105 protein-coding genes and 1 tRNA gene (1 of these 106 only partly in view) are annotated in these 112536 nt (G+C 73.2%); 51 read left to right on the top strand and 55 right to left on the bottom strand.

Annotation, left to right across the window (positions count from 1 at the left end):
* Positions 1 to 194 precede the first annotated feature (194 nt).
* Positions 195 to 839: a superoxide dismutase gene (locus ABZ693_RS10370; protein ID WP_359875381.1), complete on the top strand. Its 645-nt coding sequence runs from the start codon at positions 195 to 197 to the stop codon at positions 837 to 839.
* A gap of 167 nt (positions 840 to 1006) precedes the next feature.
* On the opposite strand, the gene ABZ693_RS10375 is transcribed toward ABZ693_RS10370, so the two are convergent.
* The gene (locus ABZ693_RS10375) at positions 1007 to 1642 is read right to left on the bottom strand and encodes a mycothiol-dependent nitroreductase Rv2466c family protein (RefSeq protein WP_359875382.1); all 636 of its coding nucleotides are present in this window, start codon (positions 1640 to 1642) and stop codon (positions 1007 to 1009) included.
* A gap of 157 nt (positions 1643 to 1799) precedes the next feature.
* Here ABZ693_RS10375 and pepN (ABZ693_RS10380) point away from each other — a divergent pair, with 157 nt between their 5' ends.
* Complete coding sequence (pepN, locus tag ABZ693_RS10380) at positions 1800 to 4361, top strand: aminopeptidase N (RefSeq protein ID WP_359875383.1); 2562 nt, start codon at positions 1800 to 1802, stop codon at positions 4359 to 4361.
* A gap of 202 nt (positions 4362 to 4563) precedes the next feature.
* On the top strand, positions 4564 to 5379 hold the full coding sequence (locus ABZ693_RS10385; protein ID WP_435842388.1) for a hypothetical protein: 816 nt from the start codon (positions 4564 to 4566) through the stop codon (positions 5377 to 5379).
* 12 nt (positions 5380 to 5391) lie between these two features.
* On the opposite strand, the gene ABZ693_RS10390 is transcribed toward ABZ693_RS10385, so the two are convergent.
* Both ABZ693_RS10390 and ABZ693_RS10395 read right to left on the bottom strand, forming a co-directional pair.
* Positions 5392 to 6612, bottom strand: coding sequence for a serine hydrolase domain-containing protein (locus tag ABZ693_RS10390; protein WP_359875384.1), 1221 nt, complete (start codon positions 6610 to 6612; stop codon positions 5392 to 5394).
* A gap of 106 nt (positions 6613 to 6718) precedes the next feature.
* Positions 6719 to 7186, bottom strand: coding sequence for an NUDIX hydrolase (locus ABZ693_RS10395; RefSeq protein WP_359875385.1), 468 nt, complete (start codon positions 7184 to 7186; stop codon positions 6719 to 6721).
* A gap of 396 nt (positions 7187 to 7582) precedes the next feature.
* Here ABZ693_RS10395 and ABZ693_RS10400 point away from each other — a divergent pair, with 396 nt between their 5' ends.
* Together ABZ693_RS10400 and pepN (ABZ693_RS10405) are read left to right on the top strand one after the other, a co-directional pair.
* Positions 7583 to 8599, top strand: coding sequence for an aspartate-semialdehyde dehydrogenase (locus ABZ693_RS10400; protein WP_359875386.1), 1017 nt, complete (start codon positions 7583 to 7585; stop codon positions 8597 to 8599).
* Between the two features lie 191 nt (positions 8600 to 8790).
* Positions 8791 to 11367, top strand: coding sequence for an aminopeptidase N (gene pepN / locus ABZ693_RS10405; protein WP_359875387.1), 2577 nt, complete (start codon positions 8791 to 8793; stop codon positions 11365 to 11367).
* Between the two features lie 168 nt (positions 11368 to 11535).
* Here pepN (ABZ693_RS10405) and alc read toward each other — a convergent pair whose 3' ends face one another.
* From alc to ABZ693_RS10425, 4 genes are all read right to left on the bottom strand, one after another.
* Positions 11536 to 12678, bottom strand: coding sequence for an allantoicase (gene alc / locus ABZ693_RS10410; RefSeq protein WP_359875388.1), 1143 nt, complete (start codon positions 12676 to 12678; stop codon positions 11536 to 11538).
* 59 nt (positions 12679 to 12737) lie between these two features.
* On the bottom strand, positions 12738 to 13745 hold the full coding sequence (locus ABZ693_RS10415; protein ID WP_359875389.1) for a LysR family transcriptional regulator: 1008 nt from the start codon (positions 13743 to 13745) through the stop codon (positions 12738 to 12740).
* A 10-nt stretch (positions 13746 to 13755) separates the two neighbouring features.
* Entirely contained in the window at positions 13756 to 14685 is a 930-nt protein-coding gene (locus ABZ693_RS10420) for a DMT family transporter (RefSeq protein WP_359875390.1), read from the bottom strand.
* A gap of 91 nt (positions 14686 to 14776) precedes the next feature.
* Complete coding sequence (locus ABZ693_RS10425) at positions 14777 to 15805, bottom strand: EamA family transporter (protein WP_359875391.1); 1029 nt, start codon at positions 15803 to 15805, stop codon at positions 14777 to 14779.
* 191 nt (positions 15806 to 15996) lie between these two features.
* Here ABZ693_RS10425 and ABZ693_RS10430 point away from each other — a divergent pair, with 191 nt between their 5' ends.
* A complete protein-coding gene (locus tag ABZ693_RS10430) occupies positions 15997 to 16524 on the top strand; it encodes a MarR family winged helix-turn-helix transcriptional regulator (RefSeq protein WP_359875392.1) in 528 nt (175 codons plus the stop codon).
* Between the two features lie 91 nt (positions 16525 to 16615).
* On the opposite strand, the gene ABZ693_RS10435 is transcribed toward ABZ693_RS10430, so the two are convergent.
* Genes ABZ693_RS10435 through ABZ693_RS10445 form a run of 3 tightly spaced genes read right to left on the bottom strand, consistent with a single transcriptional unit; the run spans position 16616 to position 19357 of the window.
* Entirely contained in the window at positions 16616 to 16846 is a 231-nt protein-coding gene (locus tag ABZ693_RS10435; protein ID WP_359875393.1) for a hypothetical protein, read from the bottom strand.
* A gap of 20 nt (positions 16847 to 16866) precedes the next feature.
* Positions 16867 to 19149 carry a 4-alpha-glucanotransferase gene (gene malQ / locus ABZ693_RS10440; protein ID WP_359875394.1) on the bottom strand — a complete coding sequence of 761 codons (2283 nt, stop codon included), beginning with the start codon at positions 19147 to 19149 and terminating at the stop codon, positions 16867 to 16869.
* A 1-nt stretch (position 19150) separates the two neighbouring features.
* A complete protein-coding gene (locus tag ABZ693_RS10445; RefSeq protein WP_435842389.1) occupies positions 19151 to 19357 on the bottom strand; it encodes a hypothetical protein in 207 nt (68 codons plus the stop codon).
* Between the two features lie 266 nt (positions 19358 to 19623).
* On the opposite strand from ABZ693_RS10445, the gene ABZ693_RS10450 reads away from it, so the two are divergent.
* Positions 19624 to 22851: a glycoside hydrolase family 84 protein gene (locus ABZ693_RS10450; protein ID WP_359875395.1), complete on the top strand. Its 3228-nt coding sequence runs from the start codon at positions 19624 to 19626 to the stop codon at positions 22849 to 22851.
* Positions 22852 to 22960: 109 nt separating this feature from the next.
* Here ABZ693_RS10450 and ABZ693_RS10455 read toward each other — a convergent pair whose 3' ends face one another.
* Positions 22961 to 23530, bottom strand: a complete 570-nt coding sequence (locus ABZ693_RS10455) for an HNH endonuclease (RefSeq protein WP_359875396.1) — start codon at positions 23528 to 23530, stop codon at positions 22961 to 22963.
* A gap of 299 nt (positions 23531 to 23829) precedes the next feature.
* On the opposite strand from ABZ693_RS10455, the gene ABZ693_RS10460 reads away from it, so the two are divergent.
* A complete protein-coding gene (locus ABZ693_RS10460; protein WP_359875521.1) occupies positions 23830 to 24894 on the top strand; it encodes a mechanosensitive ion channel family protein in 1065 nt (354 codons plus the stop codon).
* Between the two features lie 105 nt (positions 24895 to 24999).
* Here ABZ693_RS10460 and ABZ693_RS10465 read toward each other — a convergent pair whose 3' ends face one another.
* The 5 genes from ABZ693_RS10465 to ABZ693_RS10485 are packed head-to-tail and all read right to left on the bottom strand — an operon-like array spanning position 25000 to position 26694.
* Entirely contained in the window at positions 25000 to 25206 is a 207-nt protein-coding gene (locus ABZ693_RS10465; protein WP_359875522.1) for a DUF397 domain-containing protein, read from the bottom strand.
* On the bottom strand, positions 25203 to 25397 hold the full coding sequence (locus tag ABZ693_RS10470; protein ID WP_359875397.1) for a DUF397 domain-containing protein: 195 nt from the start codon (positions 25395 to 25397) through the stop codon (positions 25203 to 25205). Before ABZ693_RS10470 ends, ABZ693_RS10465 begins: the two co-directional genes overlap by 4 nt.
* Positions 25397 to 25594, bottom strand: a complete 198-nt coding sequence (locus ABZ693_RS10475; protein ID WP_359875398.1) for a DUF397 domain-containing protein — start codon at positions 25592 to 25594, stop codon at positions 25397 to 25399. The genes ABZ693_RS10470 and ABZ693_RS10475 overlap by 1 nt, the downstream gene beginning before the upstream one ends.
* 60 nt (positions 25595 to 25654) lie before the next feature.
* Positions 25655 to 25861 carry a DUF397 domain-containing protein gene (locus ABZ693_RS10480; protein ID WP_359875399.1) on the bottom strand — a complete coding sequence of 69 codons (207 nt, stop codon included), beginning with the start codon at positions 25859 to 25861 and terminating at the stop codon, positions 25655 to 25657.
* On the bottom strand, positions 25858 to 26694 hold the full coding sequence (locus ABZ693_RS10485; RefSeq protein ID WP_359875400.1) for a helix-turn-helix domain-containing protein: 837 nt from the start codon (positions 26692 to 26694) through the stop codon (positions 25858 to 25860). Before ABZ693_RS10485 ends, ABZ693_RS10480 begins: the two co-directional genes overlap by 4 nt.
* A gap of 96 nt (positions 26695 to 26790) precedes the next feature.
* Here ABZ693_RS10485 and ABZ693_RS10490 point away from each other — a divergent pair, with 96 nt between their 5' ends.
* The 5 genes from ABZ693_RS10490 (at position 26791) to ABZ693_RS10510 (ending at position 28990) form a co-directional block, all read left to right on the top strand.
* A complete protein-coding gene (locus tag ABZ693_RS10490) occupies positions 26791 to 27063 on the top strand; it encodes a hypothetical protein (RefSeq protein ID WP_359875401.1) in 273 nt (90 codons plus the stop codon).
* Complete coding sequence (locus ABZ693_RS10495) at positions 27060 to 27296, top strand: hypothetical protein (RefSeq protein WP_359875402.1); 237 nt, start codon at positions 27060 to 27062, stop codon at positions 27294 to 27296. Before ABZ693_RS10490 ends, ABZ693_RS10495 begins: the two co-directional genes overlap by 4 nt.
* Before the next feature lie 68 nt (positions 27297 to 27364).
* Positions 27365 to 27598 (top strand): DUF397 domain-containing protein, encoded by a 234-nt coding sequence (locus ABZ693_RS10500; protein ID WP_359875403.1) that lies wholly within the window; start codon positions 27365 to 27367, stop codon positions 27596 to 27598.
* A gap of 77 nt (positions 27599 to 27675) precedes the next feature.
* Positions 27676 to 28575: a JmjC domain-containing protein gene (locus ABZ693_RS10505; RefSeq protein ID WP_359875404.1), complete on the top strand. Its 900-nt coding sequence runs from the start codon at positions 27676 to 27678 to the stop codon at positions 28573 to 28575.
* 28 nt (positions 28576 to 28603) lie between these two features.
* Positions 28604 to 28990, top strand: coding sequence for a hypothetical protein (locus tag ABZ693_RS10510; RefSeq protein ID WP_359875405.1), 387 nt, complete (start codon positions 28604 to 28606; stop codon positions 28988 to 28990).
* 65 nt (positions 28991 to 29055) lie between these two features.
* On the opposite strand, the gene ABZ693_RS10515 is transcribed toward ABZ693_RS10510, so the two are convergent.
* The gene (locus ABZ693_RS10515; protein WP_359875523.1) at positions 29056 to 30012 is read right to left on the bottom strand and encodes a MerR family transcriptional regulator; all 957 of its coding nucleotides are present in this window, start codon (positions 30010 to 30012) and stop codon (positions 29056 to 29058) included.
* Positions 30013 to 30131: 119 nt separating this feature from the next.
* On the opposite strand from ABZ693_RS10515, the gene ABZ693_RS10520 reads away from it, so the two are divergent.
* On the top strand, positions 30132 to 31652 hold the full coding sequence (locus ABZ693_RS10520) for an alpha/beta fold hydrolase (RefSeq protein WP_359875406.1): 1521 nt from the start codon (positions 30132 to 30134) through the stop codon (positions 31650 to 31652).
* A 22-nt stretch (positions 31653 to 31674) separates the two neighbouring features.
* Here the strand turns inward: ABZ693_RS10520 and ABZ693_RS10525 are convergent, their stop codons facing one another.
* The gene (locus ABZ693_RS10525; RefSeq protein ID WP_359875407.1) at positions 31675 to 32739 is read right to left on the bottom strand and encodes a DUF2804 domain-containing protein; all 1065 of its coding nucleotides are present in this window, start codon (positions 32737 to 32739) and stop codon (positions 31675 to 31677) included.
* Positions 32740 to 33059: 320 nt separating this feature from the next.
* On the opposite strand from ABZ693_RS10525, the gene ABZ693_RS10530 reads away from it, so the two are divergent.
* The 16 genes from ABZ693_RS10530 (at position 33060) to ABZ693_RS10605 (ending at position 54219) form a co-directional block, all read left to right on the top strand.
* The gene (locus tag ABZ693_RS10530; RefSeq protein WP_359875408.1) at positions 33060 to 33515 is read left to right on the top strand and encodes a hypothetical protein; all 456 of its coding nucleotides are present in this window, start codon (positions 33060 to 33062) and stop codon (positions 33513 to 33515) included.
* 115 nt (positions 33516 to 33630) lie between these two features.
* Positions 33631 to 35112: an MFS transporter gene (locus ABZ693_RS10535; RefSeq protein WP_359875409.1), complete on the top strand. Its 1482-nt coding sequence runs from the start codon at positions 33631 to 33633 to the stop codon at positions 35110 to 35112.
* 79 nt (positions 35113 to 35191) lie between these two features.
* Entirely contained in the window at positions 35192 to 35869 is a 678-nt protein-coding gene (locus tag ABZ693_RS10540; protein WP_359875410.1) for a class I SAM-dependent methyltransferase, read from the top strand.
* A gap of 184 nt (positions 35870 to 36053) precedes the next feature.
* Positions 36054 to 37226 carry an ROK family transcriptional regulator gene (locus ABZ693_RS10545; RefSeq protein WP_359875524.1) on the top strand — a complete coding sequence of 391 codons (1173 nt, stop codon included), beginning with the start codon at positions 36054 to 36056 and terminating at the stop codon, positions 37224 to 37226.
* A 65-nt stretch (positions 37227 to 37291) separates the two neighbouring features.
* Positions 37292 to 38653 (top strand): ABC transporter substrate-binding protein, encoded by a 1362-nt coding sequence (locus ABZ693_RS10550; RefSeq protein WP_359875411.1) that lies wholly within the window; start codon positions 37292 to 37294, stop codon positions 38651 to 38653.
* Positions 38650 to 39594, top strand: coding sequence for a carbohydrate ABC transporter permease (locus tag ABZ693_RS10555; protein ID WP_359875412.1), 945 nt, complete (start codon positions 38650 to 38652; stop codon positions 39592 to 39594). The genes ABZ693_RS10550 and ABZ693_RS10555 overlap by 4 nt, the downstream gene beginning before the upstream one ends.
* 3 nt (positions 39595 to 39597) lie before the next feature.
* Positions 39598 to 40560 carry a carbohydrate ABC transporter permease gene (locus ABZ693_RS10560; protein WP_359875413.1) on the top strand — a complete coding sequence of 321 codons (963 nt, stop codon included), beginning with the start codon at positions 39598 to 39600 and terminating at the stop codon, positions 40558 to 40560.
* A 9-nt stretch (positions 40561 to 40569) separates the two neighbouring features.
* Complete coding sequence (locus ABZ693_RS10565) at positions 40570 to 41889, top strand: 6-phospho-beta-glucosidase (RefSeq protein WP_359875414.1); 1320 nt, start codon at positions 40570 to 40572, stop codon at positions 41887 to 41889.
* Positions 41886 to 42869: an N-acetylglucosamine kinase gene (locus ABZ693_RS10570; protein ID WP_359875525.1), complete on the top strand. Its 984-nt coding sequence runs from the start codon at positions 41886 to 41888 to the stop codon at positions 42867 to 42869. Before ABZ693_RS10565 ends, ABZ693_RS10570 begins: the two co-directional genes overlap by 4 nt.
* Positions 42870 to 43231: 362 nt before the next feature.
* Complete coding sequence (locus ABZ693_RS10575) at positions 43232 to 44692, top strand: GlnX family signal transduction membrane protein (RefSeq protein ID WP_435842390.1); 1461 nt, start codon at positions 43232 to 43234, stop codon at positions 44690 to 44692.
* Positions 44693 to 44910: 218 nt separating this feature from the next.
* A complete protein-coding gene (locus ABZ693_RS10580) occupies positions 44911 to 45999 on the top strand; it encodes a glutamate ABC transporter substrate-binding protein (protein ID WP_359875527.1) in 1089 nt (362 codons plus the stop codon).
* Positions 46000 to 46015: 16 nt separating this feature from the next.
* Positions 46016 to 47329 (top strand): coiled-coil domain-containing protein, encoded by a 1314-nt coding sequence (locus ABZ693_RS10585; RefSeq protein ID WP_359875415.1) that lies wholly within the window; start codon positions 46016 to 46018, stop codon positions 47327 to 47329.
* Between the two features lie 59 nt (positions 47330 to 47388).
* On the top strand, positions 47389 to 49815 hold the full coding sequence (locus ABZ693_RS10590) for a serine/threonine-protein kinase (RefSeq protein ID WP_359875416.1): 2427 nt from the start codon (positions 47389 to 47391) through the stop codon (positions 49813 to 49815).
* Between the two features lie 2 nt (positions 49816 to 49817).
* Entirely contained in the window at positions 49818 to 51203 is a 1386-nt protein-coding gene (locus ABZ693_RS10595) for a PP2C family protein-serine/threonine phosphatase (protein WP_359875417.1), read from the top strand.
* A 72-nt stretch (positions 51204 to 51275) separates the two neighbouring features.
* The gene (locus tag ABZ693_RS10600; RefSeq protein ID WP_359875419.1) at positions 51276 to 52601 is read left to right on the top strand and encodes a vWA domain-containing protein; all 1326 of its coding nucleotides are present in this window, start codon (positions 51276 to 51278) and stop codon (positions 52599 to 52601) included.
* A gap of 46 nt (positions 52602 to 52647) precedes the next feature.
* Positions 52648 to 54219 (top strand): FHA domain-containing protein, encoded by a 1572-nt coding sequence (locus tag ABZ693_RS10605; RefSeq protein ID WP_359875420.1) that lies wholly within the window; start codon positions 52648 to 52650, stop codon positions 54217 to 54219.
* An 18-nt stretch (positions 54220 to 54237) separates the two neighbouring features.
* Here ABZ693_RS10605 and ABZ693_RS10610 read toward each other — a convergent pair whose 3' ends face one another.
* Positions 54238 to 55158 (bottom strand): methyltransferase domain-containing protein, encoded by a 921-nt coding sequence (locus tag ABZ693_RS10610; RefSeq protein ID WP_359875421.1) that lies wholly within the window; start codon positions 55156 to 55158, stop codon positions 54238 to 54240.
* Between the two features lie 283 nt (positions 55159 to 55441).
* Here ABZ693_RS10610 and ABZ693_RS10615 point away from each other — a divergent pair, with 283 nt between their 5' ends.
* From ABZ693_RS10615 to ABZ693_RS10630, 4 genes are all read left to right on the top strand, one after another.
* On the top strand, positions 55442 to 55846 hold the full coding sequence (locus tag ABZ693_RS10615; RefSeq protein ID WP_359875422.1) for a globin: 405 nt from the start codon (positions 55442 to 55444) through the stop codon (positions 55844 to 55846).
* 234 nt (positions 55847 to 56080) lie between these two features.
* Positions 56081 to 59401: an FtsX-like permease family protein gene (locus ABZ693_RS10620; RefSeq protein WP_359875423.1), complete on the top strand. Its 3321-nt coding sequence runs from the start codon at positions 56081 to 56083 to the stop codon at positions 59399 to 59401.
* A gap of 77 nt (positions 59402 to 59478) precedes the next feature.
* Positions 59479 to 62313 (top strand): FtsX-like permease family protein, encoded by a 2835-nt coding sequence (locus tag ABZ693_RS10625; RefSeq protein WP_359875424.1) that lies wholly within the window; start codon positions 59479 to 59481, stop codon positions 62311 to 62313.
* Complete coding sequence (locus tag ABZ693_RS10630) at positions 62310 to 63317, top strand: ABC transporter ATP-binding protein (RefSeq protein ID WP_359875425.1); 1008 nt, start codon at positions 62310 to 62312, stop codon at positions 63315 to 63317. The genes ABZ693_RS10625 and ABZ693_RS10630 overlap by 4 nt, the downstream gene beginning before the upstream one ends.
* Before the next feature lie 45 nt (positions 63318 to 63362).
* Here the strand turns inward: ABZ693_RS10630 and ABZ693_RS10635 are convergent, their stop codons facing one another.
* The 9 genes from ABZ693_RS10635 to ABZ693_RS10675 all read right to left on the bottom strand — a co-directional run bounded on the left by ABZ693_RS10635 (position 63363) and on the right by ABZ693_RS10675 (position 73726).
* Positions 63363 to 63794: a GNAT family N-acetyltransferase gene (locus tag ABZ693_RS10635; RefSeq protein WP_359875426.1), complete on the bottom strand. Its 432-nt coding sequence runs from the start codon at positions 63792 to 63794 to the stop codon at positions 63363 to 63365.
* On the bottom strand, positions 63791 to 64468 hold the full coding sequence (locus ABZ693_RS10640) for a DUF8010 domain-containing protein (protein WP_359875427.1): 678 nt from the start codon (positions 64466 to 64468) through the stop codon (positions 63791 to 63793). The genes ABZ693_RS10635 and ABZ693_RS10640 overlap by 4 nt, the downstream gene beginning before the upstream one ends.
* Entirely contained in the window at positions 64465 to 64899 is a 435-nt protein-coding gene (locus ABZ693_RS10645) for an acyl-CoA thioesterase (protein ID WP_359875428.1), read from the bottom strand. Before ABZ693_RS10645 ends, ABZ693_RS10640 begins: the two co-directional genes overlap by 4 nt.
* Positions 64900 to 64913: 14 nt before the next feature.
* A complete protein-coding gene (ettA, locus tag ABZ693_RS10650) occupies positions 64914 to 66578 on the bottom strand; it encodes an energy-dependent translational throttle protein EttA (protein WP_359875429.1) in 1665 nt (554 codons plus the stop codon).
* Between the two features lie 220 nt (positions 66579 to 66798).
* A complete protein-coding gene (locus tag ABZ693_RS10655) occupies positions 66799 to 67464 on the bottom strand; it encodes a hypothetical protein (protein WP_359875431.1) in 666 nt (221 codons plus the stop codon).
* 150 nt (positions 67465 to 67614) lie between these two features.
* On the bottom strand, positions 67615 to 69036 hold the full coding sequence (locus tag ABZ693_RS10660) for a Cys-Gln thioester bond-forming surface protein (protein ID WP_359875432.1): 1422 nt from the start codon (positions 69034 to 69036) through the stop codon (positions 67615 to 67617).
* A gap of 246 nt (positions 69037 to 69282) precedes the next feature.
* On the bottom strand, positions 69283 to 69789 hold the full coding sequence (locus ABZ693_RS10665; protein ID WP_359875433.1) for a single-stranded DNA-binding protein: 507 nt from the start codon (positions 69787 to 69789) through the stop codon (positions 69283 to 69285).
* Positions 69790 to 69984: 195 nt separating this feature from the next.
* Positions 69985 to 72057, bottom strand: a complete 2073-nt coding sequence (locus ABZ693_RS10670) for a GTPase (RefSeq protein ID WP_435842391.1) — start codon at positions 72055 to 72057, stop codon at positions 69985 to 69987.
* Positions 72058 to 72061: 4 nt separating this feature from the next.
* The gene (locus ABZ693_RS10675; RefSeq protein ID WP_359875530.1) at positions 72062 to 73726 is read right to left on the bottom strand and encodes a dynamin family protein; all 1665 of its coding nucleotides are present in this window, start codon (positions 73724 to 73726) and stop codon (positions 72062 to 72064) included.
* Between the two features lie 262 nt (positions 73727 to 73988).
* Here ABZ693_RS10675 and ABZ693_RS10680 point away from each other — a divergent pair.
* A tRNA-Arg gene (locus ABZ693_RS10680) sits at positions 73989 to 74061 on the top strand.
* A 207-nt stretch (positions 74062 to 74268) separates the two neighbouring features.
* On the opposite strand, the gene ABZ693_RS10685 is transcribed toward ABZ693_RS10680, so the two are convergent.
* The 17 genes from ABZ693_RS10685 to ABZ693_RS10765 form a co-directional block, all read right to left on the bottom strand.
* Positions 74269 to 75630, bottom strand: coding sequence for a tyrosine-type recombinase/integrase (locus ABZ693_RS10685; RefSeq protein ID WP_359875434.1), 1362 nt, complete (start codon positions 75628 to 75630; stop codon positions 74269 to 74271).
* A complete protein-coding gene (locus tag ABZ693_RS10690) occupies positions 75630 to 75827 on the bottom strand; it encodes a helix-turn-helix transcriptional regulator (protein ID WP_359875435.1) in 198 nt (65 codons plus the stop codon). The genes ABZ693_RS10685 and ABZ693_RS10690 overlap by 1 nt, the downstream gene beginning before the upstream one ends.
* 103 nt (positions 75828 to 75930) lie before the next feature.
* Positions 75931 to 77442 (bottom strand): DNA primase family protein, encoded by a 1512-nt coding sequence (locus ABZ693_RS10695; RefSeq protein ID WP_359875436.1) that lies wholly within the window; start codon positions 77440 to 77442, stop codon positions 75931 to 75933.
* Positions 77439 to 78338 carry a DNA primase gene (locus ABZ693_RS10700; protein ID WP_359875437.1) on the bottom strand — a complete coding sequence of 300 codons (900 nt, stop codon included), beginning with the start codon at positions 78336 to 78338 and terminating at the stop codon, positions 77439 to 77441. The genes ABZ693_RS10695 and ABZ693_RS10700 overlap by 4 nt, the downstream gene beginning before the upstream one ends.
* A gap of 83 nt (positions 78339 to 78421) precedes the next feature.
* On the bottom strand, positions 78422 to 78778 hold the full coding sequence (locus ABZ693_RS10705; RefSeq protein ID WP_359875438.1) for a hypothetical protein: 357 nt from the start codon (positions 78776 to 78778) through the stop codon (positions 78422 to 78424).
* Between the two features lie 9 nt (positions 78779 to 78787).
* Positions 78788 to 78976: a hypothetical protein gene (locus tag ABZ693_RS10710; protein WP_359875439.1), complete on the bottom strand. Its 189-nt coding sequence runs from the start codon at positions 78974 to 78976 to the stop codon at positions 78788 to 78790.
* A gap of 24 nt (positions 78977 to 79000) precedes the next feature.
* On the bottom strand, positions 79001 to 79264 hold the full coding sequence (locus ABZ693_RS10715) for a hypothetical protein (protein ID WP_359875440.1): 264 nt from the start codon (positions 79262 to 79264) through the stop codon (positions 79001 to 79003).
* Between the two features lie 151 nt (positions 79265 to 79415).
* Complete coding sequence (locus ABZ693_RS10720) at positions 79416 to 81494, bottom strand: cell division protein FtsK (protein WP_359875441.1); 2079 nt, start codon at positions 81492 to 81494, stop codon at positions 79416 to 79418.
* An 88-nt stretch (positions 81495 to 81582) separates the two neighbouring features.
* Positions 81583 to 81795 (bottom strand): DUF6257 family protein, encoded by a 213-nt coding sequence (locus ABZ693_RS10725; protein WP_359875442.1) that lies wholly within the window; start codon positions 81793 to 81795, stop codon positions 81583 to 81585.
* Between the two features lie 80 nt (positions 81796 to 81875).
* Entirely contained in the window at positions 81876 to 82070 is a 195-nt protein-coding gene (locus ABZ693_RS10730; RefSeq protein ID WP_359875443.1) for a hypothetical protein, read from the bottom strand.
* On the bottom strand, positions 82070 to 82462 hold the full coding sequence (locus ABZ693_RS10735; protein WP_359875445.1) for a DUF6251 family protein: 393 nt from the start codon (positions 82460 to 82462) through the stop codon (positions 82070 to 82072). The genes ABZ693_RS10730 and ABZ693_RS10735 overlap by 1 nt, the downstream gene beginning before the upstream one ends.
* Positions 82463 to 82600: 138 nt before the next feature.
* Positions 82601 to 82843: a hypothetical protein gene (locus tag ABZ693_RS10740; protein WP_359875446.1), complete on the bottom strand. Its 243-nt coding sequence runs from the start codon at positions 82841 to 82843 to the stop codon at positions 82601 to 82603.
* Positions 82840 to 83208, bottom strand: coding sequence for an RRQRL motif-containing zinc-binding protein (locus ABZ693_RS10745; protein ID WP_359875447.1), 369 nt, complete (start codon positions 83206 to 83208; stop codon positions 82840 to 82842). Before ABZ693_RS10745 ends, ABZ693_RS10740 begins: the two co-directional genes overlap by 4 nt.
* Complete coding sequence (locus ABZ693_RS10750; protein WP_359875449.1) at positions 83205 to 84071, bottom strand: protein spdB; 867 nt, start codon at positions 84069 to 84071, stop codon at positions 83205 to 83207. Before ABZ693_RS10750 ends, ABZ693_RS10745 begins: the two co-directional genes overlap by 4 nt.
* Entirely contained in the window at positions 84068 to 84355 is a 288-nt protein-coding gene (locus ABZ693_RS10755; protein WP_359875451.1) for a hypothetical protein, read from the bottom strand. The genes ABZ693_RS10750 and ABZ693_RS10755 overlap by 4 nt, the downstream gene beginning before the upstream one ends.
* Positions 84352 to 84801 carry a Pycsar system effector family protein gene (locus tag ABZ693_RS10760; RefSeq protein ID WP_359875453.1) on the bottom strand — a complete coding sequence of 150 codons (450 nt, stop codon included), beginning with the start codon at positions 84799 to 84801 and terminating at the stop codon, positions 84352 to 84354. Before ABZ693_RS10760 ends, ABZ693_RS10755 begins: the two co-directional genes overlap by 4 nt.
* A complete protein-coding gene (locus ABZ693_RS10765) occupies positions 84798 to 85067 on the bottom strand; it encodes a DUF6284 family protein (protein ID WP_359875455.1) in 270 nt (89 codons plus the stop codon). The genes ABZ693_RS10760 and ABZ693_RS10765 overlap by 4 nt, the downstream gene beginning before the upstream one ends.
* 650 nt (positions 85068 to 85717) lie before the next feature.
* On the opposite strand from ABZ693_RS10765, the gene ABZ693_RS10770 reads away from it, so the two are divergent.
* Together ABZ693_RS10770 and ABZ693_RS10775 are read left to right on the top strand one after the other, a co-directional pair.
* A complete protein-coding gene (locus tag ABZ693_RS10770; protein ID WP_359875457.1) occupies positions 85718 to 86476 on the top strand; it encodes a helix-turn-helix transcriptional regulator in 759 nt (252 codons plus the stop codon).
* 2 nt (positions 86477 to 86478) lie between these two features.
* The gene (locus ABZ693_RS10775) at positions 86479 to 86952 is read left to right on the top strand and encodes an NUDIX domain-containing protein (RefSeq protein WP_359875458.1); all 474 of its coding nucleotides are present in this window, start codon (positions 86479 to 86481) and stop codon (positions 86950 to 86952) included.
* On the opposite strand, the gene ABZ693_RS10780 is transcribed toward ABZ693_RS10775, so the two are convergent.
* The 5 genes from ABZ693_RS10780 to ABZ693_RS10800 all read right to left on the bottom strand — a co-directional run bounded on the left by ABZ693_RS10780 (position 86940) and on the right by ABZ693_RS10800 (position 91264).
* Positions 86940 to 87512, bottom strand: coding sequence for an HD domain-containing protein (locus ABZ693_RS10780; RefSeq protein WP_359875459.1), 573 nt, complete (start codon positions 87510 to 87512; stop codon positions 86940 to 86942). The two genes, ABZ693_RS10775 and ABZ693_RS10780, sit on opposite strands and share 13 nt — an antisense overlap.
* A complete protein-coding gene (locus ABZ693_RS10785; protein WP_359875460.1) occupies positions 87512 to 87973 on the bottom strand; it encodes a GntR family transcriptional regulator in 462 nt (153 codons plus the stop codon). The genes ABZ693_RS10780 and ABZ693_RS10785 overlap by 1 nt, the downstream gene beginning before the upstream one ends.
* A gap of 562 nt (positions 87974 to 88535) precedes the next feature.
* Positions 88536 to 89252, bottom strand: a complete 717-nt coding sequence (locus ABZ693_RS10790; RefSeq protein ID WP_494485944.1) for a bestrophin-like domain — start codon at positions 89250 to 89252, stop codon at positions 88536 to 88538.
* Between the two features lie 141 nt (positions 89253 to 89393).
* The gene (locus ABZ693_RS10795) at positions 89394 to 90530 is read right to left on the bottom strand and encodes a sensor histidine kinase (RefSeq protein WP_359875463.1); all 1137 of its coding nucleotides are present in this window, start codon (positions 90528 to 90530) and stop codon (positions 89394 to 89396) included.
* A 35-nt stretch (positions 90531 to 90565) separates the two neighbouring features.
* Positions 90566 to 91264, bottom strand: coding sequence for a response regulator transcription factor (locus ABZ693_RS10800; protein ID WP_359875464.1), 699 nt, complete (start codon positions 91262 to 91264; stop codon positions 90566 to 90568).
* Between the two features lie 210 nt (positions 91265 to 91474).
* Between ABZ693_RS10800 and ABZ693_RS10805 the strand changes: the two genes are divergently transcribed.
* The 10 genes from ABZ693_RS10805 to ABZ693_RS10850 all read left to right on the top strand — a co-directional run bounded on the left by ABZ693_RS10805 (position 91475) and on the right by ABZ693_RS10850 (position 102192).
* Positions 91475 to 92113: a M15 family metallopeptidase gene (locus tag ABZ693_RS10805; protein WP_359875465.1), complete on the top strand. Its 639-nt coding sequence runs from the start codon at positions 91475 to 91477 to the stop codon at positions 92111 to 92113.
* Between the two features lie 71 nt (positions 92114 to 92184).
* On the top strand, positions 92185 to 93273 hold the full coding sequence (locus ABZ693_RS10810; RefSeq protein ID WP_359875466.1) for an endonuclease/exonuclease/phosphatase family protein: 1089 nt from the start codon (positions 92185 to 92187) through the stop codon (positions 93271 to 93273).
* A 142-nt stretch (positions 93274 to 93415) separates the two neighbouring features.
* Entirely contained in the window at positions 93416 to 93916 is a 501-nt protein-coding gene (locus tag ABZ693_RS10815) for a TerB family tellurite resistance protein (protein ID WP_359875467.1), read from the top strand.
* Between the two features lie 357 nt (positions 93917 to 94273).
* Positions 94274 to 95692: an SUMF1/EgtB/PvdO family nonheme iron enzyme gene (locus ABZ693_RS10820; protein WP_359875468.1), complete on the top strand. Its 1419-nt coding sequence runs from the start codon at positions 94274 to 94276 to the stop codon at positions 95690 to 95692.
* Between the two features lie 45 nt (positions 95693 to 95737).
* Complete coding sequence (locus ABZ693_RS10825) at positions 95738 to 96541, top strand: class II aldolase/adducin family protein (RefSeq protein ID WP_359875469.1); 804 nt, start codon at positions 95738 to 95740, stop codon at positions 96539 to 96541.
* A complete protein-coding gene (locus ABZ693_RS10830) occupies positions 96538 to 97599 on the top strand; it encodes an LLM class flavin-dependent oxidoreductase (protein ID WP_359875470.1) in 1062 nt (353 codons plus the stop codon). Before ABZ693_RS10825 ends, ABZ693_RS10830 begins: the two co-directional genes overlap by 4 nt.
* 3 nt (positions 97600 to 97602) lie before the next feature.
* Positions 97603 to 98904 (top strand): aminotransferase-like domain-containing protein, encoded by a 1302-nt coding sequence (locus tag ABZ693_RS10835; protein ID WP_359875471.1) that lies wholly within the window; start codon positions 97603 to 97605, stop codon positions 98902 to 98904.
* A gap of 3 nt (positions 98905 to 98907) precedes the next feature.
* A complete protein-coding gene (locus ABZ693_RS10840; RefSeq protein WP_359875472.1) occupies positions 98908 to 99429 on the top strand; it encodes a pyridoxamine 5-phosphate oxidase in 522 nt (173 codons plus the stop codon).
* Between the two features lie 10 nt (positions 99430 to 99439).
* Entirely contained in the window at positions 99440 to 100876 is a 1437-nt protein-coding gene (locus ABZ693_RS10845; RefSeq protein ID WP_359875473.1) for an aminotransferase family protein, read from the top strand.
* Between the two features lie 107 nt (positions 100877 to 100983).
* On the top strand, positions 100984 to 102192 hold the full coding sequence (locus ABZ693_RS10850) for a cytochrome P450 (protein ID WP_359875474.1): 1209 nt from the start codon (positions 100984 to 100986) through the stop codon (positions 102190 to 102192).
* Between the two features lie 19 nt (positions 102193 to 102211).
* On the opposite strand, the gene ABZ693_RS10855 is transcribed toward ABZ693_RS10850, so the two are convergent.
* Positions 102212 to 102631, bottom strand: coding sequence for a (2Fe-2S) ferredoxin domain-containing protein (locus ABZ693_RS10855; protein WP_359875476.1), 420 nt, complete (start codon positions 102629 to 102631; stop codon positions 102212 to 102214).
* Positions 102628 to 104625 (bottom strand): heavy metal translocating P-type ATPase, encoded by a 1998-nt coding sequence (locus ABZ693_RS10860; RefSeq protein WP_359875477.1) that lies wholly within the window; start codon positions 104623 to 104625, stop codon positions 102628 to 102630. The genes ABZ693_RS10855 and ABZ693_RS10860 overlap by 4 nt, the downstream gene beginning before the upstream one ends.
* A 93-nt stretch (positions 104626 to 104718) precedes the next feature.
* Between ABZ693_RS10860 and ABZ693_RS10865 the strand changes: the two genes are divergently transcribed.
* Positions 104719 to 105105: an ArsR/SmtB family transcription factor gene (locus tag ABZ693_RS10865; protein ID WP_359875478.1), complete on the top strand. Its 387-nt coding sequence runs from the start codon at positions 104719 to 104721 to the stop codon at positions 105103 to 105105.
* A gap of 9 nt (positions 105106 to 105114) precedes the next feature.
* Here ABZ693_RS10865 and ABZ693_RS10870 read toward each other — a convergent pair whose 3' ends face one another.
* Entirely contained in the window at positions 105115 to 105309 is a 195-nt protein-coding gene (locus ABZ693_RS10870; protein WP_359875480.1) for a hypothetical protein, read from the bottom strand.
* A 245-nt stretch (positions 105310 to 105554) separates the two neighbouring features.
* Between ABZ693_RS10870 and ABZ693_RS10875 the strand changes: the two genes are divergently transcribed.
* Positions 105555 to 107387, top strand: coding sequence for a hypothetical protein (locus tag ABZ693_RS10875; protein ID WP_435842392.1), 1833 nt, complete (start codon positions 105555 to 105557; stop codon positions 107385 to 107387).
* Here ABZ693_RS10875 and ABZ693_RS10880 read toward each other — a convergent pair.
* Together ABZ693_RS10880 and ABZ693_RS10885 are read right to left on the bottom strand one after the other, a co-directional pair.
* Positions 107327 to 109645 (bottom strand): NB-ARC domain-containing protein, encoded by a 2319-nt coding sequence (locus ABZ693_RS10880; RefSeq protein ID WP_359875482.1) that lies wholly within the window; start codon positions 109643 to 109645, stop codon positions 107327 to 107329. The two genes, ABZ693_RS10875 and ABZ693_RS10880, sit on opposite strands and share 61 nt — an antisense overlap.
* 78 nt (positions 109646 to 109723) lie before the next feature.
* Entirely contained in the window at positions 109724 to 110494 is a 771-nt protein-coding gene (locus tag ABZ693_RS10885) for a TetR/AcrR family transcriptional regulator (protein WP_359875483.1), read from the bottom strand.
* Positions 110495 to 110620: 126 nt separating this feature from the next.
* On the opposite strand from ABZ693_RS10885, the gene ABZ693_RS10890 reads away from it, so the two are divergent.
* Both ABZ693_RS10890 and ABZ693_RS10895 read left to right on the top strand, forming a co-directional pair.
* Positions 110621 to 111832, top strand: coding sequence for a saccharopine dehydrogenase family protein (locus tag ABZ693_RS10890; RefSeq protein WP_359875484.1), 1212 nt, complete (start codon positions 110621 to 110623; stop codon positions 111830 to 111832).
* Between the two features lie 350 nt (positions 111833 to 112182).
* Positions 112183 to 112536, top strand: partial view of a hypothetical protein gene (locus ABZ693_RS10895; protein WP_359875485.1) — the 5' end (the start) only. Its footprint extends 447 nt past the window's final position; the window shows 354 of its 801 coding nt (coding positions 1–354); it begins with the start codon at positions 112183 to 112185; its stop codon lies beyond the right edge, outside the window.

Consider the following 112536-nt stretch of genomic DNA (forward strand, 5'->3'; position numbering starts at 1 on the left):
CTGCACTGGTCACGCTTCCGCAGACGCAGCCAGGCCCGAGCCCGACGCTCCCACTACAAACGCCGAGGCCACACACCCCAGATGCGGTTGCAGTACTAGGACCAAGGACTGATCCACACCTGTCGCACCTACCCTTAAGCTGCACTTGCATATAGGTTGCAATAAGCATTCAGTCAGTCGAAGGGCTGGGCACCATGGCCGTCTACACGCTCCCGGAACTGCCGTACGACTACGCGGCACTGGAACCGGTGATCAACCCGCAGATCATCGAGTTGCACCACGACAAGCACCACGCCGCCTACGTCAAGGGCGCGAACGACACCCTGGAGCAGCTGGCGGAAGCCCGCGACAAGGAGCAGTGGGCGTCCCTCAACGGGCTGGAGAAGAACCTGGCGTTCCACCTCTCCGGCCACATCCTCCACTCCATCTACTGGAACAACATGAACAGCCCGAAGGACGGGGGCGGCGGCGAGCCGCTGGCAGCCGACGGCGTCGGTGAGCTCGCGGACGCGATCACCGAGTCCTTCGGCTCCTTCGCCGGGTTCAAGAACCAGCTGACCAAGGCCGCCGCGACCACCCAGGGTTCCGGCTGGGGCGTCCTCGCCTACGAGCCGGTCAGCGGCCGTCTGATCGTCGAGCAGGTCTACGACCACCAGGGCAACGTGGGCCAGGGCTCGGTACCGGTCCTGGTCTTCGACGCCTGGGAGCACGCCTTCTACCTCCAGTACAAGAACCAGAAGGTCGACTTCATCGAGGCCATGTGGCAGGTCGTGAACTGGCAGGACGTCAGCCGGCGTTACCAGGCGGCCAAGGCCTCGGTGCCGCTGATCTCCTTCTGAACCGCCTCCCGGCAGGGGCCCGGCGCCGGGCCCCTGCCGGGGACACGACGTCCTGCTCGTGATCGTCTTTTCACCCTTCACCGGGCAGGCGGTGAAAGGAGGAAACCCCCGTGATGACGTGAATCACGGGGGTTCCTCTGTGGCCGGCCGGCCGCCGGCCGCCGGGGCTACTCGAAGCTCGGCGCAGCCGTGCGGGTGCGCTTGATCTCGTAGAAGCCGGGGGTCGACGCCACCAGCAGGGTGCCGTCCCACAGCCGGGCCGCCGCGTCGCCGCGCGGGGTCGGGGTGACGACCGGGCCGAAGAAGGCGACCTCCTCGCCGTCGGCGCCGGGCACCGAGATGACCGGGGTGCCGACCTCCTGGCCCACCTTGTCGATGCCCTCCTTGTGGGAGGCGCGCAGCTCCTTGTCGTACGTGTCCTTGTCGGCGTACTCGATGAGCTCGGCCGGCAGGCCGACGTCCGCCAGCGCGCCCTCGATGGCCTCGCGGGTCGGGCCCTCGCCGTTGACGTGGAAGCGGGTGCCGAGCGCGGTGTAGAGCGGGCCGACGACCTCGTCGCCGTGCAGCTCCCGGGCGGCGATGACGACCCGCACCGGGCCCCACGCCTGGGTCTCCATCATCTCGCGGTACTGCGGGGGCATGTCGTCGAGCTTGTCCTCGTTGAGGACGGCGAGGCTCATGACCTTCCAGCGCACGTGGACGGGGCGGACCTTCTCCACCTCCAGCATCCAGCGGGAGGTCAGCCAGGCCCACGGGCACAGCGGGTCGAAGAAGAATTCGGCGGTGGTCGCGTTCTCGGACATGCGTCTCCTCAAAGGCGGTCGGCGGCGGCGGTGCGGCGGTGTGCCCGACCTGACGGAACGCCGCCGCGCCCGGCCGCATTCCCGGTGCCCGCCTTCTGGCCACGCGGGACGCATGGCAGGATCGGTCCTGTTTCGAACGCACGACGAAGGAGTGCCGGTGCCCGGTGAGAATCTGACCCGCGACGAGGCCCAGGCGCGCGCCGGGCTGCTGTCCGTCGACGGATACGAGGTCGCCCTCGACCTGCGTTCGGCGGTCGGCGAGTCCGCGCGGGACGTCCGTACCTTCCGTTCGGTGACGACGCTGCGGTTCCGTCGTACGGGTGAAGGCGACTCCACCTTCGTCGACCTGATCGCGCCCTCCGTGGACGCGGTCACCCTCAACGGCCGCGCCCTCGACCCGGCGGTCGTCTTCGACGGCACCCGGATCGCGCTCGACGGCCTCGCCGACGAGAACGTGCTGGTCGTCGATGCCCAGTGCGCCTACAGCCGCACCGGCGAGGGCATGCACCGCTTCGTCGACCCGGAGGACGGCGAGGTCTACCTCTACACGCAGTACGAGCCGGCCGACGCCCGCCGGGTGTTCGCCAACTTCGAGCAGCCCGACCTCAAGGCCCCGTACCGCTTCGAGGTGACCGCGCCCGAGGGCTGGACGGTCTGGTCGAACGGCGCGGGCGAGCAGGGCGCCGACGGCGTGTGGCGGTTCGCCGAGACGGCGCCGATCTCCACGTACATCACCTGTGTGGTGGCCGGTCCGTACCACTACGTCACGGACTCCTACACGCGCGTGCTCGGCGACGGCACCGAGCTGGAGATCCCGCTCGGCGCGATGTGCCGCAAGGGTCTCGCGAAGCACTTCGACGCGGACGACGTCTTCCTGGTCACCAAGCAGGGTCTCGACTTCTTCCACGAGAACTTCGACTACCCGTACCCCTTCGGCAAGTACGACCAGGCCTTCGTCCCCGAGTACAACCTCGGCGCGATGGAGAACCCGGGCATCGTCACCTTCCGCGAGGAGTACATCTACCGCGGCAAGGTCACGCAGGCGGCGTACGAGCGCCGGGCCAACGTGATCCTGCACGAGATGGCCCACATGTGGTTCGGCGACCTGGTCACCATGGTGTGGTGGGACGACCTGTGGCTGAAGGAGTCGTTCGCCGACTTCATGGGCTCCTTCTCGCTGGCCGAGGCCACCCGCTTCACCAACAGCTGGGTGACCTTCGCCAACAACCGCAAGGCGTGGGCGTACCGGGCCGACCAGCTGCCGTCCACCCACCCGATCACGGCCGACATCCGTGACCTGGAGGACGCCAAGCTCAACTTCGACGGCATCACGTACGCCAAGGGCGCCTCGGTGCTCAAGCAGCTCGTGGCCTATGCCGGACGGGACGCGTTCCTGGAGGGCGCGCGCCGCTACTTCAAGCGCCACGCGTACGGCAACACCCGCCTCGCCGACCTGCTGACCGTCCTGGAGGAGACCTCCGGCCGGGACATGAAGGCCTGGTCGAAGTCCTGGCTGCAGACCTCGGGCGTCAACTCCCTCACCCCCGCCGTCACCTATGACGCCGAGGGCCGGATCACCGAGCTCGCCGTCCTCCAGGAGGGCGACGAGCTGCGCCCGCACCGCGCCGCCGTGGGCCTGTACCGGCTGACCGACGGCGCTCTCGTGCGTTACGCGCGCGCGGAGGCCGACGTCACCGGCGCCCGTACGGTGGTGGCCGAGCTGGCCGGTGCCGAGCGGCCCGACCTGGTCCTGGTCAACGACGACGACCTCACCTACTGCAAGGTCCGCTTCGACGAGGAGTCGCTGGCCACCCTGCGCGGCCACCTCGGCGACATCACCGACCCGCTGGCCCGCGCGCTGTGCTGGTCGGCGCTGTGGAACCTGACCCGCGACGGCCTGATGCCGGCCCGCGACTTCGTGCGCGTGGTGCTGGAGTTCGCGGGCCGCGAGACCGACATCGGCGTCCTGCAGATGGTGCACGCCTGGGCGCAGAGCGCCGTCACCCACTACGCCGCGCCGGAGTGGCGCGCCGAGGGCGGGCGGCTGCTCGCCGAGGGCGGGCTGCGCGAGCTGCGGACCGCCGCGCCGGGCAGCGAGCACCAGCTGACCTGGGCGCGCTTCCTGGCCGCCGTGGCCGGGTCGGACGCCGACTTCCAGCTCCTGGAGGGGCTGCTCGACGGCTCGGCCGCGATCGACGGCCTGGAGGTGGACCAGGAGCTGCGCTGGGCGTTCCTGGAACCGCTGGCCACGCACGGGCGGGCCGACGAGGACCGGATCGGCGCGGAGCTGGCCCTGGACGACACGGCGACCGGCAAGCGGCACCAGGTGCGCTGCCTGGCCGCCCGCCCGTCGAAGGCCGTCAAGGCGCAGGCGTGGGCGCAGGTCGTGGAGTCGGACCAGCTCTCCAACGCGCTGGTGGAGGCGACGATCGCCGGCTTCACGCGGCCCTCGCAGCGCGAGCTGATCGCGCCGTACGCGGAGAAGTACTTCGCGGTCATCGAGCGCATCTGGGCGGAGCGGTCCATCCAGATCGGCATGGACGTGGTGCGCGGCCTGTTCCCGGGGCTCCAGGACCGGCCCGAGACCATGGCGGCGACGGACGCGTGGCTCGCGGAGCACGCGGACGCGGCGCCCGCGCTGCGCCGGCTCGTCCTGGAGGCGCGCGACGACCTGGCGCGCGCCCTGCGGGCGCAGGAGTGCGACGCGCGCGCGGTGTGAGGACGCGCGGTGTCCCTACGCGCGCGTGGTCGCGCCGTAGTGGCATATGACGTGTGAGAGCGGCCCCTGGCGAAGGTTTGTCCGTCAGGGGCCGTTCTATGTCGGCACTCGAACGCCTTTTCTTTAGGGCGGAGTTGTCCGGATTGGGCAACGAATAGGAAACGACGGTTACCCCTCCGGCCTATGACGGAAGACCGTCGTCATGAACTACGACATCCCCACCGGCACGGAGACCGGCATGGACCGGTTCCGGGCGGCCGTCCGTCACGTCCGCGGCGAGGCGATGCTCACCGGGCTCGCCGCCCTGTCCCTGCACCGACTCGCCACCGCTCCCCCGCCTGACCTGGTCGAACGGGTCGACGTGCTCGTCCCGCGCACCCGGCGGCCGCGCTCCACCGACCGGATCCGGGTGGTGCGCACGGCCCGGCCGCCGCTGCCGGTCGAGATCGACGGGCTGCCGGTGGCGCCGGTGGAACGGGCGCTCGCCGACGCGGTGGCCGAACCGGCCGACGCGGCCACGGCGCGTCGGCTGCTCACCGAGGCGGTCGGCGGCGGCTACTGCGAACCGGGGGTGGTGGTACGGGAGCTGAGCCGGGCCCGGCTGCTCGGCCGGCCGCACGTGGCGGACGCCGTGGACGCGCTGCTCACCGAGGGCCGGGCCGTCGCCGAGCGGCGGCTGTACGCGATGGTGCGCGGCTGCGGGCTGCCGGAGCCGCTGTGGAACGTGGACCTGCGGCTGCCGGGCGGCCCGCACCTGGGTGCCCTGGACGCCTACTGGCCGGTGCAGGCCGTGGCGGTCGAGCTGGACACCCGGGCGGCCCGGCGGGACGAGGACGCCCTGGACACCGCGTACACCCGCAAGCGCGAGCATCTGGAGCGGCTGGGCATCACGGTCGTCCGGCTCGGACCGCGGGGGCTGCGCGAGGCGAGGGACCAGCAGGCGACCGTGGTCCGTACGGCCCTGATGGCCGCGGCGGACCGGCCGCCGGCCGCCCACGTGGTCGTCCTGCCCCGCTGACCGGCCGACGTGTCAGTTCTTCACGCCGAAGGCGGCGAGCGAGTCGGCCATGGTGGCCTTGGCGGTCTTCGCGGCCTTGTCGGGCTTGGCGTTCGTACCGCAGAACTCGGCCTCGACCGGGGCGCCGATGTCGCCCGTCCAGTCGGCGTTGAAGTTGGCCGCGAGCGAGTGCCGGCCGTCCTCGGTGACCCGGGCCTCGGTGTGGGAGCCGTGGATGCCGCCGCTGTGGCCCCAGACGACGGTGCCGCAGCTCAGTTCCGTGCGCATGAGCCCGAGGCCGTAGCGGTCCTTCGGGCTCAGTTCGGTGGCGACCGTGTCCTTCATCTCCTTCAGCGCGGCGGGCGGCAGCAGCCGGCCGGTGAGCAGGGCGCGGTAGAACGTCTGGAGGTCGCCGGCGCTGGAGATCACCTCGCCCGCCGCCCCGGCGATGCTCGGGTTCAGCTCGCTCACCTCGTAGGTCGGGCCGTCGGTCTTCTCGCTGAGCTTGGAGTACGCCCCGGAGTGCGGCCCCGGCATCCGGGGATCGGTGCCGGGAACACGGGTGGCACGCAGCCCGAGCGGCTTGATGATCCGCTGTTCGACCTCGTTCTCGTACGTGTGGCCGGTCACCTTCTCGATGATCATGCCGGCCAGCACGAAGTTGGTGTTCGAGTAGTTCCAGTCCGTCCCGGGGGCGAAGTCGGGCTTGTGGCGCATCGCGACGGCGACGAGCTGCTCGTCGGTCCAGGTGTCGTAGCGGCTCTCGAGGAATCCCGGGCCGAAGACCTGCTTCTGGAAGCCCTTGTCGGCGGTGTAGCTGTAGACGCCGCTGGTGTGGTCGAGCAGCTGGCGCACCGTCACCTTGCGCCCGTCGTTGCCCTGCCCGCGGACGACCCCGGGCAGCCACTTCTCCACCGTGTCGTCGAGGTCGATCCGGCCCTCGGCCTGGAGCTGGAGCAGCACGGTGGCGGTGAAGGTCTTGGTGAGGGAGCCGACCCGGAAGCGGTCGTCGGCCCCGCGCTCGCCCGCGGTGCCGGCCCAGCGGCCCTTGCCGTCGCGGGCCGCCGCGAGCGCTCCGGGCACGCCCTCGGCGACGGCCGTGTCCAGGGACTGCTGGGTGGCCGCGTGCGCCGCCGGGGCGGGCCGGGCGGGCGTCGGCGCCGCGGCCATGGCCGGGACGGCGAGCGCGGTGGTGGCGAGGCCGGCCGCGAGGGCGGCGGCGACGGCGGTACGGAGGACGCGGACGGCGTGCATACGGGCTCCCGTGATCGTGGGTGATCGGGCGATCAGTGGTGCTCGCTGGGACAGGACCACGGGAAGGCGTACGGGGTTGAGGACGTTCGCGACGGTTGAGCCGTTTTCAGCCGTTCGCCGGATCGGAGAGCGGGGAATGGCCCAGCGGCGGCCGGTCGCGCCAGAGCTGGAGGCCGACGTCGACGAGCGCGACCCGGTCGAGGGCGGGCACCGCGTCGAGCGGGTGCCAGGCGGCGAGGTCGGTGGAACCGTTCGTCTCGGGCCGCAGCTCGCCGCCGGTGATCCGCGCCTCGTACACGATGCGCAGCCCCTGCCAGTCCCCGGCGGCGCCGAGCCGGCGCGGCCACGAGCGGCGGATGGAGTCGATGCCGAGCAGCGTGGTGGGCTCGGCCGCGTACCCGGTCTCCTCCTCGACCTCGCGCACGACGGTCTCGACCGGATCCTCGCCATGGTCCATGCCGCCGCCAGGCAGCGTCCACCGCTTGACCCCGTGGGGTGCCACCCAGCGGGCCAGGAGTATCGCCCCGTCACGTACGCACACGGCGTAGGCCGCCACCCGCAACTCGGTTCTCATCCACCGAGGTTAGGGCCCTGTCGCCCCTGGCGTGAGGTGATCGCCGACCCTCACGGACCCGGCCGGCACCACCCGCGGGGCACCTTCGGAACCCCGCACTCCGGACCTACGTCAGGCCGGCCCGACGCCGCCGTCGCGGACACGGCCCTTCGCTGGGCGCTGACGGTGGCGTGTCGACCGTTTCCCGCCTCCCAGCCGGGAAAGAGCGGACCCCGTCCTCCGAGCACCCAGGCGGCCGGACCGGGCCGCCGGCTCCGCGCACGGCTGCGGCGGCTGCCCCGCCGTGCCGGGGACGTCCGCTCCTTGGACAATGGATTGGACAAGCGATACGGGGACATACGCATCATGGAAGCGGCATCACCCGCATCACCTGCACATCCCTACGGAGGAGTCCCCGTGAAGGTCGGAATCGTCGGAGCCACCGGTCAGGTCGGCACAGTCATGCGCAGGATCCTGGCCGAGCGCGATTTCCCGGTCACGGAGCTGCGGCTCTTCGCGTCCGCCCGCTCCGCCGGCACGGTCCTGGACGGCGTCACCGTCGAGGACGCCGGCACCGCCGACTACACGGGTCTGGACATCGTGCTGTTCTCGGCCGGCGGCGCCACCTCCAAGGCGCTGGCCGAGAAGGTCGCCGCGCAGGGCGCGGTCGTGATCGACAACTCCTCCGCCTGGCGCCGCGACCCCGAGGTCCCGCTGGTGGTGTCCGAGGTGAACCCGCACGCGATCAAGGACCGCCCCAAGGGCATCATCGCCAACCCGAACTGCACCACCATGGCCGCCATGCCGGTGCTCAAGCCGCTGCACCAGGAGGCGGAGCTCACCGCCCTGGTCGCCACCACCTACCAGGCCGTCTCCGGCTCCGGCCTGGCCGGTGTCGCCGAGCTGGACGGCCAGGTCAAGGCCGTCGCCGAGCGGGCGGCCGAGCTGACCCACGACGGCGAGGCCGTGGCCTTCCCGGAGCCCGGCGTCTACCGCCGCCCGATCGCCTTCAACGTGCTCCCGCTCGCCGGCAGCCTGGTCGACGACGGCTCGCACGAGACCGACGAGGAGCAGAAGCTCCGCAACGAGTCCCGCAAGATCCTGGAGATCCCGGAGCTCAAGGTCTCCGGCACCTGCGTGCGCGTCCCGGTCTTCTCCGGCCACTCGCTCCAGGTCAACGCCCGCTTCGCGCGTCCGATCAGCGTCGAGCGCGCCTACGAGCTGCTGCGGGACGCCGAGGGCGTCGAGCTGTCCGAGATCCCGACCCCGCTGCAGGCGGCCGGCAAGGACTCCTCGTACGTGGGCCGCATCCGGGTCGACGAGACCGTGGAGAACGGCCTGGCGCTGTTCGTCTCCAACGACAACCTGCGCAAGGGCGCGGCGCTCAACGCCGTGCAGATCGCGGAGCTGGTCGCGGCCGAGCTGAAGGGCTGACGCCGGCCGGAGGCACGAAGGGCGGCCACCCCCGTCGGGGTGGCCGCCCTTTCGCGTTCCCGCGTTCCCGCGTACGCGCGCGTCCGCTCCCCCGCACACCCTGCGTGTTCGCCCTGGGAAATGTTCCGTGCGCCCCCGGTCGGCCCCGTGGAAGGATGGGCCAAACATCACGAAACCGAGGAGTTGACCGGGTGCCTGGCACAAACCTGACCCGTGAAGAGGCGCAGCAGCGGGCGAAGCTGCTGACCGTGGACGCGTACGAGGTCGACCTCGACCTCACCGGTGCGCGGGAGGGCGGCACCTACCGGTCCGTCACCACCGTCCGTTTCGATTCCGCCGAGGCCGGCGCCGAGACGTTCATCGATCTCGTCGCCCCCGCCGTTCACGAGGTGGTGCTCAATGGGCACTCCCTCGACGTGGCCGCCGTCTTCCGGGACTCCCGGATCGCGCTCGCGCACCTCAAGCAGGGCGCCAACGAGCTGACGGTCGTCGCCGACTGCGCGTACACCAACACCGGTGAGGGCCTGCACCGTTTCGTCGACCCGGTCGACGGCGAGGTGTACCTGTACACGCAGTTCGAGGTGCCGGACGCCCGCCGCGTCTTCGCCTCCTTCGAGCAGCCCGACCTGAAGGCGACCTTCCGGTTCACCGTGAAGGCGCCCGAGGGCTGGACCGTGAACTCCAACAGCCCGACGCCGGAGCCGAAGGACGGCGTGTGGGAGTTCGCGCCGACGCCGCGCATCTCCACGTACATCACGGCCCTGATCGCCGGCCCGTACCACTCGGTGCACTCCACCTACGAGGGCAAGAACGGCCAGGTCGTGCCGCTGGGCATCTACTGCCGCCCGTCGCTGGCCGAGTACCTCGACGCCGACCACATCTTCGACGTCACCCGGCAGGGCTTCGACTGGTTCCAGGAGAAGTTCGACTACGACTACCCGTTCGCCAAGTACGACCAGCTCTTCGTGCCGGAGTTCAACGCGGGCGCGATGGAGAACGCGGGCGCGGTGACCATCCGCGACCAGTACGTGTTCCGCTCGAAGGTGACGGACGCGGCGTACGAGCGCCGTGCCGAGACGATCCTGCACGAGCTGGCGCACATGTGGTTCGGCGACCTGGTCACCATGGAGTGGTGGAACGACCTGTGGCTGAACGAGTCGTTCGCCACCTTCACCTCGGTCGCCTGCCAGGCCTCCGTCGAGGGCACCCGCTGGCCCAACGCCTGGACCACCTTCGCCAACGCGGAGAAGACCTGGGCCTACCGCCAGGACCAGCTGCCCTCCACGCACCCGATCATGGCGGACATCAACGACCTGGAGGACGTGCTCGTCAACTTCGACGGCATCACCTACGCGAAGGGCGCCTCGGTGCTCAAGCAGCTGGTGGCGTACGTCGGGCAGGACGAGTTCTTCCAGGGCGTGCAGGCGTACTTCAAGCGCCACGCGTACGGCAACACCCGCCTCGCCGACCTGCTGGGCGCGCTGGAGGAGACCTCCGGCCGTGACCTCAAGGCCTGGTCGAAGGCGTGGCTGGAGACCGCGGGCATCAACATCCTGCGGCCCGAGCTGGAGACCGACGAGAACGGCGCGCTGACCGCCTTCGCCGTCCGCCAGGAGGCCCCGGCGCTCCCGGCCGGCGCGAAGGGCGAGGCCGTGCTGCGCCCGCACCGGATCGCCATCGGCTTCTACGACCTCGACGAGGCCGGCAAGCTGGTCCGCACCGAGCGCCTGGAGCTGGACATCGAGGCGGCCGAGCTGACGGCCGTCCCGCAGCTGATCGGCCGCCAGCGGCCGGCGGTCGTGCTCCTCAACGACGACGACCTGTCCTATGCCAAGGTCCGCCTCGACGAGGTGTCGCTGCAGAACGTCACCGAGCACCTCGGCGACTTCACCGAGTCGCTGCCGCGCGCGCTGTGCTGGGCCTCGGCCTGGGACATGACCCGCGACGGCGAGCTGGCCACCCGCGACTACCTGGCCCTGGTCCTCTCCGGCATCGCCAAGGAGACCGACATCGGCGTGGTCCAGTCGCTCCACTCGCAGACCAAGCTGGCGATCGAGCTGTACGCGGCGCCGGAGTGGCGGGCCGAGGGCCTGGCCCGCTGGGGCGCCTTCGCGCTCGAGCAGCTGCGCGCCGCCAAGGCGGGCAGCGACCACCAGCTGGCGTGGGCGCGGGCCTTCGCGGCGACCGCCCGCGAGGACGCCGACCTCGACCTGCTCACGGCGCTGCTCGACGGCTCCGCGAGCGTCGAGGGCCTGGCCGTGGACGCCGAGCTGCGCTGGTCCCTCGTCCAGCGGCTCGCGGCGACCGGCCGGTTCGACGAGCCGGAGATCGCGGCCGAGCTGGAGCGCGACCGTACGGCGGCGGGCGAGCGGCACGCCGCGACGGCCCGCGCGGCCCGCCCCACCGAGGCCGCCAAGGCCGAGGCGTGGGCGTCGGTCGTGGAGAGCGACGCGCTGGCGAACGCCGTGCAGGAGGCCGTCATCGGCGGCTTCGTGCAGACCGACCAGCGCGAGCTGCTCGCCCCGTACACGGCGAAGTACTTCGCCTCCATCAAGCAGGTCTCCGAGACCCGCAGCCACGAGATGGTGCAGCAGATCGTGGTCGGCCTCTACCCGACGCTCCAGGTCTCCCAGGAGACGCTGGACGCGACGGACGCCTGGATCGCCGAGCACCAGCCGGTTCCGGCGCTGCGCCGCATGGTGACGGAGTGCCGCGCGGGCATCGAGCGCGCGCTGAAGGCGCAGGCGGCGGACGCGGCCGCGGCCTGATCCGTCACGCGGCATAGGACGCGCGAGACGCGCGAGACGCGTTAAAAGGACAGGGGTCCAGGCATATGCCTGGACCCCTGTCCCGCGTTCGGGACTATGCCCGGATCACTGCCTCGCGTTCGGGACTATGCCCGCATCGCTGTCCCGCGTCCGGGCCTATGCCGGCCGTCAGTCGGTCAGGCGCGCGTACGTCTCGCGCAGCTCCGCCGCGCCCGCCTCCGTCAGGCTGCCGTGCAGCCGCATCCGGGCGACGCCGCCGTCCGGGAACGCGTCGAGGCGCACGTGCGTGACGACGGCCGCCGCATCGAGCCGGAAGCGGTGCGGGGTGTCGGGCTGGAGGCGGGTGCGCGGCAGGATCTCGAACCACTCCCCCGTCTCGCCGTCGCGCCCCTGGAGCCCGATCCAGCCGGCGCTGTTGCCCTTGAGGTACGCGGTGTCGATCTCGACCGCGCGGACGGCGCCCTGCGCGGCGAGCCGGAAGCGCACCCAGTCGTTCGTGCCGCGCACCCGGCGGCGGCGGTTCTCCCAGCCGTCGTCCATCTTGCGGGAGGTGCCGGGCAGGATGATCTGGGTGGGCGAGGAGTAGAAGCGGTCCGAGGCGTCCTCGTACACGCCGCCGTTGAGTACGGAGACCAGGTCGAGGGTGCCGAGGACGTCCAGCCACGCGGGGTCGGGCACGACCTCGCCGTGCACGCGCAGACGGGCGATGCCGCCGTCGGGGTGCTGGCAGACCCGGAGGTGGGTGTAGCGGCGTTCGGCGGTGATCGCGAAGCCGTTGGCGGCGTGGCCGCGCACCGGCGTCGGCGGCAGCAGCTCCTCCCACTTGGCCTCAAGGAGTTCGGCGGGGCTCGGGCTGCCCTCGACGGCGGTGGCCTGGATGCTGACGCGCTGCGGGTAGTTGCCGCGGAAGTGGGCGGTGTCGACGATGATCCCGCGGACGACACCGGGCGCGCCGAGGCGGACGATCGCCCAGTCGTGTTCCTCGGGCGCGGGGAACGGGTGCTCGGCGTCGGCGCCCCGGCGGCGGCGGGTCTCCCAGCCGTCCATGATCTTGCCCTTGTGGCCGAAGCGCTCCGGGTCGAAGACGGCGCGCTCGCGCACCAGCAGGTTCTCGCGCTCGGCGAAGAACTCGTCGTTGGCGGCGACGACGCCGGCGCCGAGGCGGCGGTCGGCGAGGTCCACGAGCTCGGTGAACGGGAAGTCGCCGGCGCGGTAGTCGGCGTACGGGTCGCCACCGCCGTAGGGCGCGGCGTCGTTGGCGTGCGGGTCCTGGTCGTACTCCTGGGCGGCTGCGCTGTCGTCGAGGCTCATGTGTTCGACTGTGCCGTCCGCCCTCCCGCAGGTCCATCGAATGTTTTCGACAGGTCTTTTCAGTCCCGCTGAACGGTCGCGCCCGGACGGTCGTCCCCCCGCCCGGTCTCCACCGGCCGCACCTCCCCCGTCCCGGCGGCTCGCTGTAGCGTCTCGCGCCGTACGGCCGCCTGCCGCAGCGCCGCGAGGACCCGCGCCACCCCCGGCCCGTCCTCGGCCCCGCGCCGTACCGCCGCGACGACATGCCGGCGCGGCTGGTCGGCGGAGAGCACCCGCATGACGACGCCCGAGCCCACCCCCGTACGCCGTTCCGCGGCGGCCATCCGGGGCACCAGGGCGACGCCCATCCCGGCCTCGACCAGGGCGAGGATCGCGGTCCAGTCGGCGGCGCTGTGCGCCCGTTCCGGCACGAACCCGGCGGCCTCGCAGGCGGCGGTGGTGATCTCCGACCAGGGCCCGGAACTTCCGAAGATCCACGGCTCGGCGGACAGGTCGGCCAGCCGCAGCCCGGGTTCCTCGGCCAGCGCGTGCCGGACGGGCAGGGCGACGTCGAGCGGGTCGGCGAGCAGCGGAACGCGGCTGAACTGCGGGTCCCGGGCGGTCGGCGCGTGGGCCGCGAGCGAGAGCGCCAGGTCGGCCTCGCCGGCGGCGAGCAGGTCGTACGACTCAGCCGCCTCGGCCTCGCGGACCTGGACGTCGAGCCCGGGGTGGGCGGTGCGCAGGGTCTGCACGGCGGGGACGACGAGCGCGGGCACGGCGGTCGAGAACGCGGCGACCCGGACCCGCCCCGCCTCGCCCCGCACCAGCCCGTCGAGTTCGGCCTCGGCACGCTCCAGCTGGGCGAAGACGGCCTCGGCGTGCCGCAGGACCAGGTGCGCGGCCTCGGTCAGCCGGACCCGGCGGCCGTGTGCCTCCAGGAGCTGCACGCCGAGTTGCCGGGAGAGGTTGGCGAGTTGCTGGGAGACGGCCGAGGGGGTCATGCGCAGCGCCTCGGCGGTGGCGGTGACGGTGCCGCGATCACGCAGAGTGCGTAGGATCCGGAGCTTTTTTATGTCCCACTCGGTCATGAACGGCAACCTATCGGGCGGAACTGAGCGCCACTCCACCGATGATGAGCGCCATGCAGGCCACTCCGAGCAGTCCGAGCGTCTCGCCGAGCAGGGCGAAGGAGAGCAGGGCGACGCAGACGGGCTGGAGGTAGTAGACGACCCCGGCCCGGGCGGCGCCGATGAGGGAGATGGAGTGGTTCCAGGCGAAGAAGGCGACGGCGGAGGAGAAGACGCCGACGTAGACGAGCGGGCCGACGGTCTCGGGGACGAAGGCGAAGCCGCCCTGGACGACGAGGCTGGCCACGTACTCCGGCAGCAGCATCAGCGCGCCGAGCAGGAAGGTGACGAGGAGGAAGACCGCGCCGCCCACCTCGGCCGGGCAGTGCTTGAGCAGGACGCTGTACGCGGCGAAGGCGACGGCGGCCCCGAACATCCACAGGTCGCCCGCGCCGAAGTTGGTGGGGAAGCCGCCCCGGCCGACGAGGAGCAGGACGCCGGCGCAGGCGATGAGCATGCCGGTGATCCGGCGGACGCCGAGCGGGGTGCCGGTGATCCGCTCGTACACCGCCATGAGGACCGGCGAGGCCGCCATGATCATGCCCATGTTGGTGGCGGGGGTGGTGAGTCCGGCCTGGTTGACCAGGGTGTTGTAGAGCGAGATGCCGAGCAGCGAGGCGAGGACGAGATAGCCGAGGTGCCGCCGGATGAGCCGGCGCTTGCGCCAGGCGGCCCGGGCGGCGAAGGGCGCGACGACGACGATCGCGATGATCCAGCGCCAGAAGGCGTTCTGGATGGGCGGGACGGTCTCGTGCAGGGCCCGGGCGACGACGAAGCTGCCGGACCAGACGACCGTCGCGAGCAGGGCGAGCAGCACACCGAGGCCGGCGCCCTTCGGGATGATCCCCGCGGACGCCGGCCTCTCGGTGGTGGTCGTGCTCTCGGCTGCGGTCGGGCTCATACACCTACCGTCGCACCGCCGAAACCACCAGGTCCATCGATACTTCGTGAGCGTTTTCTTCAGCTGGACTGAACGTTTCCCCACCGGCTCGCTACCGCGCGCCCTCCGCGGCCCGTACGGCCCGCGCACGCTGCTCCGTGCCCTTTGAGCCGTTCGGGCGCTCGCCGCCCGTCACGCTCTTCGCGCCCCGCGGGTCCCGCGTGCCCTTCGCGTCCGTCGCGTCCGTCGCGCCCTTCGTTCCCCGCGGGCCCTTTGGAGCGGCGGGGGTACGGGGCGACAGCTGGCCGGCCAGGGTGGCGCCGAAGGCGATCAGCATGCCGGCGATCTGGACCGGGCCGAGGGCCTGACCGAGCGCGGCCCAGCCGATGACGGCGGCGGTGATCGGGGAGAGCGGGCCGAGCAGGGTGACCGAGGAGGCGCTCAGCCGCTCGATGCCGCGGAACCAGAGGAAGTAGGAGATCGCGGTGTTGCCGAAGGCGAGGTAGGCGTAGCCGGCCAGGTTGGTGCCGGTGAGGGCCGGCGGGGCGCCCTCGATCACGAAGGCGATGGGCAGGATGACCAGGCCGCCCGCGGTGAGCTGCCAGCCGGTGAGGGCGAGCGCGCCGACCCCCTCGGGACGGCCCCAGCGCTTGGTGAAGACGGTGCCGGCGGACATCGACAGCGCGGAGAGCAGACCGGCGATCACGCCGACCGTGTCGAACGCGGCTCCCGCCTTGAGGACGACGAGACTGACGCCGAACGCCGCTCCGATGGCGGTGAGCAGGGACTTCAGGGTGGGCTTGTCGCCCAGGAAGAGGGCCGCGAGGCCGACGACCAGGAGCGGGCCGACCGAGCCGACGACGGCGGCGATGCCGCCGGGCAGCCGGTAGGCGGCGAGGAAGAGGAGCGGGAAGAAGGCGCCGATGTTCAGTGCGCCGAGGACCAGCGATTTCCACCACCAGGCCCCGCTGGGGAGTTTTCGGGTGAGGGCGAGGAGCAGGAGTCCGGCGGGCAGGGCCCGCATCAGGCCCGTGAACAGCGGCCGGTCGGCCGGCAGGAACTCCGTGGTGACGAAGTAGGTGGAGCCCCAGGAGATCGGGGCCAGGGCGGTCAGGGCGACGGTGGCGACCTTGCTGGACATGACAGGTTTCCCCCCTGGGATACGGCTGCGGTGCGGCGGCGTGCGGTGCACGGCTCGTGCGGTGCGGTACGCGGCGGTCGGGCCGCCCCGCCGCCTCACCGTTCGGCTTGGCAGTAATTAACTTAGCACTAAGCTACTCACTTGCAAGTGGCTTTCTTGTCATCGACTCATCGAGAGGGGAGACTGAGGTCATGGAGAACACCACGCCCGCCCGCGGTCCCGGCCCGGAGCACGACGCCGTCGACGCCATCACCGACCAGTGGGCCGCCGTCCGCCCGGATCTCGAGACGCTGCCGATGGCCGTCTACGGCCGGATCCACCGGCTCTCGGCCGCCATCCGCGAGGAGGTCGGCAAGGCGTACAAGCAGTACGGCGGCATGTCGCTCGGCGAGTTCGACGTCCTCGCCACTCTGCGCCGCTCGGGCGCGCCGTACACGCTCTCCCCGCGCGAACTGACGTCGACGCTGATGATCACGACGGGCGGGATGACGGGCCGGCTCGACAAGCTGGAGCGGGCCGGGCTGATCACGCGCAGCCCCGACCCGAACGACCGGCGCGGGCTGCGGGTCACCCTCACCGAGGAGGCCCGGAACCTGGTCGACCAGGCCGTCGCCGCCGGTCTCGTCCGGCAGCGCGAGGCGGTGGACTCGGCGCTCACGCCGGAGGAGGCTCAGCAGCTGGCCGGGCTGTTGCGCAAGCTGCTCGCCACCACGGGCTGACACCGCTCGGAGAGCGGCTGAAGACACACGAGGGCGCCGCGCGGTACGGATGTACCTCGCGGCGCCCTGGCGCTACGGAATCGAGTGGGGCTTACGCCTGCTTCCTGGACTTGTCGAGCACCATCACCAGGCCGGCGATGACCAGGAACAGCACGATCGGCGCGGCCACGTACAGGCCGAGCGTCTCGATGACCGACAGCTTCGGGGCCGGGTCGTCGCCGTCGTCGCGGGTGTTCGCGAGCGCGGGAGACGACATGAGCAGCATCATCAGCGTCGTACCGGCCGCGACGGCACCGGCGCGCAGGGCGTTCTTCTTGTCCACGGTGCAAAAGTAGCGAACACCTAAACGGGTCGCGCGCCCGGGGGTGCCGTATGAGCCCCGAAGCGCTCCGCGAGCCCCCTCAGCAGGTCGTGCGCCCGGAGCGAGGAGGCCAGTTCCTCCAGGGTCAGCGGCTGTCCTTCGGGGTCCGCGAGGGGCAGGCGCCAGTTCGGGTACGCGTCCCAGGTCCCCGGCAGATTCTGCGGCCGGCGGTCGCCCACCGCGTCCGGCAGCCACACCCCGACCAGCCGGGCCGGGGTCGCCGCGAGGAAGCGGTGGAACGCGCGGATCTCGGCCGCCTCGTCGCCCGGCCCCTCCGGCAGGTACCCGAGCCGGGTCAGCAGCCCCAGCCACTCGGCGGTCTCGGCCGCGTCCCGGACCCGTTCGCGGGCCACGTCGCCGCCGGCCAGGCCCAGCCGGTGGCGCAGCGCCACATGGCTGCCGGTCAGCCGGGCGGCGGTGGGCGGCAGGTCGTGGGTGGTGACGGTGGCCACGCAGTCCGCCCGCCACTCCTCCGGCCGCAGCGGCCGCCCCGCGATGCCACCGGCACCGGCCCCGGCCCAGTCCCGTTCGAACCAGAGCACGGACGTCCCGAGCACCCCGCGCCGGGCCAGCTCCTCCCGTACCCCCGGCTCGACCGTCCCCAGGTCCTCGCCGACGACCGCCGCCCCGGCCCGGTGGGCCTCCAGGGCGAGGACGGCGAGCATCGCCTCGGCGTCGTAGCGCACGTACGTCCCCTGGTCCGGCGTGCCGCCCTCGGGCACCCACCAGAGCCGGAACAGGCCCATGACATGGTCGATCCGCAGCGCACCCGCGTGCCGCAGCAGGGCGCGCAGCAGTCCGCGGTACGGGGCGTAGCCCTCGGCGGCGAGCGCGTCGGGGCGCCAGGGCGGCAGGCCCCAGTCCTGTCCGCGCGCGTTGAAGGCGTCCGGCGGGGCGCCCACGGACATGCCGGCGGCGAAGACGTGCTGCTGCGCCCAGGCGTCGGAGCCGTCGGGGTGCACGCCCACGGCCAGGTCGTGCACGATCCCGACCGGCATTCCGGCGTCCCGGGCGGTCGCCGCGGCGGCGGCGAGCTGCTGGTCCGTCAGCCAGGCCAGCCGGCAGTGGAAGTCGGCCCGCTCGGCGAGCGCGGCGTCGGCGCGGACGGCCGCCTCGGCCCGGCGCGGGTCGCGGAGCCCGTCCGGCCAGCGGCGCCAGTGCGGGCCGTGCCGCTCGGCGAGCGCCTGGTAGGTGGCGTGGTCCTCCAGGGCACGGCCGTGTTCGGCGAGGAAGTCGTGGTACGCGGCCCGCCGGCCGGGCCCGAGCTCCACGGTGTGGATCAGCTCCAAGGCGCGCCGCTTGACGTCCCACACGGCGTCCCGGTCGATCAGGGCGCCCTTGCCGAGGACCCGTTCGCGCAGCTCGGCGGCGTCGGCGAGGATCCGCTCCAGCTCGCCCTGACGGGCCGGGGCGACGTACCCGAACTCGGGCACGTCCTCGATCCGCAGATGGACGGGGTCGGGGAAGCGGCGCGAGGAGGGGCGGTACGGGGAGGGGTCGGCGGGCGCCCCGGGCACAGCCGCGTGCAACGGGTTGACCTGCACGAATCCGGCGCCGTGGGTGCGGGCTGCCCAGTCGGCCAGCTCGCTCAGGTCACCGAGGTCGCCCATGCCCCAGGAACGGGCGGACAGCAGCGAGTAGAGCTGGACGAGCAGGCCGTACGAGCGGCCCGGCGGGGCGGGTACGCGCGCGGGGGCGACGATCAGGGCGGCGGTGGCGGTGCGGCCGTCGGGGGCCTGGGCGGTGAGCCGGTGCACGCCGAGCGGGAGGCCGCGCCAGTTCCGGCCGGTGACGGTGCGGCCGTCCTCGGTGGTGACGGTGATCCGGGTGCCGGACGGCAGGCGGAGGGCGTACGGGCCGCTCGGGCCAGGCGTGATACGAGCGTCTCCGGCGTCACCCCCGTGGCCGCCCCCGCCCCCGCCTCCGTCGCCCCCGTCACTCTCGTCGTCCCCGTGACCTCCGTCGCCCGGCTCTCCCGGCCACGGTGGCTTCTTCGGGTCCCTCGGGTCCCTCGGATCCGTGGGCTCCCTCCGCTCCTTCGGTTCGGCGCGCCAGCGCACGACGGCGGGCGGCAGCAGCCGGTCCCGCGCGGCCCGTTCCGCCGCGCCGAGGGCCGCGGCGAGCGCCCGCGGGGTGCTCGCGTCGACGTCCAGGGCGCGCAGGACGGCCACCACGGTGGCCTCGGGCACGGTGACCGTGACGCCCTCCGAGGGGGCGTACTCGGTGGCGACGCCGTGCAGGGCGGCGAGACGGGCCAGGGTCACGTCACACTCCGGGGGACTCCGAACCGCCCGCCGCGGCACGGACGGTGGGTTCGCTGGTGAGGGGGGTCGCCTCGACGAGAGGCGGTTCGCTGGTGAGCGGGGCGGCGTCGGCGAGGGGCGGCTCGCTGGTCAGCGGGCGGCCCTGGGCGGGGATGTGTATGCGGGCGGCGGTCGGGGCGGAGGTGCCGGCGGGGTCGGTGGCGGTCACGGGGTCTCCCGGTTCGTTCGTCAGCGCGGGCGGGGTGACGCGCGGCACTGCCCGGCGCCACCGGAGCGGCGCCGGGCAGGACAGCACAGGAAGCCCTACCCGCCGCTGCCCGTTTTACCGGCGGGATCCGGCGAAAGGGTGCCACCCCGCCGAAAGCACACCAGGCAAACCAGACAGTTCGACCAGCCGCATTGACACTCCGTCGGCCCAGGTGGTGGGCTCGTGACCGACTTGTGATCCAGGGGGGAGAGCGAGAGGAGACCGGCGTGCACCTCGGGCGCAGCAAGCGGACCGCGACAGCCGTCGCCGCGGCGATCATCGGCGGGCTGCTCGGAAGTGCCGTTCCCGGCACCGCTCAGGCCGCCCCGGCGGCCCCTTTCGCCCCCGCGCCCCCGGCCTCTCCCACCACGCCGCTCGCACCGGTCGCCGCCCCCGACCGGGCGGCCGAGGGCACCGTCCCGCCCGTCTGGCCACGCCCGCAGTCGCTCACCGCCTCTCGCGCCCCGGCGGTCCGGCTCGGCTCCGAGGTCACTCTGCTGGCCCCGCCCGGCGCCGACCCGTACGCCGTCTCCGCGCTGCGCGCGCTCCTGCGCGCCTCCGGCGTGCGCACGGTGCACGAAACGCTGCCCGGGCGCGGTCCGGTCCTCCGACTGGGTGACGACACCCGTCCGGACGCCGACGCGGCCCTGCGCGCGCTCGGCGCGTCCGAGCGGGGCGAGCTGCCCGCCGGCGGCTACCGGCTGGCCGTCGGCCGCTTCGAGGGCCGGGACACGGTGGCGCTGGCCGGCGCGGGCGCGGACGGCCTCTTCCACGCCGTGCAGACGCTGCGTCAGCTCGTCACGCGCACCGGCTCCGGTCCCCGGAGTTCCGTGCCCGCCGTCACCGTCCGCGACTGGCCCTCCTCCGCCGTCCGCGGCCTGACGGAGGGCTTCTACGGGCGTCCCTGGTCGCCCGCCGAGCGGCTCGGCCAGATCGACTTCCTGGGCCGCACCAAGCAGAACCGGTACCTCTACGCGCCCGGCGACGACCCGTACCGCGGCGCGCTGTGGCGCGAGCCCTACCCGGCGGCCGAGCGGACCGCCTTCCGCGAGCTGGCCGCGCGCGCCACCGCCAACCACGTCACGCTCGCCTGGGCCGTCTCCCCCGGCCAGGCCATGTGCCTGTCCTCGGACGACGACCTGACGGCCCTGAAGAAGAAGATCGACGACATGTGGGCGCTCGGGGCGCGCGCCTTCCAGGTCCAGTTCCAGGACGTCAGCTACAGCGAGTGGCACTGCTCCGCCGACGCCGACACCTTCGGGCGCGGCCCGGAGGCCGCCGCCCGCGCCCACGCGCGCGTGGCGAACGCCGTCTCCCGCCATCTGGCGTCCCGCCACCCGGGCGCGGCACCGGTGTCACTGATGCCGACCGAGTACTACCAGGACGGGTCCACCGACTACCGCGACGCGCTCGCCGACGCCCTGGACGCGCGCGTGGAGGTCGCGTGGACGGGTGTCGGGGTGGTGCCGCGCACCATCACCGGCGGCGAACTGGCCGGGGCGCGCGACGCCTTGCGCCACCCGCTGCTCACCATGGACAACTACCCGGTCAACGACTACGCCCAGGACCGGCTGTTCCTCGGCCCGGCGACCGGCCGCCAGCCGGCCGTGGCCGCCGGTTCCGCCGGGTATCTCGCGAACGCCATGGAGCAGGCCGCCGCCTCAAGGGTGCCGCTGTTCACCACCGCCGACTTCGCCTGGAACGCCAAGGGCTACCGCCCCGAGGAGTCCTGGCGGGCCGCCGTCGACGACCTCGCCGGCCCCGACCCGGCCGCCCGCGAGGCGCTGCGCGCCCTCGCCGGCAACGGCGCCTCCTCGCTCCTCGACCCGAACACCGAATCCGCCTACCTCCGGCCGCTCCTGGACGCCTTCTGGGCGGGCCGCGCCCGCACCGGCGAGGACGCCGGGGCCGTACGGGAGAAGGCCGGGCGCGAGCTGCGGGCCGCGTTCTCCGTGATGCGACAGGCGCCCGTACGCCTGAAGGACACGGCGGGCGGCGCGCTCGGCACCGAGGCCGCGCCGTGGCTGGACCGGCTGGCCCGGTACGGCGCGGCGGGCGAGGCGGCCGTCGACATGCTGCTGGCCCAGGCGCGCGGCGACGGCACGGGGGCGTGGCGGGCCCAGTTGGAGCTGGAGCGGCAGCGCGCCGGGCTGCGGACGGGCGGGGTGACGGTCGGCAAGGGCGTCCTGGACGCGTTCCTCGCGCGCGCGGCGAAGGAATCGGCGGCCTGGACGGGCGCCGACCGCAAGCCCGCCGGGCGCCGGGGCGACGACCACGCGACCGGAGGCCGCGACGAGGCCGCGAGCGCCGGTACGGGCCGGGACGGCGGCACGCACGAGGACGCCGTACCGGGCACGACCGTACGGACGACGGACGAGGCGTACACCCTGCGCCTCGACCGCCCCCGGCCGGTGGACACCCTGACGGTGATGACGGAGCCCGCCGAGCCCGCTGCGGACAGCGCGAAGGACACGAAGAACGACGGCAAGGGCACGGACGACGGCAAGGGCCGGAAGAGCGACGAGCCCGCCGGCTACCTGGAGGCGGAGGTACCCGGCGAGGGCTGGCGCCGGATCGCCCCGCTCGCCGCGTCCGGCTGGACCCAGGCGGACCTGAAGGGGCTGCGCGTGACGGCCCTGCGCATCGTGTGGACCGGCACGCCGGGGCGGGTGCGCTCGCTGGTGCCGTGGTTCGCCGACGAGCCGCGCGCCGGGCTCGCCCTGGGCAGCACCGGGACGGACGCCGAGTCCGGCGGCCCGGTCCAGCGGGTGGACGTCACCCTGACGGGGCGGCGCGCGGCCGAGGTGCGCGGGCCGCTCGCCGTCCGCGCGCCGAAGGGCATCACGGTGCGGCTGCCGAAGGAGCTCGCCAAGGAGGCCGTCGTGCCGCGCGGCGCGCGCACCACGGTGCCGCTGGAGGTGTCGGCGGGCGCGGACACGCCGACGGGCTCGTACGCCGTCCCCGTGTCGTTCGCGGGCCAGGAGCAGATCCTGACGGTCCGGGTCTTCCCGCGCACCGGCGGCCCGGATCTGGCCCGTACGGCCACGATCTCGGCCTCCGGCGACGAGACGCCCGACTTCCCCGCCGCGTACGCCGCGGACGGCGACCCCGCCACCCGCTGGTCCTCCCCGCTGGAGGACGACGCGTGGTGGCAGATGGAGCTGGCCGCGCCCGCCCGAGTCGGCCGGGTCGTCCTGCGCTGGCAGGACGCGTACGCCGCCCGCTACCGCGTCCAGGTCTCCGCCGACGGCCTCTCCTGGCACACGGCGGCCACGGTCGAGGGCGGCCGGGGCGGGGTGGAGACGGTCCGTCTCGACGCGGACGCGCCGGAGGCCCGTTTCGTACGGATCCAGGGCGACGCGCGCGCCACCGCGTACAGCTACTCGCTGTGGTCGGTGGAGGCATATGTCGTGACCGCGCCGGACGCCGCCGCCCCGGAGCCGGACGCGCGCTGACTGCGTGCGTACGAGGGCGGGAGGCGCACGGAAGCGCCCCGGGGCGCGCGGCCACACCCGTGCGCCCCACTTACTTCCGTACGTTCCCCCCCGACGCGAAAGGCCCGGCTCAACTCGCCGCCACGACCCCCTGTTGCTGGGGGGCGGTGACGACCGAGTCGATCCGGGCCATGGCGTCGTCCGCGCCGTAGGGCTGGAGATACGGCAGCCAGCGTGGGTCGCGATGGCCGGTGCCGATGATCCGCCAGGCCAGTCCGGCCGGCGGGGTGGGTTGGTGCCGCAGCCGCCAGCCCAGTTCGCGCAGGTGCCGGTCGGCCTTGAGGTGGTTGCAGCGGCGGCAGGCCGCCACCACGTTCTCCCAGACGTGTGTCCCCCCGCGGCTGCGCGGAATGACGTGGTCGACGCTGGTTGCGACGCCACCGCAGTACGCGCATCGCCCGCCGTCGCGGGCGAACAGAGCTCTGCGGGTCAACGGGACGGGCCCCCGGTAGGGCACCCGCACGAAACGCTTGAGCCGCACCACACTGGGCGCGGCGATCACACGGGTCTCGCTGTGCAGGAAGGCGCCGGACTCCTCCAGGCAGAGTGCCTTGTTCTCCAGGACGAGGACGAGCGCGCGGCGGAGCGGTACGACGCCGAGCGGCTCGTACGACGCGTTGAGGACCAGGACATGCGGCACGGGTGCCTCCTATGACGCCGGCGGCGCGTGGCTCGCGCCGGGACGAAACTGATCCCAGTCTCCCCTCATGCCCGCCTCGTACGCCACCACGTTGCGGGAAAGCCCCCGAGGTGTTCTCGGCCACATCCACGGGCATCAGGGAGTCGTCCCCGGCCCGCACCCGTCTCCGCTTGTACACCCCGTGTACGCCCCGTGCACGCCCCCACGCTCCCCGCACACACGGCCCCCGGCTCCCCCCATGGCCCCCGTTAGTGTGGAGGGATTGCGTACGCCTGTTTGGAGGTCCCCCCTTGTCTCCCCTGTCCTGGCTCGCCGCCCCGCCGCCACCGACCGCCGACGACCAGCAGTCCGTTCCGGTGACCCTGGACGAGGCGGCCGAACGCGCCACGGACGCCGCCGGCTGGGTGGAGCAGAACTGGGCCACCTGGCTGAACACTGGCCTCAAGATCGTCCTGATCCTGATCGTCGCCCTGACCCTGCGGATGCTCGTCCGCAAGGCCCTGACCAAGCTGATAGACCGCATGAACCGGTCCGCGCAGGCCGTCGAGGGCACGGCCCTGGGCGGTCTGCTCGTCAATGTCGAACGGCGCCGCCAGCGCTCGGAGGCCATCGGCTCCGTCCTGCGCTCGGTCGCCTCGTTCCTGATCCTCGGCACCGCCGCGCTGATGATCCTCGGCGCCTTCAAGATCGACTTGGCGCCGCTGCTCGCCTCCGCCGGTGTCGCCGGTGTCGCCATCGGTTTCGGCGCGCGCAACCTGGTCACCGACTTCCTGTCCGGCGTCTTCATGATCCTGGAGGACCAGTACGGCGTCGGCGACTCCATCGACGCGGGCGTGGCGTCCGGCGAGGTCGTCGAGGTCGGCCTGCGCGTGACGAAGCTGCGCGGCGTGGACGGCGAGATCTGGTACGTCCGCAACGGCGAGATCAAGCGCATCGGCAACCTCAGCCAGGGCTGGGCCACGGCCGGCGTCGACGTGACCGTCCGCCCGACCGAGGACCTGGACCGCGTCCGCGAGCTGATCATCGAGTCGACCGAGGCGATGTCCAAGGACGAGCCGTGGAACGAGCGCCTGTGGGGCCCGGTCGAGGTGCTGGGCCTGACCGAGGTGCTGCTCGACTCGATGACCGTCCGGGTCTCCGCGAAGACCATGCCGGGCAAGAAGCTGGGCGTCGAGCGCGAGCTGCGCTGGCGCATCAAGCGCGCCCTCGACGCGGAGGGCATCCGCATCGTCGGCGGCCTCCCGCTGGAGGAGACCCCCGCCAAGGCCGACCCCACGGCCGGCATGAACGCCCCGTCGGTCTTCTCCTCCCCGTCCTCCCCGCAGTCCGCCGCCGCGACCCCGCTGCCGAAGCCGGTCAAGTAGCGGTCCCCAACCCGACCGTCGTACGCAGGAAGGGCGGCCCGCACCGATTCGGTGGGGGCCGCCCTTTCGCGTACCGGGGACGGGGCGCGCCGGGTGGTGCGGACGTCAGCCGTCGAGTCGGACGGCCTTCACACCGGCCACGAACGACGAGAACGCGGCGGCGGAAACCTCCAGCACCGGCCCGTCGACAACCTTCGAGTCACGGACGGGGACGACGCCGCGCGAGGCAACGAGGTTGGCGGCCACCTCGACGCACTGACCACCGTTGCTGCTGTGGGAGGACGTGAACCAGCGAGGGGACTCCGTCATCAGGACACTCCCTTCACACCGGCTACGAACGACGTGAAAGCAGCGGCGGAGACGTCGAGCACCGGCCCGTCGGTCATCTTCGAGTCGCGGACCGGGACGACACCACGCGAGGCGGCGAGGTTGGTCGCGACCTCGACGCAGGCGCCGCCGTTGTTGCTATACGAGGATGTGACCCAGCGGGGGGACTCCATCATCAGGACACTCCCTTCACACCGGCCACGAATGATGAGAAAGCGGCAGCGGACAACTCCAGCACCGGCCCGTCCGCGACCTTCGAATCACGGACCGGAACCACGCCACGCGAGGCGACAAGGTTGGTGGCCACCTCGACACACTGACCACCGTTGTCGCTGTAGGAGGACGTGAACCAGCGGGGGGAATCGGTCATCAAGACACTCCCTTTCGCAACCGGCCCGTCAGGGCCACGGGTTCGGCCCTCCTACGGTGACAGTCAGCCGTCGAGCCGCCCAGCCTTCATACCGGCCACGAACGAAGAGAACGCGCCGACGGAGAAGTCCAGAACAGGCCCGTCGAGGACCTTCGAGTCACGGACGGGAACGACACCGCGCGAGGCGGCGAGGTTGGCGGCGATCTCGACGCAGGCGCCACCATTTTCACTGTAGGAGGACTTGTACCAGCAGAGGGGTTCGGTCGTCACGACATGCCCTTTCGTACCTCGTCGATCATGGCCAGGGACGCCGCCTGCGAGGGGGCTTCGGCCTGAAGCTGATGGTAGCCCGTCAGTATGGGGACGACCGAGGTCGTTTCCCTTTCCAAATGGCCCTGTTGAGCGGATTCTGCATACGAGACGAGCGAGCGGTCGAGCATCGTCAGGATGTACAACGGCAGGCTGAACGGCCGCCGGTCACCCAAGGTGAACGGCGCCACCTGGAGATGAGTGTTCGGCTGCTCGGCGAACTCCATCAGGCGGTCGAACTGGCCGTCCATCACGCCGGGCCGACCAACGGGCCGCCGGATACAACTCTCGTCCAGTACCACGAAGATCAGCGGCATCGGCGTCCGAACGAGGGCTACTTGCCGGTCCGCGTTGAGGGACAGCCGCTCCTCTGCCTGCTCGGGCGTGATCGCGCCACGCCTGACGGCACCTTCAACAATCGCTTTCGTGTACTCCGCCGTCTGGAGCAGGCCGGGGATGACACCGGACTCGTAGAGCCGGATCTCCGCCGCCCGCCCCTCGTAGCGGACGTACTCGGGGAAGCCCGCGAGAAGCGATCCGTGCCGGATCGCGCGCCATTCCTGCTCGAACGAGTCGTCGGTCCCCTCCGTTCCGAAAATGCGATCCAGACTCCTCACGAAGGGAAGAGTTGGGGGCTTCCGCAGAGTTTCCACGGCCGAGACATGGGTGCCGGAGTACCCGATCCGCACCCCCAGCTCGTCCTGTGTCCACCCCCTGGCCTCGCGCACCGCGCGCAGTCGCGCGCCAAAGGCCGCCAGCGGCCCGCTTTCCGGGTTCAGCTCCTTGCGATTCACACAAGTCCCCCTTCGGACCTGACCAGTTGAAGACATCCTGACTTTACGCCAGTCTGACCACACCCGGTAGCAGATCGGCTACTCAGAGGAGTTGTGTTGTCAGATAAGAAGGCGCACCTCGACCCCCACGCGCCCCCATCACGCCCCCGCCCGCTGCCCGCCACGGGTTCGTTCGTCGTCGACACCGGCCAACGTCCGTCCCGCATCGGCATGGTGACGGCCCTCGACGACCACGGGGTCCTGTATCTGCGGCCTCCCGGCGGCGGCACCGAGTGGAACCCCGAACCCGAGGATCTGCGGCAACCCACGGAGGCCGAGTGGGACCTCATCCGGACACTCACCAGCCCCGTACGACCGAGCGGCCCGTGAAGCCCATGCCGCCCGAGACGTACGTCCTCTCGGCGGATCACGGACTCCGCGCCCGCCCCGTACCGGCCCCCGGCTGCACACTCTGCGGGCACCTCGCCCGGTGGTTCGACACCTACTCGGCCGCCGGCCCCCGGCACGACGAATCGGCCGCCGTCGACTGCGTGGTGGAGATCCGCAACCACCCGCACGACCCGCCGAAGATGACCGTCAAGGAGTTCCCCCGCCCCCGGTGATGTCCGGCAAGACCGCCCGGAGGCAGGGGACCAGTCCCCATCCGAGAACAGAGACAGGAGACAACACTATGACCGACTTGTACGAGCGGGAAATCAGCGGCCCGTTCGCCGCCCTGTGCGGCGGCGGCACGGATAACGACGGCAATATGGAGAGCTGCATCACCCTGGCCGAACTGCGCGGTGGTGGATACGCGCTGGGGGACAGCAAGCCCGAGGGGTCGGACAGGAAACTGCGGATGAGCGCGGCGGAAATCACGGCGTTCGCGCGCGCATGGCTGACCAGGGCCGAGCCGACGGCCTGACCCCGCCCGGGGCTCGTCACCTCGCGCGGTGACGAGCCCCGCTCCGCTCCCTCTCCCCGCTCCCTCAAGGACCCGCCATGCCCCTGGCCGATCTCGTGGACGACGTCCCGAGGATCCTCGAACACTGGCCGACCCGGCCCACGCTCCACCACCGTTCCCCGCGCGCGCTCGCCGCGCTGTGGTCGCTCGCCGAAGTGAACGCCCTGGTGGACAGCGAGTGTCTGCCCGCGCGCAATGTCGTCCTCCTCAAGGACGGCAAGGTGCTGGAACGGCACACCTACACCGAGGCGTCCGGCGACATGCCCCGCCCCGGAGCCGTGCGGTCACATCTCGACGGCGGCGGCACCCTCTCCGTCCGTCAGCTCCAGACGGTCAAGCCGTCCCTGAGTCTCCTGCGCCGGGAGATCCAGGAGGAGACGGGCTGCCTGGTGCACGTGAACGCGTACATGACCCCGCCCGGCGCCCAGGGCCTGAAGTACCACTACGACCCGTACGTGACCCTGATCGTCCAGCTCGCCGGCCGCAAGACCTGGCCGCTCCATCCGCCGTTCGTCGAGAACCCGATGACGGAGCACGGAAACTTCCTGGAACGGGGGTTCACTCCCGCCGAACGTCACTATCTCGCCAACACTCCACCCGAACAGGCATTCACTCTGGAGCCAGGCGACGTCTTCTGGCTGCCCCGGGGATTCGTCCACTCCCCGTACACCGAAGGCGACGAGACGTCCCTGCACCTGACCTTCGCCCTGAAGGAACGGACGTTCTACTGGCTGGCGGCGGAGATGACGCGCGACATCCTTGCCCAAGCCCTGGCGGACCCCGCGCTGCGCGCCGAAATCGCGCCCACGCGGCTGTTGTCCTGCCCCGAGGAAGCCGTCCGGTGGACCCGTGAATACCTGGTGGGAGCACTCCTTCTGACAGAACCCGCGAGGATGGCCGAACTCGCGCGAAGGGCCGCATCCCGTGTCGCCGGGTGAGGGGCGCCCCCGTGGATACGCTGCGCCGGTGACGCAGCAGCACTGGCACGCGTACGCGTACACCGGCCGTTCCTACCCGGAATCGGCGATCCGGCGGGGCGAGGCGCCCGCCGACTTTCCGCCCATCGAGATCAAGGACTGGCTCACGCGCCCGCGCGCCCAGGTACTCGGCACGTACACCGCCGTGGACGACGCGGTGTCGTGGCTGGAAGGCGAACTCACCCAGAACCCGCCGGTCGACCAGGAACACTTCCCGCTCTGGGACCGCCTCCAGCGCTCCCGCGAGACCCTGTGTCTGACCTCGGGCAACGACGTGGTCCACGGCTACTACTCGAAGGCGGGGCAGTACGTCTCACGGGCACTCATCGCCTGCCCTCGTCCGGGCATTCGACTTTGTCCGTACGGAGAGAGCTGACGCGGAGCCGTTCGCCTGGACGGCGGGCGTCGCGGCTGCGTTCGGCGCACGCACAAGCCGCACGCTCACGCCGCCGTCGCGTTGTCCCGGTCCAAGGCCGCGCGCAGCCAGGCGTCCGCCGCGCCCGGGGTCGGGTCGGGCGGGCCGGTGGCCGGGGTGCGGATCAGGGCGGCCAGTTCCCAGTAGAGGTCGAGGCGCGGTTCGGCCGCGAGCCGTACGGCCAGCAGGCGGCGGAAGTCCCGGGTGTCCCGGCGGCCGTACGCGCCGGCGTACGCCGCGACGTAGGCGTCCAGCGCCTCCCCGGGGCGCGGCTCGCGGGACCGGCGCAGGGGCGGGGCGGCCAGCTCGAACGCCTCGATGAGGCCCGGGTACAGCAGGGCCGTCCCACGGGCCCCGGCCACGCGGTGCACCTCCGGCTGGGGCTGCCGGCGGCCCGGGCAGGGGGCCGTCGTCATCGCGTACAGCCGGGCGAAGGCCAGGACTTGGGCCGGGGTCGGCTCGTCGGGCGGCTGCGGCACCGCCGCCTCCAGGAACTCCGTCGCGACCCGGGCGGGCGTCCGCGCCGGCAGCCAGGCGCGCCAGAAGCGGGCCAGCGGGGCCGTGTTCGGCGGGATGCCCGCCGCGCCCACCGCGCCCAGCAGCCGCAGCCGGTCGGCCCGCTGCTCGGGCGGGCACTCCCCCACCAGCCGCAGCGCCGCCTCCCGCCAGCGCATCGCCTTCAACTCACCGCCCAGCACCCGTAGTCGGCTCGCGACGGCGTCCTCCAGTACGCGGCCCGCCGCGTCGTCCGCGTCCTCGACGACCCGCCGTATCTCGTGCAGCGGCAGGTCGAGGGCGCGCAGGGAGCGGATCAGGCTCAGCCGGTCCAGCGCCCGGGGGCCGTAGCGGCGGTGCCCGCCGCCGCTGCGCGCCGACTCGGGCAGCAGACCCCGGTCGGAGTAGAAGCGGACGGTCTTCACGGTGACGCCCGCGCGTTCCGCGAGTTCGCCGATGCTCCAGAACCGCTCATCGGACGTGGACAGTTGAATCTCCCTCCGGGGGAGTTCCTACGGTACCGGCGCGGCGGAGCGGGCCCACGTGCCGGAGCCGCGGCCCGGGTGTGCGCGAGCGGCGCGGCACCCGGCGGACCGGAGGAGGATCCATGACGGTGTTCATCTTGGTGGCGGGGGCGTTCACCGGCGCCCAGGTGTGGCGGGAGACGGCCGCGCGGCTGGCCGCGGCGGGCCGCGAGGCACACGCGGTGGCCCTGACGGGACTTGACGCGGACAGGCCCGCCGCGCCGTCGGCCCGGGTCGGCCTTGAGACGCACATCGAGGATGTGCTGGCGTCGATCGACGCGGTGGAACCCGGCCGGGAGATCGTCCTCGTCGGTCACGACTACGGCATCCACCCGGCGCTCGGAGCCGCCGACCGGCGGGCCCGGCGCGTCGCCCGCCTCGTGTACCTGGACTGCGCGATGCCCCGGGACGGGGTACCGGCGCTGGCGGCCGTACCCGACCAGGCCCTGCGCGGGGAGCTGGCCGAACGGTACCGGCGGGAGGGTGGGGACGGCGAGCTGGCTCCGCCCGCGCGGGACGCGTGGGCGCGCTGGGGCAGTACCGCCGGGGTCTCCGACGCGGCCCTGGACCGGTTGACCGCCCTCGCCGCCCCGCAGCCGCTGGGCACCCTGTACGAACCGCTGCGACTGAGCGGGAAGGTGGCCGCCGTACCCGTCACGGGGGTGCTGTGCACCGGCAACGGCGCGAGCGTCGAACTGGTGCAGAGACTCGTCGACTTCGGCGACCCGGCGCTCGCCGTACTGGCCGATCCTGCCACCGGGTTCTTCGAACTGCCCACCGGGCACTGGCCGATGCTGTCCTGCCCGGCCGAACTCGCCACCGTCCTGCTGAGCGCGGCGGCGGGCGAAGGGCACCGGCTGCGACCGGCCAGGGGTACGGACGCGACCCCCGCGCATCTGCGGCCGTTCCCGCTGGACGTTCCCGTGCCGGCCCGGGAGCGCAGGGAGCACGTCGACCTGTACGTCCCAGACGGCGAGAAGCCGCTGCCGGCCGTGATCGTCGTCCATGGCGGACCGCTGCCCGCCGGGGCCCGGCCCACGCCCCGGGAGTGGCCGACCGTGGTGGGGTACGCCTGCCTGGCGGCGGCCGAGGGCGTGGTCGGCGCGACCGTCGACCATCGGCTGCACGACATTGCCGACTACGGACGGGCCGCCGAGGACGTGGCCGCCGCCGTGGACCTGGTGCGGGCCGATCCCCGGGTGGACGCGGACCGGATCGCCCTGTGGTTCCTGTCCGGCGGGGGGCTGCTCGCCGCGGACTGGCTGGCCGGGCCGCCGGCCTGGCTGCGCTGCCTGGCCGCCTCGTACCCGATCCTGGCGCCGCTGCCCAACTGGGGGATGACCGACAGCCGGTTCCAGCCGGCCCGGGCCGTCTCCGGCGCGGGCCGGCTGCCCTTCGTACTCCTGCGGGCCGGTCTGGAGTCACCGGAAATCGCCGCCACTGTCGGCGCGTTCGTGGCTGCGGCCGAGGACGGCGGGGCGCGACTGGAGCTGATCGACCTCCCCCACGGTCACCACGGCTTCGAGACGCTCGACCCGCCCGAGGAGACCCGCCCGGCCCTGCTCCAGGGGATGCGCTCGGTGATCGCCCACCTGTGGACGTAACACCGAGGGCCGGACGGGAAGTTCACCAGCGCATGTGGACGTCCTCGGCCCACCCGAGCAGCCGCTCCACGGCGATCTCGCGTCCCTCGTCGTCGCGGATCCGGCCCGAGTAGTGGCCGAAGCACTGGTCGGTGCGGTTGGCGATCAGACCGGCCTCGGTGCGGGTGGCGCGGCGGTGGAAGGGGGTGAAGGTGAGGTCCACGGCGGGCCGGTCGCCCGGGGAGGTGAGGGTCCACGGGGCCATGACGTCATCGGGGGTCCAGCGCCACTCCAACTCTTCCCCGAGCTTGGAGAGTCGGCCGTCCACGCAGAGGGCGTTCTCCGTGGCGCCGGTGCCCTCGGTCCAGCGTCCGCCGAACTGCAGGCCCACCGTGTGTCCGTCCGTACGGCCCGACGCGGCGCCCCAGTTCCAGTCGACCGAGCGCGGCCAGCGGCCCCGGCCGTGATCGAGCACGGCCCAGGCGTCCGCGCCGAACTCCAGGACCCGGCCGCCGATCCGTACGGTCCCGGAGGCGGGGCGGGCCGTCTGCTTCGACGTGTACTGGAAGCGGCGCTCGTCCCACGGCACGACGACCGACAGGGACTCGTGGCCGGCGGGCAGAGCGGCGAGGAGGTCGACTTCCACGGTTTCCTTCGGCGAGGAAGGGGTCAGGCAGCGGGCCCGCAGCCGGGTGCCGCCGTCCTCCTCCCGTATCTCGATCCGGACCTTGCCGCCGGTGGGGCGGGGCGGGCCGACCACGACGGCGGGGGCCTCGGCCGTACCCGCGACCGCCCGCGGCAGACGGCTCCTCCGGCCTCCGGGCGGTGCTATCGCCGTCCGCTCGAACTCGCGGACGGGACCCTGCGGCCCGTACTCCAGCACGTACACCGTGTCCAAGGTCAGGAAGTCGAGATCGCTCACGGTCAGCGCGACGAGATGGGTCGGGGTGGTCACGCACCAGTACTCCCAGCGCTTGTTCCGGCCCCAGCCCCGCAGATTGGCCCGGTGCAGCGGGGTCCTGGACCATCCGGCGGCCGACGGGTTCAGCCGTCCGTCCGGCAGGCACAGATCGACGGGGGCGGTGATCTCACGCTCATGGGTGGCCATGCGCGGGAGCCTATGCCGGGACCGGCGACACGTACCCGGGCGGAATCGGCGGAATACCGTCGGGCGGTGGCGGGGCGGACTGCCCCTGGCAGCTGCGGCGCGCCCGGCTCGGTCTGCCCTCGCTGATGAAGCGGGGAGACCCGTTCGTCCGGGGTCTGTTCGACCCGCTCTGGACGATCCGTTACGGCCTGCGGATGCGCAGGCATCCGCTCCCCGACGAGGATCCGGCCGCATAGCCCGCCTGCCGCGATCCGCCGGTGTCGCCCTCTCGACGAGAATGCCGTCGACGGTTCGATGGAAAAGGCGAAGGCGGGGGACGGATGAAGTACGTCGAGGTCGAGTGGGACGACGAGTGCCGGGGGTTCCGGGTCGACCCGTACGGATACCTGGAAGAGTTGCCGCGCCTGGCACCCGAACTGCCGCCGGGGGCACGGGCGTTCGTCACCGATCCCGATCACTACCGGTTCAGCTCGCCGCGCTGCGTGAAGGACCTGGCGCTGGCCGAGGTGCGGGTGGCGACGGACAAGAGCGGGTCGCTCGTCGTGCGGTTCACGCCCAATCCGTGGAAGCACGAGGAGGAGTTGGAGATCCGGTACTCCGGCGTCGTCCACTTCTCCTTCGACTCGCCGCACGCGATCGACTGGATGGCGTCGGACACCTTCCTCCTCGACGAGGTCCTGCCGGATCCGGCGGGGTGCCGGCACGAGATCGCGCTCACCGACGCGACCCTCGTCGTCCGCTGCCGGGATCTGGACGCCGTATGGACAACCCCGTGACCTGCACGGACACATTCATGTGACCGCGTCACACAAAAGTGCCTTCTTCCGCGGCGCACCACGGACACAGACGATGACCGCTGTAACAAAAGGTGCCCCATAGGAAGGTCCTGTCATGCCCCCGTCCCCCGTGCGGGCGCGCACCTCACCCTGGCTGATCGTCGCCCTGCTCTGCGTCGGCCAGATGATGATCGTGCTCGACCAGAACATCGTGAACGTCGCCCTTCCCGCCGTACAACGCGGCCTCGGGCTCTCCTCCGGGAACCTGGTCTGGGTGGTGAACGCGTACGTCATCCCCTTCGGCGGGCTCCTGCTGCTCGCCGGGCGGCTCGGCGATCTGCTCGGGCGGAAGACGGTGTTCCTCACCGGCGTCGTGCTGTTCAGCGCCGCGTCGGTGCTGTGCGGTCTCGCGGACAGCGAGACGGCCCTGATCGCGTCCCGCTTCCTTCAGGGCATCGGCGGGGCGATCACCTCCGCCTGCCTCCTGGGCATGGTCGCGACCGTGTTCCCCGAGGGGCGGAAGCGGGCCCAGGCCATCGCCGCCTACAGCTTCGCGTCGGCGGGCGGCGGGGCGGCCGGGCCGCTGCTCGGGGGTGTCCTGACCGAATGGCTCGACTGGCACTGGATCTTCTTCATCAACGCGCCGATCGGCGCCGTCCTCGTCCTCGCCGGCGTACGGGCGCTGCCCCGGGAGCGGGGCGAGGGGCTGAGGCAGGGCCAGGGCCAGGGCATCGACCTCCTCGGCGCCCTGCTGGTCACCGGCGGCATGACGCTCCTCGTGTACGCGATCGTGGACGCCGAGCGGATCGGCTGGACGGCGGCCCGGACCCTGCTCCTCGGACCGCTCGCCCTCCTCCTGCTGATCGGCTTCGTCACCCGCCAGGCCACGGCCGCCACCCCGCTGCTGCCGCTGCGGCTGTTCCGCTCGCGGAGTCTGGCGGCGGCCAATCTCGTCCAGTTCCTCCTCATCGCCGGCATGTTCGGCCTGCTGTTCTTCGGGACGCTCTATCTCCAACGGGTCCGGGGGTACGGGGCGTTGCGGGCCGGACTCGGGTTCGCGCCCATCGCCGTCGTGATCGCGGCGGTGTCCCTCGGCCTGTCGGCCCGGCTCCTCACCCGGTTCGGCCCGCGCGCCCTGCTTCTCACGGGGCTCGGGCTCGTGACCACGGCGTTCGTCCTGCTGTCGTTCGCCCGCGCCGACGGTGTCTACGCGGTCGACTTCCTCCCGGCCGGTCTCGTCATGGGACTGGGCTTCGGGCTCGCCGCACCGGCCATGACGGGCCTCGGCATGGCCGCCGTGGCACCGGCCGAGGCCGGTATCACCTCCGGACTCTTCAACACCACCCAGCAGCTCGGCGGAGCGATCGGTCTCACGGTTCTGAGCACCCTCGCCAACGCCCGCGCGGACGCCCTCGCCGCCGCCGGGAAGAGTCGGGCGGACGCGCTGATCGGCGGCTATCACACGGCCTTCCTGACGGCCGCCGGATGCGCGCTCGCCGCCCTGCTCGTCGGCGCCGTCCTGCTCAAGGCCGCGCCGTCCGCGCACGCGGTCGAGGAGAACCCGGTGCCGCACGGAATGGACGCCGTGGCGGCCTGACGTCGCGGGCCGGGACCGGCCGGGCGCCCCGTCCGGACCGGCGGGCGGGCGCGCCGGCGGCCGAACTACCCTCGCGGGCATGGTCGAACACGAAGCCCTCCGTGCCACCCGCCAGGCCTACGACGATGTCGCCTCCACCTACGCGGACCTCTTCCGCGACTCCCTCCGCGACCTGCCCCTGGACCGCGCGATCCTGAACGCCTTCGCCGAACTCGCCCGCGCCGCGGGGGACGGCCGGGTCGCGGATCTGGGGTGCGGTCCGGGCCATGTCACCGCGTACCTGGAAGAGTCGGGGACTTCGGCCTTCGGCATCGACGCCTCGCCCGCGATGATCGAGCTGGCCCGGCGGTTCTCTCCCGGCCTGCGGTTCGAGGTCGGCTCGATGACCGCGCTGGACCTCCCCGACGACGCCCTCGGCGGAGTCCTCTCCCGGTGGTCCGTCATCCACACCCCGCCCGCCGAACTCCCGCCGATACTCGCCGAGTTCCACCGGGTCCTGGCTCCGGGCGGCCATCTGCTGATCGGCTTCTCGGCGACCGACGGCGCCGCGCACCCTACGCGGGAGTTCGATCACGCGGTCGCGCCCGCCTACCGCTGGTGGCCCGACCATCTGGCCGCGCTGCTGCGCGCGACCGGGCTGACCGAGGTGGCCCGGATGGTGCGCGAGCCCGAGCCCACCGACCTCCGGCAGTTCCAGGAGGTCCACCTGCTCGCCCGCAAGGCACCGACGGCCGCTCCCGGCGCCGACGGCTCTTGACGGCTCTCCGCCCCAATAGGAAACTTTCCTAACAGTACGGCCGCGACAGGGGCGGGGACAGGGGGACGGAGACGTCATGGCGAGTACGGCTCCGGACCGGGATCCCGGCACCGGCACCGGCGCGGGCCCGCGCACGGGCGGCGGCAGGGCCGCCACGCCCGGCACCCCGAGGACGCTGCGGGCGATGAACGACCGGGCCGCGCTCGATCTGCTGCTCGCGCACGGCCCCTTGTCACGGCCCCGGATCGGCCGGCTGACCGGCCTGTCCAAGCCCACCGCGTCCCAGCTCCTCGCCCGCCTCGAAGCCGCCGGACTCGTCGAGGCGACCGGTGTCTCGGAGGGCCGCCCCGGACCGAACGCGCGGCTGTACGCGGTGAATCCGCGCGCCGCGTACGCCGCCGGGCTCGACGTCACCGCCGACCGGATCCACGCGGCCGTCGCCGACGTGACGGGCGAGATCGTCGGGGAGTTCCGGCTGCCCGCCACGACAGCGGTGCCCGGCGGGGTCGTGGGCCGGGTGGCCGGTGCGCTGCTGGGGGCCGCCGAGGAGGCCGGGCTCGCCCTCGGAGCCGTACACCGTCTGGTCATCGGCACCCCCGGGGCCTTCGACCCGGCCACCGGGCGGCTCCGCTACGCCGCCCATCTGCCCGGCTGGCACTCCCCAACCCTGCTCGAAGAGTTGGCGGACGCGCTGCCGATGCCGGTCGCGTACGAGAACGACGTCAACCTCGTCGCCCTCGCCGAGCAGCGGACCGGCGCCGCGCGCGGGCACGAGGACTTCGTGCTGCTGTGGAACGAGACCGGCCTCGGCGCCGCGCTCGTGCTCGGCGGCCGGCTGCACCGCGGGGTCACCGGCGGCGCCGGGGAGGTCGGCCTGCTGCCGGTGCCCGGCACCCCGCTGGTCCGGCGGGTCGCGCAGGCGGGTGCGGGCGGCTTCCAGGAACTGGCGGGCGTCCGGCCGTTCCTGCGGCTCGCCGGCGCGTGCGGGATCGAGCCCGGCGGACCGCCGTACGTGCCGGCCGCCGCCCGGCTGCTCGCCGAGGCCGCCGAACGGCACGGGGAGGACGAGCGGTACGCCCGGCTTCTCGACGCGTACGCCGAGCGCCTCGCCGTCGGCGTCGCCGCCCTCGTCGCCGTCCTCGACCCCGGACTCGTCGTCCTGTCCGGCGCGGCGCTCCGTCCCGGCGGGGAGCCCCTGCTCGCCCGCGTCCAGGCACACCTCGCCGAACTCTCCGACGCACAGCCCCGGTTGGTGCTCGGTGCCGTCGAACGGCGACCCGTGCTGCGCGGCGCACTGCAATCGGCCCTCGCCGCCACCCGCGACGAAGTCTTCGACACCTCCCGCCGACCCCGCTGACCCCCCAGCCCAGCCCCGCTCCCGCCCTCTCCTCTCCCCCCACCGTCCGACCGGAGACCACCGTCATGCCGCCCGCCCCACCTCACCGGCGCGCCTTCGCCGCCCTCGCCGCCGTCGGCACCGCCCTGGCGCTGGCCCTGTCCGCCACCGCGTGCACCGGCGCCCCGCGCGGCGGAGCCGACGACGACCCCGGCGCCCGGACCACGATCACCTTCTGGCATCCCTGGTCGGCGCCCTCCGAGGTCCGGGCCATCGACGCGGACATCGCACGGTTCGAGAAGGCCCACCCCCGCATCAAGGTCGATGTCGTCGGCGGCATCGACGACGACAAGCTCAACCAGGCGCTGCGCGGCGGAGGGTCGAGGAGTCCGGACGTCGTCACCTCCTTCGAGACCGCCAACGTCGGCCGGTTCTGCTCCTCGGGCGCTCTCGCCGACCTCGCCCCGTTCATCGAGAAGTCCGGGCTCGACCTGGCGAAGACCTTCCCGAAGCCCCTGCTCGACTACACGCAGTTCCAGGGCGTGCGCTGCACGATGCCGCTGCTCACCGACGCGTACGGGCTCTACTACAACAAGGACGCCTTCAAGGCGGCCGGCATCGACGGCCCGCCGGTGACCTGGTCCGAGTTCCGCGCCGACGCCAAGGCGCTGACCAAGCCGCGCGGCGACGGATACGACCAGGTCGGCTTCCTGCCGAACTACCACGGCTACGAGAACAACATCGATCACTATCTGGGCAGTTGGGGCCCGCGATACTTCGACTCGCGCGGCAAGGCGTTCCTCGCCCTCGATCCCGCCGTCGGGGAACTGATGTTCTTCCAGCAGAAGATGGTCCGCGAACTCGGCGGCTACGAGAAGCTGGAGCGGTTCCGCACGGGTCTCGGGGACGAGTTCGGTGCCGAGCACCCCTTCCAGACCGGCCAGGTCGCCATGCAGATGGACGGCGAGTGGCGGCTCGGCATGGCCATGGACGCCAAGGTGCCGTTCGAGATCGGCGTGGCGCCGATGCCCGTCCCGGACGAGGACCGGCTCGACTACGGCAAGGGGTTCCTCTCCGGCACGGTCATGGGGGTCTCCGCGCACAGCCGGAAGCAGAACGCCGCCTGGGAGCTGGTCGAGTTCCTGACCACCGACACCGAGGCCGTCGTCGCCTTCGCCAACGACATCCGCAACGTCCCCTCCACCTTCGCCGCGCTCAAGTCCCCGGATCTGAAGCTCGATCCACGCTTCAGGACCTTCCTCGACATCGCCCGCCACAAGCGGTCCAACACGGCGCCCGGCACCCTCGACGGCGGCGCGTATCTCCGCACCCTCCAGGACTTCGCCTACCGGTTCGAGAAGGAGAAGGACACCCGCGGCCTCATCCCCGGACTCCTGCGGACGGAACGGCAGATCGACGCCGACATGGCCCAGGCCGAGCGAGGATGACCGCCACCCTCCGGACGAGACGCCGGCGCCGTGCCCTTCGCACCCTCGCCTTCCTGTCGCCGTGGCTGGTCGGCTTCGGGGCCTTCTTCGGGTACCCGCTGGCCGCGACCGTCTCCTTCTCCTTCATGAGCTACGACGGGTTCGCCGCACCGTCGTTCGCCGGACTCTCCAACTGGTCGTACGTCTTCGGCGACTCGCCGCTGTTCTGGCCCGCGCTGCGCAACACCCTGTGGCTGGTGGTCGTGACGACCGCCTGCCGGGTCGTCTTCGGGCTCGGCGTCGGCATGCTCGTCACCCGGATCAAGCGGGGCGCGGGGCTGCTGCGCACCCTGTTCTTCCTGCCGTCTCTCGCGCCGCCGGTCGCCGCGACCCTCGCCTTCGTCTTCCTCCTCAACCCCGGCACCGGGCCGGTGAACGGCCTGCTCGCGCGGGCCGGGATCGACGGGCCCGCCTGGTTCGACGACCCGGCGTGGGCCAAGCCCGCGCTCACCGTGCTCGCGGTGTGGGGCGTCGGCGACCTGATGGTGATCTTCCTGGCCGCGCTGCTCGACGTCCCGAGGGAGCAGTACGAGGCGGCGGAGCTGGACGGGGCCTCGGCGTGGCAGCGGTTCCGGTACGTGACGCTGCCGAACATCGCGCCCGTCGTCCTGTTCGCCGTGGTCACCGGCGTCATCCAGGCGACGCAGTACTACGCCGAGCCGCTGGTCGCCGGGAAGGTCGCCTCGGGCGCCGTCAGTGGCTCCGGCCGGCCCTTCGAGCCCGGCTACCCCGACCGCTCCACGCTGACCCTGTCCCAGCTCGTCTACCAGCAGGGCTTCCAGCGCTTCGACTACGGGGCGGCGAGTGTCGTCGCCCTCGTCCTGTTCGCCCTCGCCCTGGCCTTCACCGCGCTGCTGATACGGCGGCGCGGCGGCAGCGCGCTCACCGGGGCGGGTGACTGAGCGATGGGCCTTCTGTCCGACTCGTCGGAGGTACGGGAAGAGTCCGGGCCCCCGTCCCACGCGCCCCGGCGCCCCCGTACCCGAGTTCCCCGTACCCGCGCCCCCCGTACCCCCGCACCCCGTACCGCCCGCGCCGTCCGCCGAGCCGCCGTCCTGCACTGGATCGCGGTGCACGCGCTCGCCGTCGCCGCCACGCTGTTCTTCGTCCTCCCCTTCGTCTTCGTCCTCCTCACCTCGCTGATGAGCGACCAGCAGGCCCTCACCCGCGACCTCACCCCCGACACCTGGGCGTGGGGCAACTACACGGCCGTGCTCACCGACCCCGACTTCCTCCTCTGGTGGCGCAACAGCCTGCTGTACGCGGGACTCGGCACCGTCCTCACCGTGGTGTCGTCCGTCCCCGTCGCGTACGCGCTCGCCACCTTCCGCTTCCGCGGCGAACGGCTGGTCCTGACCCTGGTCGTCGCCACGATGATGCTGCCGCCGCAGGTCCTCGTCGTCCCGATGTACCTGTTCTGGGCCCGGCAGCTGGACCTGTCCGGCACCCTGTGGCCGCTGATCGTCCCGCTGGCCTTCGGCGACGCCTTCTCGATCTTCCTGCTGCGCCAGTTCCTGCTGACGATCCCCCGCGACTACCTCGACGCGGCCCGCGTCGACGGCTGCGGGGAACTGCGCGTCCTGCTCCGGATCGTGCTGCCGCTGGCGAAACCGGGCCTCGCCGCGATCGCGCTCTTCCAGTTCTTCGCCGCCTGGAACGACTACTTCGGGCCGCAGATCTACGCCTCCGAGAACCCGTCCGCGTGGACCCTGAGCTACGGCCTGGAGTCCTTCAAGGGCGTGCACCACACCGAATGGAATCTGACCATGGCCGCGACCGTCCTGGTCACGGCCCCCGTGATCCTCGTGTTCTTCCTCGCCCAGAAAGCCTTCGTCGAGGGAGTCACGCGCACCGGAGTGAAGGGTTAGCCGACTGATATGAAGCTCGCTGTCGTGGGGGGCGGCTCCACCTACACCCCCGAACTGATCGACGGGTTCGCGCGGCTGCGCGCGACCCTGCCCGTCAACGAACTCGTCCTCGTCGACCCGGCCGCCGACCGGCTCGGCCTGGTCGGCGGACTGGCCCGGCGGATCTTCGCCAAGCAGGGCCACGAGGGACGCATCGTCACCACCTCCGACCTGGACGCGGGCGTCGAGGGCGCCGACGCCGTCCTGCTCCAGCTGCGGGTCGGCGGCCAGGCCGCCCGGCAGCGGGACGAGACCTGGCCGCTGGAATGCGGCTGCGTCGGCCAGGAGACCACCGGCGCGGGCGGCCTCGCCAAGGCGCTGCGCACGGTCCCCGTGGTCCTCGACATCGCCGAACGCGTCCGCCGCACCAACCCGAACGCCTGGATCATCGACTTCACCAACCCGGTCGGCATCGTCACCCGGGCACTGCTCCAGGCCGGGCACAAGGCCGTCGGCCTGTGCAACGTGGCGATCGGCCTCCAGCGGAAGTTCGCCGCGCGGCTCGGCGTCGACCCGTCCGCCCTCCACCTCGACCACGTCGGCCTCAACCACCTGACCTGGGAGACCGGGGTACGGCTCGGCGGGCCCGGGGGCGAGAACGTGCTGCCCCGGCTGCTCGCCGAACACGGCGACGCCATCGCCGACGACCTGCGGCTGCCGCGCTCCGTCCTCGACCGGCTCGGTGTCGTCCCCTCGTACTACCTGCGCTACTTCTACTCCCACGACGCCGTCGTCGAGGAACTGCGCACCAAGCCGTCGCGGGCCGCCGAGGTCGCGGAGATGGAGCGGCGGCTCCTGGAGATGTACGGGGACCCGGCGCTCGACGAGAAGCCGGAGCTGCTCGCCAAGCGGGGCGGCGCCTTCTACTCGGAGGCGGCGGTCGACCTGGCGGCGGCGCTGCTGGGCGGGACGTCCGGCGGCCGGGCGTCCGGTGGCGGGGCGTCCGGTGGCGGGGCGGCCGGCGGGGGGTCCCCGTACCAGGTGGTGAACACGTACAACAACGGCACGCTGCCCTTCCTGCCCGACGACGCCGTGGTGGAGGTGCAGGCGGCGGTCGGGCCCAAGGGCGCGGTGCCGCTGCCGGTGCCGGCCCTCGACCCGCTGTACACGGGGCTGATCGCGCACGTCACCGCCTACGAGGACCTGGCCCTGGACGCGGCGCTGCGCGGCGGCCGGGACCGGGTGTTCAAGGCGCTGCTCGCGCACCCGCTGATCGGGCAGACCGATCAGGCGGACGGGCTGACCGACCGGCTGATCGCGCACAACCGGGAGCATCTGGCGTGGGCGTGAACCTGAACGGCGCGCTGCTCGCGATCGACGCGGGGAACAGCAAGACGGACGCGGCGGTGCTCGCACGTGACGGCACGGTCCTCGGCGAGGCGCGCGGCGGCGGGTTCCAGCCGCCGGTGGTCGGGGTCGAGGCGGCCGTCGACGTGCTCGCGGAGATCGTCGGGCGGGCGTGGGAGGCGGCGGGCGGCGGTGCCACCACCGCCCCTGCCTTCGGGCAGGTCGCCGCCTGCCTGGCGAACGCGGACCTGCCGGTCGAGGAAGAGGAGTTGGCGGCGGCGCTGACGGCGCGCGGCTGGAGCCGGTCGACCCGGGTCCACAACGACACCTTCGCGCTGCTGCGCGCCGGGGTCGACGAGCCGCGCGGGGTCGCCGTGGTGTGCGGCGCCGGGATCAACTGCGCGGGGATGCTGCCGGACGGGCGGACGGCCCGGTTCCCGGCGCTCGGGAAGATATCCGGGGACTGGGGCGGGGGCGGCGGGCTGGCCGAGGAGGCGCTGTGGTTCGCCGCGCGCGCCGAGGACGGCCGGGGCGAGGCCACGGCCCTGGCCCGCGCGCTGCCCGGGCACTTCGGGCTGCCGTCGGTGTACGCGCTGATCGAGGCGCTGCACCGGGGGCGGCTGCCGGCGGAGCGCCGGCACGAGCTGACGCCGGTCCTGTTCCGTACGAGCGCGGAGGGCGACCCGGTCGCGCGGTCGCTGGTGGACCGGCTCGCCGAGGAGGTCGTGGCGATGGCCGCGGTCGCGCTGGGGCGGCTCGGGCTGCTGGCCGACGAGGCGCCGGTGGTGCTCGGCGGCAGCGTGCTGGCGGCGCGTCACCCGCGGCTGGACGAGGGGATCGCCGAGCGGCTGGCGGCGAAGGCCCCGAAGGCGGTGATCCGGGTGGTGACGGCGCCGCCGGTGCTGGGCGCCGGGCTGCTCGCGCTGGACGCGGAGCGGGCGGGGCCCAAGGCGGCGGCGCGGCTGCGGGCGCACTACGCGTAGGCCGGGCGGCGGGGCTCGCCTGGTGCGCCGGACGTGGTGACGGACGTGACGTACGTGCCCGGTGTGACGTGCGAAGTGAGTGAGGCGGACGGGGCGTCACCTGGTGGTGCCCCGCACGCCTGTTCACTCCTTCGGGCGACAGCCGGGACGGAACCGAATCCGGTCCGCGGGCGTATTCAGAGTGTTGGGAGGAGAGGAGGGGTTCGCCTGCGGCAGCGGTGCGGACGTGGGGCAGGATAGGAACAAGATCGGGTCAATCCCGGTGTGGGGACCGGGACCTTGCCGCCATACTGCTGGCCGGGTCACCGTCCGCAAGCGACCGGCAGGACGGGGTCGACGTCGAAGACCGAGGGGGAGGTCACGTGACATACCCGCCGAACGCGCCCGCCGCCTCGGCGGCGCGGGGCACGAGCGGTGCGCCCGCGCAGCCGGGCGTCCAGGTGCCCGCGCAGCCGGGACCGCCGCCGCAGCCGGGCCGGACGCCCGACGCGGTGACAGCGGCCGGAGCGCACGAGACGCCCGGGCTGTGGCGGCAGGGCCGCGCCACGCTGCGCCGGGCCGCCACCACGGAGCCGGGCCGGCTGCGGATCCTGGGGACGGTACTGGCCCTGCTCGTGCTCGCGTTCGGCGCGGTCACGGCCTCCGAGGTCGCCTACCGCTCCTCGTACGCGGACGACGTGGTGGACCGCAGCCAGCCGCTGAGCGCGGACGCCGCCGACATATACCGCTCGCTCGCCGACGCGGACGCCACGGCGGCGAGTGCCTTCCTGGCCGGCCCGCAGGAGTCCGCGGACATCCGCAAGCGCTACACGGACGACATCGCCACGGCCTCCCGGCTGCTGGTGAAGGCCTCCGCGAGCACCGGCTCCGACGGCACCTCGGCCCGTGAGATCACCACCCTCAACGAGAACCTGCCGCGGTACACGGGCCTGATCGAGCGGGCCCGCGCCGCCAACCGGCAGGGTCTGCCGCTCGGCGGCGCGTATCTGCGGTACGCGAACCAGACGATGAGCCTCCAGCTGCTGCCGGCCGCCGAGCGGCTGTACGCGGCGGAGACGGCGCGGCTCCAGCAGGACGACGACGCGGCCCGCACCTGGCCGTTCCTGTCGATCGTCCTCGGAGCGATGGCGCTGACCGTGCTGTTCCGGGCGCAGCGCCGCGACTACCGGAGAACGAACCGGGTGTTCAACCAGGGTCTGCTGGCCGCGTCGGCGGCCTGCGTGGCCGCGGTGGTGTGGCTGGTGGTCGGACACGGGCTGGCCCGGGCCGGGCTCGACGACGCCCGGGCGCACGGCCAGGAGTCCCTCCAGGTGCTCAACCAGGCCCGGATCCACTCCCTGAAGGCCCGCGCCAACGAGAACCTGGCCGTGGTCGCGCGCGGCGCCGTGCTCACCGAGGACGGCAAGACCGACAAGTACGAGGCCGACTACGCCGGCAGCATGGCCGCTCTGACCTCGGACCTGAAGGACGCCGCCCGGCTCGCCGACGACGCCACCGGTGCGGACCCGCTGACCGAGGCCACGAAGCGGACCGCGGAGTGGCGCGAGCGGCACACGCGGGCCCGGAAGCTGGACGACGAGGGCGACTTCACCGGAGCGATGAACCTGATCACCGGCACCGCGCTGTCCACCGGGCAGTCCTTCGACCAGGTCGACGCGGCGCTGGGCCGGGCCCTCGCCCACGAGCAGAACGAGTTCACCCGCGCCGCCGACGGCGGCCGGGACGCGCTGACCGGGCTGCCGCTGGGGGTGGCGGCGCTGGGCGTGCTCGCCGCGGCCGGAGTGGTCGTCGGCGGCAACCGCAGACTGTCGGAGTACCGGTGAGAGGGGGAGCCATGCCGGACGATGTCGAGCAGAAGGTCGAGACGGGACGGGTGCCGGACGGCACCCCCCAAGGCGGCGCCGACGCGCGCCCGCCCCGCCCGCGCCGGGTGGCCGGCCATGGCGCGGAGAGCGGCGCGGACGGAGGCGTTCCGGCGTACACCGGGGCCGGGGAAGCGGAGCCGGCCGGCGAGCCGGACCCGGAGCCGGTGACGGTGACCATGACCGCTCCCGTACGGGCGGACGGCCGGGGCGGCGGCGGGCGGCGCCTGGCGCGCCGGCTGCGCGGCTGGGGCGGAGTGGCCTCGATGGGAGTGGCGTGCGCGCTGACGGCGTCGCTCGCGCTCGTCGCGCTGCCGCACGCCGGTTCCGGGGCCCCGCACGGCCCGGGGCAGGGCGCCGTGGCGGGCGCGGGCACACCGCCGCGGGCGGCGGACGCCGACTCCTGCCGTGACCCCGAGGCGTCGCTGAGCCCGTCGAGCGTCGACGGCCCCTCGGTCACCCTGATCAAGGCGCGCGGCAAGCTCGTCGTCGGCGTCGACCAGTCCAGCTACAACTGGGGCTTCCGCACCCCGCCGACCGTCGCCCGGCAGCCCGACGGGGCGATCCGGGAGATCCCCGGCGAGCTGCGCGGCTTCGACATCGACCTGGCCCGGGCCATCGCCAAGGACATCCTCGGCGACGAGGACAAGATCGTCTTCCGCACCATCCCGACCAACCAGCGGATCGCCGCCCTGGAGTCCGGCAAGGTCGACCTCGTGGTGCGCACGATGACGATCAACTGCAAGCGGGCCGAGCAGGTCGCCTTCTCCACCGCCTACTTCCAGGCCGGGCAGCAGGTCCTCGCGCCCAAGTCCTCCCTGATCACCGGCTACGACCACTCGCTGGCCGGCAAGCGGGTGTGCACCGCCGAGGGCTCCACGGCCTACGAGGCGCTGGACGAGCAGTCGTTCGGCGCGGTCTACCAGGACAAGGGCGACGGCACCAAGGGCGACCCGGATCTGCTGACCGTGCCCAACCAGCTGGACTGTCTGGCCCGGCTCCAGCTGGGCGAGGTCGACGCGGTCGTCACGGACAACGCGCTGGCCGCCGGCCAGGCCGCCCAGGACCCGGCGGTCGAGCTGAAGGGCAAGCCGTTCACCACCGAGTACTACGGGGTGGCCGCCAAGCTCGGGAACGACGACCTGGTCCGCCGGGTCAACCAGGTGCTCGTGCAGTTCCGGCAGGGCCCCTGGCAGAAGGCGTACGAGACCTGGCTGAAGGCGGACCTGCCCGGGATATCCGGACCGCCCGCCCCGAAGTACAAGTAGAACGGAGAGGTGATCGATGGGCGTCACGGGACCCCCCGGGCCGGCCATGGACCGGGACGAGGTGGACCGTGCGCTGGCGCGGCTCGGCGCGGAGCACAAGGCGGTCGAGGACTCGCTCCTCGCGCTCCAGGACCACGCCGGCCGCAGGCTGCTCGAAGGCGCCGAGCTGACCGGGACGACCCGGGAGCGCTGGCAGCGCACCGAGCGGACGATCACCGTGCTGTGGGCGTGCTTCGAGGCGTACACGGCCGCCCTGCACTCCGCCCGTGAGGTGCGGTCCCGGCGGCGGTGGCCCGGCAAGGAGGAACTGACCGAGCTGACCGGTCTGCTGCGCGGGGACCATGTGCAGGTGCCGGGCGGGGCGGGCGACCAGGCCGCGCTGACCGAGTCGTTCACCCTGGAGGGCCTGGTCGCGCGGATGAACGAGCTGTACGCGCGCTCGCTCGACGTGGTGGTGACGGCCGACGCCGTCTGGTCGGCGCTGCCCGCCCGGATAGACCTGCTCGCCGCCGAGCTGGGCCGGACGCGTTCGCTGGCGCACTCGGTCGGGGTGCGGCCCGGGGAGCATCCGGCCGGCGACGAGCTGGCGGAGATCACGGCCGAGCTGGCGGCGATGCGCGCCCAGGTGGTGTCGGACCCGCTGGCGTTCTGGCGTTCCGCCGGGGGCAGTTCGGCGCCCGGCGGCGGGCGGCCGGACACCGGCCGTTACGACCGGGCGGCCCTCGCCCTGGAGGACATCCGGCGCGAGATCGAGGCGGTGCTCCAGGTCCGGCAGGACTCGGAGGACCGGCTGCTGCGGCTGCGGGACGTGCTGTCGCGGGCGGACCGGACGCTCGCGGAGGCGCGGACGGCCCGGGGCGAGGTGCTGGCGAAGATCGCCGCCTCCGAGGTGCCGGCGGTCAGCGGGCCGCCGACCGCGCTCCAGGAGCGGCTGGCGACGGCCGCCGAGCACCGCCGGCACGCCCGCTGGCACCGGCTGTCGCCGCTGCTCGACGCCCTGGAGCGGGAGGCGGAGGACGAGTTGATCCGGGCCCGCGAGTCGCTGACGGCGGTCACCGCGCCGCTCGCGGTGCGCGCGGAGCTGCGCGGCAGGCTCGACGCGTACAAGGCGAAGGTGGCCCGGCTGGGCGCGGCGGAGGATCCGCTCCTTGTCGAGCGGTACGACGCGGCCCGCCGGATGCTGTGGAGCGCGCCCTGCGATCTGCGGGTCGCCGAGCAGGCGGTGCTGCGTTACCAGCGGGCCGCGGCGGACGCCCTGTCGGCGCCGCGGGATTCCGTCGAGCGCGCCGGCGGCGGGGATGGTACGGACGGCAGGGAGAGTCAGTGGTGAGCGGGGAGCCCCGAGTGAGCAGCTGTCAGCGTCCGTCGTGCGAGGGATCGTACGAGGACATGGGAGGCGGCGAGCTGTACTGCGACACCTGCGGGCTCGCCCCGGTCGTCGCGCCCAGTGGCGTGCTCGCGGCGAATCCGACGGGCGTCGCGGTGCCGGCCCGGGAGTCCGGCAGCAGTTCGGTGCGCAGCTCGCGCGCCTCGTCGCGGGCGTCGGCGCGGTCCTCGGCGTCGCGGCGGTCGGTGTCCGGGCGGCTGTCGCGGTCGCTGTCGGGGCAGAGCACGGCGCGTTCGGTGTCGGTGCGCAGCTCGGGTTCGAGCGGCGCCCAGTCGACCCGGGGCCGGCTCGGCGCGGGTCTGGTGACGATGCCGGGGGTGCCGCGCCCCGATCCGCGCGGGGCAGTGATGGCGAACCCGGAGGTCCCGGAGAGGAAGCGATTCTGCTCGCGGTCCGACTGCGGGGCCCCGGTGGGCCGTTCGCGCGGCGACCGGCCGGGCCGTACGGAGGGCTTCTGCACCAAGTGCGGCCACCCGTACTCCTTCGTGCCGAAGCTGGCCGCCGGGGACGTGGTGCACGGGCAGTACGAGGTGGTGGGCTGTCTCGCGCACGGCGGTCTCGGCTGGGTCTACCTGGCCGTCGACCGGGCGGTGTCGGACCGCTGGGTGGTGCTCAAGGGCCTGCTCGACACCGGTGACCAGGACGCCATGGCGGCGGCCATCTCGGAGCGCCGGTTCCTCGCCGAGATCGAGCACGCGAACATCGTCCGCATCTACAACTTCGTCGAGCACCTGGACCAGCGCACCGGCTCCCTGGACGGCTACATCGTCATGGAGTACGTGGGCGGCAAGTCGCTCAAGGAGATCGCCAACGAGCGCCGGACGCCCGACGGGCGGCGCGATCCGCTGCCGGTCGAGCAGGCCTGCGCGTACGGCATCGAGGCCCTGGAGGCGCTCGGCCATCTGCACAGCCGCAACCTGCTCTACTGCGACTTCAAGGTCGACAACGCGATCCAGTCCGAGGATCAGCTGAAGCTCATCGACATGGGCGCGGTCCGGCGGATGGACGACGACGAGTCGGCGATCTACGGCACGGTCGGCTACCAGGCGCCGGAGGTCGCGGAGCTGGGCCCGTCGGTGGCGAGCGACCTGTACACGGTGGCGCGCACCCTGGCCGTGCTGACCTTCGACTTCCAGGGCTACACGAACGTGTACGCGGACTCGCTGCCGGAGCCGGACGGCATCGAGGTGCTGCGGACGTACGAGTCGTTCTACCGCTTCCTGGTGCGCGCCACCGATCCGGACCCGGGGCGCCGGTTCGGCTCCGCGCAGGAGATGGCCGAGCAGCTGACGGGCGTGCTGCGGGAGGTCGTGGCGCTGCAGTCGGGCCGGCCGCGGCCCGCGCTCTCGACGCAGTTCGGCGCCGAGACGCGGGTGACGGACACCGAGCTGTTCGCCGAGCAGACCGACGACGTGTCGGTCCTCGGCGTCCGGCGGACCGACGGCGGATCGCGGCGCCGGCGGCGGTCGCTGCCGACGGCGGTGAGCGGCCGGGGCGGCGCGTTCCTGCGCCCGATGGACGTGCCCGCGACGACGCTGGCGCTGCCGGTGCCGCGGGTCGACGCGGGCGACCCCAACGCGGGTTTCCTCGCCGGTCTGCTGGCCGCCGCGCCCGCCGAGCTGATCACCGCCCTGCACGCGGCGCCGGTCAGCTCGCTCGAACTGCGGCTGCGCGAGCTGCGGGCCCGTCTGGAGATGGGCGACCTGGGGGCCGCCGGGCGGTCCCTCGCCGATCTGGAGCAGGGGTACGGCGACGACTGGCGGGTGGTCTGGTACCGCGGCGTCACCTCGCTCGCGACCGGCGACCGGGAGAGCGCGGCGCTCGCGTTCGACGCGATCTACGACGCGTTCCCGGGCGAGCCGGCGCCGAAGCTGGCGCTCGGGGTGTGCGCGGAGGTGCTGGGCCAGCTGGACAACGCGGCCGAGTACTACCGCCTGGTGTGGGCGACGGACCCGAGCTATGTGAGCGCCGCGTTCGGCCTCGCCCGGGTGCGGCTCGCGGCGGGCGACCGGGCGGGCGCGGTGCGGGTCCTGGAGTCCGTACCGGAGTCGTCCATCCACTACACGGCGGCGCGGGTCGCGGCGGTCCGGGCCCGGCTCCGGCGCCGGCCCGCGAACGAGCCGCTGGGGGCGGACCTGACGGCCGCCGCAGCGCAGGTCTCGGCACTCGCGGGCTTCGGGCTCGACGCGGTGCGCCGCGAACGGCTGGCGACCGAGGTGCTGGGCACGGCGCTCGACTGGGTGCTGTCCGGCAGTCCGGGCGCGGGCCCCGAGGGCACGCTGCTGCTGGGCAGCGAACTGGACGAGCGCGGACTGCGCTTCGGCCTGGAGCGTTCGTACCGGGTGCTCGCCCGGCTCGCCCAGCGGGGCGAGGACAGGATCGAACTGGTGGAGCGGGCCAACCGTTTCCGCCCCCGGACGTGGGTGTGAGTATGTCCCTGAAGCCCAAGCCCCCGCACCCCCTGGGCAGCTGCCCCGTGTGCGCGGAACCGCTCGAGTCGGGGGACCGTTTCTGCGGGGCGTGCGGTTACGACCTGTCGGCCGCCGCGCCGCGGCCCGACCGGCCGACGGTGCCGATTCCGCTGCCCGTGGACTGGCCCGAGGCACCGCCCCGGGACGTCCAGGCGCTGTCGACGGCGACCCAGCATCCCGGGGATCTGCCGGGCACCGACTCGGGAGGCGAGGAGCTGCCGGTGATTCCGGTACGGACGGACGAGGTTCCCGAGGCGCCCGAGGCGCCGGACGCCCCGGCGTCGGAGGGCGACTTCACGCTCGCCGCGCCCGATCCGCGCGCCGCGCTCCAGTCCGACACGGCCGACGCGGGCGGCGCGGGCGGCGCGGGCGACACAGCCGGCGCGGGCGCGTCGGCGGCCGGCCCGACCCCGGCGAGCGGTGCCGCCGCCGACACCCGGAAGGTGTGCGTGGCCTGCCGGACCGGCCGGGTGGACGCCGACGGCTACTGCGAGCACTGCGGGCACGCCCAGCCGCGCGAGCGCGACCACATGGAGCGGGAACTGCCGTCCGTGGCCGCCGTCAGCGACCGGGGCCTGCGCCACCACCGCAACGAGGACAGCTTCGCCGTCGCCGCCGCCACGCTGCCCGACGGCTCTTCCGCCGCCCTCGGCATCGTCTGCGACGGCGTCTCCTCGGCGACCCGCCCCGACGAGGCGTCCGCCGCGGCGGCCGCCGCCGCGTGCGCCGCTCTCGAAGCCGCGCTGCCGGCCGGCACCCATCCGCAGACGGCCATGCACGAGGCGATCGTGGCCGCCGCCGACGCGGTCAACGCCCTCGCGACGCCGCCCGCCGGCGACCGCGAGCACCAGAACGCCCCGGCCTGCACCATCGTCGGCTCGGTCGTCGCGGGCGGGCTGCTCATCGTCGGCTGGGTCGGCGACAGCCGGGCCTACTGGGTGCCCGACGACCGCTCGGTCCCGCCCGCCCGGCTCACCGAGGACGACTCGTGGGCCGCGCAGATGGTCGCGGCGGGCCTGATGACCGAGGCGCAGGCGTACGCGGACGAGCGGGCCCACGCCATCACCGGCTGGCTCGGCGCCGACGCGTACGAACTGGAGCCGCACACCGCCGCGTTCAAGCCGGACCGGCCGGGTGTGGTGCTGGTCTGCACCGACGGGCTGTGGAACTACGCGGAGGCCGCCGAGGACATGGCGCGGGTGCTGCCCGCCGACGCCTCGGACCGTCCGCTGCACGCCGCCCAGGTCCTGGTGGGCCACGCGCTCGACGGCGGCGGCCACGACAACATCACCGTCGCGCTGCTGCCGTTCGCGCTGCCGCCCGAGGAGGCGGAGCCCGCCGTCTGACGGACCGTCCGGCCCCCACCCCCCACACCTCTCCCGTTCTTCCTTCTCGTGAGCCGAGGAGCCGCATCTCTCATGGCCAACTTCTCCAAGCCGACCGGACCGCAGTTCTCGGTGGACGTGTACCAGAACGAGTTCCTGCCGGAGGGCGGCCGGGACGTCAACGCGATCGTCACGGTCACCGCGACCGGCGGCGGTACGTCGGGCGGTCTGCCCGACGCCGCCGCGGGCTCCGCCGCCGTCGTCCTCATGCTCGACTGCTCGGGTTCGATGGAGTACCCGCCGACCAAGATGCGCGGGGCGCGCGAGGCGGCGGCCGCCGCCATCGACACCCTGCGCGACGGCACCGCCTTCGCGCTGGTGGCCGGTACGCACGTGGCACGCGAGGTCTACCCGGGCAACGGGAGACTCGCCGTGGCCGACGGGCGCACCCGCGCCGAGGCCAGGCAGGCGCTGCGCGCGCTGACCGCGGGCGGCGGCACCGCCATCGGCACCTGGCTGCGCCTCGCCGACCGGCTGCTGTCCGCCGCCGAGGCGCCGATCCGGCACGGCATCCTGCTCACCGACGGCCGCAACGAGCACGAGGCACCCGCCGACCTGCGCGCCGCCCTGGAGGCCTGTACGGGCCGGTTCACCTGCGACGCGCGCGGGGTGGGCACCGACTGGGAGGTCGACGAGGTCCGGGGCATCGCCCGGACACTGCTCGGCACCGCCGACATCGTCGCCGACCCGGCCGGGCTCACGGCCGACTTCACGGCCATGATGGAGCACGTCATGGGCAAGGAGGTGGCGGACGTCGCGCTCCGCCTGTGGACCCCGGTGGGGGTGGAGATCTCCCTGGTGAAGCAGGTGGCCCCGACGGTCGAGGACCTGGCCGGCCGGCGCACCGGGGCGGGCCCGCGGGCCGGCGACTACCCGACCGGTTCCTGGGGCGACGAGTCCCGCGACTACCACGTCTCGGTCCGCGTCCCCGAGGCCGCGGTCGGCCGGGAGATGCTGGCCGCCCGGGTCTCGCTGGTCGTCCCGGACCCGGCGGGCGGGGCGCCGGCGACGCTGGGGCAGGGGCTGGTCCGGGCGGTGTGGACGGACGACATGGTCATGTCCACCGCCATCAACGCGCAGGTGGCGCACTACACCGGCCAGGCGGAACTCGCCGATGTGATCCAGCAGGGACTGGACGCCCGCAAGTCCGGTGACCACGACGGGGCGACGGCCAAACTGGGCCGGGCCGTGCAGCTCGCCGCGGCCTCCGGCAACGCCGATACCGCGAAACTGCTTTCGAAGGTGGTGGACGTGGTCGACGCCGCGACGGGTACTGTGCGTTTGAAAGCGAAGGTCGCGGAAGCGGACGAGATGACTCTTGAGACGCGCTCCACCAAGACCGTTCGTGTGAAGAAGTAGCCCGTTGCCCGGCAGGGCACGGACGACGAGAGGGGGAAGCACCGACATGCCTACCTGCCCGAACGGACACCAGTCGGTCTCCGATGACTGGTGCGAGGTCTGCGGCCACCGTATGGCGGCCGGGGCGGGTGCGCCGACGGGTGCCGTTCCGCAGCCTCCCCCGCCGCCGCCCGCCTACGGCTACCCCGGACCGGGCGGCCCGGCGGGTCCCGGCGGCCCGGGCCCCGGCCCTGCCGTACCCGGCCCTTCCGGCATGTCCGGCCCTCCCGGTATGCCCGGTCCTGGCATGTCCGGCCCTCCCGGTATGCCCGGTCCCGGCATGTCCGGCCCTCCCGGTATGCCCGGCCCCGGCGGACCCGGTATGCCCGGCGCGCCCGGCGGCCCCGGCCCGTACGATCCGGGCGCGACCGCCCAGGCCGAGCTGTGCCCGCAGTGCCGCACCCCGCGCGAGCCGATGGCTCCGTTCTGCGAGGAGTGCCGCTGGAACTTCCTCACGAACACGGCGACCTCGTACACCCCGATCTCCCCGAACTCCCCGAACTCCGGCCCGGCACCGGGGGGCGCCGGCCTGCCGCCGGGCTTCCAGACCCCGCCGGGACCCCCGGCCCCGCGGCCCGCGGACCCGTTCGAGTACCAGGGCTCGCGCCCCTCGCAGGTGAACCGTCCGGCGGAGCCGCTGAGCACCGACCCGACGCACCAGCAGGCACCGGCGCAGCGCCCGCCGATGGCCGGCCCGCCGGCGTCCCCGGCCCCCGGCCCGGGCCCGGCCCCCCAGCCGCCGCAGGGATTCCCGCCGCCGCAGGCACCGCAGGCGTTCCCGCCGGCCCCGCCCGCGCCGGGTCCCGGCATGCCCCCGCCGCCCGCGCCGCACGGCAACGACGACTGGCTGCTCCCTCCCCCGTCGCAGCCGGAGCCCCCGGCGCCCGCCGCGGCGCAGCCGGCCCCGCCCGCGCCGCCCGCGCCCGGCCCCATGGCCCCGCCCCCGCTGCCCGGCCAGGGCGGCCCGGTGCCGCCGCCCGGTCCGCAGTCCTTCGGCCCCGGAGCCCCCGGCCCACACGGTCCCGGCGCGCCCGGTCCGCATGGTCCTGGCGCCCCCGGCCCGCAGTCCTTCGGTCCCGGGCCCGGGGCTCCGCAGGGCCCCGGGATGCCGGGGATGCCCGCGCCGCAGCAGGGACCGCCCGCGCCGTTCCAGCAGCAGCAGCCCGCCCCGCCCGCCGGGTGGACCGCGGTGATCGGCCCGGACCGCGACTACTTCATGGCGATGATGCAGCGCAGCGGCCCGGAGGCGACGGGGCTCAACATGCCCGCGTACTCCCCCGAGCAGCGGATCAGCCTCCAGGGCAGCCAGGTCAGCATCGGCCGCCGCCGGCACTCCACCGGCGAGTCGCCCGACGTCGACCTGTCGGTCCCGCCGGAGGACCCGGGCGTCTCGCACCAGCACGCGGTTCTCGTGGCGCAGCCCGACGGCTCGTGGGCGGTGGTGGACCAGAACTCCACCAACGGCACCACGATCAACGGCTCGCCCGACCCGATCCAGCCCTATGTGCCGGTGCAGCTCACGGACGGCGACCGGGTGCACGTCGGCGCCTGGACGACGATCACGGTCCGCCGCGGCTGACCCGACGAAGACGTTCCGTCACGCGTAGTCCGGCAGCGGCCAGGCGTGCGGCCCCTCGGGGTCGTCCAGCCAGGCCCACTGCCGGCCGGCGCGCAAGGTCACCCCGAAGCGCTCCCGCTCCGGCCGCCCCTCGTGGTGCCAGAGCGTGAGCGCTTCGCGCGGTTCCAGGGCCTGTCCCGCGAGCCCGGCGAGGAAGCCGGCCTCGTCGTCGTACACCTCGGGGTACGGCTCCGCGGACCGCTGTCCGGGCGGGCGCGCGCCGCCGCCGCGCAGCGGGACGAAGTACGCGGAGGTGGCCAGGAACCGTCCTTCCGCGTGGTCCGGTCCGCGCACGGTGAGCAGGATCAGCCCGGTGGACAGCGGGGCGAGGATCCGCGCGCCGGGGCGGCACTGGGCGAGCCAGCCGGCCGGGATCGCGGGCATCTCGCAGGTCGCGACGATCCGGTCGTACGGGGCGCGCTCGCGGCAGCCGCGGGCGCCGTCGCCGGTGAGCACGGCGGGCCGATGGCCGGCGGCGGCCAGATGGGCCCGGGCGGATTCGGTGATCTCCTCGTCCAGGTCGACGGTGGTGACATGGCCGTCGCCGAGCCGGTGGCCGAGCAGCGCCGCGTTGTAGCCGGTGCCCGCGCCGATCTCCAGGACGTCGTGGCCGTCGCCGGGGCCGAGCGCTTCGAGCATCCGGGCCATCAGGGACGGCTGGCTGGCCGAGGAGACGAGTTCGCCGTCGCGGACCCGGGTGGCGAGGGCGGTGTCCTGGTGGGCGCCGCGCAGCCAGCGGGCGCGGCGGGCGGGGTCGGGGTCGCCGGACCAGAGGCGTTCGTAGCCGGCCGGGCCGGGGACGTAATACGCGGGGACGAAGAGATGGCGCGGCACCTCGGCGAAGGCGGCCCGCCAGGCCGGGTCGCGCAGCGCGCCGACGGCCTCGATCCGGCGCACCATCGCGCGCCGCTCCGCCGCGGCCGCCTCGGCGAACGGGTCGGGCGCGCTCCCTGTGGCCCCGGAGCTCCCCGTACTCCCGGCGCCTCCCGTACCTCCCGTACCTTCCGCGTCTCCCGTACCCCCGGGGCCTCCGCCACCCCGCGGGTCCTCCGTACCCCTCGTGCCCCTCATACCCCGCTCGTCTCGCATGTCTCCACTCTCCTGCCGCGGGCGCCGGCGAGCGATTCCGGCCACAGCGTCCGGACCCCCGTTCCTTCCCCGGAGCGTCTGAGACGATTGACGGGTGAACGAGATTCCGCGCGACACGCTTCAGGAGCAGACCTTCTACGAGCGGGTGGGTGGCGAGGAGACCTTCCGGCGCCTGGTCCACCGGTTCTACGAAGGAGTGGCCCAGGACCCGCTGCTGCGGCCGATGTACCCGGAGGAGGATCTGGGCCCGGCCGAGGAGCGGTTCGCGCTCTTCCTCATGCAGTACTGGGGAGGTCCGCGCACGTACAGCGAGCGCCGCGGCCATCCCCGGCTGCGGATGCGGCACATCCCGTTCACGGTGGACCGGGCCGCGCACGACGCCTGGCTGGGGCATATGCGGGTCGCGGTGGACGAGGCCGGGCTCGCGCCGGAGGACGAGCGGGAGCTGTGGGCGTACATGACGCACGCCGCCGCCGCGATGATCAACAGCGCCGGCTGACGGCCGCCGCGCCGCCCACCTCCCGCCCGCCATCCGCCCCCCCTTTCCGGCCACCTCCGTCCCTCCCCTCTGACCGCCCGCTCCCGGACGAACACATTCCGGTGACCGAACCCCGAATAACGGTCACGATCGGATCAAGGTGGGCCCACAGGCGGTTTCCAGACCCCTCCCCCTCTGACAGCATCCGATGAACGTTCGAGACTGAACGATCATGGTGTTTCAGGGGGGAACCGGGTGACGGGCTTTGTACTTCTGCGCGTCAGAGCGCATCGGCTGCTGCTCGCCGCCGCCCTGCTCGCCGTCCTTCTGACGACATCCGTACTCGCCACACTCGCCGCCTTCTCCGGCTCGATCGGCGACGCCGCGCTCCAGGGCACCCTGAAGGGCCGCTCGGCGCCCGCCGCCGCCCTCGTCGTCACCGGCCGGGTCCCGGCCGACCACCGGGCGAGCGCCGACGCCGCCGCCCGCAAGGGCGCGAAGGAGACCTTCGCCGGGCTGCCGGTGACCGTACGGAAGCTGGAGGCGTCCGGCCCGTACGCGCTGCCCCGCGAACTCCAGCCGCCGGCCGCCCGCTCCGGCGACCCGGACCTCACCCAGTTCGCCGCGCTCGACCGCTCCCGGCTCACCCTGGTCCGCGGCGCCTGGCCCAAGGCCGGCGCCCCCGCGGGCCCCGGCGACCCGGTCGAGAGCGCGATACCGGAGGAGGCCGCCCGCCGGCTGAAGATCACCCCCGGCACCGTCCTCGACCTCGCCGACCGGCTCGGCGGCAAGCCGCTGAAGACCCGGATCACCGGCGTCTACCGGCCCGTCGACACCGCCGACCTGTACTGGCAGCTCGACCCGGCGGGCGGGCGCGGCGTGAAGACCCTGGTCTTCACGACGTACGGACCGCTGGCCGCCGACCCCGCCGCCCTCACCTCCGGCCGGCTCACCACCGGCAGCACCTCGTGGCTGGGCGCCGCCGACTACAGCGGCGTCGACACCGGCCGGATGGAGTCCCTGCACGCCTCCGCGACCGAGGCGCCGAAGGCGATCCTGGCCGACACGGCCGGCTTCGGCACCACCGTCAACGTGTACACCTCGCTGCCGACCGTCCTGGAGCAGACCGACCGGGCACTGCTCGTGTCCCGCTCCACCCTGTCGATCGTGGCCGTGCAGCTCGTGCTGCTCGCCGCGTACGCGCTGCTCCTGGTGGCCCGACTGCTCAGCACCGAACGCTCCGGCGAGACCGAACTGCTGCGCGCCCGCGGCGCCTCGCGCGCCCGGATCACCGGACTCGCCACCGTCGAGGCGCTGCTGCTCGCGCTGCCCGCCGCCGTCGCCGCCCCGCTGCTCGCGCACCCGCTGACGCGGCTGTTCGCCGACCGCACCGCGCTCGACGCGCTCGGCCGGCTCGACGTCGTACCGTCACCCACGGTGTGGCTGGTCGCGGCCGGCGTCGCGCTGTGCTGCGCCGCGGCCGTCGTCGCCCCGGCGCTGGCCGCCGGCGACGGCACCGCCATCTCGCTGCGCAAGGGCCGGGACGCCGCGCTGCCCGCGTCCGTCAAGGCCGGCGCCGACATCGCCCTGCTGCTCATCGCGGGCATCGCCTACTGGCAGCTGAACCGGCAGTCGGGCAGCGGAGCCGGGGCGCTGGCCGGCGACCGCTCCGGCGCTCTCGGCGTCGACCCGCTGCTCGTCGCCGCGCCCGCCCTCGCGCTGCTCGCCGGAACCGTCCTGACGCTGCGCCTGCTGCCGCCCGCCGCGAAGCTGGCCGAGCGGCGCGCCGCCGCCGGCCGCGGACTGCCCGCGGCGCTGGCCGGCTGGCAGTTCAGCCGCCGCCCGCTGCGCGGCGCCGGCCCGGTGCTGCTGCTGGTCCTCGCCGTCGCCATGGGCATGCTGGCGATCGGACAGAGCGACTCGTGGGACCGCTCGCAGCGTGACCAGGCCGACTTCAAGGCCGGCACGCCGGTACGGGTGCTGAGCGCGGGCCCCGGCGAACTCGCCGACACCGAACGCCTCGCGGCCGTGGACGGGGTCCGCGAGGTGGCGGCCGTCCACCGGGACACCACCGACCTCGCCGGCAAGCAGGCGACCCTGCTGGCCGTCGACACCCGGCGCGCCTCCGGCGGACTGCGCTTCCGCCCCGACCTCGCCGACGGCTCGCCCGGCGCCCGGCTCGCCGCCGTCACCCCGAAGCCGGAGAAGCAGGCCGGCATCCAGCTGCCCGCCGGTACCCGCGCGCTCACCCTCGACCTGCGCGACCAGGCGCCGAAGGGGACGCCGAGCACCCAGGTCACGGCCGTCCTGGAGGACGCGTACGGCATGCCGTTCCACCGGCTGATGGGCACCCTGCCGGCCGACGGACGCACGCACCGGCTCACCCTCGCGCTGCCCGAACTCGGCGACGCGCACGGCTTCTTCCTGTCCGGCCTCACCCTCGACGGCGCGGTCGACCAGGGCAGCGGCGGACAGCGGACGCTCTCCGTGGAGAAGGTCTCCTCCGTCCGTGCCGGGGGCGCCGAGCAGCCGATCGACGTCCGCGCCGCGCTGCCGGCCTGGAAGGCCGTGTACACGGTGAAGGGCGAGCCGGGCGAGGCACAGGCCACCCCGCTCCTCGGCCGGGCCACCGCCACCGCGCCGCTCACCGTCGGCTTCATGGCCGGCAGCACCAAGCGCAGCGACATGTGGGCCCGGCAGGACGCCTACACCGTGTCCCTCGACGCGCCCCGGCCCGTGCCGCCGAACCAGGTCCCGGCCATTGCGACCGACGCCTTCCTGACCGCCGTCGGCGCGAAGAAGGGCGAGGTCATCGAGGTCTCCTTCAACGGCAACACCCTCCAGGTGAAGATCGCCGACACGGTACGGGAGCTGCCCACCACCGGCCCCGGCGCCCGGTCCGTCGCCGTCACCTCGACGACCGCGACCCCGCAGGACGGCGGCGCGCTCCTGGTCGACCTGACCACCGCCAACCGGATGCTGTCCGGGCGGGACGCCGCGGCCCTCGCGCCCACCGAGTGGTGGCTGGACCCGAAGCCCGGACGTACCGACGAGGTCGTGAAGACCCTGCGGGCCCGCCCCGACACCGACCCCGCGCAGGTGGTCGTACGGGACGAGATCGCGGCCGAACTGCTCGGCGACCCGCTCGGCGCGGGCCCCAACTCGGCGCTGATGGCGGTCGCGGCAGCGGCCGCGGCGCTCGCCGCGGTCGGCTTCGCGGTCGGCTCGGCCGGCTCGATGCGGGAGCGGGCGCAGGAGTTCGGCGTGCTGCGCGCGCTGGGCGCGCCGCGCCGGCAGCTGGCCCGGCTGATCGCCGCCGAACAGGGCGTCCTGGTCGGCCTCGGCCTGGTGGTCGGTGTCGCGCTCGGCACGGTACTGACCCGGGCCGTCGTCCCGCTGATCGTCCTCACCGGACAGGCGGGCCGGCCGGTACCCGAGGTCCTGGTCGAACTCCCGGTGACGCACGTGCTGGTGCTGCTCGCGGGTGTGGCGGCGCTGCCGCTGGTCATCGTGGCGGCGATCGCGCTGCGCCGGAACGACCCGGCCGTCACCCTGCGCACGCAGGGGGACCACTGATGGCCGCCCCGGGTTCCCCCGCCCCCTCCTCGCCCGCTTCTCCCCCGTCCACTCCCGCCCGCGGAAAGGCGACCGCCATGTCCCGCAAGCCCGCCCGTGCCGTGGCGCCCTGGGTCCGGACCCGGTTGCGGACCGCGCCGGGCGCGGCGGTCTCCTTCGGGCTGCTCATCCTGGTCACGGCCTTCCTCGCCGCGGCCCTGCCGTGGACGGTCGACGCGTACGAGACGGACGGACTGCGGCACGCCATCACCGACGCGCCGCCCCGGCGCACCGCGATGACCATGACCACCAGGGCGTCGAGCAGCCTCGTCCCCGAGGCGCAGGCGACCGAACTCTCCCCGGCGAAGCTGCGCCAGCGGCGCGACAAACTGGTGCCACTGCTGCCGCAGCCGCTGCGCGTCGACCTCGCGGACTCGGCGTACGGGGCGCGCACCACGACCCGGCTGCCCACGCTCGACCCGTGGCTGCCCATGCCGGACGGCCTCCCGCCGGAGCTGGTCCTCGACGCTCCCTCCGCGCTGGCCGGCAACGCCCGGTACCTGTCCGGCCGCGCCCCCGGGGCGGGCAAGGACGGCGGCATGGAGGCCGCGGTCTCCGAGAACACCGCCAAGACACTGCACCTCAAGGCCGGTTCGGTCGTCCATGTGTCGGGCACCGACGGCAAGCCCAAGGCGATCACCATCACCGGTGTCGTCCGGCCGGTGGGCGTCAAGCGCGCGTTCTGGTCGTTCGATCCCACCCTGCACACGCCGGTCTACTCGATGAAGGGCAGCGTCGACGACCCCAAGTGGTACTGGATCGCCGCGCTGATCGTGTCGCCGGAGACCGCGCCGCAGTTCGTGAACACCCTCGGGGAGCCGGAGCAGTACTGGCGGTTCGCCCCCGAGGCGGGCCATCTCACCGCGCAGGACACCGACAAGCTCGCCGCGGCCCTCGCCTCGGTCGGCGCCGGCCCCGGTCTGGTGCGGATCCGTGACGTCCTCGGCGACAACGCCGGCTTCGGCACCGACCTGGACCTGGTGGTCGGCGGCTTCCGGGGACTGCGGGACTCCATCGCCTCGGTGGTGGCGGTCGCCGTGTTCGGGGTCGGCGCGGTCGCGGCCGTCGTCCTCCTCATGACGGGCGGCCTGTTCACCGCCCGCCGGCACCACGAACTGGCCCTGATGCGCTCCCGGGGCGCCTCCCTGGCAGGTATCGGCGGCCGGCTGCTCGGCGAGATGGCCGCCGTCGCCGTGCCCGCCGCGGTACTCGGCCTGGCCCTCGCGTTCGTGTTCACCGGCGCCTCGGCCGACCGGCTCGTACCGGGCTGCCTGGCGGCGCTCGCCGTCACCCTGATCGGCTGTCTCGTCGTCCCGCTGCGCGCGGTGTTCCTGCACCGCAGGCCGCAGCTGCACAGCGCGCGCGACGACCTGATCGTGGCCCGGCCGTCCCGGCGCCGTACGGTCGTCGAACTCACCTTCGTGGTCCTCGCGGTGGGCGCCGTCACCGCGCTGCGGCGCCGCGGCGTGGACGACACGGCCGGCGGCCCGGGCTCCGGCACCGACCCGAACGCGGTGGCCCCCTCCTCCGTCGACTACCTGGTCAGCGCGGCCCCGGTGCTCATCGCACTGATCGCCGCCTTCGTCCTCGTACGGCTGTATCCGCTGCCGCTGCGCTGGGCGGCCCGGCCCGCGCGCCGGCTGCGCGGCGCGATCGGTTTCCTGTCCCTCGCCCGGGCCGGCCGTTCCTCGGCCACCGGGGCGCTGCCGCTGCTGGCCCTCCTCGTGGCACTGACCACGGCCGCGTTCGGCGGCGCCGTGCTCACCGGCGTCGACGAGGCCCGCGACCACGCGGCCTACCTGGCGACCGGCGCGGACGCCCGGGTGAGCGGCGGCACGGGCTGGGCGCCGCTGGCCGCCGGGGTGGAGAAGACGGTCCGCGACTTCCCCGGGGTACGGGAGGTGTCGCCGGTCCAGGTCGAGCTCGGGCTCGAACTGCCGGCCCGTCCGGGCGTCGACGACACCGGCATGGGCGCCCCGCTGATCGGCGTCGAGCCCGGCTCGTACGCGCGGCTCGCGGACCGGCTCGACCTCGGGGCGTTCCCCGCCGGCCTGCTGAAGGACACCGGCACCGGCGGCCCCAAGGCGGTCGGCGACAACGAGCGGGTGGTCCCCGTGATCGCCTCGCCGAAGGTCGCCGAACGGCTCGGGGACAAGCCCCTGGAGATCATGGCGGCGGCCGGCCGGTTCCATGTGAAGGTGGTCGCCGTCCGCACGGTCACCCCGGCCCTGCCCGAGAAGGAATTCCTCCTCGTCAACGCCGCCGACCTGGTCAACCAGGCGCCCACCACGCTGCTCGTCACGGGCAAGGACGGGGCGCTCGACGGCAAGGCACTGCGCGCCGCGGTCCTCGCCAAGGACAAGTCCGGCTACGTGGGGCTGGCCTCCGAGAAGCGGGCCGGCACCGTCGAGTCGCCGCTCCAGACCGGTGCCGAACGGCTCTACCTGGTCGCCATCGCCGCCGGCGCCGGCTACGCCGTCCTCGCCCTGCTGCTCTCCCTGCTCCAGGCCGCACCCGAGCGCACCACGCTGCTCGCCCGGCTGCGCACCATGGGCCTGACCCGGAGCCAGGGCCGGCTGCTGCTCGCCCTGGAGGCGCTGCCGCAGGCACTGCCGGCGGCGGTGGGCGGCGTCGTGGTCGGCTGGGCGACGATCCAGCTGCTGTCGCCCGGCGTCGACCTGGCCCGGCTCGCGCTCGACGGCGCGACCTCGGAGGCCATGGAGCTGGGCGCGACCCTGCGGGCGGACGTGTGGTCGCTCGGTCTTCCGGCGGCCGGGGTGGTCGTGCTCGCGGCCGGGGCGGCCGTGACACAGGCCTGGTGGGCGGCCCGTAAGGGCTCGATCAAGGAACTCAGGGCAGGAGACGCACGATGACGACGACCTCGACAGCCTCGGGGGCTCCGGGAGCCTCGGACTCGAAAGCCTCGGCCGGGACCACGCTGGAGGAGCTGGAGCGGCGGGCCACCGCGCACCGCGAACGGCCCTCGTACGGCCATGACGCGCTGATCGCCTGCGACCGGCTGGTGCGCATCTTCACCACCGACGGGGTGGAGGTGCAGGCCCTCCAGGGCCTGGACCTGCTGGTGCAGAAGGGCGAGCTGATGGCCTTGGTCGGGGCGTCCGGCTCCGGCAAGTCGACCCTGATGAACATCCTGGCCGGGCTGGACATCCCGACCGCCGGCGCGGCCACCGTCGCGGGCTGCGACCTGCTCGCCATGGACGGCAAGGCGCGGCTGCGCTACCGCCGCGACGTGGTCGGCTTCGTCTGGCAGCAGACCGCGCGCAACCTGCTGCCGTATCTGACCGCCGTGCAGAACGTCGCCCTGCCCATGCAGTTGCGGGGCGGCAAGGGCGGCCGGTCCAGGGACATGGGCAAGCGGGCCGACGAGCTCCTGTCGATGCTCGGCATCGGCGACTTCCGCGACCGGCGCCCGGACCAGCTGTCCGGCGGCCAGCAGCAGCGGGTGGCCATCGCGGTCGCGCTCGCCAACGACCCGTCCGTGCTGCTGGCGGACGAGCCGACCGGTGAGCTGGACTCGGCCACCGGCGAGCAGATCTTCGCGGCGTTCCGGCGGGCGAACGAGGAGCTGGGCACGACGATCGTGATCGTCACCCACGACCAGAAGGTCGCCTCCGAGGTCCGCCGTACGGTCGCGATCCGCGACGGCCGGACCTCGTCGGAGGTGCTGCGGCGCACGGAGATCGACGCCGAGGGGCAGGAGTCGCTGGTGGCCCGGGAGTACGCGATGCTCGACCGGGCGGGCCGGCTCCAGCTGCCGGCGGAGTACACGGAGGCGCTGGAGATGCGGCACCGGGTGGCCCTGGAACTGGAGTCGGACCACATCGGGGTCTGGCCGGGCGACGACCAGGAGCGCTGATCCCCGTAACCCTGGTACGCGCCCCCGAGTCGTCTCGGGGGCGTGTCAGGGGCGCAGGGCCAGCAGTCCGGCGTCGGTGGGACGGAAGCCCGCATCCGCGTAGAAGCCGGCGAGGTACGGCTCGTAGTCCACGTGCAGCCAGTGCGCGCCGCGGGCGCGGGCGGCGTCGGCGGCGGCCCGGACGAGCGCGACACCGAGCCCCCGGCGGCGCTCATCGGGGTGGACGGTGGTGTCGAGGACGAAGGCGTGGACGCCGCCGTCGCCGATCACGTTGACGTATCCGACGAGCCGGCCGGCCCGGCGGGCGGTGACGTGCAGCAGCCGGCGGGCCAGGACCGGCGCGAAGTCGGTGTCCCGGTGGCCGGGCCAGGAGGCGTGGAACAGCGTGTTCAGCTCGTCGCCGGTGAGCGCGGCGTCGACCGCGAGGACCGGCGCGGAGGCCTCGGGGGCCTCCGTACCGGAGCCTCGGTCGCTCATCGGGCGTCGCCCGGGGTGACGGTCAGCGCCGTCGGGACGTCGCGCAGGGCGACCGACCCGTACGGGGTGCGCAGCCGCAGCCACGGACCGGCGGCGTACAGGGCCACCGGCAGTTCCTCGTCGGGGACGGGCGGCAGGAAGCCCAGGGACTGCGCGGCGTGCGCGGCACGCAACGGCAGGCCGGTCCCGGCGAAGGTGCGGGACCAGATCTCGCGGCCGATGCGGTCGCGTTCGGCGCGGGTGCGCCGTTCCTCGGGCAGGGCCTCGTCGCGGGACCGGAACTCGGCCACCGCCGCGCCCACCGCGCCGCGCAGCTCGGCGAGGGACGGCAGTCCCCCGACCCGCTGCCAGCCGGTACGGGGCGGCAGCACCCCGGCCCAGGGCGGGCCGGTGACGGCGGCCGGCACCAGTGCCTTGCCGGCCGACTCCTCGACGCCTTCGAGGAGTTCGCCCGCGGAGACGGTCACGTCCAGGCCGACGGAGTCGGCCAGGCGCGCCGTACGGATGGCGATCACCTCGAACGACGGCGGCCGGCCGAACACGGCGACCGCGCCCCCGCCTGCCTGGAGACGGACGGCGGCGGCGCGGTCGTAGTGCAGCAGCCGGCGCAGGAAGGCGGCGAGGCCCGCCGCCTCCCTGGGGTCGGCGAAGTGCAGTGGCGCGGACACGGTCATGCGGCGGAGGCCCGGGAGGTCATCCCGTCGTCCATGTACTCCTTGAGGAACGACTTCTCCTCGTCGCTGATGCGACGCGGACGCTGCTCCTCCAGGTTGTACGGCACCACGACCGTGGACGCCCGCACGTACGTGACGTCGGGGTCCTTGATCTCGTACGCGATCGTCAGCGACGCCGCGCCGATCCTGGTGACCCAGGACTCGACGGTGACCGGCTCGTGGCGGTGCGTCAGGGGCCGTACGTAGTCGATCTCGTGCCGGGCCACGACGGACCCGCCGGAGAAGGACGGGCTCCCGTCCCCCGGCGCCAGCCGGAACATGAAGTCGATCCGGGCCTCCTCCAGATAACGGAGGAAGACCACGTTGTTGACGTGCCCGAAGGCGTCCATGTCCGACCAGCGGAGGGGACAGGAGTAGATGTGCCTCGCCATGGGAGTCGCCGGCCTCAGCCTCGGGTCAGCTTCTTGTGCGTGGCACGGTGCGGACGGGCGGCGTCCGCACCGAGCCGCTCGACCTTGTTCTTCTCGTACGACTCGAAGTTGCCCTCGAACCAGAACCACTTGGAGTCGCCCTCGTACGCCAGGATGTGGGTGGCGACTCGGTCGAGGAACCAGCGGTCGTGGGAGACGACCACGGCGCAGCCGGGGAAGTCGAGGAGCGCGTTCTCGAGCGAGGACAGGGTCTCGACGTCGAGGTCGTTGGTCGGCTCGTCGAGGAGCAGCAGGTTGCCGCCCTGCTTGAGGGTGAGCGCCAGGTTGAGGCGGTTGCGCTCACCGCCGGAGAGCACGCCGGCCGGCTTCTGCTGGTCCGGGCCCTTGAAGCCGAACGCGGAGACGTAGGCGCGGGACGGCATCTCGACCTGGCCGACGTTGATGTAGTCGAGGCCGTCGGACACGACCTCCCACAGCGTCTTCTTCGGGTCGATGTTGGCGCGGCCCTGGTCGACGTACGAGATCTTGACGGTCTCGCCGACCTTGATGTCGCCGGAGTCCGGGGTCTCCAGACCCTGGAGCATCTTGAAGAGCGTGGTCTTGCCGGCGCCGTTCGGGCCGATCACGCCGACGATGCCGTTACGGGGCAGGGTGAAGGAGAGGTCGTCGACCAGGACCTTCTCGCCGAAGGCCTTGTTGAGGTTCTCGACCTCGACGACGATGCTGCCGAGCCGCGGGCCCGGCGGGATCTGGATCTCCTCGAAGTCCAGCTTCCGCATCTTGTCGGCCTCGGCGGCCATCTCCTCGTAGCGGGCGAGGCGGGCCTTCGACTTGGCCTGGCGGCCCTTGGCGTTGGAGCGGACCCACTCCAGCTCTTCCTTGAGGCGCTTGGCGCGCTTCGCGTCCTTCTGGCCCTCGACCTTGAGGCGGGAGGCCTTGTTCTCCAGGTACGTGGAGTAGTTGCCCTCGTAGGGGATCGCGCGGCCGCGGTCGAGCTCGAGGATCCACTCGGCGACGTTGTCGAGGAAGTACCGGTCGTGGGTGATGGCCACGACGGTGCCCTTGTACTTGGCCAGGTGCTGCTCCAGCCAGTTCACCGACTCGGCGTCGAGGTGGTTGGTGGGCTCGTCGAGGAGCAGCAGGTCGGGGGCCTCCAGGAGCAGCTTGCAGAGCGCCACACGGCGCTTCTCGCCACCGGAGAGGTTGGTGACCTGCCAGTCGCCGGGCGGGCAGCCCAGCGCGTCCATGGCCTGCTCCAGCTGGGCGTCCAGGTCCCACGCCTCGGCGTGGTCCAGGTCCTCTTGGAGCTTGCCCATCTCGTCCATGAGCTCGTCGGTGTAGTTCGTCGCCATTTCCTCGGCGATCGCGTTGAACCGGTCGAGCTTGCCCTTGATCACGGCGACGCCGTCCTGGACGTTCTCCAGGACGCTCTTCGACTCGTCGAGCTTGGGCTCCTGCATGAGGATGCCGACCGAGTAGCCCGGCGACAGGAACGCGTCACCGTTGGAGGGCTGCTCGAGACCGGCCATGATCTTCAGCACGGTGGACTTACCGGCACCGTTCGGGCCGACCACACCGATCTTCGCACCGGGCAGGAAGCTCAGCGTCACGTCATCGAGGATGACCTTGTCGCCGTGCGCCTTGCGCGTCTTGCGCATGGTGTAGATGTACTCAGCCAAGAGAAACCGTCCGGCAAGGAGTGAGTGGGCAGATGGAGTCCATCTTGCCTGACCGAGGGCCGTCGGCGGAAACCACATCCGCCGGGGCCGCCTGAGCTGCGCCTTCTCCGGGTCCGGCGGGTAGCCGGCCGGACACCGTGCGTCATACGGGTGCACACGGACGGGTTACCCGTGACTCGGCTCACGCGCGCCGCGCTCCTGTCATCAGGGCCGCTTCACGTCATCCGGGCCGCTTCACGTCCTCGATGTCCGCGTCGGCGGAGACGCCGAACGCCGTGATCGCCGTCGTGCCGCCCTTCACGCTGCCCGACAGGCACAGCGGGTCCTCGAAGAGGCGCAGATCGAGGACGAAGCGCGTCGTCCCGTCCGTGCGCTCCAGGCCGCGGATGCGCCCGTCGATGTAGCCGAGCTTGTTCAGCGCGGCTCCGACCCGCGCGGGCGTGGGGTCGGGGAGCGCGTCCAGCTCCTTGGTGATGCGCCGGACGTGCAGCCGGGCCTCGCACCGCTGGGCGGGGTCCAGCTCCACCGTGGACGCGGGACGCGCGGAGGGCGTGGCGGGCGCGGGCGGCCCGGGGGGACGCTCGTCGGTCGGCAGCGGCCCGCCCGGGGTCCGTGCGGGCTCCTCCCCCGGGGACGCGGGCGGCTCCGGGGGCTCCGTGGGGAAGTCCGGGTAGCACGGCTGTCCCACGGCGATCCTCATCTTCATGAACTCCACCTCGGGATCCGTCGCGGGAGGCACGGCGGCGGGCGTGGCCCGGACGCCGCCGGCCCCGCTCCCCGGCGCCGCCCCTCCCCCCTTTCCGGTGTTCTCGGTTCCGCAGGCGACGAGCGTCCCCAGGGAGAGGGCGGTCGCGGCGGCCAAGACGGCGATGCGTGTGAGGGTCATGCGCTCAGTCTCGAAAACGCGTCCGATCCCGCGCATGAGCACGCGTACTCATCCCCACCGGCCCCGCGTACCCATGCGCGGGCACCGGGAGACGGCGAACGGCCCCGGTGCGCGGGATGCGCACCGGGGCCGTTCACTCAAGGGGCTGCCTTACTGGCCGGCCGCCTTCTTCTTGCGGAGGAAGAACATCGCCCCGCCGCCGACGACGACGAGCGCGGCGGCGATGCCGGCGATCACCGGGGTGGCGCTGGAGCCACCGGTCTCGGCGAGGTCGCCGCCACCGGTGTTGGTGCCCGGGGTGTTACCGCCGGTGGTGGTGCCACCGGGGGCCGGGGTGGTCTCGGACGGCGTCGGGCCGGGGGTGGTCTCGGACGGCGTCGGGCCGGGGGTGGCCGTCTTGCAGTCCAGGACGCCCTCGACGACCTTCTCGAAGCCGTTCGGGCCGGTGATGGTGAACTTGTACGCCTCGTCCTCGGCGACCGGGACGGTGAACGTCTCGGACTTGCCCGCGGCGACGGTGTGCTTCTCGCCCTTCAGGTCGAAGGTCCAGTCCTCGTCGCCCTTGTTGGAGGCGACGATGTCCAGGCCACCCTTGGCGCAGTTCTTCACGGCCGTGACGGAGGGCAGCGCGCCCTGCTTCGCCCAGGTCGCGGTCGCCTTGGCGGTGACGGTGGAGGTGCTGGTGCCGGCCAGGATGAGGGTCTGGCTCTTGACCTTCTTGCTGACGAACGCGCGGCCGATCGGCACGGTGGTGTTGGCCTGGACGTTCAGCTCGGCGCTGCCGTCGGCGGTGCCGGCCGGGACGCCGAAGTAGATCTTGCTCTCGCCCTTGGAGACGGAGGTGATCGCCTTGCCGTCCTTGTCGACGATCTGCACACCGGCCGGGGCACCCGGCGCGAGGGAGACCGCGGCGGTGTCGGCGTTGGTGTCGACCGTGATCGGGCCGAGACGCTCGCCCGCCTTGCCGGCGACGGAGGACGGGGACAGGCTGAGCGACGCCTTCGGCTCGGCGAGGTTGGTCGCCTTGGCCTCCAGGTAGTCGGTCAGCTTGGCCGCCTCGGCGTTGACCGGGGTGGCGTCGACCTTGTCGGAGAAGTGCCAGATCGCGGCCTGGGTGGCGGCGGCGGCGGTCTTCGGGGTGAGCCCCTTGGCGCCGGCCTTGCGGGCCAGCTCGCCGAGGTCGTTCACCTGCGGGTAGGAGTTCTGCAGGATCCAGCGGATCTTGCCGGCGTCCGCGTTGTTGTGGAGGGACGACTGGTCCCAGCCGACCTCCTCGTAGTCCTGGCCCTTGAGGGCGCTGGTGTGGAAATCGATGCAGTAGGTCTGGATGGACCCCCCGGACTTCACGTCCATCTCGAAGAGACCGGCGGAGTACTTCCGCTCACTGCCCTTGATGGTGACCGTGTCGAAGATCTTCAGGTCGCCGAGCGTCGCCGTGGCACCACCGATGCCCTGGTTGCCCTCGTCCGCCGCCGCCGGTCCCGCGACGGCTATCGCGCCCGCGGCGACCAGGCCCGAGACCATGGCCGCGGCGGCAAGGCGGGCAACGCCGCGCCTGCGTACAGAAAACATGGAATTCCCCTCCGGACAGGCTGCTCCGCGTCGTCGAACGCGACGCGTGGGGGGAGCGCCTGCCTGCAGACTCACTGACCCACGGGAAGCAAACGCCTCATGAGTACCCAGAATCCTAGGGAGCGGGAAGCCCTGGATATCCCTCCGTGCGGTCTGATAACCATTCCGACTCGAAATCGTTATCAGAGCCTGTGAGTTGAGGCGGATCCGCAGGTCGCGGTATCGACAAATCCTCATAACGGAAGGTCAGGAGGCGGCCACCAGCGGTGGGTCGGCCGGGGTCCGCCAGGGGTCCGGCACAGGATCGGACACTCCGTCAAGAGTCTTGTCGGGTACGGCCGCGGGCCGGGGTACCCCCTTCCGCTCGTCCGGCGGAGCGGCGCCCGCGGCCCCCGTCCGGACCGCCCGGCGGAACGCCGCCGTCCCCCGGGTCAGATCGTGGCCCACCGCCGTCGCGTCCACGTCCACGAACGTCTTGCGCCGCCCGTCGTGCTCCTCCTCACGCACCCTCAACCGCCCGTGCACCACCAAGGGTTCCCCCACCGACACCGAGGCCGCCAGGTTCACCGCCAGCGTGCGCCACGCGGACACCGTGTAGAAGCTGGTCGGCCCGTCCACCCAGGCCGCCCGCTCACGGTCCCAGCGACGGGCCGTCGCCGCGAACCGGAACCGGGCCATCCCGCCCGTCACCGTGTCCCGGTACTCCACGTTCGTCGCCACGTTGCCGACCAGGGTCACCGTCGTCTCGTTCATCTGCCGCCGTCTTCCGTCCCGTTCGGGCCCTCACGGCGAGGGCCCGCGCTCGGAACCCATACTGGCCCTCTTCCGAAAATTCCGCCCAAACCTGTGGACAGGGGGGCAGTTGTGGAAAACCCCGTCACCGAAGTGGGTGACGGGGTCCGGGGAGAGAAGGGGACGAACGCGGTCAGAACAGACCAGGACGCGGGCTCATCTGGCCCGCGCGGCACCCGCCCGCGTCGGCCCGAACCGGGTGCCCCGCGCGACGCCGCCGAACGCCGCCCCGCCGCCCCCGTGCCGCGGTCCCGCCCCCATGCCGATACCCATGGCCCGGCCGCCGACCCGCCCGGCACCCGAGGCCGTCCCGTACTGCTCGCGCACCTCCCGGTACCGCATGAGTTCCGCCGCGACCGGGTCGAGCACCCGCGCCCGGCCGCAGGCCGCCGCCGCCTCCCGCAGCCGCCGCTCGGCCTCCTGCCCGTACCGCCGCGCCGGGCCCCGTACCGCCGCCGCGCACGCCCACTCCACCAGCGGGCCGCCGACGATCCCCGCGAGCATGATCAGGGCGGGCAGCAGCAGCCCCGGGGTCAGCACCCCGGCGATCTGCCCGATCAGCCACAGCGCGCCGAAGATCTGCAACAGCGTCATCGTCACCTGGCCGAACACCGCCGCCGGCCACCACGCGGGCCGCGGCGGGCGGGCCGCCGGGTCGCCCATGGTCACCGTGAGTTCGTCGAGCGCCTCCGGCAGCCCCTCGGCCCCGCGCGCCGCCGCCTCCCGCACCGCCTGCGCCCAGGGCCCGGGCAGCCCGCGCGCGGCCTCGTCGGAGACCGCCCGCACGGCCTGCTCGACGCGCTGGCGGGCGGTCAGCTCGTCCTCGACCGGGCTGGTCAGACGCGTGTCGGTGGTGCCGTGCGCGCGGACCGACTCGTACCAGCGGTACAGCCGCAGCCACGGCGTCCCGCAGGCCTTGATGGCGGTCCGCCGCCAGACCCGCTCGGCCGCCTCCCCGGCCGCCCGCGCGCCGACCGCACCCGCGAGCCGGTCGGCGAACTCCTCCCGGGCCCGCTCGCCGAGCCCGGGCCGCCCGTCCGCCACGTACACCGGACGCAGCCGCGCGGCGGCCGCGTCGACGTCGGCGGCGAGCCGCCGCTCGGGCGCGGTCCGCTCCTGGACGAACCGGCCCAGCAGCTCGCGGAACTCCCCGACGCCCGCGCCGGTCAGCGCCGACAGGGACAGCACCGTGGCGCCCGGCTCGCCGTGCTCGCCCAGCGCCATGCCGTCGTCGTCGAGCAGCCGCCGCAGATCGTCGAGGACGAGATCGGCGGCCTCGGTGCCGAGCCGGTCGATCTGGTTGAGGACGACGAAGGTCACCTCGGCGTGCCCGGAGAGCGGCCGCAGATAGCGCTCGTGCAGGGCGGCGTCCGCGTACTTCTCCGGGTCGACCACCCAGATCACCGCGTCGACGAGGCCGAGCAGCCGGTCCACCTGGTCGCGGTGGGCGGTGACCGCCGAGTCGTGGTCGGGCAGGTCGAGGAGGACGAGCCCCTGGAGATCGCTGTCGCCGGTGCCGCCCGCGAGCGGCCGGCGCCGCTGCCGACCGGGGATGCCGAGTCGGTCGAGCAGCCCGGCGGCCCCCTCCGACCAGCACAGCGCGAGCGGCGCGGAGGTGGTGGGACGGCGCAGGCCGGTCTCGGCGACGGGGACGCCGGCGAGCGCGTTGAACAGCGTCGACTTGCCGCTGCCGGTGGCACCGGCGATGGCGACCACGGTGTGCCGGGACGACAGCCGCTGCCGGGCGGCCGCCTCGTCGAGGACCCGGCCGGCCTCGGCGAGGACCTCGCTCTCGACACGGGTCCGGGACAGGCCGACGAGTTCGTGGAGCGCGTCGAGGCGGACGCGCAGGGCGCCTCCGTAGGTGCCGCCGAGGGCGGGCAGGGCGTCGTCCTCGGGGGCGGACTCGGGCGCGGGCGCGGCCTCCGCCGCGTCCGGGTCGTCGCTCCGGGGCGGGGCGGGGGCGCGGTCGGCGGCGCGGCGGGCGATCAGGCCGTCGTCCCAGCGGGGGTCGGGCCGGACGGCGTCGAGGTCGGGGTCGGCCGCCTCGGGTGTGTCACGTGCGGGGGGTCCGGTCTCCTCGGCCGCGGGCTCGGCCGGCGTCCGCGCGACGGCGGAGTCCTCGGGGCCGGCCGCCTCCTCCGTCCGCTCCTTGCTCCAGTCGTCCGCGCCTTTCGCGCCTTTCGCGTCCTTCGCGTCCTTCGCGTCCATGCCCATGTCGACGTCCACGGCGTCACTTCTCCTTCTGCAGTACGGAGAGCGCGGCGATCAGTTCGGCCTGCGGCTCGGGGGTCACGTCGAGGGCGTCGAGGGGCGCGAGGCACCGGTCGCGTTCGGTGTGCAGGGCGCGGTCCAGGTACGCGGCGGCCAGCTCGGCGCCCTTGTCGCGCAGCCGCAGGGCCCCCTGGGCGCCGAGGAGTTCGGCCAGCCGGTCGCCGGCGGCCCGGGTGCGCCGGCCGCCGAGGAGGACGGCGGCGAGGAGCGCGGTGAGGGTCTCGCTGTCGGGGGCGGCGGGCGCGGGCGTACGACGGGCAGCGCGGGCGGTGCGGCCGGTGCGGGCCGTACGGACGGTGGCGGGGCGCTCCATCTCCCGGACCTCCTCCTCGACCATCTCCTCCAGGACCCGCCGCCAGCGCCGTACGGTCATGGCGACCCGCTCGCCGGAGTCCGGGTCGGCGCCGAACCGGCCCGGGCGGCCGTACGGGGCGAGGGCGCCGGCGGCCGGCTCGCGGCGCCAGGCGTCGCGGACCCGCTCGTCGGCGGCGGCGACGGCGCACTGCACGAGCGCGGCGAGGGACTCCACGAGGGCGTCGAGGAGCTCGCCGGCGGAACTGTCGCGGGGGTAGCCACGCCAGCGCGTCCGGGCGTCCCCGGCGAGGGCGGCGCCGCGGCGCACCTGCTCGCGCAGCCGCCGCCCCTGTTCCTGGTACGCCGCCTCGACGGTGCCCCCGAGCCGTACCGCCGCCGCGTACTGCGCCGCCACGGCCCCGGCCAGCTCCGGCATGCGGGTGTCGAGCGAGTCGAGCACCCCGGCGGCGGTCCGGCCGACGGCCTGCTGGCGGGCGGCCGGGTCCTGGGCGCAGTGGGCGAGCCAGCCGCGCAGCGGGGCGACGGCGTTGTCGGGCAGCAGTCCGCTGCCGCCGCCGGTGGACTCGGGCAGCTCGGGGATGGTGAACCGGGGCAGGTCGCCGAATCCGGCCTTGTCGAGCAGCGCTTCGTACTGCCGGGAGACCTCGCCGATGACCTGGTGGGGAACGCGGTCGAGGACGGTGACGAGGGTCGCGTCGTACTCCTTGGCGGTCCGCAGCAGATGCCACGGCACGGCGTCGGCGTACCGGCTCGCGGTGGTGACCATGACCCAGATGTCGGCGGCGCAGATCAACTCCGCGGCGAGGAGGCAGTTCTCGACGACGAGCGAGTCGATGTCGGGCGCGTCGAGGAGCGCGAGCCCGCGCGGCAGGGTGGCGGAGGTCTCGACGCGCAGGGAGTTGTCCTCGGCGGGCTCCTCGGCGTGGTCGTCGTCCTGCTGGGGCAGCCAGACCCGGGTGAGCTGGGGCAGGACGCGCATACCGGCGAACCAGTGGTGGTCCTCGGGGTGGCAGACGAGGACGGGGGTACGGGTGGTGGGGCGCAGCACCCCGGCCTCGCTCACGCGGCGCCCGACGAGCGAGTTGACCAGCGTCGACTTCCCGGCCCCGGTGGAGCCGCCGACGACCGCGAGCAGCGGCGCGTCGGGATCTTTCAGGCGGGGCACCAGATAGTCGTCGAGCTGTGCGAGCAGCTCGGCCCGGGTCTGCCGGGCCCGGGGCGCGCCGGGGAGCGGAAGGGGGAGACGCACGGCGGCGACACGGTCGCGCAGGGCGGAGAGTGCGTCGATGAGCTGGGGCCGTTCGTCCAAGGTCACCACATGCGAAGAATGCCCAATTTGGGAGCCTTTTTGAAGCGTATGGCGGCCCTGCGCGCCGACCGAACGGATGTAGCCGGGAACGTCAGGCATAACGACTGCACAACACCCGGCCCGCGTGGCGCAAAAAGCGCTGCGTGAATCGCACCTGCCTGCGATTATCGGACCGCTTCACCGAACCTCCACATCGTGCCACGCAGGTGAAGCAGCCGGGCCAGGGCCACGGGACCCCTATCCTTGACCCCGGCCGCAACCGGCCCCCGTAGCTCAGTGGATAGAGCAGGTGCCTTCTAAGCACTTGGCCGCAGGTTCGAGTCCTGCCGGGGGCGCACGACGAAGACCCTCCTTCGGGAGGGTCTTTTTGCTGGTCAACGGCGGTTTGCGTGATCGCCCCAGCCCGCCGGACACTGCCCCAGAGAGCTGGGGAGGTGTCCGGCGGTGTCCGGCTGTCACCGGGTTTCTGCAGGTGGCCACGGAGAATACGCGGAGAAATTTTCCGGGACCCCCCGTCCTGGCCGGATCCCTGGCTCGCGCGACTACTCGATGCGCTTCTTCAAGTCGTCGAGCTGCCCGTTGATACAGCGGGCGTACGTGGTCAGCAGGACGGGGACGCTGTTGCCCGCCCACTCGGCCACCGTCGCGGGCGGGATGCCGGCGTTGAGCCAGTTCGTCAGGCAGGTGTGGCGGAGGTCGTACACGCGACGACCGAGGGGGGTGCCGAACTCGTAGGAGGTGAGCACTTCCTTCCGCGCCCGGCGCCACGCTCGCCTGATCACTGACCCGGCGAGGTCTCCGCCCTTCTCCCCCTGCATCAGGAGATCGCCGGGCTTCAGCCCCTCCTTCTCGATGTGGGCGCGGAGAATCCGCGTCAGGGAGGGGCGACAGGGCACCGTACGGGTGTCGTCCGCAGCCCGGCCCTTGAGCCCGCGCTCCTCGCGCACCTCACCCGTGTCCGTCCACTGCTTGCCGACCTCGGGGTGGGCGATGTGGAGCAGCAGCTCCCCCCACTGATCCTCCGCGTCCGGGGCGGGCAGGCGCACGTCCCCGACGTCGATGGCCACGACCTCCTCGGGCCGGGCCCCGGCGTAGTACATCGTGGCGAAGAAGGCGTGCAGCCGCCGACCGCCCCGCGGTCGCGCGTAGACCCACCCGAGCAGTCCGGCGGCCTGCTCGTTGTTGAGCAGCGATCGTTTGTCGATGGCGGACGACGTCTTGGCCGCCGTGGTGTTGGTGCCCTTGCCCTTCGGGAGCGGGTTCTCCTTCAGCACCTTCTTCTTGAGGGCGTACTCGAAGAGGACGTTCAGGACTCGCTTGGTCCGCCGGGCCGAGCTGGCGGCCACTGGCGTGCCGTCCAGCTTCGTCCCGGCCGCGCGCAGCGCCGTCTCCACCGTGCTCTCGTCCTCCCAGGCGGACATGGGGAGCGAGTTCCGCTGCACCCATCGAAGGATCACTGCGACCTCCGGCGGGGCCTCGTCCCGCCGGAGCGTGTTGAAGGCGTACTCGCGCAGGGCCCGACGCACGTCGACTCCCTTGAACGCCGTCGGCTGAGAGCGGAGCAGGGCGATCGTGACGGGCGTGAGCGCCTTTGCCACATTCCGTCGATTGTTCGCGGATGTCCGCCCCCAGAGCTGGTCAGCGAACTGGATCGCGAAGTCGTACCACGCCACGCCAGCGGCGCGAGACGCGTACGAGACCGGCAGCCCGGTGGAGAGGCTGAACGCCTCCCCCTTGCTGGCGGCGGACACCAGTCCCGAGCGGAAGGAGTCCGCGAGAGCTACCTTGCTGAACGGCTTCCGCCACTCCTCACCCTTCAGCAACCAGCGGACCGTGTACGTGGTCTTCTTCTTGCCCACGTACACGGTGGTCTTCCAGAACTTCACGTCGTACGTCGTATCCATCAAGCAGCGTCCTCGTGGTCACACAGCCAGAGGTCAAGGTCGGACCGGCGCACCCGGAGGTCACCGTTCGGAAGCTTGATGCAGCGGGGGGCCCGCTGCTTCTGGCGCCATTCGTAGAAGGTGGAGCGGGAGATACCGAGTTCGTCGCACAGCTCGGGGACGGTGAGCATCGCGCGGGTCTTGGGCGTGCTGGCCATCGGAGCCTCCTCCGGCAAAGTTGGAGTGACATTGCTCTGAGTCGCGACTCATCGCGACTCAGAGCGGTAGTGACGGGGTTTGAGTCGCGATGAGTCGCGACTCTCAGGAATGTGGCGCCGGGGGATTGAGCGTGATTCCGGCGTACGTGGCGACCTGCCGGCCGTAGGCGTCGCGGGGGCGGGTGCGGTGGAGCTGGGGGACGACGGACAGGAGGTTGCGGCCGAAGAGCTGCTTGGTGCCGAGGGACTTCATGCCGTTGTCCTCGGCCCACTCCTTCCAGGCAGCCCACAGGGCGTCTACGGGGACTTCGCACGTGGGGCCGGTGGTGCAGCGCTCGCGGACGAACGCGCTTGTGGGGCTGGCGGTGTCCTGCATCATCGTGACCGCGTCCCGGGAAGATGCCGGTGCGGTGATCCGGCCGGTGCGTTCCAGGCGGGCGAGACCGTCGAGGGCCCAGTTGATGATGCCGGGCATCTCGGCGATGAGCCGGTCGAGGAGGGTGGGATCTTCCTTGCCGAGCCAGGAGCGGGTGGTGTTCAGGACGATGAACCGGTTCGCGATGACGCCGCTGCTGTCGCCGAAGTTCGGCAGCTCGTTGGTCAGGATCATCAGCCGGGTGGGCAGCTTGCCCGTCCAGGGCTCGCGGTACTTGCGGTCGATGTCGATGGTGTCCTCGCCGGAGATGGTGAGCAGCCGCTCGACCACGGCCACGTTGCTCTCGTTGCCCAGCCGGGCGTCGGAAATGATGGCGAGGGGCTTGCCGATGAGGGTGGAGAGACCGAAGTTCGTGCCGAGCCCGGCGAGGGTGGGCCCGGCCAGGTTCTCCTTGCTGACCAGCTCCTTCAGCACTCGGGCGATCGTGCCCTTCCCGGAGCGGGAGGGGCCTTTCATGAGCAGGATCTTCTGCTGGTCGGTCCGGCCGGACAGGACGTAGCCGAACCACTCCTGAAGGGCGGCGACGGGCTCGGGGTCGTCCGGCCAGATGTCCCGGAGGAACGTCTCCCACTCCGGGGCGGTGGCCTCGGGGTCGTAGTCGAAGGGGACGGCGGCGAGGTTGAAGAAGCTGGGGTTGTGCGGCAGCAGCTCCCGGTCCCGGATCCGCAGCAGCCCGTTGCGGCAGGCGACGATCGGGCTGGTGTCGTGCCGTCCGCGTTCGCCGTCGATCCAGTCCGGGGCGTCGATGTCGCTGGACAGCAGCGTGATGCCGTACATCGCGTCCAGCAGATTGCTGATCTTCGTCTTGGTCGGTGCCCACTCCCGGACGTCGGGGAAGCCGTTCTTGTCCTCCCCGGCCACGAACGTGGCGTGCTCCAGGCGTCGGTAGAGCCCGGCGCGCATCTCGGCCTCGTCGTACTCGCGCCAGCAGGTTCCAGTCCAGCGCATCCACATGCCGTGCCAGCGACGCAGCCGCAGTCGGCCGTCCTCGGTGTGCCAGTCGGGCACGATCCGGCGGGCCACGGCCATGGGGTTGGACGGCGAGGGCAGCTCGTTCGAGGGGGTCATCTGGTGGTCCTCCTCGATCGGGTGCGGGTCAGGGCTAGAAGGGACGCCTTCGGCGACGCCCTTCGGGGCGCCTACCGCCGTCGCCCGCGGCTGCTGGTCTGCGGCAGTCACGTCGTGGCTCCCAGGGCGAGGCCGCGTGTGACGGCCCGGCGGGCGTAGGGCTCGGGGACGCCGACGGAGACGGCCGCGTCGACAAGGTCTTCGCCGAGGGCGTCGAGCCCGCACGGCCCGGGGCAGGCGGTGTGCTGCTTGGCGAGGAACGCGGCGGCCCCGTACGCGGCCGTCCCAGCGCCCTGATCGGGGCGGCCCTTGACGTGGCTGACCCCGCGCGCCGCGCCGGTGCGGACGAACCGCTCGGTGTGGCGGCACCCGGTGGCCACGCTCCGGTCCCACCGGGCACGGGTCACAGACGAAGAGTCCACCGCCTCGCCCGGGCGGGTGGACTCTTCCTTCACGATGAGGGCGAGGACGGCCGGCGGCAGAACCTCGATCGATCCGGTGCCAGGACCGAGCCACCGGGCGTACGCCATGAGGGACTTGATGTCGACTCCGGGCCGTACGTGGTTGGAGGAGCGCATCGTTCCCCGGTAGATCCAGTGCTCTCCGCGCGTCGTGGTCACGGTCGTCGTGGGCGGCAGCGTGTGGCGGGCCCAGTCGACGGCGTCCGCGTCGTCCAGGTCGACCACGGTCACCCCCGCGCCGCCCGGGTGGTAGCCGACGACTCCCGCGTCGCGCCAAGCGGCCGCCCACGCGGCCGAGGTGATGACGGCCGGGTCGGTGGTGGCGGCGGCCCAGGCGTGGCAGGGCAGCGGGCAGACGCAGGGCCCGGGGGTCTTCATGTTCGGGCGCCCACCGCACCGGGGCGGTGTTCCGGCGCAGTCGAGGCAGTTGCCGACCGGGCCCTTCCCCGCCCGCAGCGGCAGCACCGGCAGGGAGCCCGCGGTAAGGGACAGCGCGGTGGCGATCAGGTGCCGGCCGTCTCGCCGGATGAGGGTCGGTTGGGTCATGCTGGGTTCTCCAGTTCTCTTGAGGGTGCTGGGAGGCGAGGGCGGCCCCGGACTTTGGCGAGACGGGGGCCGCCCTCGGTATGTCAGGCGGCGAACAGGGCAACGTCGCCTTCGTCGTCCGGGCTGAGGGGTCGTGGGGTAGCGGTGCGGGCCGGGCGCGCCAGGATCGGCGTGGTGGGGCCGTCGTTGTGGAAGCGGGTGGTGCCGATGTCCTGCTGGGGGCGGGCCGGGTCGGTCTTGTCCGGCGGGCGGTAGAGCCGCGGCGCGTCCGGGTGGGCGTGGTTCCACTCCTCCGCACACACCTTGTGGACGGGCTCTCCGTCGTGGGACCGCATCGGGGTCGGCCGGCCACACAGGCAGCAGGGCCGGTCCCGGCGGCGGTCGAAGTGCGAGTTGTCGCCCCAGTCGAGGACGGGGATGGGGGCGGGGGTCGCGTCCATCCCGGCCCGCTACAGGTTGGGGATGGCGGCGATGACGGCGTTGGCGAGGTTGTTTACCGGTCCGGCGGCGCCGGTGGAGGCGAGGAAGAAGCCGAACATGACGGCGATGAAGGCGGAGCCGTAGCCGAGGCTGTTGGAGCGCAGGAGGAAGAACAGGACGAGCCCGAAGACGGCGACGAGCGAGACGGTTATGACCATGAGCTGTCTCCCTGGGGTGGCGGGTCAGGATGAGGTGGGGCGCTGGGCGCGGGTGCCGTCGCGGTGGATGGCGCGGCTGTGGTTGTGCAGGCGGCGTCCGACGCGCAGTCGCTTGCCGCGTCCCTTGCAGCGGCGGCAGATCTTGTCGCGCTTGGGGCGGTTCTTGCGGTCGAGGACGACCTTGTGGCCGATGCCGCGGCACTTGCGGCAGTTGGCGAACGGCGACGCCATACACAACAGTGCGTAACCGGAGAGGGTGAGCAGGGCGAGGAGGCTAGCGAGGGCCATGGAGGGGTCGCATCCCTTCGATGAGGCGGGTTCCGGGGGGTTTCGCAGGTGGGCCGCTAGACGCTAGTTCGCTGGCCAGGGGCCCTATTTGGTGCTAGCGGGGGTGCTAGACCTAGCAGGCGCGGGTGCTAGGCCTAGCGGTGCTGCTGGGTCAGGCCGCGTCCCGTTCTGCCTTACGCTTCGTGACGGCGGCGGCGATGTCGGTGCGGTCGATACCGCGCCGGTTGGCGCCCTTACCGTCGTCGGTGGTGCCCCAGACCTGGCCCGGCTTGATGCCGTGGGGCTTGAGGGCGGCGGTGACGTTCTCGCCCTTCCAGCCGGTGTAGGCGTCGGGCCGCAGAGCGGCGAGGCGGCTGGCGAGGCGCTCGCACCACACGGCCTTCTCGTCCTCGGCGATGACGTCGAGGAGGTCGGCGAGGACGTCGGTCCCGGCGGTCTTGTCGGGGCCCTTACCGATCGCGTGGCCGGTGATGTTGCCGTAGTCATCCCGGGCCTTGCGGGCGCGGGCGACGACCTGCTCGGCGGCGACGGCGTCGACGAACGCGGAGGCGACGATGCGGGGGTCGTCGCCCTCGCCGGCCATCCAGCAGATGCCCCGGTCGGAGCGGGAGAACATCGTGGCCCGGTAGCCGGACTTGTACATCGAGGTGCCCAGCACCATGTCGTTGGCGGGCTGGCCCATGACCTTCAGGCAGAACCTGAGGACGGCGTTGGCGGAGATGCCGGTGGGCAGCGACTTGGCGTCGGGGCGCTGGGTACCGAAGAGGGTCACGATGCCGAGGGCGGGGCCGCGCTTGACCAGGTCGGTGCAGATGGCCTCGATCTCGGCGCCGTACTCGTTGTGCTCGAAGGGGATCTGGCACTCGTCGAACCCGACGACGATCGGGTGCAGCCCGAGACTCTTGTCGCCCGCCAGCTCGGGGGTGACCTTCGACTCCGGGCAGCGCGAGCGCGGCAGGGACTTGATGACCTTCGCCCTGCGCCGCAGCTCTTCCTTCAGCTCGCGCAGGGAGGCGACGACGTATTCGATGTCGTCGTCTTCCTCGCCGGCGCGGTAGCGGTGGCAGACCGGCTCCAGCGCGCCGAAGTCGCCGGTGCCCTTGAAGTCGAACGCGTGGATCTCGGCGCGCGGGTCGAGGGCGGCGATCAGCAGGAGCAGCCGCATCAGGAACGTCTTGCCCATACGGGGCACGGAGCCGACGACGACGGCCGCGAACATGAGTGTGACCGCGACGTCCCGCATACGTTGGTCGTTGCCGAACACGACCGGCTTGAACAGGTCGACCGTGCCGGTCTTCAGCAGCGGCCAGGCGGGCTTACTGGTTTCGTTCATCGGCTTGTCCCCGACCCACAGCACCAGCCGTCCCTCGTGCTCGGTCGGGTCGGGCGAGGGCCACACACAGCCGGTCTTGCGCCGCAGGCCGGACGCCAGCGGCTTGCGGGCGTCCATGATGTCCTCGGGCGTCACGCCGTAGGGGAGGTCGAGGTCGGCGCGGTAGCCGGGCCCGTCGCGCACGATCTCGGAGACGAACCGCAGCCCGTTCATGTCGCCGCCCTTCTTGATGGCGGCGGAGATCTTCGCGTTGCCGATCGAGTCCAGGCCCCGCAGCACGATCGACCCGGTGAGCTTTTGCACCTCGGTCTTCAGCACCGCAGGGCCCACGACGGGAGCGTCGGGCTGCTGGCCGGCCACACCGAGGAGCAGCACCCCGCCCGCGGCGAACACGTACAAGAACGCGGGGGCCACGACGTACAGCCACAGCGCGAACCCGACGCCGAATACGGCGGCGACGAGGGTGACCAGGCCGCGCAGCCGGACGCGTCCGGCCCGCAGCCGGGACAGGCGCATGTACTCCTCGACGTCCTCGCTGCGGACTGCGAAGTCCCGCAGCGGCGCGGCCTCGCGGTCCCACACCCACCGGTTGGTGGAGACGACGAACCGGCACGCGCCACGCGGCGACATCATCGCGAGCCGTCCGGCATACACCGGGATCCGCACCCCGTGGTAGAGGGCGGCGTAGCCGATGTTCGCGCCGGTGTGGCGGGCGGTCGCGGCGAGGTCGCGCCGGTTCGTGAGCCATCCGGCGAGGACCGGCTTGCGCTTTTCGACCGTGACCTTCGGGTCGGGCAGGTTCGGGTTGTCCACCGCCACCGGGGCGGCGGGCGTCTCGTCGTCGTGGTCGAGGTCGGGCACCGGCCGCAGATGCGCGCCGGTCAGGGTCTCCGTCATGCTGGGTGTCTCCTGCCGCTCGAAAGAGGGGTGGGATGGCCTGGGGCGGCCGGTGTGCTTGGCGGCTGTCGACCGCCCCGGGGCGCAGCTACTTCTTGGGCTGCTTGGCGTTCTTCTCGGCGCGGGTGCGGGCGCCGTCGATGAGGCGCTCGATCTTGCGTTCCAGGTCGCCCTGGTAGACGGTGTCGCCCGCGAGACCACGCTTGGCCATCCGGGCGATATACCAGGTGATCTTTGTGGCCTCGCCGGCGGTGAGCGGGGGGTGCTGAGAGTCGGACTCGGGGGTCTTCTTGGCGGCCACGACGCGGTCCCTTCCGGGGCCGGGACTGTCCCGGCTCCCCGCCCACCCCCGGCGTGAGGCCGGGGGTGGACAGGCAGTCGTCAGTCCTGCGGGGTGAAGTCGATCGAGTCGGCCAGGATCCGCATCGCGACGTGCTGCCCGTCGGCACCGGCCTCGGCGACGAGCCGGTCGGCGGGGCGCTGGTTGCCGCGGGCGAGCGCGCGGCCTGCGGCGGCGATCTCCTCCCGGGCGGGCGTACGCGGCTCGGACGGGGTCTTGCGGCTGAACAGGCCCATCACTTCCCCCTCTTACGGCCACGGCGGGTCTTGGCGAGGGCGGTGGCGGCCTGCTGGCCTTCCTTGCCGCCGATGCTGCGGACGACGGTGACCACGCCCCAGGACAGGACGGCGGCGAGGAACGCGAGCAACGCGAGGTTCGCGGCGATCGCGGTCAGCGCGCCGACGAGCAGGGGGCCGAAGTAGACGCCGGCGGCGACGGCGCCGCCGCCGATGCCGGAGCCGAGCGCGATCCGCTGGACCGTGCGGTCCGGCGGGGCCTGGTGGATGTGCTGGTGGACCACCTGCGGGGCCGGTGCGGGCTGGATCGGGGAGGGGAGGTGGTCGGCGTAGGCGTAAGTGCCGTCCGGGAGCTGCACCACCTGGACGGGCTCGGGGAGGTTGCGGGACACGGTTCACGTCCTTCCTGGCCGCTCCCAGCCGGGAGCGTTCGATGTGCGTGGTGGGGGTGAGTGCCCCGGGCCGGATCCGATCCGGCGCCCTCACGGCGTCCTGCCGGGGCTGCAAGCCGGTCCTGAACTCCTATGCCGCTAGAGGTTGTTGGGCTCCAGGGCGAAGAACAGGACCGTGAACCGGGACAGACCCCAGTGCTCACCAACCTGCTCGCGCAGGGTCGTGTAGGTCTGCATCCGGGTGTGGACCCCGGGGACGACCGGGACGGTGCCGTCCTGGGTGACCATCCGACCGTCGTCGGTCTGGATGGTCAGGATGAAGTGGTGCGGAACCGGAGCGTGCATCGCGGACGGGGCGGTCGTGTTCGTGGTGGTCGTCATGACTGGGTCTCCTTGCCGCCTGAGCAGGCGATGGTCTGGGGGTCGGTGTCCGCGCACGGGGCGCACATGCCGAGCGAGCGGGGGATGCAGTAGCCGCGGTCCTGCCGACATTCGGGGCAGGTGCGGCGGGCGGTCATGGCCTTGTCGAGCGCCGCACGGCGGCCCGGAGTCATCGGGCGGACCGGCAGCGCCTGGTCGATCCGGTAGAGGTAGGCGACCAGCGGGCCGCGCCGCCGGCGGGGCCGTTCGAGCTGGGCGACGACGTCCTGACCGCCGGGCCGAAGCCCTTGGGCGCGGAGCTGGCGGCGGGTGGCCAGTCCGTCCGGGGCGAGTCGCCACCGATAGACGGGCAGCGTCGCCGTCATGCGGCCACGCGCTTCCACGCGGCCCGCAGGCGGACTTCGGAGGCGGAGTGGCCGGCGGCCCGGAAGCGTCGGGCCATCTCCCGGTACGGCAGCTCGGGGGTCTCGCTGAGCCGGATCTCGTCGACCAGCGCGTCCAGTTCCGCGTCGGTGATCGCGGGTGCTTCCAGGGCCGGAATCGGCTCGGAAGGGCCCCAGACGGGCAGTTCCCAGCGGGGTGTGACGCCGGGTGTGACGTCGGGTGTGACGCGGCTCGTCACGCTGCTCAGAGCCCTGCTGGTGTCTTCTCCCGCCCTGACTCTCTCCAGCGTTGACCACGCTGCTGAAAGGGTCTGGGCGGTCTTCGCTTGGACGTGTGCGACGCGGGCTCCGGCCTGCGTCACGGCTGTCAGCCGGGTCTCCTCGGTGGTGGCGTCGGCCCGCAGCCGGGCGCGGGCTACCCCGGCTTCGTCGCGGGCTTCCTGCTGGATGCTGCGGATGGCGTCCAGCGCGGTCGTGGTGAGCGCGGTGCGCTCCCATAGGCCGTGCACCAGCCACAGGGCTTTGGCCGCGAGGGGCAGCCACGCCACGGCCAGCCACGCGCCCGCGTCGTCGCCGGAGCCGAGCGCGTGGGCGACCAGGACGCCGGTCGCGAGGAGCCCGAAGGACCAGCCGACCACCGTGACGGGGGTCGAGTGGTCGCCCTGGGCGGCGAGACGCCGCTCGTAGGCGAGGGTGGCCAGCCAGCCGCCGTCGATACCGAGACCGACGACCAGCGCGACGAACCCCGGCACCACCTCACCGAGCCACAACATGACCACGGCCAGCGTGAGGACCATCGAGACGGCCGTCATACCAACGGCCGGCAGCACGGTCTTCGCCTTCACACCACACCCCCCTTCCGCCCCGACGGGACGTAGGCGGTGTAGGTGAGGGGGAACCGGGCCGTGTGCCGGCGGAGCCAGGCGGCATCCGACTCCAGGTCCGGGTAATCCGGATACTGGAGGACACCCCTCAGTGCGATGGCGACGAACTGCGCGCGGCGCTCCAGCAGCCGGTAGCGGGCGTGCTCGTCGGCCGGGTCGATCGACGGAATCGGCAGATCCAGGGCCTCCACGATCGCAGACAGCAGTTCCGCAACGTCGGCCGGAAGAGTGACGCGCTCGCTCATGCGGCACCCCCTGCGGTGAGCAGGGCGGCGATGATGAGCACGGCACCGCCGGCCATGGTGAGGTCGACCGCCCGGCGCAGCGCGGTGAACTTCGTGACCGCGACCCTGGACAGTCCGGCGACGTCGGCCGCGAGGTCGCGGGCGACGGCCGGGCCGATCTCGTCGGGGTCGAGCGTGGCCCACAGCGGGAAGCCGTGCCGGCCGCCGAGGTTCGGGCGGACCGAGCGCAGCAGCAGAGCGACCGCGCTGAGCATCTGCCCCAGGCCCGCCGCGCCGACGATGATCGCGGGCGCGTTGAGCGGCAGATCGCGGGCGAACGACCACGTTCCGGCCAGCACCGCGCCGACGAACGCCAGCAGCAGCCCGGTCTTGGTGTCCGTCCGCGCGATCTCCGCCTTCACCTCGGCGTGCGCGGCCAGCAGGTCCCGTCCGACGGTGACGCTCATGCGGCACCGCCCAGCGGGGCGAGACCGGCGGCGCGGTTCGTGAGGTTGCGGCGCTCGGCCAGGACCCGCTTCCGGGCCCGGCGGATGCGCTGCTCGTCCAGCTCGGTGGCCGGACGGTCCAGGGTCAGAATCTGGGCGTCGAGCAGGTCGACCTCCGCCAGGATCAGCGGCATCTCCTGCTCGATCGCGTCCAGCTCCGCCGTCGACGGCTTACCGTCGAACGGGGCGGCCGTAACGGCCGCCTGAAGTGCAGCGATGAACTGCATTGGGTCGTGCTCCCTTCTCAGAGGAACGGCCCGAAACGAACCCCCGGAGGTGCAACTCCGGGGGTTCTCGCCGTTGGAACCAGGAATCCGGCTCCCCTCGACCCCGCCCGTACGACCCTGAAGGGCCGGACGGGCGGAGGAGGCAACCGGCCGCGACCGATCCGGTCGCGGAGGTAGGGAAGTGCTCTGGGCCCCAGCGGGGCCCGCGATGTTTGCCCTTGTCTCGCCGCACGTACGAATCGCTTGTCCGCCCGGTAGGGGCGGCATGGGAGAAGGTGCTTGCTGCTCACGTATGCGGCAGGGCCTGCGGCTTGTCGCAGATGCCTGTCGTTCTGTGTCCACTGTTCAGTTCTCAAGTCAGCAGTCGCTTCCATCGAGTCCCTTTCGAGGACCCTCCGGGCGCTGAGAACGGCCACGTGGGCGCTCTCGACCGATCGGTTCCGTCCCCGGACCGATGCGGTACCTCTATTACAGGTACTGCTTCGACTTTCGTCAAGCTTGCCGAGGGAACCTCTCGGGTTCGCGCCCGGAATTTCCTGGCGCAACATCAGAATCGCCGCAGGCCAGGGGCGTTGTTCACCCCTTCGATGGACAGCCCAAGGACATCTGGCTACCGTCAAGAGCTCCCAAGACGTCCCTCGGGGGTGGAGATGTCCAACGAGCGCCTACGCTCAGCCCTGTTGGCGCGCGGCGCCTCGGTCCAAGATCTGGCTGACGCCATCGAGGTCAGCCCAAAGACGGTGGAACGCTGGATCACCCAGGGGAAGGTGCCGTACCGGCGGCACCAGTACGCCACCGCCGCGTTCCTCCGAGTCGACGTGACGACCCTCTGGGACGACTTGCGCGCGGTGGAGACCGCCACGGATCTCGGCAAGGCGGAGATCGTGACCGTGTACCCGCACCGTCACATGGTCCCGACCGGCCTGTGGCGCGAGATGTACGAGAGGGCGGAGAAGCATCTGGACGTCCTCGTGTACGCGGGCCTGTGGCTGTCCGAGGACCCCGCGTTCCACTCCATCCTCAAGTCCAAGGTTGAGGGAACCGCGCAGGTCCGCGTCCTGCTAGGGGACCCCGCGTGCCCCGCAGTCCAGCAGCGCGGAATCGACGAGGGGCACCGCGTCATGGACGGGAAGATCAGGAACGCGCTGGTCAACTACCAGCCGCTGTTCCGCAGCCACCCTGAGATCGGGTTCCGGCTGCACGACACCACGCTCTACAACTCGCTCTTCCGTGCCGACGACGAGATGTTGGTGAACACACACGCGTACGGCATCGGGGCCTACATGGCGCCGGTCTTCCATCTGCGGCGCCTCCCTGGAGGCGGTCTCTTCGACACGTACGCGAATAGCATCGAGCAGACCTGGGGCGGCGCCCGCCAGGTCTTGGACCACGACATCACAGGAGCCTGACCATGGGACGTATCGACTACCTCCACGATCCCGATGCCCCGCCGGCCAACTCCGTGGTGCCGTCCGTCGTGGCGTTCGTCCAGGACGGACAGGGCCGTGTCTTGATGATCCAGCGCTCCGACAACGGCCGGTGGGCACTGCCCGGCGGCGGGCACGACGCAGGGGAGTCCATCAGCGACACCGTGGTCCGTGAGGTCTGGGAAGAGACCGGGATAAACGCCGAGGTCGTCGACGTGTCCGGGATCTACACCGACCCCGGACACGTGATGGCATACGACGACGGAGAGGTGCGGCAGCAGTTCTCCATCTGCTTCCGCGCTCGCCCGACCGGCGGAGAGGTGCGGACGAGCAGCGAGACGACACAGGTCCGCTGGGTCGCCCCGGCGGACCTGGTCGAGCTCGACGTCCACCCCACGATGCGGCTCCGGATAGAGCACGCGATGGACCGGACGCGGACGGCCCCCTACATCGGCTGACGCCGCGCCGCAGCGACTCGCTCAAGGACCCGGGCCGTGCATTCCAGGATCTCCGGCTCGGCGCGGCGAATAAACCGGCCGATCAGACTGTCCGCGCCGTACCGGCCGGAGATCTCGTTGATGCGGTCTACCGGATTCGTGGGTACGCCGTCCGGGGTGGTGGTCATGTCACAGAAGCACAGCGCGTCGTCGAGATGAGGAAGGTCCCTGGGGAACTCGCTCTCCAAGTCTTCCTTGAGGCCGCGCGCCTCGGCCTCCATCCAGGCGCAGGAGTGATGCGCTACGAGACGCACGATCCGGTCATCGGCCCGCGCGACGTCGCGCAGATACCGGGCACCGTCCAGCGGGTGGAAGCCGGTCTCGACCACGTCCGGCGAGTACCCGATGTCGTGGAGTACAGCGGCCGCCTCTAGCAGCTCGGCGTCCTCGCCAAGGATGGGCGCGATGATCCGCGCCCGCTCGGCCACTCCCTGGGAGTGTGCCCACCGGCGCGGCAGCGGCCCGGCGAGCAGCGACTCGGCAAGGGGGTGGGCCCATTCGGCCAGTGTCGTGACGGTCACTACGACTGCTCCTCTCGGCCCGGCAGGGCCAGTACGGTGCGCTGCTTGCCCTGTCGGCTCTCTGAGAGCAGGCCGGATGCCTCCAGCTTGTCCAGGGCCTTGGCGACGGTCGGCCGGGAGGCCCCGAACCGGTCCGCCAGCTTCGACGTGCTGGGGAAGTCGTCTCCGACCTTCAGCTCGTCCACACGGAAGACGTCCGTGATCCGCTCGACCAACGGCCGGCGGTCGCGTTGCTCGCCATCCCGCACTACTCGCCACCGGCCGCCCCGAACCTCCTCGGCTCGTCCCTCCTCCTTGAGCACCTTGAAGGCCCGAACCGCGACTCCGCGCGAGACGCCATGTGCGGCCATCAGCTCAGCGAGTGTCGGCAGTTCCGTCATCCCCGAGTCGGCGTCCATCTGCGCCTTCACCGCCTCGGCGACTCTCAGGTACGTACCCCGAGGGCTGGCATGCTGCGGCACCCCGTGTCTCCTCTGTCTCCGTCGTGATCTAGCCTCGCGTGTCTCCATCCTCCTCCACTTCATCAGGGGTGTGTGTGGCCCGCCCCGCCCGGTCGTGCGCGGCCTCGGAGGCAGCCCACCGCAGTCGGTCCCGGGCCGCCGGAACGGTCCCCTCCGGTGAATACGCGAGAAAATCCCGAGGAGGGGGCTCCTCTAGGCACAAAAACGCCAGGTCAGCGGCCTAACGGCCGCGATACGGACAGGTCTCTTCTAAGCACTTGGCCGCAGGTTCGAGTCCTGCCGGGGGCGCACGACGAAGACCCTCCTTCGGGAGGGTCTTTTCGCTGCTCCGGGGCGGTTTCGGGTGGAAGCGTCCCGGGTCGGGCGCACCTGCGGGATCGGCCGGGCGCGCCCGGCCGGGGCTGGCTTGAACCGGGTTCCCGCGGGTGGCCACGGAGAATAAGCGGTGACTTTTTCGGCCGCCTTCCGGGGTGTGGCGTTGCACCGCTCCCGTCTCCATCGATCCCTCGCTTCGGCCCGGGTGGGCGCTCGTCGACACGCCAGGCGTAAGGAGCCGGGGCCGTCAGGCGGTGCGGCGGTTGCCCCGGTCGTCGCAGGGGAGGGCGACCGTCGGGTGGTGCGCGTGGAGGTCGCGGATGGCCTGCTGTTCCACCTCGGCGATCGCGGTCGGGCCCACGTCGACGATGCCGCCGAAGGGACGGTCGACGTCCCGGATGATGACCAGCGTCGTGGTGAGCAGCGAGGTGATCACGGTGAGGGTGACGATCTGGCCGCGGTTGTTCCTGCGCGGCAGGCAGAAGCCGAGCGCCACCACCGTGATGACCAGGGTCACGAGCAGGAACAGGAAGATGGCGCCGGCGATGCTCGGGCTCGCCTGGGCCAGGCGCTCGTCGCGCGCGACGGAGCGGTCGTTGTCCGCCGAGACCAGCATGCCGAAGACCGGCTGGCCCTGCACCTGGCGGAAGGCCTGCCGGAAGTCGGTGGACCACACGCTGGGCACCGGGAATCCGTCGCCGTTCCCCTCGGCCATGAGCGGCCATTCCTGGACGCGGACGGCGCGGGCGCAGCAGATCGCGTCGGCCTCGATCCGCGCCCGCGGAGCGCCCGGGGGAGGTACCCGGCGGTCTCCACCAGCTGGTCCACGGCGCGGGCCTCGCTGTTCGCGGAGATACCCGCGATCAGCGCCGGTGCGGCGATGACGATGACGAGGAGCATGGGCGGTCACCTCCGAGGACGGGTGAGGAGTCCCTCTGCCGCGGGACGGGCGGGGGCAGAGCATCGCGATCCTGCCGCGCGAGCCGCCCCGCCTCCGGGTGGAAACGGCGTCGTTCCCGAACGGACGGCACCGGCTTCCACCAGAAGGACGCGTCCGCCGCCGGGTTCACCCGGCCCGGGACCCACGCGGCCGGTGCCCGCGTCCCTACTCGACGGCGGGCAGGGAGACCCGGACGGTGAGGCCGCCGCCCGGGTTGGGGGTCAGGTCCAAGTCCCCGTGGTGGGCTCGGACGATGCTGGCGACGATCGTCAGGCCGAGGCCGTGACCGCGGCGGGTCGGATCCTTCTCGGCGACGCGCCCGCTGCCGCGCAGGAACGGTTCGGTGAGCCGGTCGACGGCGACGGGCAGCGGCGGCCCGGTGTTGGTGACCGTCAGGAGGGCGCGGCCGGGGCGGAGCGGGTCGGGGCCGGTGGTCAGGGCGAGCGATCCGCCCGTGGGCAGGTTGTGCCGTACGGCGTTGTGGAGCAGGTTCAGGACGAGCTGGCGCAGCAGGACGTCGTTGCCGTCGACCAGGGCCGGGCGGGGGTCGGCGGACAGGGCGACGCCGCGCGTCCCGGCCTCCTCGCGGACCGTCTCGACGGCGCTCCGGGCGAGGCCGGCGAGGTCGAGCGGTTCCCGCGCGGGCGGGGTGTGGTCGAGGGCGGAGAGCTGGAGCAGGGCGTCGGTGATGTCGATGCCGCGCTGGTTGGTCTCGCGGAGCCGGGAGACGAGCCGGCCGTAGTCCTGGCCGTCGGGGTCGGCGACGGCCACGTCGAGCATGGTGCGGCTGACGGCGAGGGGCGTCCGCAGTTCGTGCGAGGCGTTGGCGGCGAACCGCTGCTGGGCGTCGAAGGACCGCTGGAGCCGGGCGAGCATGTCGTCGAAGGTGTCGGAGAGTTCGGTGAACTCGTCGCGCGGGCCGGTGAGTCCGACGCGGTGGCCGAGGGAGCCGTCGGCGGCCCGCCGGGCCGCGCGGGTGATGTCCTGGAGCGGGCGCAGGACGCGGCCGGCGATCAGCCAGCCGGCCCCGAGCCCGATCAGCGCGAGCAGCAGCAGGACGACGCCCGACGCCTTGACCAGGGCCTGCAGGATGTCGGGGCGCGTGGCGACGGCGGCGGCCTGCGGGTTCAGGTCGCCCAGCGGGTAGTCGGGGACGAAGCGCAGGGCCAGGTAGACCACGACCAGGCTGAGCGATCCGGCGACGAACACGAACAGGGCGTAGGTCAGCGTGAGTTTCATCCGGGCGGTCAGCCGCCGCGGCCGCCGGCCGGGCCGGGCGGGCACGGCGGGCTGGGCGGGCATAGCGGAGGAAGCGGACGGGGGTACGGATTCGTGTCTCATCGTCCGTCACGCCCCGGCGCCGCGGACCGCCCGGCCGGCTCGTCGAGGCGGTACCCGACGCCGGACACGGTGTGGATGGCCCATGGTTCGCCGAGCCGCTTGCGCAGTGCGGACATGGTGATGCGGACCGCGTTGGTGAACGGGTCGGCGTTCTCGTCCCAGGCCCGCTCCAGCAGCGTCTCCGCGCTGACGACCCCGCCCCGCGCGGTCATCAGGACCTCCAGGACGGCGAACTGCTTCCTGGTGAGCGCCACGTACCTCCCGTCCCGGAAGACCTCGCGCCGGAACGGGTCGAGCCGGATCCCCGCGCAGTCGATGACCGGGGGCGTGCCGTCCTTGGGGCGGCGGGCCAGCGAGCGGAGCCGTACGACCAGTTCCTTCAGGTCGAAGGGCTTCGTCAGGTAGTCGTCGGCGCCGATCTCGAACCCGGCGACCTTCTCGTCGATCAGCCCCGCCGCGGTCAGCATGAGCACCCGGCAGCCCAGCCTCCGTTCCACGATGATCCGGCACACGTCGTCGCCGTGGGTGCCGGGGATGTCGCGGTCGAGGACCACGATGTCGTACTCGTTCACGGCGAGGCGCTCCAGGGCGGTGTCGCCGTCCCCGGCGATGTCGGAGGCGATGGCCTCGAGCCTCAGTCCCGCCTGTACCGCCTCGGCGAGATACAGCTCGTCCTCGACTATCAGCACCCGCATACGGTCTCTCCTGCTTCGCGACGCCCGACCCGGTCTGTCCGCGCGTCCCCACTGGAAACGGTACGAGGACGGCGCAAGGACATCGAAACGGCAGAGGGATATCGAAAACGTATCGGGAAATCGAAACGGCCAGGCAACACGGCCCCCCGTTCACTCAGGGCATCGGTCCGCGGCATCACCCGCCGCCCGTCCAGACGCCCGGAGGCGACCATGCACGACGACGATCCCACCGCGAACGAGGCCGCGACGGCGGTACGCCGTTCCCCGGGCCGGACCGCGACCACCGTCGGCGCCGTGGCGGCGGTGGCGGTCGCCGCGCTGGCCGTCGCGCTCTGGGGTACGGGGCCCGGGAACAAGCCCGCCGCACCGGCCGCCGGCGCTCCTCCGGGGACCTCGGCCGCCGCCCCGGAGGACGACGACGACAGTGAGCAGCCGGACGGCCGCCCGCTCACCCCGTTCGACACCCGGTACCCGGCCGTCGGCCGCCTGGACGCGGGCCTGCTGAAGGCCGTCCAGGAAGCGGCCCGGGACGCCCGCGCCGACGGCATCGAGTTCCGGGTCACGTCGGGGTGGCGTACGAAGAAACACCAGCAGCGGCTGCTGGACGAGGCCGTCAAGCGGTACGGGAGCACCGAGCGGGCGCGGCAGTACGTGAGCACCCCGCAGAAGTCGGCCCACGTGACCGGGAAGGCGGTCGACATCGGCCCCACCGACGCCGACGACTGGCTCATCCGCAAGGGTGCCCGCTACGGCCTGTGCCAGGTCTACAACAACGAGATGTGGCACTTCGAGCTGCTCACCAGCCCCGGCGGCACCTGCCCGAGCCCGCTGACCGACGCGGCCGGCTGACTGCGATGCGTTCACCGCGTTCCCCGCGCGCAGCCGCCGTACCGACGCCACTCCCCTCCCCAGGACCCGCCATGCCGAAGGTGTACGAGGACCCCTACCCGGACGTGTACATCGGGGGCGGTTTCTCCGACCCCACCGCACCACCGTCCGCCGACCCTGACGACCCCGACGGCCCCGCGCCCGAGCCCGCGCCCGAGCCTCAGGCCGACCCCGAACCCGCCCCCGAACCCGGCTTCCTCCCCCGCCGCCCCGCGGACCGCGTCCTCGGCGCCGTCGCGGTGGCCACCGGCCTCGTCCTGCTCGGCCACTCCCTCGTACCGAACACGCCCGGCAACCTGGGCAGCCTGCTCGACACGGCGCTCCCCTGGACCGGTCCGGCCGTACCGGCACTGCTCCTCGCCGCCCTGATCCGCAGGTCCCGGCCGGCCGGGATCGCCGCGCTCCTGCTCGGCGCCGTGTGGGCCGCCGTGTTCGCGCCGCTGTTCCTCGGCGGGAGCGCCGGCGCCGCGCCGAACCTGACCGTGGTCACCCACAACGTCGGCGCCGCCAACCCCGACCCCGCCGGGACCGTCCGGACCCTGCTGGCCGCCCGCCCCGACCTGGTGGCGCTGGAGGAGGTCACCGACGAGGCGCTGCCCGCGTACCGGAAGGCGCTGGACCGGCGGCTCCCCCACTCCGTACGCGTCGGCACCGTCGCCCTGTGGAGCCGCTTCCCGATCGCCGAGTCCCGGCGGGTCACCATCGACCCCGGCTGGAGCCGCTCCCTGCGCGCGCTGGTCCAGGGACCGGACGGGCCCCTCGCCGTCTACGTCGTCCATCTGCCGTCGGTCCGGGTCGGCGCGGCCGGTTTCGCCACGGGCCGCCGCGACGAGACGCTCGACGCGCTCGTCCGGACGCTCGACGGTGAGCGGCAGCGCAAGGTCCTGCTGTTGGGCGACCTCAACGGCTCCACCGCGGACCGTGTGTTCGCGCCCCTGACGGACCGGCTGACGCCGGTCGAGGAGGAGTCCGGCGCCGGCTTCGGTTTCAGCTGGCCGGCGGCCTTCCCGCTGGCCCGTATCGACCACATCCTCACCCGGGGCGTCACCCCCACCGACGCCTGGACCCTCCCGGCCACCGGCAGCGACCACCGCCCGGTCGCCGCGGGCCTGCGCGCCTAGCTTCGACCGCTCGCGTCCCCTCTGGGGCACAACCACACCACGCCCAATTACTCATTGCAATCCCATGATTACCCGCTGTACCCTCCTCGTGATCAACAGACCCGCACACGGTGGGTCGAACCACCACAAGGAGGTGACACGTATGGCGATCACCAAGGAGAAGCCGGCCGACCTCGGCCTCCGTTGGATCTTCCAGAGCTACTGGGGATTCGACCGTGCCCCGAGCACGACCGACTTCGAGGCCTACGGCAAGGCCCTTCTCATCTGCGCCAACGCGGATGGGGACCTCGCTCCGCAGGAGCGCGACTTCGCCGTCGGTCTGATCGCGGGCATGCACGGCCCGGACGAGCTCGTCGAGGAGCTCAAGAGCTACCCGGGCACCGACGACCTCGCGAAGGTGCTCAGCCGCGCCAAGGGCGCCAAGGAGTCCGCCGGCTGTCTCGTCTACGACACGATCCGTGTCTGTACGGCGGACGGCGTCCTCGCCGACGCGGAGCGCCGGAAGATCGAGGAGATGGCCGATCTGCTGGACGTGTCCCGCGACTCGGTGCAGGAATTGATCGCGATCTACAAGCAGGAACGGGATCTGGTCGACCGCCGGTTCCGCGTCTGCTACCCGGACCCGCAGCACCGCCCGTTCTGAACCGGGCGCCGGTGCCCCTCCGAGCAGCGGGAGGGAGGTGATCCGACATGACCGCCGAGGACTTCCTGGGCTCCCGCGAGGCCGGCGAGACCGCCACCAAGTGGTGACGGCGCCGTCCTGAGGACGAGCCATAACGGCACGGGGCCCGCCTTCACGGGGTGCCCGGACCACGCACGACGCCCTGGGCGCCGCGTCACGCGGCGTCCACGGCCCCGACTTCCCCGCCCGCCCCCTTGGACGGCCCCTCCTACCGTCCCCGAACCCCGCTCTCCCGAACCCCGCTCCCGAACCCGCTCCCGAACCCCGCCCCTGAGCCCTGACCCTGACCGAGCCCTGACCGAGCCGAGGTAAGTGCCCGTGCGTTTCGAGTTGCCCACCCTGGCCGCGCTGTCCTGTCTGGACGACGGCGCGTACGCGGACCGGCTGTCCCTCCTGGAGAAGGAACTGGCGGCGGAGCCCGCCGCACCGGAGTGCGAGGCCGTGCTCCGCAGAGGAGCGGTGGAGCACCGCGACTGGAACGTGCGCCGGCTGTGCGTCGAGCACCTGGCCGCCCGGTTCGGCGACGTGCCGGCCGCCCGTGAGGCGATCTGCGCGGCGACCCACGACGACGTCGACTGGGTCGCGTTCACGGCCATCAACGTGGTGGGGGCCCAGCGGATGCCGGAGGCGGCCCGGGACCTCATCCGGATCTCCGGCTGGCCCAGCAACTTCAGCCGGCCCGCCTACGCCCGCAAGCCCGTGGGCTGCGGCGCCGCGCTGACCAAGCGCGCGCTGTGGAACATCTTCGGGTCCACCGACGCCGACGAGCTGCGCCGTCTGGAGGACGAGCACTTCGCCGAGCTGCGCGCGCGGGTCGACGCGGACCGCCGGGAGCCCGATCTGAGCGACGCGGTCCTCGTGCCGGGCGGACCGTCGATCGTCGGCGCCCGGGCGTCCGCCGTCGGCCCGTTCCGGATGGACGACTCGGACAACCCGCTGCGGGTCGTTGAGCTGCCCGACTTCTACGTCGACCGCACCGCCGTGACCAACGAGCGCTACGCGCGCTTCCTGGCCGACGTACGGTCCGGCGACGCCGCCCGGTGGGCGCATCCGGACCAGCCGGAGGACAAGGACCACACCCCGGCGCACTGGCGCGACCCGCGCTTCAACAATCCCTCCTTCCCCGTGGTCGGCGTCGACTGGTACGACGCCTACGCGTTCGCCCGGTGGGCCGGCGGCCGGCTGCCCTCCGAGGAGCAGTGGGAGAAGGCCGCGCGCGGCACCGACGGCCGCCGCTACCCGTGGGGCGACGACTGGGACACGGACCGGGCGCGCAGCGTCGAGTCGGCCTATCCGGAGGAGAGTCCGCGCGACCTCGCCGAGCTGGAGGCGCTGCTGGTGCGCACCTCGCTGTCCTGGCCGCCGGAGCCGGTGGTGGCGGCCGACGCGCTGCCGGGCGGGGCGAGCCCGTACGGCGCGCTCAACATGGCGGGGAACGTCTGGGAGCTGACCCGCACCAACTTCTTCTCCCGGCAGGACATGGCACCGTTCTTCAAGGGCCGCAGAGGCCCCGAGTTCATGAACCGTCCCGAGGCCTTCCATGTCCTCAAGGGCGGTACGTGGACCTCTCCGGCCGTCTGCCTCACCACGTACTACCGGGGCAAGGACCTGCTGACGGACCGGCACAACGAAGTGGGCTTCCGCTGCGTCTACGACGCCTCGCCCGCCTCGCCCGCCGCGTCCGCCGCACCTGCCACGCCCAGCGCATCGACCGCGCCCACCGCGCCGACGGCCTGACCCCCCTCCCGCCTCCCCTCTCCCCCCTCCCCCTTGCGAGGACCTGTGACGACCACCCTGACCACCGCTCTCCCCGCGGCGGACGTACGGGACGTGAAGGACCGGCTCGTCGCCGGGATCCGGCTCTTCGGAGCGCTGGGTTACGGACACGGTCTGGCCGGCTACTTCAGCGCGGCCGACCCGCGCCGCCCCGGCCACTACTGGGTCAACCCGCTGGGCGTCGACTTCACCGAGGTCCGCGCGGACGACCTGCTGCTCGTCGACCCGCTGGGCGAGGTCCGCGAAGGGCCTGGCACGCTCAACCCGTCGGTCGACGCGCTGCACGGCGAACTGCACCGGGCCCGCCCCGATCTGACGGCCTTCGCGCACACCCATTCGCGGCTCGGCAAGGCGTGGTCGACGCTCGGCCGCCGCCTCGACCCGATCACCCAGGACGCCTGCCTCCTCTTCGGGCGGCACGAGGTGTACGAGCGCTTCGGCGGCCCGGTCACCGACCGGCAGGAGGGCAAGGAGATCGCCCGGACCCTGGGCGGGGGCTCGGCGGTCGTCCTGCAGAGCCACGGCTGGGTCACCGGCGGCCGGTCGGTCGCGGAGGCCGCCTGGCTGCACGTGGCGATGGAGCGGGCGGCCGACGTGCAGATCCTGGCCGAGTCGGTGGGCACCCCGCGCCGCATCCCGGAGGACGTCGCCCGCGCGACGGGCGCGATGCTGAGCCGACTGGAGTACGCGGAGCGGCAGTTCACCAACCTGTGCCGGTCCACCGGCGTCACCCGCGACCTCTCCGGCCCCCACCCTCTCGACCATCCCGTCGGCCACCCGGCCGGCCACGACGAGGGGCCGGCGCGATGAGGATCGGACTCAACTTCCTGCCCACGCTCGCGCCGCACGAGGTCCCGGCCGCCGAGTACTACGCGGACTGTCTCGACCTCTGCGCGGCGGCCGACCGGCTCGGCTTCTCCCACGTCAAGGCCGTCGAGCACTACTTCCACCCGTGGGGCGGCTACAGCCCGGACCCGGTGGTGTTCCTCTCCGCGGTCGCGGCGCGCACCTCGCGCGTACGGCTGGTGACGGGCGCGTGCGTCCCCGCGTTCAGCCATCCCGTCAAGCTGGCGGCGTCGCTCGCCATGCTCGACAACCTCTCGGGCGGCCGGCTGGACGCCGGCTTCGGACGGGCCTTCCTGCCCACCGAGTTCAGCGCCTTCGGGGTGCCGATGGAACAGAGCAAGGAGCGGATGCGGGAGGGCGTCGACGCCGTCGTCCGGCTGTGGTCGGACAGCGACTTCACCTGGAACGGGACCTTCCACCGCTTCGGCCCGCTGCCTCCGCTGCTGCCGCGGCCGGTGCAGCGTCCGCATCCGCCGGTGTACGTGGCGGCCACGGTCTCGGAGGACTCCTTCCGCTGGGCCGGCGAGCGCGGCTACCACCTCATGATCATCCCGATCGTCGCGTCCCACGAGCGGCTGGCCGGGCTGCTCGAAGCCCACCGCGAGGCGCGCGCGGCGCACGGCCACGCCGAGCGGGGCCGGGTCCACGTCAGCTACCACGCCTATGTGGCGGAGGACCGGGGCGAGGCGCTGGAGGAGGCCGAGCGGCACTTCGAGGACTACAAGGCCAAGCAGCTGGAGGCGTACGCGTCCTGGCGCGGCGTCGCGTCGGAGCAGTACCCCGGCTACGAGAAGATGGAGGCCGCGACCCGCGCCACCACCTTCCGGGACCTGCTGGACGCGGGCAACGTCATCGTCGGGACGCCCGCCGACGCCGCCGACGCGCTCCAGCTGGTGGCGCGGCGCTATCCGGGTGCCGAGGCCAGCCTGCACGTACGGTTCGGCGACATCTCCGCGCGCGCGGCGCTGCGTTCGGTGAACCTGCTCGGCCGGGACGTGCTCCCCAAGGTCGCGGACGCCTGAGCCATGACAACGCCCCCGGCGACGCCTTCCCCCGACCGCGCCCCGCGGGCCGACCCCGCCTGGCGGGTGTCGCGGCACGCCTCCGGTCTGGCCCCCTCGGTGATCGCGGAGGCCCTGCGCGAGGCTGCCGAAGGCGGCGCCATCTCGCTGGCCGCCGGCTGCCCCGCCGAGGAGACCCTGCCCGTGGCGGAGACCCGCGCGCTCGTCGAGCGGGTCCTCGCCCGGCCGGGCGCGCTCCAGTACGGCGACACCAACGGCCTGCCCGGGCTGCGGACCTGGATCGCCCAGGACACCGCCCGACGGACCGGCCGGTCCGTCGCCTCCGGGCAGGTCGTGATCACCCACGGCTCCCAGCAGGCCCTGGACCTGGTGTGCCGGGCGCTGCTCGATCCCGGCGACACGGTGATCGTCGACCGGCCGAGTTACAGCGGCGCGCTGCACGTCCTCGGGCTGCACCAGGCCCGGGTGCGGGCCGTGCCCATCGCCACCGACCCCGATCCAGACCTGTCGGCGCTCGAAGGCGTCCTGGCCGAGGGCCCGCCCGCGCGGCTCGTCTATGTCGTGCCGAACTTCGCCAACCCCACCGGCGCGTCCCTCACCGCCGGCCGGCGCCGGGCCCTCGCCCGCCTCGCCGACCAGTACGGATGCGTGGTCGTCGAGGACGACCCGTACCGCGACCTCGCCTTCGGGCCGGCCGGCGGTGACACCGACGAACAAGGAGAGCAGCAGGAACAGCCCGAACAGGCCCCGCCGCTGGCCGCGCTCTCCGACCGGGTCGTCACCCTCGGCAGCTTCTCGAAGGTGCTCAGCCCCGCGGCGCGCACCGGCTACCTGGTCGCGCCCGAACCGCTGGCTCCCCTGCTGCGCACCATGAAGGAGGCCGTGGACCTGGGCAATTCGGCCTTCACCCAAGCGCTCGTGCTGGCCCTGGTGACCGAGCCGGGGCTGCTGGAGCGCAGGCTGGCGACGCTGCGGTCCGTCTACCGCGACCGGCAGAAGATCATGGTCGCCGCCCTCGGCTCGTATCTGGGCGAGGAGCTGGAGTTCCAGGTGCCGGCGGGCGGGTTCTTCGTCTGGGGGCGGCTGACCGGCGGCGGGGACACCCGCGCCCTGCTCCCGCTGGCGCTGCGCGAAGGGGTGGCGTTCGTGCCGGGCGCGGCCTTCTACGCGCACGACCCGGACGTGTCGACGCTGCGGTTGTCGTACGCGGCGGCCGACCCCACCCGGCTCGGCCCGGGCTGTCTGCGTCTGGCCCGCGCCGTCGGGCGGCTGCGGGCGGGGCCGAGGCCGGGGCGGGGGGCCTGAGCCGTGGCCGCCGCCACCGTGACGTACCGCCGGGGCGCGGACGGGCGCCTGGACCTCGGCGCGGACGCGCCGTTCGACGTCCCCGGCTATCTCGCCGCGCCGCTGGTCGCCCGGCTCGCGACACGCGACCTGACGCTGCACCCGGTCTGGTACCTGTGGGAGGACCAGGCCTTCTGGGTCATCACCGGCACCTGGTCGACGCTGGAGCGGCGGCTCGCGGCGGACCCCGCCTTCACCCTGGTCGTCGACACCTGCGCGCCGGCGGACGGGCAGGTCCGGCAGGTGATCGCCCGCGGCCGGGGGACGGTGACCGGGTACGACGCCGAGCGGGCCCGCCGCAAGCTGGTCCGGTATCTCGGGCCCGACGAGGACCGCTGGGACCCGCGGTTCCACACCGACGGGCCCGCCGCCGCGGTGAGCCGCTTCGCCCGGCTCGTCCCGGACCGGCTGCGCGTCGCCGACCTCTCCTTCCGGCCCGCCGCCCGCGCCCCGCACCCTCCGCATGACCCGTGCCCCTCGACGTAAGGACGCCGCCGTGACCGCCGATTCCCTCGCCCCGGCCCCGGAGGCCCTGGCCGCCACCGACCGCGCCCGCCTGGTGCACCCGTTCCTGCCGGCGGCCCAGGACAAGCGCGTCGTCATGGTCGAGGGGGAGGGCTGCCGCCTCCGGGACGCCGAGGGCCGCACGTATCTGGACGCCACGGCCGGCATGTGGCTGTGCCAAGTGGGCCACGGCCGGGCCGAGATCGCCGAGGCCGCCGCGGCGCAGATGCGCCGTCTGGAGTACGCGACGACCTTCTGGGACTTCACGCACGACCGGGCCGTCGCGCTCGCCGACCGCCTGGTCCGGCTCTCCCGGAACGGTCAGGGGGCCGCCGAGCGCGTCCACTTCACCAGCGGCGGCTCCGAGGGTGTCGAGATCGCCCTGCGGATGGCCCGTAACTTCCACCACCGCCGCGGCCAGACCGAGCGGACCTGGATCCTCACCCGTACCGGCTCGTACCACGGCGCCGGCTACGCGAGCGGCGAGGTCTCCGACTTCCCCTGCTACACCACCGGTTTCGGTCCGCACCCCGGCCGGGTGCACCGGCTGACCGCGCCGTACCCGTACGCCATGGGGCTCGACCCCGAGCAGATCACCGACCTGCTCGTGGACGAACTGGAGGCGGCCGTCGCCTCGATCGGCGCCCACCGGATCGCCGCGATGATCGGGGAGCCGGTGCAGGCGCTGGGCGGGATGATCGCGCCGCCCGACGACTACTGGCCGCGGATCGCGGAGGTGCTGCGGCGGCACGGCATCCTGCTGGTGATGGACGAGGTGGTCACGGCGTTCGGCCGGGCCGGCCACTGGTTCGCCGCCGACCGCATGGGCGTGCGCCCCGATCTGACCGTCCTGTCCAAGGGCCTGACCTCCGGATACTTCCCGCTCGGCGCGGTTCTCATGACCGGCCGGGTCGCGGACGTGGTCACCGGCGACGGCGGGTTCCCCGTCGGCCACACCTACAGCGGCCATCCGACGGGCTGCGCGGTGGCGATGGCGAACCTCGACATCATCGAGCGCGAGGACCTGCTCGCGGCGGCCGACCGCACCGGGGCGCGGCTGGCCGCCGAGCTGGCCACACTGCGCGGACTGCCCTCGGTGGGCGAGACCCGCCAGTACGGGCTGATGGCGGCCGTCGAGATCGTGCGGGACTCCCCCACCCGGGACCCGCTGCCCGAGGGCACGTACGCCCTGGCCGACGAGATCCGGGACCGGACGGGCGTCCTCGTCCGCGGCGGTCCGCGGGCCCTGACCCTGGCCCCGCCGCTGGTGATGTCCGACGCGGAGGTCACCGAGGCCGTCGCCGGGATCGCCGAGGTGCTGTCCGGGTTCCACCGGCGCGCGGCGGCGCCCGGGCCGGGGCCGCACGCCGGGGCGCACGCGGGGAGCGTCACGACTCCTCGTACCGAAACCACCCCGGCCGCGTCCTGAACGCCCGACGGAGATCACGGAGTCCACCGGTGGAGCACTGCCCCTTCCCCTCTTCCTCCTTCCCTTCCTCCTCCTTCCGCTTTCCCTTCCCCCGGGTACCGGCCACCTTGCCGCCCGACGCGTACGCGCGCTTCCGCCACGAGGATCCGGTGGTGCGGGTCGCCATGCCCAGCGGGGATCCGACGTATCTGATCACCCGGTACGAGGACGCGCGCCTGGTGCTCACCGACCCCCGCTTCTCCCGCAGCCTGGAACTCGCGGGGCTTCGGCTCGGCGCCGTCGGCATCGCGGACCATCTGCTGCTGTCCACGCTGGCCAACATGGACCGCCCCGAGCACCCGAGGCTGCGCCGCGTCGTCGCACCGGCGTTCAGCCGCGACCGGGTGGAGCGGCTCCGGCCCCGGATCCGGGAGGTGACCGCCCGGCACCTGGACCGGCTGGCCGAGCTGCCGCCGCCCGTCGACCTGGCGGAGGCCCTGTGCAGCCGGCTGCCCGCCGCCGTGCTCCTGGAGTATCTGGGCATCCCGCTCTCGGACCGGCAGGACCTGCTGCACTGGACGAAGGTGCTCACCGACCTCAGCGGGCACGCCCAGGAGGAGGTCGACGAGGCGCGCGGGCTGCTGCACCGGCACCTGAAGGAAGTGATCGCGGAGCGGCGCCGTCATCCCGGCGACGACGTGCTGACGGCGCTGTCCCGGTGCTGTTACGAGGACGGGGGCATCACCGAGCTGGAGCTGGAAGCCCTGGCCATGTTCCTGCTGATCGGCGGGCTGCACACGGTCGTCTACCAGCTCGGGCTCATCGTGGTCGCGCTGCTGTTGTGCCCCGAGCGGGCCGCCGAACTGGCCGCGACCGACGAGCCCGAACCGTGCGTCGAGGAACTCCTGCGCTACACCAACGCCGTCGAGTCCAGTCTGCTGCGGATCACCACCGAGGAGGTGGAGATCGCCGGGGTGACGATCCCGGCCGGCAGCGCGGTGCTGCCGGCGATCCCGGCGGCCAACCACGATCCGGCCCGGTTCGCGTGCCCGGAGACCATCGACTTCACCCGGTCCGCCACCGGCCATCTCACCTTCGGCCACGGTATGCACCGCTGCCTCGGCGCCCCCATCTCCCGGCTGATGCTCAACGTCATCGTGCCGGAACTGTTCCGCCGGCTGCCCGACCTGCGCCTCGCCGTCCCGGCCGAGGAACTGCGCTGGCTTCCGGACCGGCTGCTCACCGGGTACGCGAGCATCCCGGTCACCTGGTCGGGGCGGCCGGACACGACCGTCGACACGCGGGAGGCCCGGGTCGTCACGTCGGACGCGCGCTGACCCGGTCGTCCATCGACCGCTATCCGTCGGGGAGTTCGGCGCGCACGCGTCGGGACGGGGCGAAGGCGTAGAGGTCGAGGATGCCGGGCGGGTCGGCGAGGCCGGGGCCGCCCGCTTCGATCCAGGCGGCGATGTCGGCGGCCGCGTCCTCGTCGTCGACCAGGCCGAGCCAGACCGGCCGGCCGCCGGCGGCGCGGCCCGCCGCCGAGGGCTGGACGACGAGGACGTTGGCGCGTTCGCAGGAGTCCAGGCAGCCGGTGACCCGGACCCGCGCGCCGGCGGGCAGGGCGCGGCGCAGGGCGTCGAGCTGGGCGGGGTGGTCGACACCGGGGACCTTGGGGGTGCCGCAGCAGCAGCCGCGGCAGACGGTGACGGTGCAGGTGGGGGCGCCCGTTCGGGCAGGGGCGGTGTCCTTGCGCTTTCCGGTGCGGCGGCTCATCGGTCGCTCCCGGGGTGGGCGCGGCGCCAGGCGCCGTCGGCCAGCAGCCGCAGGCCGTTGAGGCCGACGAGGACGGTGGAGCCCTCGTGGCCGGCGACGCCGAGGGGCAGCGGCAGGGTGCCGATCAGGTCCCAGAGGACGAGGGCGGTGATGAAGGTGCCCGCGATGACGAGGTTCTGGACGACGAAGGCGCGGGCCCGGCGGGACAGGGCGACGACCGCGGGGATGGCGGCGAGTTCGTCGCGTACGACGACGGCGTCGGCGGTCTCCAGGGCGAGGTCGGAGCCGGCCCGGCCCATGGCGATGCCGGTGTGGGCGGCGGCCAGGGCGGGGGCGTCGTTGACGCCGTCGCCGACGACGAGGACCCTGGCGCCGGCCTGCTGGAGTTCGCGTACGGCGGCGACCTTGTCCTGGGGCAGCAGCCCGGCGCGGACATCGGTGATGCCGGCCTCGGCGGCGAGCCGGGCGGCGGCGCGCGGGTTGTCACCGGTGACCAGGACCGGGGCGCGGCCGGTGAGTTCGCCCAGCGCGCGGGTGGTGAGGGCGGCGTCGGGGCGGAGCCGGTCGGCGATCGCGAGCACGCCGGCCGGCCGCCCGTCGAGGGTGACGACGACGGCCGTACGGCCTTCCTCCTCCAGTTCGGCGGCGAGGACGGCGGCCGGGTGGGCCGGGCCGTGGAGGCCGTGGAGGAGACGGGCGGGGCTGCCGACGGCGACGGCCCGGCCCTCGACGGTGGCGGTCACGCCGGTGCCGGGGGTGGAGCCGAAGTCCTCGGCGGGCGGCAGGTCGAGGCCGCGGGCACGGGCGGCGGCCACGACCGCGCGGGCGAGCGGGTGCTCGCTGGGGTGTTCGGCCGCGGCCGCGTACCGGAGCAGGGTGTTCTCGTCGAGGGCCGGGCCCTCGCCGTCGGACGCGGCCAGCGGGCGCAGGTCGGTCAGGCGCGGGGTGCCCTCGGTGAGGGTGCCGGTCTTGTCCAGGGCCACGGCGTCGATCTGGCCGAGGCGTTCCATGACGACGGCGGACTTGACGAGGACGCCGTGCCGCCCGGCGTTGGCCATCGCGGAGAGCAGCGGCGGCATCGTGGCGAGCACGACGGCGCACGGCGAGGCGACGATCATGAAGGTCATCGCGCGCAGCAGGGTGGGCTGGAGCTCGGCCCCGAGGAACAGGGGGACGGCGAAGATCAGCAGTGTGGCGGCGACCATGCCGAGGCTGTAGCGCTGTTCGACCTTCTCGATGAACAGCTGGGTGGGCGCCTTGGTCTCGGCGGCCTCTTCGACCATCGCCACGATCCGGGCGATCACCGACTCCGACGGGTCGCGTTCGACCTTCACCCGCAGGGCGCCGGTGCCGTTCAGGGTGCCGGCGAAGACCTCGTCGCCGGCCTGCTTGGCCACGGGCATGGGCTCGCCGGTGATGGTGGCCTGGTCGACTTCGCTCAGGCCGTCGAGCACCCGCCCGTCGGCGCCGATCCGCTCCCCGGGCCGGACGAGGACGACATCGCCGACGGCCAGCTCGCCGGCCGGGACCGTGGTCTCCGTACCGTCGTCGGCGAGCCGGGTCGCGGTCTCCGGCGCGAGGTCGAGCAGACCGCGTACGGAGTCGGCGGTCCGGGCGGTGGCCACGGCCTCCAGGGCGCCGGACGTGGCGAAGATGACGATCAGCAGCGCGCCGTCGAGGACCTGGCCGATCGCGGCGGCGCCGAGGGCGGCCACCACCATCAGCAGGTCCACGTCGAGCGTCTTGTCCTTCAGGGCCTTCAGGCCCTCCCAGCCGGGCTCCCAGCCGCCGGTGACGTACGTGGCCGCGAACAGCGGTCCCCACAGCCAGGCCGGCGCGTCCAGCAGGTAGAGGGGGAGGGCGGCCAGGAAGAGGACCAGCGCCGCGAGCGCCCACCGGGCCTCGGGCAGGGCCAGGATCCGGGTGCGCCGCCGGGGCGGCACCGGGCCGGTTCCGGCGGTGGTGCGGGACGGCCGCTCCAGGACAGAGGACATGACGGAGGAACCCTTCACGGGTGGGCGGGGCTGCCCCTCCACCATACAAGAACACCTGAACAGATCTTCATGTGTCGTCCGTATCATGGTCGCATGGGCCACGGAACGAACGCCGGAGACAGCGCCACCACCCGCGAGCGCCTCGACACGGTCGGCGCCGCCGATGTCGCCGCCACGCTCCAGGCCCTCGCCACGCCCTCGCGCCTGTACATCCTGGCCCGGCTGCGCGAAGGGCCGTCCTCGGTCGGCGAGCTCGCGGCGGCCGTCGGCATGGAGCCCTCGGCCTGCTCCCACCAGCTCCGTCTGCTGCGCAACCTCGGCCTCGTGACCGGCGAGCGGCACGGCCGCTCGATCGTCTACGCCCTGTACGACAACCACGTCGCCGAACTCCTCGACCAGGCGCTCTACCACGTCGAGCATCTGCGCCTGGGCGTCCGCGACCTGCCCGCCGAGCTCGCGGCGGGAGCGGCGGCCGAGTAATCGGTCGCGCTACGGGAGGAACGGCGCGGGGGGCGCGAGCACCGGACCGGTGCCGTAGCGCAGGTCGTACTCCTCGTCGGACATGATCTCGGTGCCGCCGCCGCAGTCCTCGGCCGCCACCGCCCGCGCGACGGGACCGGCGCCGAGGGCGGCGATCGCGGCGATCAGGGGAAGGGGGGCGAGGAACGCTCGCGTCGTACGCATGGAGCGCAGCCAACCAGACGGACACCGCCTCGCCCGGCGCCACCCGGGGCACACCACCCGAACGGGGAAACCGCGCCCGGTAGCCTTCCCCCGAGAGAAAGCGAAGGTCGGTTGTCCCGCATTCCTGATTATGCTAACCAGCCGGAAGCCGGAAGCCGGAAGCCGGAAGCCGGAAGCCGGACGGCCGTCGAGGTCCTGAGGGCGGCGGGTGCGCGGCCCGTGCGGACGCCGGGCGGAGGTGCGCGATGGAGCCGGTGACTCCGGCGGTTCCGGCGATTACCGCGAACCCCGTCGCTCGCGTCCTGACGCCGGTGGGTCCCGACGCGGCGCGCTGGCGGACCTTCGACGGCGAGCGGACGCTGGTCGTGGCGGCGCGGACGGTCACCTCGCTCGTACGGGCCCTGGACGTCGTCCCCGAGATCACGCACGACGATCCGCGCGTCACCGTCGTGTTCGCGTACGACCCGACGTCCGCGTTCAACGACGGCGTCCTCGATCTGCTGCGCGACCTGGGCTGCCGTACGCTCCCCTGGCCCCAGCTCGCGGAGATCACGCCCGATCTGCTGCTCTCCGCCTCCGAGAACATCAAGGTGCCGCCCGGCGACTACCCGGTGCTCGTGCTGCCGCACGGCGTCGGCTTCCACAAGCGGGTGCCCGACTCCGAGGGCCCCGGCACCCGGCTGTCGGGCCTGGTCCCGGAGGAGCTGCTGGCGGCCCGCCGGGCCTGGCTCGCCGTCTCGCATCCCGACCAGGCCGCGCAGCTGGCCGCCGCCCACCCCGGCACGGCCGGGCGGACCGTCCTCGTCGGGGATCCCGTCCTCGACCGCCTCCTCGCCAGTGCCCGGCGGCGAGAGCGCTACCGGGCCGCGCTCGGGGTGCCGCCCCGTCAGCGGCTGGTCCTGGTGAGTTCGACGTGGGGCGGCGAGTCGCTGGCCGGGACCCGGCCCGGGCTTCCGGCCGAGCTGCTCGCCGAACTGCCCGCCGACGAGTTCCGGGTGGCGCTCGTCCTGCACCCCAACGTCTGGTCCGCGCACGGCGCCTGGCAGATCCGGGTCATGCAGCGATCGGCCGTGGAGGCCGGACTGATCGTCGTCGATCCCACGGACGGCTGGCAGCAGGCCCTGGTGGCGGCCGATCTGGTGATCGGCGACCACGGGTCGGTCACGCTGTACGGGGCGGCGACCGAACACCCGGTCCTGCTCGGGGCGTTCGGCTCGGAGTCCGTGCCGGGGACGGCGGGGCACGCGCTCCGTTCGGCCGCCGGGTGGCTGGACGACGACGGCGGCCCGCTGCGCCCGCGCGTGGAAGCGGCCCTGACCGGAACCGGGCACGCGCCCCGGCTCGCCGAGGTGGCGGCGCGTGCCTTCGCCGAACCCGGCACGGCCCTCCCCCGCCTGCGGGAGCTGGTCTACGAGCTCCTCCGCCTCGCCCCACCCAAGCGGCTGCCCGCCCGCGGCCCGCGCGCCTTCCCGCTGCCGCCCCCGCACACCGCCCGGGCCCGTTCGCTGCTCGTCCGCACGACCGTCGTACGGGACGACGGCACCGCCGGTGAACTCCACGTCCACGTCGACCGTTTCCCCGCCGGACTCGCCACCGATCCGGCCGAGGACGACCACAGGTACTGGCATCTGGCCTGCGACGTCGACGAGCCGGACACCCGGCTGACGGAGAGCGCCACCGTCGTGTCCGCCGCCTCCGGCGTCTGCGCCCCGGGCGCGGCGGCCGAGGGCGTCGCGCGTCTCCTCGCCGACTTCCCCGGCGCGCGGATCGCCGCGCTGCCCCGGGAGGCCGACTGCCTGGTGGGCCTGCGCGACGGGCGTACGGTACGGGTCGCCGCCCCGGACGGCGCCGCGCTCACCGACCCCGGCACGGCCGCCGCGGCGGTGTACGCGTGTCTGCGGGCCGGCGTCCCGCCGTACGGGACGACGCTGGTTCTCCATCACGGTCCGCACCAGCGGCGGCGGCTGGAGCTGGAGCCGGGCCCGCGGGAACCCGCCCCGGCCACCGGTCCCGGACGTCAGCCGGTGGCCAGCCGCTCCAGGACCGCGGCGGCCCGCGGGCTGCCGCCCTCCTCGTAGACGGCGAGGGCGCGGCGCAGGCAGTCGCGGGCCCGCGCACTGTCGCCGACCTGCTCCGCCAAGCCGGCGAGGTCCTCCATGATCCGCGCCTCGTAGTGGAACGCCTCGCCGCGGCGCAGGACTTCGGCGGCCTCGGTCAGATCGGCGACGGCGCCCGCCGGGTCGCCGAGGGCCGCCCGGACCCGGCCGGTGTCCGCGAGGGCGCGGGCCGCCATGCGCCGGTCGTCCAGCGCGAGGAGTGCGTCGCGGGCCCGGCCGAGGGTGGTCAGGGCGGTGCGGGAGTCGCCGGCCGCGTGCTGGGCACAGCCCAGGAAGTAGCGGGCCAGGGCCTCGCCGCGCGGCTCCCCGGCCTCGGCGTTGAGCGCGAGCGAGGCGCGGTAGGCGTCGATCGCGCGGGCGGGATCGTGCCGGTCCCAGTACCGGCCGGCGAACTCCTGGACCGACGCCTGGAGCACGACGTGCCCGGACTCCATCGCGAGCCGCTCGGCGACCGCCAGGTGCGCCCGGGCCGGCTCGTCCTGCCCGAGGTCCATCAGAGGCCGTGACAGCAGGCTGCGCAGCCGGGCCTCGGCCGCGCCCGCCCCGTCCCGCCCGGCCGCGGCGATCCCCAGTTCCAGCGACTCGCGCCAGTCGGCGAGGTGCCGGTGGTGCAGGAAGAGCACGGTGAACGCCTCCGCCGTCTGCCACACCGGGCGGTCGAATCCCAGCTCGGCGGCGGTACGGAGGACGGCGAGGATGTTGCCGCGCTCGGCCTCCAGCCAGCGCAGCGCGTCGCGGCCGGGGTCGTCGGCGCCCGCGAACGGACCGGCGCCGTACGGGCCTTCGGGGCCGTGGCCGTCGCGGTCCGCCCCGAGCACCTCGGCCGGATCGGTGATCCGCAGCCGGTCGGCGCGGACGGCGAGGTCGGCCCGTACGGTCAGGCGCAGATAGTGCCCGGCAACCCGGCCGGCCGTCTCCCGTACCGCGCCCGGCGGGTCCTGGGCCACGGACCTCTCGCGGGCGTGCAGCCGCACCAGGCCGTGCAGGGTGGAGCGGCGGTCCTCCAGGACGGTCAGCAGGCCGGCGTCCTCCAGTTCGCCGAGGGCCTCGGCGGCCGTCTCCACCGGCCAGTCGCCGGCGGCCGCCGCGACGGCGGTGTCGAAGCTGAGTGCGGGCAGCCGGCCGAGGGCCCGGTACAGCCGGGCGGCCAGGTCGGAGAGGTCGCGGTAGACGAGGTCGAGGGCGGCGGACACGGTGCGCTCCTCACGGGCTGGGGCCGGGGCCGGTGCGGGAGACCCGGGAGTCGGCGCGGGGGCTCCGGACACGGCGATACGGGCGAGGCGGCTCTGTTCGTCGGACAGCTCGTCGGCGAGTCGCGCGAGAGTGAGATGACGACGCGTCACCAGCCGTGCGGCACACAGCCGCAGGGCGAGCGGCAGTCCGCCGCACAGCTCGACGAGACGGGCCGCGGCGGCCGGTTCGTCCGCGATCCGGCGCGGTCCGCACAGGGCCGCGAGCAACTCCAGGGCGCTGTCCGCGTCGAGGACGTCGAGCGGGAGCAACGACGCCCCGTCGAGGACGAGTTCGCCGAGCTGCCAGGTGCTGGTGGCGAGCAGGGCGCTGCCGTCGCCCTGCGGCACGAGGGCGGTGACCTGGGCCGGGCGGGTCACGTCGTCCAGGACCACCAGCATCCGGCCGCGCCTGCCCGACAACTCGCGGTAGAGCGCGGCCCGTTCGGCGAAGCCGGTGGGGAGGTAGGTCTCGTGGACCCCGAGGGCGCGGAGGCAGACGGCCAGCGCCTCCGACACGTCACCGCCGACCGCCCCTGCCCCGCTGCCGCCCGGGCGCAGGGCCGTGAAGTCGACGAACAGCCGACCGCCCGGGAAGAGCCGCCGGTTGCGGTGGGCCCATTGGGTGGCGGCGGCCGTCTTGCCGATGCCGGGGAGTCCGCTGAACACCCCGATCGGGCAGTGCCCCGGGCCGCTTCCGGCGGTGCCGACGGCGAACGCCTCGTCGAGCGCGGCCAGCGGTGCGTGGCGGTCGACGAACCCGCGGGGCGGCCGGGGCACCTGGTCCGGGTGCCGGTCCCGCGCGGGCTCCGCGCCCTGGGCGGCGGCGTGGTAGTTGAACGTGATGGAGCCCTGGACGACGCCCACTTGGGCCACCGGACCCTCGACCCGGCCGGAGAGGTCGTTCCGCGTCTCGGCCGCCGGAAGACGCTCCGGCTCGGCCCGCGCGCCCCGCTCTCCCGACGCGTCCGGCTCATCCCGCCCGGTCATGGACCACCGCCTCTCGGACCGCCGCTGCCGGTCAGGAGTCACCGTACTGGACCCCGCCCGCCCGCGAGGTCCGGCGCCTCACACCGTGTCACCTCCGGGGCCCGGCACACCCCCCGTACCCCGGACGCCACCCGCACCTCGTACACCGCCCGTACGGGCCAGGGTCGCCGCCGCGCTGTCCAGGAGCATGTCGAGGGCGGTCGGGTAGGCGCTGTTCTTCATCCGGGCGATCAGCCGGGGCGCGGTCGCGGCGATGTGCGGGTGGGTGCCGGCCGGGAGGCGTGCGTACGTGGCCTGCCAGACCGCCTCGTCGGCGGCCCGGGCGGTGTGCGGGAGCGCGAGGGCGGCCGCGTCGAGGGCGGCGAAGGCGAGCGCCTGGTCGATGAAGGCGTGGTAGACGCGCACCGCTTCGGCGTCGGGCAGGCCGGCCGTGCGCAGCACGCCGATGACCGCCTCGTCGGCGGCGATCTCGTTGGCCCGGCCGCTGACCCGGCTCGCGGTGAGGATCGCCGCCTGGGGATGCGCGAGGTAGGCGGAGTGGATGCGCAGGCCCAGGTCGCGCAGGTCGTGGCGCCAGTCGCCGGTGGCCCGCCAGCCCCGCAGCGCACGGCCGACGAGTTCGTCGCCGACGGCGAGGAGGAGGTCGTCGGTGTTCCGGAAGTAGCGGTAGAGGCTGCTGGGGTCGGCGCCGAGCGCGGCGCCGAGCCGGCGCACCGTCAGTCCGTCCCGGCCGTGTTCGTGGAGCATGCGCAGGGCGGTCTCGATGTAGAGCCGCTCGGAGAGGACGACACCCGCCTTGCTGGGCTTTCTACGGCGCCGAGCCGCCTCCGACACCACTTCCTTAGGCATGACCGTCCCTTTCGCGCCCGTTTCCCAGGTTACGCCAACAGTGTTGACCCATCTCGCCCGAGAAGACTTTCATGGGCATACCCGGGAACCACTCCGACCAATGCGGATGAAAGGTATGTCTCTGTCATGCGAGTTCTGCTTGTCGGCGCCGGCGGTGTGGGCACCGCCGTCACCCGGATCGCGGCCCGCCGCTCCTTCTTCGAACACATCGTGGTCGCCGACTACGACCTGTCCCGGGCCGAGGCCGCCGTCGCCGCCCTGGGCGACGGGGAGACCCGGTTCAGCGCCGCCCGGATCGACGCGTCCGACCAGGCCGCGGTCACCGCGCTGCTCACCGGCGAGCGCTGCGACGTCCTGCTCAACGCCACCGACCCGCGCTTCGTGATGCCGCTGTTCGAGGCCGCCCTGTCCGCCGGGGCGCACTACCTCGACATGGCGATGTCGCTGTCCCGGCCGCACCCGGACCGTCCGTACGAGGAGTGCGGAGTCAAGCTGGGCGACGCGCAGTTCGAGCGGGCCGGCGCGTGGGAGGAGGCGGGGCGGCTCGCACTCGTCGGCGTCGGCGTGGAGCCCGGCCTGTCCGACGTCTTCGCCCGCTACGCGGCCGAGCGGCTCTTCGACGACATCGAGGAGATCGGCGTCCGCGACGGCGCGAACCTCACCGTCGACGGCTACGACTTCGCGCCCTCCTTCAGCATCTGGACCACCATCGAGGAATGCCTCAACCCGCCGGTGGTCTGGGAGAAGGACCGCGGCTGGTTCACCACGGCCCCGTTCAGCGAGCCCGAGGTCTTCGACTTCCCCGAGGGCATCGGCCCGGTGGAGTGCGTCAACGTCGAGCACGAGGAGGTGCTGCTGATCCCGCGCTGGGTCGACGCCCGGCGGGTCACCTTCAAGTACGGCCTCGGCGACGAGTTCATCGACACCCTCAAGACGCTGCGCAAGCTGGGCCTGGACCGTACGGAGCAGGTGGCCCTCCCCGGCGGGACGCGGGTGTCGCCGCGCGACGTCGTCGCCGCCTGTCTGCCCGACCCGGCCACGCTCGGCGAGCGGATGCACGGCAAGACCTGCGCGGGCACCTGGGTGAAGGGCACGAAGGACGGGGCGCCGCGCGAGGTGTACCTGTACCACGTGGTCGACAACCAGTGGTCGATGCGCGAGTACGGCTCGCAGGCCGTCGTCTGGCAGACCGCCATCAACCCGGTCGTCGCGCTGGAACTGCTGGCCACCGGCGTCTGGACCGGCTCCGGCGTGCGCGGCGCGGAGGCCTTCGACCCGGTCCCGTTCCTGGACCTGCTGACCGCGTACGGCTCCCCGTGGGGTCTGCGCGAGCAGTGACCGCGCGGCCCCTGGGCCGCCCTCTCCCCCGGCGCTACGGTCAACCCGGTGTGACCGGATCGCCCCCGGCTCGTTGCACGCCGTAACCGATCCGGTGGAGAGCGGGGGAGAGCGGAGGCACGACAGTGGGCGACGAACAGGCGGTGCCGGCCCGGACAGTGGCGACTCGGGCGGCCGTGCGTCAGGCGATGGCCGAGGTGGCGGCCGGGACGGATCCGGCACCGAGGGACACGGCTCTGCCGGATACGACTCCGGCGGATACGGCTCTGCCGGATACGGGGCTGTCGGGTACGGGGCTGTCGGGTACGGGGCTGTCGGATACGGCCGCGGCGCGGGCCGTTCCCGGGGCGGTGGATCCGGGGTGGGCGGCCGCACGCCCGCCCACCCTCGCGGACGCCGCCGCCGTCCGGCTCGCCGCGGCCGATCTGGCCGCGGGCCGCGTGGTGGTGCACGGCTTCGCCCACGGATACGCGCTGACCGCCCGCGCCGACCGTGAGGTGATCGCGCGGGCGGGACGGCTCACCGGCCGCCCCGACGGCCGGCCCTGCGCCGTCACCACCGTCCCGTCCGCCATCCGCGGACTCTTCGACTGGTCGCGACTGCCGGCCACTTTGCCGCGGCGGCAGATCTGGGCACTGATCGACGAATTGTACGAGCTGGGCCCGTTCGGCTTCCGGGGTCCGGCCGCGGAGCGGGTGCCCGGC

This window comes from Streptomyces laurentii (assembly GCF_040635425.1).
In the GTDB taxonomy this organism is placed as follows: domain Bacteria; phylum Actinomycetota; class Actinomycetes; order Streptomycetales; family Streptomycetaceae; genus Streptomyces; species Streptomyces laurentii.

Excerpts from the sequence above, each read along its gene's own strand:
- ABZ693_RS10370 (WP_359875381.1), top strand. The coding sequence starts at position 195 with ATGGCCGTCTACACGCTCCCGGAACTGCCGTACGACTACGCGGCACTG.
- ABZ693_RS10375 (WP_359875382.1), bottom strand. The coding sequence starts at position 1,642 with ATGTCCGAGAACGCGACCACCGCCGAATTCTTCTTCGACCCGCTGTGC.
- ABZ693_RS10385 (WP_435842388.1), top strand. The coding sequence starts at position 4,564 with ATGAACTACGACATCCCCACCGGCACGGAGACCGGCATGGACCGGTTC.
- ABZ693_RS10390 (WP_359875384.1), bottom strand. The coding sequence starts at position 6,612 with ATGCACGCCGTCCGCGTCCTCCGTACCGCCGTCGCCGCCGCCCTCGCG.
- ABZ693_RS10395 (WP_359875385.1), bottom strand. The coding sequence starts at position 7,186 with ATGAGAACCGAGTTGCGGGTGGCGGCCTACGCCGTGTGCGTACGTGAC.
- alc (WP_359875388.1), bottom strand. The coding sequence starts at position 12,678 with ATGAGCCTCGACGACAGCGCAGCCGCCCAGGAGTACGACCAGGACCCG.
- ABZ693_RS10415 (WP_359875389.1), bottom strand. The coding sequence starts at position 13,745 with ATGACCGAGTGGGACATAAAAAAGCTCCGGATCCTACGCACTCTGCGT.
- ABZ693_RS10420 (WP_359875390.1), bottom strand. The coding sequence starts at position 14,685 with ATGAGCCCGACCGCAGCCGAGAGCACGACCACCACCGAGAGGCCGGCG.
- ABZ693_RS10425 (WP_359875391.1), bottom strand. The coding sequence starts at position 15,805 with ATGTCCAGCAAGGTCGCCACCGTCGCCCTGACCGCCCTGGCCCCGATC.
- ABZ693_RS10430 (WP_359875392.1), top strand. The coding sequence starts at position 15,997 with ATGGAGAACACCACGCCCGCCCGCGGTCCCGGCCCGGAGCACGACGCC.
- ABZ693_RS10470 (WP_359875397.1), bottom strand. The coding sequence starts at position 25,397 with ATGATGGAGTCCCCCCGCTGGGTCACATCCTCGTATAGCAACAACGGC.
- ABZ693_RS10500 (WP_359875403.1), top strand. The coding sequence starts at position 27,365 with ATGACCGACTTGTACGAGCGGGAAATCAGCGGCCCGTTCGCCGCCCTG.
- ABZ693_RS10505 (WP_359875404.1), top strand. The coding sequence starts at position 27,676 with ATGCCCCTGGCCGATCTCGTGGACGACGTCCCGAGGATCCTCGAACAC.
- ABZ693_RS10520 (WP_359875406.1), top strand. The coding sequence starts at position 30,132 with ATGACGGTGTTCATCTTGGTGGCGGGGGCGTTCACCGGCGCCCAGGTG.
- ABZ693_RS10525 (WP_359875407.1), bottom strand. The coding sequence starts at position 32,739 with ATGGCCACCCATGAGCGTGAGATCACCGCCCCCGTCGATCTGTGCCTG.
- ABZ693_RS10530 (WP_359875408.1), top strand. The coding sequence starts at position 33,060 with ATGAAGTACGTCGAGGTCGAGTGGGACGACGAGTGCCGGGGGTTCCGG.
- ABZ693_RS10535 (WP_359875409.1), top strand. The coding sequence starts at position 33,631 with ATGCCCCCGTCCCCCGTGCGGGCGCGCACCTCACCCTGGCTGATCGTC.
- ABZ693_RS10540 (WP_359875410.1), top strand. The coding sequence starts at position 35,192 with ATGGTCGAACACGAAGCCCTCCGTGCCACCCGCCAGGCCTACGACGAT.
- ABZ693_RS10545 (WP_359875524.1), top strand. The coding sequence starts at position 36,054 with ATGAACGACCGGGCCGCGCTCGATCTGCTGCTCGCGCACGGCCCCTTG.
- ABZ693_RS10550 (WP_359875411.1), top strand. The coding sequence starts at position 37,292 with ATGCCGCCCGCCCCACCTCACCGGCGCGCCTTCGCCGCCCTCGCCGCC.
- ABZ693_RS10555 (WP_359875412.1), top strand. The coding sequence starts at position 38,650 with ATGACCGCCACCCTCCGGACGAGACGCCGGCGCCGTGCCCTTCGCACC.
- ABZ693_RS10560 (WP_359875413.1), top strand. The coding sequence starts at position 39,598 with ATGGGCCTTCTGTCCGACTCGTCGGAGGTACGGGAAGAGTCCGGGCCC.
- ABZ693_RS10565 (WP_359875414.1), top strand. The coding sequence starts at position 40,570 with ATGAAGCTCGCTGTCGTGGGGGGCGGCTCCACCTACACCCCCGAACTG.
- ABZ693_RS10580 (WP_359875527.1), top strand. The coding sequence starts at position 44,911 with ATGACCGCTCCCGTACGGGCGGACGGCCGGGGCGGCGGCGGGCGGCGC.
- ABZ693_RS10585 (WP_359875415.1), top strand. The coding sequence starts at position 46,016 with ATGGGCGTCACGGGACCCCCCGGGCCGGCCATGGACCGGGACGAGGTG.
- ABZ693_RS10590 (WP_359875416.1), top strand. The coding sequence starts at position 47,389 with ATGGGAGGCGGCGAGCTGTACTGCGACACCTGCGGGCTCGCCCCGGTC.
- ABZ693_RS10595 (WP_359875417.1), top strand. The coding sequence starts at position 49,818 with ATGTCCCTGAAGCCCAAGCCCCCGCACCCCCTGGGCAGCTGCCCCGTG.
- ABZ693_RS10600 (WP_359875419.1), top strand. The coding sequence starts at position 51,276 with ATGGCCAACTTCTCCAAGCCGACCGGACCGCAGTTCTCGGTGGACGTG.
- ABZ693_RS10605 (WP_359875420.1), top strand. The coding sequence starts at position 52,648 with ATGCCTACCTGCCCGAACGGACACCAGTCGGTCTCCGATGACTGGTGC.
- ABZ693_RS10610 (WP_359875421.1), bottom strand. The coding sequence starts at position 55,158 with ATGGTGCGCCGGATCGAGGCCGTCGGCGCGCTGCGCGACCCGGCCTGG.
- ABZ693_RS10625 (WP_359875424.1), top strand. The coding sequence starts at position 59,479 with ATGTCCCGCAAGCCCGCCCGTGCCGTGGCGCCCTGGGTCCGGACCCGG.
- ABZ693_RS10630 (WP_359875425.1), top strand. The coding sequence starts at position 62,310 with ATGACGACGACCTCGACAGCCTCGGGGGCTCCGGGAGCCTCGGACTCG.
- ABZ693_RS10635 (WP_359875426.1), bottom strand. The coding sequence starts at position 63,794 with ATGAGCGACCGAGGCTCCGGTACGGAGGCCCCCGAGGCCTCCGCGCCG.
- ABZ693_RS10640 (WP_359875427.1), bottom strand. The coding sequence starts at position 64,468 with ATGACCGTGTCCGCGCCACTGCACTTCGCCGACCCCAGGGAGGCGGCG.
- ABZ693_RS10645 (WP_359875428.1), bottom strand. The coding sequence starts at position 64,899 with ATGGCGAGGCACATCTACTCCTGTCCCCTCCGCTGGTCGGACATGGAC.
- ABZ693_RS10655 (WP_359875431.1), bottom strand. The coding sequence starts at position 67,464 with ATGACCCTCACACGCATCGCCGTCTTGGCCGCCGCGACCGCCCTCTCC.
- ABZ693_RS10660 (WP_359875432.1), bottom strand. The coding sequence starts at position 69,036 with ATGTTTTCTGTACGCAGGCGCGGCGTTGCCCGCCTTGCCGCCGCGGCC.
- ABZ693_RS10665 (WP_359875433.1), bottom strand. The coding sequence starts at position 69,789 with ATGAACGAGACGACGGTGACCCTGGTCGGCAACGTGGCGACGAACGTG.
- ABZ693_RS10685 (WP_359875434.1), bottom strand. The coding sequence starts at position 75,630 with ATGGATACGACGTACGACGTGAAGTTCTGGAAGACCACCGTGTACGTG.
- ABZ693_RS10690 (WP_359875435.1), bottom strand. The coding sequence starts at position 75,827 with ATGGCCAGCACGCCCAAGACCCGCGCGATGCTCACCGTCCCCGAGCTG.
- ABZ693_RS10700 (WP_359875437.1), bottom strand. The coding sequence starts at position 78,338 with ATGACCCAACCGACCCTCATCCGGCGAGACGGCCGGCACCTGATCGCC.
- ABZ693_RS10705 (WP_359875438.1), bottom strand. The coding sequence starts at position 78,778 with ATGGACGCGACCCCCGCCCCCATCCCCGTCCTCGACTGGGGCGACAAC.
- ABZ693_RS10710 (WP_359875439.1), bottom strand. The coding sequence starts at position 78,976 with ATGGTCATAACCGTCTCGCTCGTCGCCGTCTTCGGGCTCGTCCTGTTC.
- ABZ693_RS10715 (WP_359875440.1), bottom strand. The coding sequence starts at position 79,264 with ATGGCCCTCGCTAGCCTCCTCGCCCTGCTCACCCTCTCCGGTTACGCA.
- ABZ693_RS10720 (WP_359875441.1), bottom strand. The coding sequence starts at position 81,494 with ATGACGGAGACCCTGACCGGCGCGCATCTGCGGCCGGTGCCCGACCTC.
- ABZ693_RS10730 (WP_359875443.1), bottom strand. The coding sequence starts at position 82,070 with ATGGGCCTGTTCAGCCGCAAGACCCCGTCCGAGCCGCGTACGCCCGCC.
- ABZ693_RS10740 (WP_359875446.1), bottom strand. The coding sequence starts at position 82,843 with ATGACGACCACCACGAACACGACCGCCCCGTCCGCGATGCACGCTCCG.
- ABZ693_RS10745 (WP_359875447.1), bottom strand. The coding sequence starts at position 83,208 with ATGACGGCGACGCTGCCCGTCTATCGGTGGCGACTCGCCCCGGACGGA.
- ABZ693_RS10755 (WP_359875451.1), bottom strand. The coding sequence starts at position 84,355 with ATGAGCGAGCGCGTCACTCTTCCGGCCGACGTTGCGGAACTGCTGTCT.
- ABZ693_RS10760 (WP_359875453.1), bottom strand. The coding sequence starts at position 84,801 with ATGAGCGTCACCGTCGGACGGGACCTGCTGGCCGCGCACGCCGAGGTG.
- ABZ693_RS10765 (WP_359875455.1), bottom strand. The coding sequence starts at position 85,067 with ATGCAGTTCATCGCTGCACTTCAGGCGGCCGTTACGGCCGCCCCGTTC.
- ABZ693_RS10770 (WP_359875457.1), top strand. The coding sequence starts at position 85,718 with ATGTCCAACGAGCGCCTACGCTCAGCCCTGTTGGCGCGCGGCGCCTCG.
- ABZ693_RS10775 (WP_359875458.1), top strand. The coding sequence starts at position 86,479 with ATGGGACGTATCGACTACCTCCACGATCCCGATGCCCCGCCGGCCAAC.
- ABZ693_RS10790 (WP_494485944.1), bottom strand. The coding sequence starts at position 89,252 with ATGCTCTGCCCCCGCCCGTCCCGCGGCAGAGGGACTCCTCACCCGTCC.
- ABZ693_RS10795 (WP_359875463.1), bottom strand. The coding sequence starts at position 90,530 with ATGCCCGCCCAGCCCGCCGTGCCCGCCCGGCCCGGCCGGCGGCCGCGG.
- ABZ693_RS10800 (WP_359875464.1), bottom strand. The coding sequence starts at position 91,264 with ATGCGGGTGCTGATAGTCGAGGACGAGCTGTATCTCGCCGAGGCGGTA.
- ABZ693_RS10805 (WP_359875465.1), top strand. The coding sequence starts at position 91,475 with ATGCACGACGACGATCCCACCGCGAACGAGGCCGCGACGGCGGTACGC.
- ABZ693_RS10810 (WP_359875466.1), top strand. The coding sequence starts at position 92,185 with ATGCCGAAGGTGTACGAGGACCCCTACCCGGACGTGTACATCGGGGGC.
- ABZ693_RS10815 (WP_359875467.1), top strand. The coding sequence starts at position 93,416 with ATGGCGATCACCAAGGAGAAGCCGGCCGACCTCGGCCTCCGTTGGATC.
- ABZ693_RS10830 (WP_359875470.1), top strand. The coding sequence starts at position 96,538 with ATGAGGATCGGACTCAACTTCCTGCCCACGCTCGCGCCGCACGAGGTC.
- ABZ693_RS10835 (WP_359875471.1), top strand. The coding sequence starts at position 97,603 with ATGACAACGCCCCCGGCGACGCCTTCCCCCGACCGCGCCCCGCGGGCC.
- ABZ693_RS10855 (WP_359875476.1), bottom strand. The coding sequence starts at position 102,631 with ATGAGCCGCCGCACCGGAAAGCGCAAGGACACCGCCCCTGCCCGAACG.
- ABZ693_RS10860 (WP_359875477.1), bottom strand. The coding sequence starts at position 104,625 with ATGTCCTCTGTCCTGGAGCGGCCGTCCCGCACCACCGCCGGAACCGGC.
- ABZ693_RS10865 (WP_359875478.1), top strand. The coding sequence starts at position 104,719 with ATGGGCCACGGAACGAACGCCGGAGACAGCGCCACCACCCGCGAGCGC.
- ABZ693_RS10870 (WP_359875480.1), bottom strand. The coding sequence starts at position 105,309 with ATGCGTACGACGCGAGCGTTCCTCGCCCCCCTTCCCCTGATCGCCGCG.
- ABZ693_RS10875 (WP_435842392.1), top strand. The coding sequence starts at position 105,555 with ATGGAGCCGGTGACTCCGGCGGTTCCGGCGATTACCGCGAACCCCGTC.
- ABZ693_RS10880 (WP_359875482.1), bottom strand. The coding sequence starts at position 109,645 with ATGACCGGGCGGGATGAGCCGGACGCGTCGGGAGAGCGGGGCGCGCGG.
- ABZ693_RS10885 (WP_359875483.1), bottom strand. The coding sequence starts at position 110,494 with ATGCCTAAGGAAGTGGTGTCGGAGGCGGCTCGGCGCCGTAGAAAGCCC.
- ABZ693_RS10890 (WP_359875484.1), top strand. The coding sequence starts at position 110,621 with ATGCGAGTTCTGCTTGTCGGCGCCGGCGGTGTGGGCACCGCCGTCACC.